General features: G+C 70.2%; 97 protein-coding genes, 1 tRNA gene, 2 pseudogenes and 1 riboswitch. Of the genes and pseudogenes, 37 read left to right on the top strand and 63 right to left on the bottom strand.

Annotated features, from left to right (window positions below):
* The first annotated feature begins 32 nt into the window (after positions 1–32).
* Positions 33–848 carry a CPBP family intramembrane glutamic endopeptidase gene (locus E7742_RS00495; RefSeq protein ID WP_137797134.1) on the top strand — a complete coding sequence of 272 codons (816 nt, stop codon included), beginning with the start codon at positions 33–35 and terminating at the stop codon, positions 846–848.
* Between the two features lie 295 nt (positions 849–1143).
* Here the strand turns inward: E7742_RS00495 and E7742_RS00490 are convergent.
* The 4 genes from E7742_RS00490 to E7742_RS00475 form a co-directional block, all read right to left on the bottom strand.
* Positions 1144–1216: transfer RNA gene (locus E7742_RS00490), tRNA-Lys, on the bottom strand.
* Positions 1217–1658: 442 nt separating this feature from the next.
* Entirely contained in the window at positions 1659–2387 is a 729-nt protein-coding gene (locus tag E7742_RS00485) for an MBL fold metallo-hydrolase (RefSeq protein WP_137797133.1), read from the bottom strand.
* A 9-nt stretch (positions 2388–2396) separates the two neighbouring features.
* Positions 2397–2978, bottom strand: a complete 582-nt coding sequence (locus E7742_RS00480; protein WP_137797132.1) for a hypothetical protein — start codon at positions 2976–2978, stop codon at positions 2397–2399.
* A gap of 2 nt (positions 2979–2980) precedes the next feature.
* Positions 2981–3364 (bottom strand): MmcQ/YjbR family DNA-binding protein, encoded by a 384-nt coding sequence (locus E7742_RS00475; RefSeq protein WP_137797131.1) that lies wholly within the window; start codon positions 3362–3364, stop codon positions 2981–2983.
* A 155-nt stretch (positions 3365–3519) separates the two neighbouring features.
* Between E7742_RS00475 and E7742_RS00470 the strand changes: the two genes are divergently transcribed.
* Positions 3520–3774, top strand: a complete 255-nt coding sequence (locus tag E7742_RS00470) for a hypothetical protein (RefSeq protein WP_137797130.1) — start codon at positions 3520–3522, stop codon at positions 3772–3774.
* On the opposite strand, the gene E7742_RS00465 is transcribed toward E7742_RS00470, so the two are convergent.
* Positions 3751–4959 carry an MFS transporter gene (locus E7742_RS00465; protein WP_137797129.1) on the bottom strand — a complete coding sequence of 403 codons (1209 nt, stop codon included), beginning with the start codon at positions 4957–4959 and terminating at the stop codon, positions 3751–3753. The genes E7742_RS00470 and E7742_RS00465 overlap by 24 nt on opposite strands.
* 98 nt (positions 4960–5057) lie before the next feature.
* Between E7742_RS00465 and E7742_RS00460 the strand changes: the two genes are divergently transcribed.
* From E7742_RS00460 to E7742_RS00425, 8 genes are all read left to right on the top strand, one after another.
* Complete coding sequence (locus E7742_RS00460; protein ID WP_254699114.1) at positions 5058–5984, top strand: LysR family transcriptional regulator; 927 nt, start codon at positions 5058–5060, stop codon at positions 5982–5984.
* Between the two features lie 200 nt (positions 5985–6184).
* Entirely contained in the window at positions 6185–7138 is a 954-nt protein-coding gene (locus E7742_RS00455; RefSeq protein ID WP_137797128.1) for an acyl-ACP desaturase, read from the top strand.
* A 95-nt stretch (positions 7139–7233) separates the two neighbouring features.
* Positions 7234–8376, top strand: coding sequence for a tRNA dihydrouridine synthase DusB (gene dusB / locus E7742_RS00450; RefSeq protein WP_137797127.1), 1143 nt, complete (start codon positions 7234–7236; stop codon positions 8374–8376).
* Positions 8377–8452: 76 nt separating this feature from the next.
* On the top strand, positions 8453–9394 hold the full coding sequence (locus E7742_RS00445; protein WP_137797126.1) for a DUF5996 family protein: 942 nt from the start codon (positions 8453–8455) through the stop codon (positions 9392–9394).
* Between the two features lie 140 nt (positions 9395–9534).
* Positions 9535–11541: an LCP family protein gene (locus E7742_RS00440; RefSeq protein ID WP_137797125.1), complete on the top strand. Its 2007-nt coding sequence runs from the start codon at positions 9535–9537 to the stop codon at positions 11539–11541.
* An 82-nt stretch (positions 11542–11623) separates the two neighbouring features.
* Positions 11624–12313: a phosphate signaling complex protein PhoU gene (gene phoU / locus E7742_RS00435; protein ID WP_137797124.1), complete on the top strand. Its 690-nt coding sequence runs from the start codon at positions 11624–11626 to the stop codon at positions 12311–12313.
* A gap of 77 nt (positions 12314–12390) precedes the next feature.
* Complete coding sequence (locus tag E7742_RS00430) at positions 12391–13380, top strand: endonuclease/exonuclease/phosphatase family protein (RefSeq protein ID WP_137797123.1); 990 nt, start codon at positions 12391–12393, stop codon at positions 13378–13380.
* Positions 13381–13668: 288 nt separating this feature from the next.
* Positions 13669–14799, top strand: a complete 1131-nt coding sequence (locus E7742_RS00425) for an NDMA-dependent alcohol dehydrogenase (RefSeq protein WP_137797122.1) — start codon at positions 13669–13671, stop codon at positions 14797–14799.
* A gap of 84 nt (positions 14800–14883) precedes the next feature.
* Here E7742_RS00425 and pstB read toward each other — a convergent pair whose 3' ends face one another.
* The 6 genes from pstB to E7742_RS00395 all read right to left on the bottom strand — a co-directional run bounded on the left by pstB (position 14884) and on the right by E7742_RS00395 (position 20785).
* Positions 14884–15660 (bottom strand): phosphate ABC transporter ATP-binding protein PstB, encoded by a 777-nt coding sequence (pstB, locus tag E7742_RS00420; RefSeq protein WP_137797121.1) that lies wholly within the window; start codon positions 15658–15660, stop codon positions 14884–14886.
* 95 nt (positions 15661–15755) lie between these two features.
* Positions 15756–16661: a phosphate ABC transporter permease PstA gene (gene pstA, locus E7742_RS00415; RefSeq protein WP_137797120.1), complete on the bottom strand. Its 906-nt coding sequence runs from the start codon at positions 16659–16661 to the stop codon at positions 15756–15758.
* 3 nt (positions 16662–16664) lie between these two features.
* A complete protein-coding gene (gene pstC / locus E7742_RS00410) occupies positions 16665–17717 on the bottom strand; it encodes a phosphate ABC transporter permease subunit PstC (RefSeq protein WP_137797119.1) in 1053 nt (350 codons plus the stop codon).
* A gap of 58 nt (positions 17718–17775) precedes the next feature.
* Entirely contained in the window at positions 17776–18903 is a 1128-nt protein-coding gene (pstS, locus tag E7742_RS00405) for a phosphate ABC transporter substrate-binding protein PstS (RefSeq protein ID WP_137797118.1), read from the bottom strand.
* A gap of 205 nt (positions 18904–19108) precedes the next feature.
* Positions 19109–20023: a mycothiol synthase gene (gene mshD, locus E7742_RS00400; protein WP_137797117.1), complete on the bottom strand. Its 915-nt coding sequence runs from the start codon at positions 20021–20023 to the stop codon at positions 19109–19111.
* Positions 20024–20785: a winged helix-turn-helix transcriptional regulator gene (locus tag E7742_RS00395; RefSeq protein ID WP_137797116.1), complete on the bottom strand. Its 762-nt coding sequence runs from the start codon at positions 20783–20785 to the stop codon at positions 20024–20026. It lies immediately after the preceding gene.
* A gap of 139 nt (positions 20786–20924) precedes the next feature.
* Here E7742_RS00395 and E7742_RS00390 point away from each other — a divergent pair, with 139 nt between their 5' ends.
* The 6 genes from E7742_RS00390 to E7742_RS00370 all read left to right on the top strand — a co-directional run bounded on the left by E7742_RS00390 (position 20925) and on the right by E7742_RS00370 (position 24133).
* Positions 20925–21707, top strand: a complete 783-nt coding sequence (locus E7742_RS00390) for an LmeA family phospholipid-binding protein (RefSeq protein ID WP_175420371.1) — start codon at positions 20925–20927, stop codon at positions 21705–21707.
* Positions 21704–22180 (top strand): TlpA family protein disulfide reductase, encoded by a 477-nt coding sequence (locus E7742_RS00385; protein ID WP_137797114.1) that lies wholly within the window; start codon positions 21704–21706, stop codon positions 22178–22180. The genes E7742_RS00390 and E7742_RS00385 overlap by 4 nt, the downstream gene beginning before the upstream one ends.
* Before the next feature lie 22 nt (positions 22181–22202).
* A complete protein-coding gene (locus E7742_RS23685; RefSeq protein WP_350317252.1) occupies positions 22203–22289 on the top strand; it encodes a putative leader peptide in 87 nt (28 codons plus the stop codon).
* Between the two features lie 137 nt (positions 22290–22426).
* The gene (locus tag E7742_RS00380) at positions 22427–22897 is read left to right on the top strand and encodes a DUF4395 domain-containing protein (protein WP_137797113.1); all 471 of its coding nucleotides are present in this window, start codon (positions 22427–22429) and stop codon (positions 22895–22897) included.
* Between the two features lie 92 nt (positions 22898–22989).
* Complete coding sequence (locus tag E7742_RS00375; RefSeq protein WP_137797112.1) at positions 22990–23823, top strand: sulfurtransferase; 834 nt, start codon at positions 22990–22992, stop codon at positions 23821–23823.
* A gap of 4 nt (positions 23824–23827) precedes the next feature.
* On the top strand, positions 23828–24133 hold the full coding sequence (locus tag E7742_RS00370; RefSeq protein WP_137797111.1) for a DUF1416 domain-containing protein: 306 nt from the start codon (positions 23828–23830) through the stop codon (positions 24131–24133).
* 65 nt (positions 24134–24198) lie between these two features.
* On the opposite strand, the gene E7742_RS00365 is transcribed toward E7742_RS00370, so the two are convergent.
* Positions 24199–25464, bottom strand: coding sequence for a cutinase family protein (locus E7742_RS00365; RefSeq protein ID WP_137797110.1), 1266 nt, complete (start codon positions 25462–25464; stop codon positions 24199–24201).
* Between the two features lie 270 nt (positions 25465–25734).
* On the opposite strand from E7742_RS00365, the gene E7742_RS00360 reads away from it, so the two are divergent.
* Positions 25735–26433 (top strand): FABP family protein, encoded by a 699-nt coding sequence (locus tag E7742_RS00360; protein WP_137797109.1) that lies wholly within the window; start codon positions 25735–25737, stop codon positions 26431–26433.
* A gap of 426 nt (positions 26434–26859) precedes the next feature.
* Here E7742_RS00360 and E7742_RS00355 read toward each other — a convergent pair whose 3' ends face one another.
* The 6 genes from E7742_RS00355 to E7742_RS00330 form a co-directional block, all read right to left on the bottom strand.
* Positions 26860–27567 carry a hypothetical protein gene (locus E7742_RS00355; RefSeq protein ID WP_137797108.1) on the bottom strand — a complete coding sequence of 236 codons (708 nt, stop codon included), beginning with the start codon at positions 27565–27567 and terminating at the stop codon, positions 26860–26862.
* A gap of 264 nt (positions 27568–27831) precedes the next feature.
* The gene (cydC, locus tag E7742_RS00350) at positions 27832–29550 is read right to left on the bottom strand and encodes a thiol reductant ABC exporter subunit CydC (protein ID WP_137797107.1); all 1719 of its coding nucleotides are present in this window, start codon (positions 29548–29550) and stop codon (positions 27832–27834) included.
* Positions 29547–31274, bottom strand: a complete 1728-nt coding sequence (gene cydD / locus E7742_RS00345; protein ID WP_137797106.1) for a thiol reductant ABC exporter subunit CydD — start codon at positions 31272–31274, stop codon at positions 29547–29549. The genes cydC and cydD overlap by 4 nt, the downstream gene beginning before the upstream one ends.
* Positions 31271–32293 (bottom strand): cytochrome d ubiquinol oxidase subunit II, encoded by a 1023-nt coding sequence (gene cydB / locus E7742_RS00340; RefSeq protein ID WP_137797105.1) that lies wholly within the window; start codon positions 32291–32293, stop codon positions 31271–31273. Before cydB ends, cydD begins: the two co-directional genes overlap by 4 nt.
* Before the next feature lie 9 nt (positions 32294–32302).
* Complete coding sequence (locus E7742_RS00335; RefSeq protein ID WP_137797104.1) at positions 32303–33805, bottom strand: cytochrome ubiquinol oxidase subunit I; 1503 nt, start codon at positions 33803–33805, stop codon at positions 32303–32305.
* A 155-nt stretch (positions 33806–33960) separates the two neighbouring features.
* Positions 33961–34821: an aminodeoxychorismate lyase gene (locus E7742_RS00330; RefSeq protein WP_137797103.1), complete on the bottom strand. Its 861-nt coding sequence runs from the start codon at positions 34819–34821 to the stop codon at positions 33961–33963.
* A gap of 89 nt (positions 34822–34910) precedes the next feature.
* Here E7742_RS00330 and ygfZ point away from each other — a divergent pair, with 89 nt between their 5' ends.
* The 4 genes from ygfZ (at position 34911) to E7742_RS00310 (ending at position 38025) form a co-directional block, all read left to right on the top strand.
* On the top strand, positions 34911–36041 hold the full coding sequence (gene ygfZ / locus E7742_RS00325) for a CAF17-like 4Fe-4S cluster assembly/insertion protein YgfZ (RefSeq protein WP_137797102.1): 1131 nt from the start codon (positions 34911–34913) through the stop codon (positions 36039–36041).
* The gene (locus tag E7742_RS00320; protein WP_137797101.1) at positions 36038–36688 is read left to right on the top strand and encodes an MOSC domain-containing protein; all 651 of its coding nucleotides are present in this window, start codon (positions 36038–36040) and stop codon (positions 36686–36688) included. Before ygfZ ends, E7742_RS00320 begins: the two co-directional genes overlap by 4 nt.
* A complete protein-coding gene (locus tag E7742_RS00315) occupies positions 36685–37638 on the top strand; it encodes an asparaginase (RefSeq protein WP_137797100.1) in 954 nt (317 codons plus the stop codon). The genes E7742_RS00320 and E7742_RS00315 overlap by 4 nt, the downstream gene beginning before the upstream one ends.
* Positions 37639–37824: 186 nt before the next feature.
* Complete coding sequence (locus E7742_RS00310; RefSeq protein ID WP_137797099.1) at positions 37825–38025, top strand: DUF3073 domain-containing protein; 201 nt, start codon at positions 37825–37827, stop codon at positions 38023–38025.
* Positions 38026–38254: 229 nt separating this feature from the next.
* On the opposite strand, the gene purM is transcribed toward E7742_RS00310, so the two are convergent.
* From purM to E7742_RS00295, 3 genes are all read right to left on the bottom strand, one after another.
* Positions 38255–39334, bottom strand: a complete 1080-nt coding sequence (gene purM, locus E7742_RS00305) for a phosphoribosylformylglycinamidine cyclo-ligase (protein ID WP_137797098.1) — start codon at positions 39332–39334, stop codon at positions 38255–38257.
* Positions 39335–39474: 140 nt separating this feature from the next.
* Positions 39475–41055, bottom strand: coding sequence for an amidophosphoribosyltransferase (gene purF / locus E7742_RS00300; RefSeq protein WP_137797097.1), 1581 nt, complete (start codon positions 41053–41055; stop codon positions 39475–39477).
* Positions 41056–41163: 108 nt separating this feature from the next.
* A complete protein-coding gene (locus E7742_RS00295; protein ID WP_137797096.1) occupies positions 41164–41550 on the bottom strand; it encodes a sterol carrier family protein in 387 nt (128 codons plus the stop codon).
* Between the two features lie 58 nt (positions 41551–41608).
* On the opposite strand from E7742_RS00295, the gene E7742_RS00290 reads away from it, so the two are divergent.
* A complete protein-coding gene (locus tag E7742_RS00290) occupies positions 41609–42055 on the top strand; it encodes a PPOX class F420-dependent oxidoreductase (protein WP_137800985.1) in 447 nt (148 codons plus the stop codon).
* Between the two features lie 7 nt (positions 42056–42062).
* On the opposite strand, the gene E7742_RS00285 is transcribed toward E7742_RS00290, so the two are convergent.
* From E7742_RS00285 to purS, 9 genes are all read right to left on the bottom strand, one after another.
* Positions 42063–42722 (bottom strand): CPBP family intramembrane glutamic endopeptidase, encoded by a 660-nt coding sequence (locus E7742_RS00285; protein ID WP_137797095.1) that lies wholly within the window; start codon positions 42720–42722, stop codon positions 42063–42065.
* Complete coding sequence (locus tag E7742_RS00280) at positions 42719–44500, bottom strand: alpha/beta hydrolase (protein WP_137797094.1); 1782 nt, start codon at positions 44498–44500, stop codon at positions 42719–42721. Before E7742_RS00280 ends, E7742_RS00285 begins: the two co-directional genes overlap by 4 nt.
* Positions 44501–44503: 3 nt before the next feature.
* A complete protein-coding gene (gene purL, locus E7742_RS00275; protein WP_137797093.1) occupies positions 44504–46783 on the bottom strand; it encodes a phosphoribosylformylglycinamidine synthase subunit PurL in 2280 nt (759 codons plus the stop codon).
* Between the two features lie 166 nt (positions 46784–46949).
* Positions 46950–48242, bottom strand: coding sequence for a M18 family aminopeptidase (locus tag E7742_RS00270; RefSeq protein WP_175420370.1), 1293 nt, complete (start codon positions 48240–48242; stop codon positions 46950–46952).
* 41 nt (positions 48243–48283) lie between these two features.
* The gene (locus E7742_RS00265; protein WP_137797091.1) at positions 48284–48634 is read right to left on the bottom strand and encodes a VOC family protein; all 351 of its coding nucleotides are present in this window, start codon (positions 48632–48634) and stop codon (positions 48284–48286) included.
* A 34-nt stretch (positions 48635–48668) separates the two neighbouring features.
* Entirely contained in the window at positions 48669–49148 is a 480-nt protein-coding gene (locus tag E7742_RS00260; protein ID WP_029538815.1) for a carboxymuconolactone decarboxylase family protein, read from the bottom strand.
* The gene (locus E7742_RS00255; protein ID WP_137797090.1) at positions 49145–50272 is read right to left on the bottom strand and encodes an NAD(P)H-dependent amine dehydrogenase family protein; all 1128 of its coding nucleotides are present in this window, start codon (positions 50270–50272) and stop codon (positions 49145–49147) included. Before E7742_RS00255 ends, E7742_RS00260 begins: the two co-directional genes overlap by 4 nt.
* A gap of 131 nt (positions 50273–50403) precedes the next feature.
* A complete protein-coding gene (gene purQ / locus E7742_RS00250; protein WP_137797089.1) occupies positions 50404–51105 on the bottom strand; it encodes a phosphoribosylformylglycinamidine synthase subunit PurQ in 702 nt (233 codons plus the stop codon).
* 2 nt (positions 51106–51107) lie between these two features.
* Positions 51108–51344, bottom strand: a complete 237-nt coding sequence (gene purS, locus E7742_RS00245) for a phosphoribosylformylglycinamidine synthase subunit PurS (RefSeq protein WP_137797088.1) — start codon at positions 51342–51344, stop codon at positions 51108–51110.
* Between the two features lie 141 nt (positions 51345–51485).
* Here purS and E7742_RS00240 point away from each other — a divergent pair, with 141 nt between their 5' ends.
* Complete coding sequence (locus E7742_RS00240; protein ID WP_137797087.1) at positions 51486–52133, top strand: MBL fold metallo-hydrolase; 648 nt, start codon at positions 51486–51488, stop codon at positions 52131–52133.
* 13 nt (positions 52134–52146) lie between these two features.
* Here the strand turns inward: E7742_RS00240 and E7742_RS00235 are convergent, their stop codons facing one another.
* Positions 52147–52524 carry a VOC family protein gene (locus E7742_RS00235; protein WP_137797086.1) on the bottom strand — a complete coding sequence of 126 codons (378 nt, stop codon included), beginning with the start codon at positions 52522–52524 and terminating at the stop codon, positions 52147–52149.
* Between the two features lie 83 nt (positions 52525–52607).
* Here E7742_RS00235 and E7742_RS00230 point away from each other — a divergent pair, with 83 nt between their 5' ends.
* Positions 52608–53357, top strand: a complete 750-nt coding sequence (locus tag E7742_RS00230) for a TetR/AcrR family transcriptional regulator (RefSeq protein ID WP_137797085.1) — start codon at positions 52608–52610, stop codon at positions 53355–53357.
* 11 nt (positions 53358–53368) lie between these two features.
* Here E7742_RS00230 and E7742_RS00225 read toward each other — a convergent pair whose 3' ends face one another.
* From E7742_RS00225 to E7742_RS00175, 11 genes are all read right to left on the bottom strand, one after another.
* A complete protein-coding gene (locus E7742_RS00225) occupies positions 53369–54073 on the bottom strand; it encodes a DUF2334 domain-containing protein (protein WP_137797084.1) in 705 nt (234 codons plus the stop codon).
* A gap of 99 nt (positions 54074–54172) precedes the next feature.
* Positions 54173–54661 (bottom strand): glutathione peroxidase, encoded by a 489-nt coding sequence (locus tag E7742_RS00220; protein WP_137797083.1) that lies wholly within the window; start codon positions 54659–54661, stop codon positions 54173–54175.
* 39 nt (positions 54662–54700) lie between these two features.
* Complete coding sequence (locus tag E7742_RS00215) at positions 54701–54886, bottom strand: hypothetical protein (protein ID WP_137797082.1); 186 nt, start codon at positions 54884–54886, stop codon at positions 54701–54703.
* Positions 54883–56712, bottom strand: coding sequence for a siderophore-interacting protein (locus E7742_RS00210; protein ID WP_137797081.1), 1830 nt, complete (start codon positions 56710–56712; stop codon positions 54883–54885). Before E7742_RS00210 ends, E7742_RS00215 begins: the two co-directional genes overlap by 4 nt.
* Before the next feature lie 22 nt (positions 56713–56734).
* Positions 56735–56962 carry a phosphopantetheine-binding protein gene (locus E7742_RS00205; protein ID WP_137797080.1) on the bottom strand — a complete coding sequence of 76 codons (228 nt, stop codon included), beginning with the start codon at positions 56960–56962 and terminating at the stop codon, positions 56735–56737.
* Positions 56963–57024: 62 nt separating this feature from the next.
* The gene (locus E7742_RS00200) at positions 57025–57975 is read right to left on the bottom strand and encodes an ABC transporter substrate-binding protein (protein ID WP_254699113.1); all 951 of its coding nucleotides are present in this window, start codon (positions 57973–57975) and stop codon (positions 57025–57027) included.
* A 151-nt stretch (positions 57976–58126) separates the two neighbouring features.
* Complete coding sequence (locus tag E7742_RS00195) at positions 58127–71404, bottom strand: non-ribosomal peptide synthetase (protein ID WP_137797079.1); 13278 nt, start codon at positions 71402–71404, stop codon at positions 58127–58129.
* Positions 71401–73026, bottom strand: coding sequence for an AMP-binding protein (locus tag E7742_RS00190; protein ID WP_175420369.1), 1626 nt, complete (start codon positions 73024–73026; stop codon positions 71401–71403). Before E7742_RS00190 ends, E7742_RS00195 begins: the two co-directional genes overlap by 4 nt.
* Positions 73023–73685, bottom strand: a complete 663-nt coding sequence (locus tag E7742_RS00185; RefSeq protein WP_137797078.1) for an isochorismatase family protein — start codon at positions 73683–73685, stop codon at positions 73023–73025. Before E7742_RS00185 ends, E7742_RS00190 begins: the two co-directional genes overlap by 4 nt.
* 95 nt (positions 73686–73780) lie before the next feature.
* Positions 73781–75559 carry an ABC transporter ATP-binding protein gene (locus E7742_RS00180; RefSeq protein WP_137797077.1) on the bottom strand — a complete coding sequence of 593 codons (1779 nt, stop codon included), beginning with the start codon at positions 75557–75559 and terminating at the stop codon, positions 73781–73783.
* On the bottom strand, positions 75556–77283 hold the full coding sequence (locus E7742_RS00175) for an ABC transporter ATP-binding protein (RefSeq protein ID WP_137797076.1): 1728 nt from the start codon (positions 77281–77283) through the stop codon (positions 75556–75558). Before E7742_RS00175 ends, E7742_RS00180 begins: the two co-directional genes overlap by 4 nt.
* A gap of 323 nt (positions 77284–77606) precedes the next feature.
* Here E7742_RS00175 and E7742_RS00170 point away from each other — a divergent pair, with 323 nt between their 5' ends.
* Both E7742_RS00170 and E7742_RS00165 read left to right on the top strand, forming a co-directional pair.
* Positions 77607–78734, top strand: coding sequence for an isochorismate synthase (locus E7742_RS00170; protein WP_217497535.1), 1128 nt, complete (start codon positions 77607–77609; stop codon positions 78732–78734).
* Positions 78731–79495: a 2,3-dihydro-2,3-dihydroxybenzoate dehydrogenase gene (locus E7742_RS00165; protein WP_217497516.1), complete on the top strand. Its 765-nt coding sequence runs from the start codon at positions 78731–78733 to the stop codon at positions 79493–79495. Before E7742_RS00170 ends, E7742_RS00165 begins: the two co-directional genes overlap by 4 nt.
* 9 nt (positions 79496–79504) lie before the next feature.
* On the opposite strand, the gene E7742_RS00160 is transcribed toward E7742_RS00165, so the two are convergent.
* Genes E7742_RS00160 through E7742_RS00145 form a run of 4 tightly spaced genes read right to left on the bottom strand, consistent with a single transcriptional unit; the run spans position 79505 to position 83195 of the window.
* Entirely contained in the window at positions 79505–80278 is a 774-nt protein-coding gene (locus E7742_RS00160; protein ID WP_137797074.1) for an SDR family NAD(P)-dependent oxidoreductase, read from the bottom strand.
* Entirely contained in the window at positions 80275–81351 is a 1077-nt protein-coding gene (locus E7742_RS00155) for a 2,3-butanediol dehydrogenase (RefSeq protein ID WP_137797073.1), read from the bottom strand. The genes E7742_RS00160 and E7742_RS00155 overlap by 4 nt, the downstream gene beginning before the upstream one ends.
* On the bottom strand, positions 81348–82643 hold the full coding sequence (locus tag E7742_RS00150; RefSeq protein ID WP_137797072.1) for an MFS transporter: 1296 nt from the start codon (positions 82641–82643) through the stop codon (positions 81348–81350). The genes E7742_RS00155 and E7742_RS00150 overlap by 4 nt, the downstream gene beginning before the upstream one ends.
* A gap of 18 nt (positions 82644–82661) precedes the next feature.
* Positions 82662–83195, bottom strand: coding sequence for a 2,4'-dihydroxyacetophenone dioxygenase family protein (locus tag E7742_RS00145; RefSeq protein ID WP_137797071.1), 534 nt, complete (start codon positions 83193–83195; stop codon positions 82662–82664).
* A gap of 237 nt (positions 83196–83432) precedes the next feature.
* Here E7742_RS00145 and E7742_RS00140 point away from each other — a divergent pair, with 237 nt between their 5' ends.
* The gene (locus E7742_RS00140; RefSeq protein ID WP_175420368.1) at positions 83433–84374 is read left to right on the top strand and encodes a helix-turn-helix domain-containing protein; all 942 of its coding nucleotides are present in this window, start codon (positions 83433–83435) and stop codon (positions 84372–84374) included.
* Positions 84375–84389: 15 nt separating this feature from the next.
* Here E7742_RS00140 and E7742_RS00135 read toward each other — a convergent pair whose 3' ends face one another.
* Together E7742_RS00135 and E7742_RS00130 are read right to left on the bottom strand one after the other, a co-directional pair.
* A complete protein-coding gene (locus tag E7742_RS00135; RefSeq protein ID WP_137797069.1) occupies positions 84390–86510 on the bottom strand; it encodes a S9 family peptidase in 2121 nt (706 codons plus the stop codon).
* Positions 86510–87394, bottom strand: a complete 885-nt coding sequence (locus E7742_RS00130) for a phosphoribosylaminoimidazolesuccinocarboxamide synthase (protein WP_137797068.1) — start codon at positions 87392–87394, stop codon at positions 86510–86512. Before E7742_RS00130 ends, E7742_RS00135 begins: the two co-directional genes overlap by 1 nt.
* A gap of 157 nt (positions 87395–87551) precedes the next feature.
* Here E7742_RS00130 and E7742_RS00125 point away from each other — a divergent pair, with 157 nt between their 5' ends.
* The 8 genes from E7742_RS00125 to E7742_RS00090 all read left to right on the top strand — a co-directional run bounded on the left by E7742_RS00125 (position 87552) and on the right by E7742_RS00090 (position 96528).
* The gene (locus E7742_RS00125; protein ID WP_137797067.1) at positions 87552–88985 is read left to right on the top strand and encodes an MDR family MFS transporter; all 1434 of its coding nucleotides are present in this window, start codon (positions 87552–87554) and stop codon (positions 88983–88985) included.
* A 57-nt stretch (positions 88986–89042) separates the two neighbouring features.
* Positions 89043–89227, top strand: a riboswitch (cobalamin riboswitch).
* A gap of 73 nt (positions 89228–89300) precedes the next feature.
* Positions 89301–90245, top strand: a complete 945-nt coding sequence (locus E7742_RS00120) for an ABC transporter substrate-binding protein (RefSeq protein WP_137800982.1) — start codon at positions 89301–89303, stop codon at positions 90243–90245.
* Positions 90242–91300 carry a FecCD family ABC transporter permease gene (locus E7742_RS00115; protein WP_137797066.1) on the top strand — a complete coding sequence of 353 codons (1059 nt, stop codon included), beginning with the start codon at positions 90242–90244 and terminating at the stop codon, positions 91298–91300. Before E7742_RS00120 ends, E7742_RS00115 begins: the two co-directional genes overlap by 4 nt.
* Positions 91297–92109: an ABC transporter ATP-binding protein gene (locus E7742_RS00110; RefSeq protein ID WP_137797065.1), complete on the top strand. Its 813-nt coding sequence runs from the start codon at positions 91297–91299 to the stop codon at positions 92107–92109. The genes E7742_RS00115 and E7742_RS00110 overlap by 4 nt, the downstream gene beginning before the upstream one ends.
* Positions 92106–92864 carry a (2Fe-2S) ferredoxin domain-containing protein gene (locus E7742_RS00105; RefSeq protein ID WP_137797064.1) on the top strand — a complete coding sequence of 253 codons (759 nt, stop codon included), beginning with the start codon at positions 92106–92108 and terminating at the stop codon, positions 92862–92864. Before E7742_RS00110 ends, E7742_RS00105 begins: the two co-directional genes overlap by 4 nt.
* On the top strand, positions 92861–93151 hold the full coding sequence (locus E7742_RS00100) for a SelT/SelW/SelH family protein (protein ID WP_137797063.1): 291 nt from the start codon (positions 92861–92863) through the stop codon (positions 93149–93151). Before E7742_RS00105 ends, E7742_RS00100 begins: the two co-directional genes overlap by 4 nt.
* A 141-nt stretch (positions 93152–93292) precedes the next feature.
* Positions 93293–94711 (top strand): aldehyde dehydrogenase family protein, encoded by a 1419-nt coding sequence (locus E7742_RS00095; RefSeq protein WP_137797062.1) that lies wholly within the window; start codon positions 93293–93295, stop codon positions 94709–94711.
* 35 nt (positions 94712–94746) lie between these two features.
* Positions 94747–96528: an AMP-dependent synthetase/ligase gene (locus tag E7742_RS00090; RefSeq protein WP_137797061.1), complete on the top strand. Its 1782-nt coding sequence runs from the start codon at positions 94747–94749 to the stop codon at positions 96526–96528.
* Positions 96529–96558: 30 nt separating this feature from the next.
* Here the strand turns inward: E7742_RS00090 and E7742_RS00085 are convergent, their stop codons facing one another.
* Together E7742_RS00085 and E7742_RS00080 are read right to left on the bottom strand one after the other, a co-directional pair.
* A complete protein-coding gene (locus tag E7742_RS00085; RefSeq protein ID WP_254699364.1) occupies positions 96559–97521 on the bottom strand; it encodes a 1-aminocyclopropane-1-carboxylate deaminase/D-cysteine desulfhydrase in 963 nt (320 codons plus the stop codon).
* Between the two features lie 46 nt (positions 97522–97567).
* Positions 97568–97996, bottom strand: a complete 429-nt coding sequence (locus tag E7742_RS00080) for an HIT family protein (protein WP_137797059.1) — start codon at positions 97994–97996, stop codon at positions 97568–97570.
* A gap of 128 nt (positions 97997–98124) precedes the next feature.
* Between E7742_RS00080 and E7742_RS00075 the strand changes: the two genes are divergently transcribed.
* A complete protein-coding gene (locus tag E7742_RS00075; RefSeq protein ID WP_137797058.1) occupies positions 98125–99603 on the top strand; it encodes an FAD-dependent oxidoreductase in 1479 nt (492 codons plus the stop codon).
* Here E7742_RS00075 and E7742_RS00070 read toward each other — a convergent pair.
* Positions 99592–101403 (bottom strand): annotated as a pseudogene (locus E7742_RS00070) (ABC transporter ATP-binding protein); the annotation flags it as partial. The gene E7742_RS00075 and the pseudogene E7742_RS00070 overlap by 12 nt on opposite strands.
* An 89-nt stretch (positions 101404–101492) precedes the next feature.
* On the opposite strand from E7742_RS00070, the gene E7742_RS00065 reads away from it, so the two are divergent.
* A complete protein-coding gene (locus tag E7742_RS00065; RefSeq protein WP_137797057.1) occupies positions 101493–101927 on the top strand; it encodes a MarR family winged helix-turn-helix transcriptional regulator in 435 nt (144 codons plus the stop codon).
* Positions 101928–101930: 3 nt separating this feature from the next.
* Here the strand turns inward: E7742_RS00065 and E7742_RS00060 are convergent, their stop codons facing one another.
* From E7742_RS00060 to E7742_RS00005, 12 genes and pseudogenes are all read right to left on the bottom strand, one after another.
* Positions 101931–102473, bottom strand: coding sequence for a GNAT family N-acetyltransferase (locus tag E7742_RS00060; protein WP_137797056.1), 543 nt, complete (start codon positions 102471–102473; stop codon positions 101931–101933).
* 22 nt (positions 102474–102495) lie between these two features.
* Positions 102496–103869 carry a bifunctional lysylphosphatidylglycerol flippase/synthetase MprF gene (locus E7742_RS00055; RefSeq protein WP_137797055.1) on the bottom strand — a complete coding sequence of 458 codons (1374 nt, stop codon included), beginning with the start codon at positions 103867–103869 and terminating at the stop codon, positions 102496–102498.
* Between the two features lie 204 nt (positions 103870–104073).
* Positions 104074–105495, bottom strand: a complete 1422-nt coding sequence (gene purB / locus E7742_RS00050) for an adenylosuccinate lyase (protein WP_137797054.1) — start codon at positions 105493–105495, stop codon at positions 104074–104076.
* 36 nt (positions 105496–105531) lie between these two features.
* Positions 105532–106161 (bottom strand): TetR/AcrR family transcriptional regulator, encoded by a 630-nt coding sequence (locus E7742_RS00045; protein ID WP_137797053.1) that lies wholly within the window; start codon positions 106159–106161, stop codon positions 105532–105534.
* Positions 106162–106226: 65 nt separating this feature from the next.
* Positions 106227–107399 (bottom strand): pyridoxal phosphate-dependent aminotransferase, encoded by a 1173-nt coding sequence (locus tag E7742_RS00040; RefSeq protein ID WP_137797052.1) that lies wholly within the window; start codon positions 107397–107399, stop codon positions 106227–106229.
* 44 nt (positions 107400–107443) lie between these two features.
* Positions 107444–108535, bottom strand: a complete 1092-nt coding sequence (locus E7742_RS00035) for an MBL fold metallo-hydrolase (protein ID WP_137797051.1) — start codon at positions 108533–108535, stop codon at positions 107444–107446.
* A gap of 190 nt (positions 108536–108725) precedes the next feature.
* Positions 108726–109979 carry a phosphoribosylamine--glycine ligase gene (gene purD, locus E7742_RS00030; protein ID WP_137797050.1) on the bottom strand — a complete coding sequence of 418 codons (1254 nt, stop codon included), beginning with the start codon at positions 109977–109979 and terminating at the stop codon, positions 108726–108728.
* Between the two features lie 51 nt (positions 109980–110030).
* On the bottom strand, positions 110031–110897 hold the full coding sequence (gene thpD / locus E7742_RS00025) for an ectoine hydroxylase (protein WP_137797049.1): 867 nt from the start codon (positions 110895–110897) through the stop codon (positions 110031–110033).
* A 130-nt stretch (positions 110898–111027) separates the two neighbouring features.
* Positions 111028–111270, bottom strand: a complete 243-nt coding sequence (locus tag E7742_RS00020) for a DUF2630 family protein (protein WP_137797048.1) — start codon at positions 111268–111270, stop codon at positions 111028–111030.
* Positions 111271–111316: 46 nt separating this feature from the next.
* On the bottom strand, positions 111317–113368 hold the full coding sequence (locus tag E7742_RS00015; protein WP_137797047.1) for a glycosyltransferase family 39 protein: 2052 nt from the start codon (positions 113366–113368) through the stop codon (positions 111317–111319).
* Positions 113365–114602, bottom strand: a pseudogene (locus E7742_RS00010) (glycosyltransferase). Before E7742_RS00010 ends, E7742_RS00015 begins: the two are co-directional and overlap by 4 nt.
* A gap of 78 nt (positions 114603–114680) precedes the next feature.
* Positions 114681–115280: a YdcF family protein gene (locus E7742_RS00005; RefSeq protein WP_368076935.1), complete on the bottom strand. Its 600-nt coding sequence runs from the start codon at positions 115278–115280 to the stop codon at positions 114681–114683.
* Positions 115281–115343 lie beyond the last annotated feature (63 nt).

Raw genomic sequence — 115343 nt, 5'->3', positions numbered from 1 at the left:
CCGCCGCGACGCCCGACCTTTAGGCTTGTTCAGTGAAGAGCAGACAACACCAAGCGTCCTCTCGCGTCGCGGGGAGACGCGGGCTTTCCTACCTGGCTTTCGGCGCCATCGTGGTCGTGTACCTGGCGATCATCCAGTTCGGAAGCCGCGCGATCGCTGGTTGGGCCGACGAGAGCGACGTACTGACCACCCGGGGCGTGGTCTTCACGATGGTGGTCCCCCTTGGAATTGCACTGCTCTTCACCTATGGCGTCGTCTTGGCCCTCGGGTGGTGGCGTCCGGTACTCGAGGACGATCGTCCGGTCGGCCGCTGGGTATGGGTCGTACCCGGAATCCTGCTCGTCGCAGTCCTTCTGGGTACCGACTACAGCGCCCTGGCGGACAAAGGTTGGCTGTTCGTGATCACCTTGCTCATCGCAACTCAGTTGGTGGGCTGGGGCGAAGAGGGCATGTTCCGCGGAATTGGTGTGACGACGCTCCGGAACCACGGTCTCCACGAGGGGCAGGTCGCTTTATGGTCCAGCCTGATCTTCGGGGCGGTCCATCTCACCAATGCCCTCGGGCGGGGCGCTTCTGCGATCCCCCAGGCGATCATCGTCTCCCTGGCAGGCTACTTCTTCTACCTCACGCGCCGGGTCTCGCGTGGCAACGTCCTCAACTCCGTACTACACGGCCTGTTCGACTTTGCCCTGCTCAGCGGTACCGCCGTACTATTGGACCCGCACAACTACTTGGGGGTGGTCGCGCCGATTCTCGTCTATCCGGTACTGGCGCTTGTGCTGCTCGTACGGCGACACAAAATCGAACCGTCGCATCGCGGAGAAGGCATGATCGCAGCCTTGGAGTAGTAACCGTGACCATCCGGCCGGGCACGCGCGAACGCAGCGGAGCACGTGCAGATCTGCACTTCGCCAACCGTGTGGAGACCGACAAGCTCGACGGCACCTGCGTTGCTCCGCGCAAGGTCTCGCTGGGCCAGTCGAGTGCGGCGATCTCCCTCGACATCTACGCCGACCTGTTCGATGACGATTTCCGAGGGTGTCGCACGCCGTATGGAGGAGAGAACGGGCGGAAACAGGAAAGCGGCCCGCTCCGAAGTCCGGAACGGGCCGCTGACCGACGGCGGAAGCCGCTGTGCACGAGTGCCCCCAGTAGGGCTCGAACCTACGACCTGCGGATTAAAAGTCCGTAGCTCTACCAACTGAGCTATAGGGGCGTGCGGCAGCAGTCTAGTGGGATCGCTGCGGTCGTGGAACCTCGACCCCGACAACCGCGGTCGCGGACGAGAAGTGGGAGGCGAGAAGCGTCCGGCGGTCGGCGCACCGGGTGGGGCGGGGTGTGTTGCCCGTGCCGGTGCGCCGACGACCGCCCTCCCCCGAGGGTCCGACGAAGGCCCGTGGACGAGGGCGACCTCGGGTGCCTTCGCCGGAAGTTCTCGACGGGCGCCCCGCCTCCAGACAGACGGGGCGTCCAGCGGAACCGTCGACAGCACCCGAGGCCGACGGCCGGCCCCCGCGCGGGGGGCGATTCCAGATCACCACACCCCGGCGGCGGACGAAAGGGCGCCGGACGAGATCGGGAGCAACGACCCACGAAGTCGGACCGAAGGTCCCGGCCACGGCCCGGGTTTCGGCCCGGGTTTCGGCCCGGATTTCGGCTCAGCGTCGAACGCGCTCGAGTGCGGCGTCCAGGCGGGAGTCGTACGCGGACGCGAGGTCCCGCAGTGCGGTGGGACCGTCACCCCGGTAGGCCGGCCCGTGCATCAGGCCCAGCACCCGGGGCTCGAGATCCGCGAGGGCCCGCAGCGTCGCGCCGAGGGTGGGCGTCAGGGCCGTCGCGTTGCCGTTGTCCTCGGCCGCCAGCGCCGGCCCGACGATGTCGTGCTCGGTCTGGGCAGGTGGCCGTCCGAAGGCCGTGAAGAAGTCCCCGCACAGCAGAGTCGAGGTGGTCTCCTCGAACAGGAGCCCGGCGTCCCACCCGTGCGGCGCGTGCGGCGTCTCGATGCGGCGCACCCGCCGCGCACCGAGGTCGAGGACCTCGCCGTCGTCGAGCGGCCGGGGTGGCCGGTCGGCCAGGTATCCGATCTGCACGAAACAGCCCATCGCCCCGTGCGCCACCTGGGCGTGCGGGGCGGCGGCGAGCCAGTGATTCATCGATCCGCTCTCGTCGGCCTCGACATGGCCGAAGGTGATCCACCGCAACGCGTCCGGGGGCAGCAGTCGGGCGACGGCGGCGGAGACGGAGGGAAAGAGCATCGGCATCCCGGTGTGGAAGAGCAGCGGTTCCTCGTCCCGAACGAGGAACTGGTTCATCGGAAGGTCGGCCTCCTCGACGAACGTCGAGAGTCGAAAGATGTCGGGCGCGATCTCGGTGACGTCCGTATCCATGTCCTGGCCTCACATCTCGGGTGCGGGTGACTCCCCCGGCGACTGCGGGTCACGCTGATGGAGACCGTTGCGCAACTGCTCGAGCTCAGTGCCCCGCTTGCGGTAGCGCGTCTCGAAGAACACCGCGGCCGCGAACAGCAGCACACCGATGATCGCTCCCCACAGCGAGGCGCCGCGGAATCCGGGGGCGTCGACGTCGAGGGTGCGCTCCCCCGCGTGCGCGGCGCTGCTGTTGCCGAGAACGACGGTGAGGGTCAGCAGATTGGGAATGGCGACCACCACGCCCAACACGAGCAGCGATATCACCCAGACCCGGGCGTGCTTGCGCCGACGGGAGCGCCACGCGAAAAAGAAGAGCAGCAGCGGAACCGCGGTACACACCACCCCGTACAGCAGGCCCCACGTGATACCGCGCGAGAAGCTGCCGGACGACAGCGATCCCACCCGCTGCGACCACCATCGGGGCAGGAACGCCGCCAGGATGAAGTACGCCACGATCAGCGCCACCAGGATCGCGGCCGCCCAGATCGCCTTCTTCGCCCAGGGTGGCAGCCCGGTCGAAGCCGGGGCTGCGGTGGAAGCGTCGCTCACGGTCACCCTCCCGTCGTCGGCGCCGCGTCCTCGGCGAGAACGGCACGCGCCAGGGTCTTCGGTGCGACCAGCGTGTACGACGTGCGTACCCACTCGCGCAGTTGGTGCCACCACTCGTCGTCGCCGTCCGGCACGGTGAGCGCGACCCAGCCGTGCCGGCCGAGCCCGTACGCGGCCGGTCGTGCGGCCGGATCGGTGGCCACCACGGCGGCCGCCTCGTCCTTGGTCAACTTGACGGTGAGACCGGTGGCTTCGGGGTCGGCGAACACGAAGTTCTTGCCGCGCACCCGGAAGGTGGGATGCCCGCCCCACTCTTCGATGTCGACGCGCTGAGTCTCGGGCAGTTCGTCGACGATCTGCTGCAGCCGGCTCATGTTCGCGACCATGGCGCGATTGTGTGCCCCGGTGGAGCGCGCCGCAAGCTTTTCGGCGAGACGATGTCGTCACGACATATGCGGATCGTCGTGGTGGCCGCCGAGTTCGGGATCCTGTCCGCGGGAGTTGCGCTGCCGAGCGCGGCCGGCCTCGGCCCCTGGGCCCGGTGTGGGTCTGCGCCGGGGTCGGCGTCCACTTCCTACCGTCGGCCCGCCTCTTCGACGACCTGGGACTCGTCCCACTGGGTGCCGCGGTGACGACCGTGGCGGCCGCTGCGCCGCTCCTCGGACTGGTCACCGACGTCGCGCCCGGCACCGTGACGGGGGTGGGTGCCGGCATCTTCCTGGCCGTGGCGGCCCTCGCGGTCCTCGCCCGGCCCCGCAACCGGATCGCGCCGTCACGCCTGCCGGAACATTGCTGACGCCGCCACCACGGCGACCGCCAGCAGCCCTCCGACGAAGCCGACGGTCGCGGACCACCCGCCGTGCGCATAGGCGATCCCGGCCACCGCACCGGCGATGCTCGAACCGAGGTAGTACGCGAACAGATACAGCGACGACGCCTCCGCCCGGTGCTCGGTCGCGAGCCGGCCCACCCAGCCGCTGGCCACCGAGTGCGCCGCGAAGAAGCCGCCGGTGAACACGAGCATGCCGAGCAGGAGGACGGGCAGCAGCGGCACCAGCGTGACCGCGAGGCCCGCCACCATCGCGACGACGGAACCGAGCAGGACCGGCGCCCGGCCGAGCCGATCGGCGGCCGCTCCGGCGGCAGCCGACGTGTACGTCCCGGCGAGATACATGAGGAAGACCGCGCCGACGAGCGCCTCGGGGAGCGAGAACGGGGCGTCCAGCAGATGGAAACCGAGGAAGTTGTAGGCCGAGACGAACCCGCCCATCAACAGGAATCCCAGCAGGAAGAGGACGGCGAGCGCAGGGTTGCGCAGGTGGCCGGCGAGGTTCGTGACGACGACGCGCGGATGCACGCGTTGCGGCCGGAACTTGCGCGAGGGCGGAAGGGTGCGGGTCATCACCACGGCGAGGACCAGCGCGAGCACCGACGCCGCCTCCATCGCCCACCGCCACGACGCCACGTCGAGCACGGCCGACGGGACGAGACGGCCGACGAGGCCGCCGATCGTCGTGCCCGCGACGTACCTGCCCATCGCGGACCCGAGGTCACGCGCGTGGATCTCCTCGGCCAGGTAGGCCATCGCCACCGCGGGAATCCCCGCGAGCGCGACGCCCTGCACGGCCCGGCCGGCCAGCAACACGCCTATGTTCGGGCTCAGGGGCAGCAGGAGCCCGACGACGCTCGACACGGCGGCCGAGATCACCATGACGCGGGTACGACCGAACCGCTCCGACAGCACGCTCGCGGGAACGATCGCCAGCGCCACCAGACCGGTCGTCACCGACACGGCGAGCGCCGCCGTCGCGGGCGCCACCCCGAACCCGTCGGTCAGCGCCGGCAACAGCGCCTGCGCCGAATACATCGACACGAAGGTGGTGAGCCCGGCCGCGAACAGGGCCAGCGTGACGGCCCGGTACTCGCGTGTGCCCCGGGTAGGGCGATCGTCGATCTCGGTCCCGGCAGGTGTTCGTCTCATGCCTCTCTCCTCCGGAAGTCCATTGTCGTCACCTCCCGCTTGCAAAGGAAATGCATCTATCAACAGTTGTTGATGCATCCTGTGCATAAGCTGGAGGGGTGGAACCGACCGAACTGACCGGAGGGCTGCGCTGGTTCATCGCGCTCGCGGAGACCGAACAGGTCACCGCGGCGTCCGACATGCTGCGCATCTCCCAGCCGACGCTCTCGCGTCGACTGGCCCGGCTCGAGCGCGACCTCGGCGGGGAACTGTTCGATCGGCACGGGCGACGACTCGAGCTCAACGACCGTGGGCGAGTACTGCTCGAACACGCCCGGCGCGCGGCGGCCGAGCTCGCAGCCGCGCGGCGCGAGATCGCCGCATTCGACAGTCCCGACCGCGGCACCGTGCGCCTGGGCTTCCTCCACTCGTTCGGGACGTGGCTGGTGCCGCAGGTTCTGCGCGCCTATCGCGAACACCGCCCCCGGGTGTCGTTCACGCTGTACCAGGACGCCGCGCAGGCGCTCGTCGATCGCATCGTGGACGGTCGCGACGACCTGGCGTTCGTCTCCCCCCGCCCGCGCACCTCGCTGGTCCGTTGGACGCCGATCACCCACCAGCGGCTCGCGCTGGCCGTACCCGTCGGCCATCCGCTCGCCGGGCAGCGGACGCTCGATCTGGCGGCAGCGTCGGGCGAGCCGTTCATCGGGATGCACGAGGACTACGGGATGCGGCGGATATTCGACGAACTGTGCGCGGAGGCCGGCTTCGTCCCCGACGTCGTCTTCGAGTCGAGCGAACTGGCGACGATCGGCGGCCTCGTGTCCGCGGCGCTGGGCGTCGCGGTGATGCCGTGGCAGGAACAGCGGGCGTGGCCCGAGGGCGTCGTACTGGTGCCGTTGCGCAGCGCCGGCCGCGACATCGGGCTGGTCTGGTCCGGCGGCCGCACGCTGCCGCCCGCCGCGGCACGCTTCCTCGAGTTCGCGGCGGGTTCGCGGCACACGAAAGGGACCGAAACGCCCTCGCGCGAGGTCACCGACGTGTAACGTCCGACACATCGGGGTGGGGGCACATCACGACGGACGCATCACGAAACTCCTGCTGAGCAGGCGCGCAGCCGTGCCCACGCCCGGTCGTCGCCTCCCCGGGCCCGCCACAACCTACGGTAGCGTAGGTTAGCGGCACGCCCCGACGAGCACGCCAACGTCTTTCAGCGTCACCGACTTTCATTGGAGGCAGGTAACCGATGTCGCGGGATCTCACTCAGCTCGAGCTGCTGCAGGAGTTGCAGCCTGTTGCCGAAGAGAACGTCAACCGGCATCTCTCGATGGCCAAGGACTGGCATCCACACGATTACGTGCCGTGGGACGAGGGCCGGAACTTCGCCGCGATGGGTGGCGACGACTGGGATCCCGAGCAGTCCCGTCTCGACGACGTCGCGAAGGCCGCGATGATCACCAACCTGCTCACCGAGGACAACCTGCCCTCGTACCACCGGGAGATCGCCGAGAACTTCTCCCAGGACGGTGCGTGGGGTACGTGGGTGGGACGCTGGACCGCCGAGGAGAACCGCCACGGCATCGTGATGCGGGACTACCTGGTGGTCACTCGCGGCGTCGATCCCGTCGAACTCGAGAACGCGCGCATGGTCCACATGACCAACGGGTACACCGCGCCCGGCGGACCGCATTCCGGGCTGCTCACCTCGGTCGCGTACGTCACCTTCCAGGAGCTCGCGACCCGCGTCTCGCACCGCAACACGGGGCGCGCGTGCCACGACCCGATCGCGGACCGGATGCTCCAGCGCATCGCCGCGGACGAGAACCTGCACATGATCTTCTATCGGAACATCTGCGGCGCGGCGATGGACCTGGCGCCGGACCAGACACTGCGCGCGGTCACCGATGTGATCAAGAAGTTCGAGATGCCGGGCGCGGGCATGCCGAACTTCCGGCGCAACGGCGTACTCATGGCCAAGCACGGGATCTACGATCTGCGCCAGCATCTCGAGGAGGTCGTGATGCCGGTGCTGCGTAAGTGGAAGGTGTTCGACCGCACCGACTTCGGCGCGGAGGGTGAGAACATCCGCGAGGAGCTGGCCGCCTTCGTCGACGACCTCGACAAGCAGGCCACGAGGTTCGAGGAGATGCGCGACCGGAGCCTGGCGCGCGAGGCCGCGCGGGCCGAGAAGGCCTCCTGACAGGTCACGACCCGTCCCGAGACGGTTATTCTGTGCCCGGTGCCGGATTCGGTACCGGGCACAGTCTTTCTCCGAAGTATTTTCCCGAGGTCTTCATGTCATCCCTTCGCATCGGTTCGCTCGAACTGGGCAGTCCCGTCGTGCTCGCCCCCATGGCGGGCATCACGAACGTCGCGTTCCGCACGCTGTGCCGCGAACTCGAGCTCGAACGTGCCGGCAGCACCGCCGGCCTGTACGTGTGCGAGATGGTGACGGCGCGGGCGCTCGTCGAGCGGCACCCGGTGACGATGCACATGACGACGTTCGGCCCCACCGAGACGCCGCGCTCGCTGCAGCTGTACACGGTGGACCCCGAGATCACGTACGACGCGGCGAAGATGATCGTGGACGAGAATCTCGCAGACCACATCGACATGAACTTCGGCTGCCCGGTGCCCAAGGTCACCCGGAAGGGTGGCGGCTCGGCGCTGCCGTACAAGCGTCGGCTGTTCGGTCAGATCGTCGCCGCCGCCGTGAAGGCCACCGAGGGCACGGACATCCCCGTCACCGTCAAGATGCGCATCGGCATCGACGCCGAGCACCACACGCACCTCGACGCCGGCCGGATCGCCGCCGCCGAGGGGGCCGCGGCCGTCGCGCTGCACGGCCGTACCGCCGCGCAGCGGTATTCGGGCACGGCGGACTGGTCCGAGATCGCCCGCCTCAAGGAGCACGTCACCGACGTGCCGGTGCTCGGCAACGGCGACATCTTCGCCGCCGAGGACGCGGCCAGGATGATGTCGGAGACCGGCTGTGACGGCGTCGTCGTCGGACGCGGTTGTCTGGGCCGACCGTGGCTGTTCGCCGAGCTCAGCGCCGCCCTGAACGGTAAGGAGATGCCGACGCCGCCGAACCTCGGCGAGGTCACGCAGATCATGCGCCGGCACGGCACACTGCTGGCGGACCACCACGGCGAGGACCGCGGAATGCGCGAGATGCGCAAGCACATCGCGTGGTACCTGCGTGGCTTCCCGGCGGGCTCGGACCTGCGCAACGGGTTGGCCCGGGTGTCGTCGCTGGCGGAGCTCGAGGACCTGCTGGGGCAGCTCGATCCCACGGTCCCGTTCCCCAAGGATGCCGAGGGACCGCGCGGACGCCAGGGCTCGCCCGGCACCGTCGCCCTGCCCGACGGCTGGCTCGACGACCCCGAGGACACGCTCGTCCCCGCCGGCGCCGACATCATGCATTCGGGCGGATAGGCCCGGGCGGCGGTGTTCGACGCCTAGACTCCGGAGCAGCTGAAGTTCCCCGAGAGTCCTCCCGGAGGGAGACGTCGTGGCCACCTCACCGCTCGACGCCGACGCCTGGCCCGCGCTGCGGGTCGCGGAGTGGGAGGACACCCGCGACACCCTGCACATGTGGACGCAGATCGTCGGCAAGGTCCGCCTCGCGCACGCGCCGCTGGTGAACCACTGGTGGCAGGTGCCCCTCTACGTGAGCGCCCGGGGACTGACCACGTCGGCGATCCCGTACCGCACCCGCGTGTTCGACATCGAATTCGATTTCTGCGCGCACCGGCTCGCCATCCGCGACAGCAACGGCGCCCACCGCGAGTTCCCGCTCGAACCGATGCCGGTCGCCGAATTCCACGCCCGCGTGATGCAGACACTCGACGAGCTCGGCATCGAGACACACATCCGCCCCTCGCCCAACGAGGTGGCCACCGCGATCCCCTTCGCCGAGGACACCGTCCACGCCTCGTACGACCCGTCCGCGGTGAACCGGTTCTGGCGACAGCTGATCCAGGCCGACCGGGGCCTGCACCGGTTCCGGTCCCACTTCCTCGGCAAGGTCAGCCCCGTCCACTTCTTCTGGGGGTCGTTCGACCTGGCCTGCACCCGGTTCTCGGGGCGGACCGCGCCGCGGCACCCGGGCGGCGCACCGCACTGCGGCGACTGGGTGATGGTGGAGGGTTACTCGCACGAGCTGTCGAGCTGCGGGTTCTGGCCCGGTGGCGGCGACGAGGGCGCGTTCTACGCGTACGCCTACCCCGAACCGGACGGATTCCGGGACCACCCGGTGCAGCCGCCCGCAGCGTTCTACAGCGGTGACCTCCGGCAGTTCCTGCTGCCCTACGAGGCCGTGCGCACCGCGGACGATCCCGACGCGACCCTGCAACGGTTCCTGCAGACCACGTACGAGGCGGCCGCCGACCACGCCGACTGGGACCGGTCGGCACTCGAGTGCGATCCGCAGCGGTGGCCCGGCACACCCTGACCCGGCCAGGTAACGGTCCTCACCTGCTGCGACGATTCACGCCCTCTGCGCATTGACGGCCTGCACATCATCGATCAGTATCATTGCGACGTCGTCGAGGGACGGTATCTATTTGGAGGCGGAGAGGTCAGGGCGAGTAGGTGGGTGACGAGCAGAATCCCGGTCAGCCCGCACCGGAAGGCCGCGCCCCGTGGGAACGCCCGCTGGCCGATCGCCGCTACCGCGAGGAGCAGGCCCGCCGACACGCGCGCCGCGCGCTCGACAACGACCCCAGCGAGCAGCTGTCCGTCGCCGAACTGATGGCGAAGATGGGCCGCCCGGTGCCGCCCGAGGTGGCCGCGGCGCGCGACGAACCCGAGCCTGTCCCCGAGACCGAGACCGAGCCCGAGACCGAGCCCGCGCCGCCGGCCGCGACCCGCCGGCGCGAACAGGTCTCCGACCACCCGCCGGCCGACGGCCCGGACGCGGCCACCGAGATCATCCCGGTGGTCACCGACGACCGCGGAGCGGAACCGGACGTGCTCGCCGGCCCGGAATCCGCCGCCGGACCCGCCGAACCCGCCGGCCCGGGCTGGGTCGAGCAGGCCGTCACCTCCGTGGGCCCGCAGGCCGTCGGCGCCCCCAAGCAGAGCCGGCTGGCGGCGAACCGGAACCGCAAGCGTCGCAAACTACTGATCGTGGGCCGCTCCGCAGTGGCATTCGTGGCGGTACTGGCGCTCGTGGCCACCGGCATCGTGTGGGGCTATCTGCGCTCGACCGAGGGCCGCTTCTCGCAGATCGCCGCGCTCGACACCGACTCGGCCGACATCGTCGACCCCGGCGGGCAGACCGGCGACGAGACCTACCTGATCGTCGGCACCGACACGCGCGCCGGTGCGGCCGGCGCGGTCGGCGCCGGAACCGTCGAGGATGCCGAGGGCGCGCGGTCCGACACCGTGATGCTCGTCCACGTCCCGGCCGACCGCAGCCGGGTCGTCGCCGTCTCGTTCCCGCGGGACCTCGACGTCGAACGCCCCGAGTGCGAGGGCTGGGACAACGACACCGGCACTTACACCGGCGAGACGTACCCCGCCGCCGACGGCGACAAACTCAACGGCACGTACGCCCTGGGCGGGCCGAAGTGCCTGGTCAAGGTCATCCAGAAGATGTCCGGCCTCAAGATCCGCCATTTCGTCGGCATGGACTTCGCCGGCTTCGAGAGCATGGTCACCGAGGTGGGCGGGGTCAAGGTCTGCCTTCCGCAACCCCTGATCGACGGCGAGCTCGGTACGGTCCTGCCCAACGCGGGCACGCAGACACTCGACGGCAGGAAGGCGCTCGACTACGTGCGCGCCCGCCACGTCGAGGCCGAGGGCAACGGCGACTACGGCCGCATCAAGCGCCAACAGCTGTTCCTGTCCGCGCTGCTGCGGGAGGCCATGTCGAGCCGGGTGCTGTTCGACCCGGGCAAACTGAACGGCTTCATCAACGCGTTCACCCGCGCGACGTTCGTCGAGAACATCGACACCAGATCGCTGCTCACGCTGGGCCAGTCCCTGCGCAACGTCGATGCCGGTGCCGTCACGTTCATCACCGTCCCCACCGCGGGCACCAACGACTGGGGCAACGAGATCCCCCGCCTCGACGACATCAAGGACATCTTCCAGGCCATCATCGACGACGAGCCGCTGCCCGGCGAGAAGCGCGACGAGAAGAAGGACACGTCGACGACGCCCGCCCCCGCGCCCGAGCCGACCCAGCTCGCGCTCGCCCCCAACGAGGTGAGTCTGCAGGTGTCGAACGGTTCCGGCGTCTCCGGCCTCGCCGCCACCACCGCGGACCGGCTCGCCGCCTACGGCTTCCAGATCTACAGCGTCGGCAACTACAGCGGTACCAGCAGCCGGACACTGGTCCGGTTCTCGCCGGGCAGCGAGGCGGACGCCGCGACGGTGGCGTCGTCGATCCCGGGTGCCGTGCTCGAGGAGACGTCCGGTCTGGGCAACATCGTCGAGGTGGTGCTCGGCAGCGAGTTCGACCGCACGCTGACCGCGCCCGCGGAGGCGGGCAGTCCCGTCGACGCGGGACCCGCCCTGGGTGGCAACCCCGAGGACGTCGAACTGCCCGCGGACCTGGCCGTGACCAACGCAACCGACAATCCCTGCCTCTGACGCGCCGACTGGACACGCCATTCATCCGGCGTTCACCTCGGTGTGGTGACTTGGTTTCCCGCACACCGTAGGCTGTGACCTCATGCGCGTCGCTTACAACGAACAGATGACCGAGCTCGCGGACCTTCTCGGCGAGATGGCGGGCCTCGCCGGGGCCGCGATGGAGAAGGCCACCCAGTCGCTGCTCCACGCCGATCTCGGGTTGGCCGAGCAGGTCATAGGCGAGCACGAGAAGATCGCCGAGCTCAGCGTCATCGCCGAGGAGCGTGCCTTCGCGCTGCTGGCTTTGCAGGCCCCGGTCGCGGGTGACCTGCGTTCGGTGGTCAGCGGTATCCAGATCGTCTCGGACATCGACCGGATGGGTGCACTCGCCCTGCACGTCGCCAAGATCACGCGGCGCCGCCACCCCAATCACGTTCTCCCCGAAGAGGTCAACGGTTACTTCGCGGAGATGGGCCGCATCGCGGTGTCGCTCGGCGCCGGAGCGAAGGAAGTCCTCGAGACCCGCGATCCCGAGCGCGCCGCCAAGCTCCGCGAGGAAGACGACGCGATGGACGACCTGCATCGCCACCTCTTCAGCGTCCTCATGGACCGCGAGTGGGACCACGGCGTCGCCGCAGCCGTCGACGTGACACTGCTGGGCCGCTTCTACGAGCGATTCGCCGACCACACCGTCGAGGTGGCGCGGCGGGTCATCTTCCTCGTCACCGGCAAGATGCCCGAGGATCCGCGAAGCGACGCCGACGATCTGGCGTCGTACCCCGAACTGTAGAGACGCACCGCCGCGACGCCCGCCGGGAAAACCGGCGGGCGTCGTCGTGTCCGGGGCAGAGCGGGCATGATCGGGGGGTGCTCGATCATCGGACGGCTCGGACCACCGCGGGAGTCTTCGCGACGGTGTGCGCGCTGTTGGCTGCCGTGGGGCTGGTGGCCTCCGTCGTCTCGGTCACCAACCGCTTCCTGATCCTGCTGGCGGGACAGCTGCCGATGCTGCTCGTCGTCGCGCTCGTGGGCGCGGCCGTCGCCGCCTTCGCCCGGCAGTGGATCCCGCAGGCTGTGTGCCTGGTCGTGTGCGCGCTGGGCGCCGCTCTGATCAGCCCGTTGTACATCCGCGGCGCCGACGGCGTCTCCCCCGGCGACGCCACCGGCCCGGTCGTGCGCGTGATCCAGGCCAACACCAAGGTGGGACACGCCGATCCGGCCGATCTGGTGCGGACTGTCCGCGATCGGGACGTCGACGTCCTCACCGTCCAGGAACTCACCGACGAGTCGATCGACGGCTTGCAGGAGGCCGGCCTGGATGCCGTGCTGCCGTACCGGTTCGTCATCTCCTACGGCCCGGGCGGCGAGGGCGGCGGCATCTACAGTCGGTTCCCGCTGTCGAACACCCGCGTCCTCGACGGCCACCTGTCGGCCAATCTCGTCGCGGACCTGGACGTGGGGATGTCGGAGCCGGTGGCTCTGCTCGCCGTCCATCCCGCGCCGGCCTACCTGTTCCCGGCCGCCACCTGGGAGTCGGAACTCCGCAGTATCCACTCCGAGATGTCCTCGGTCGCGCTGCGCCGCAACGTGATCGTGAGCGGCGACTTCAACGCCGGGTACACCCAGCGCCAGTATCGGGATCTGCTCACCGACGGCTATGCCGATGCCGCGGATCAGGTGGGCGCCGGGCTGGTGCCGACGATGCCGGCCGGCCGAATCCTGCCCGCGGTCACCGGCATCGACCGCGTCGTCACGAAGGGGGCGGTGGTCACGGATCTGGACCGGATCGACATCACCGGCTCCGACCACCACGGCCTGGTGGCCGACGTCCGCCTGCGCGCCGACGACGACTCCTGATCGCGCCGAATCCGCTCTGCGTCACCACATGCGGGCGGCCGGCACACGAGGCGCCGGACAACGGTTCCGCGACGCGCGCACGGCCCGGTCCGTTGACACACCGACTGTCGCGGTGCCATCGTGTGACCATTCCCCGGCGCCGGGGAGATCGCGAGAGTTTCCAACCCGTCAGCCGTTCGCTCTTTCGAACATTCGATGACGAGGCGTGCCCTCACGCGTTCCCGGCGCTCGCCGAGAGCCCCTGAGATCGTCCTCGCAGACCTCCTCTCGGAGAAGGGAATCCGCAACATGAAGACCAAGGGTGCAATCCTGTGGGGACTGAACGAGCCGTGGTCCGTCGAGGAGATCGATCTCGGTGATCCGCGCGAGGGCGAGGTGCAGGTCGAACTGGCGGCGTCGGGGCTGTGCCATTCGGACCACCACCTCGTCACCGGCGACATCGCGTTGCCGGCCTTCCCCGCCCTGGGTGGCCACGAGGGTGCCGGCGTGATCAGCAAGGTGGGGCCGGGCGTGAAGGGACTGGCCGAGGGCGACCACGTGGTGCTCTCGTTCATCCCCGCCTGCGGCCAGTGCGCGCAGTGCTCCACCGGCCACCAGAACCTGTGCGACCTCGGCATGTATCTGCTCACCGGGCAGGCGATCTCCGACGGCACCCACCGCGTGCACGCGCGCGGCCGGGACGTCCTGCCGATGTGCCTGCTCGGCACCTTCGCGCCCTACGTGACGGTGCACCAGTACTCGGTGGTGAAGATCGAGCCGTACATCTCGCTGGAGGCGGCGGCCCTCGTCGGTTGCGGCGTGACCACCGGCTGGGGTTCGGCCACCAACATCGCCGAGGTGCGTCCGGGCGAGAGCGTGGTCGTCGTCGGAGTCGGCGGCATCGGCATCAACGCGGTGCAGGCCGCCGCGGCGTCCGGGGCCGAACGGGTCATCGCGATCGACCCGGTCGAGTTCCACCGCGACGAGGCGAAGAAGTTCGGCGCCACCCACACCTTCGCCTCCATGCAGGAGGCCCTCGAGCCGGTCATGGAACTCACCTGGGGGCGCATGGCCGACAAGGTCATGCTGGCCATGGGCGTCGTACACGGCGACGACATCGAGCCGGCGATGACGCTGACCGCCAAAGGCGGCAGGTGCGTCGTCATCGGGCTGGCCTCGGTGACCGACATGGAGACCCGGCTGAGCCTGTTCCAGCTGTCGATGCTGCAGAAGCAGCTGCTCGGCACGATCTTCGGCGGTGCCAACCCCCGCAAGGACATCCCGTCGCTGCTGTCGATGTACCACTCCGGGCGGCTCAACCTCGACGACCTCATCACGAAGACGTACCGCCTCGAGGAGATCAACGACGGTTACCAGGACATGCTCGAGGGCCGGAACATCCGCGGGTTGATCCGCTACACCGACGCCGACCGGAACTGAACCGGCTACGCGAACCCGAAGGGCGAACGCGACGAGGCCCGGTGCGCAGGCGCGTACCGGGCCTCGTGACGTCGCGGAAACCGATCAGCCGAAGCGGCCCGAGATGTAGTCCTCGGTGGCCTTCTGCGTGGGGTTGGAGAAGATCTTCTCGGTGTCGTCGATCTCGATGAGCCGACCCGGCTTACCGGTGGCCTCGAGGTTGAAGAACGCCGTCTGATCACTCACGCGTGCGGCCTGCTGCATGTTGTGCGTGACGATGACGATCGTGAAGTCCTGCTTGAGTTCGGTGATCAGGTCCTCGATCGCGAGCGTGGAGATCGGGTCGAGGGCCGAGCACGGCTCGTCCATGAGCAGCACGTCGGGCGAGACCGCGATGGCCCGGGCGATGCACAACCGCTGCTGCTGACCGCCGGACAGGCCGCCGCCCGGCTTGTCCAGACGATCCTTGACCTCGTTCCAGAGGTTCGCCCCGCGCAGCGACTGCTCGGCGATCTCATCGAGCTTCTTCCTGTCGCGCATCCCCTGCAGCTTCAGGCCCGCCACCACGTTGTCGCGGATGGACATCGTCGGGAACGGGTTGGGCCGCTGGAAGACCATGCCGATGGTCTTGCGGACGCCGACCGGATCCACCGACGACCCGTAGATGTCCTCACCGTCGAGCAGCACGGAACCCTCGACGCGGGCACCGGGAGTCACCTCGTGCATGCGGTTGAGTGACCGCAGCACTGTCGACTTACCGCAGCCGGACGGCCCGATGAAGGCGGTGACGCTGCGCGGGGGCACCGACAGCCCGACATCGGCGACGGCGTGGAACTTGCCGTAGTAGATGTTGACGTCCTTGAGATCCAGACGCTTGGCCATTCATCGGCTCCCTACTGGTGCGAGCGACAGCTCGAGTATGTGCTTACGGGGTTCGGGGTGGGCGTTGATTGCGCCGCTCGACGCGCGTTCGGTGCTCACTTGTTGCGCACCGAGGTGAAGTGCCCGATCGTCTTCGCGATGATGTTGAGGACCGCGATCAGCAGGATCAGCGTCAGTGCCGCACCCCAGATCCGGTTGGAGCCGGCGTCGGTCGGGTTGTTCATCTCCGCGACCATCACACCCGGCAGGGTGCCCATCTCGCCACCGAAGAGATTGAAGTTGATGAACGGCGCGTATCCCACCAGGATCAGCAGCGGCGCGGTCTCGCCGAGCACGCGGGCCAGCGCCAGCATGACGCCGGTGATGATGCCCGGCAAGGCGGTGGGGACGACGATACGGGCGATGGTCTTCCACTTGGGCACACCGAGCGCGTACGACGCCTCACGCAGATCGTCGGGCACGATCCGCAGCATCTCCTCGGTGCTGCGCACCACCACCGGCACCATCAGCAGCACCAGCGCGAGCGACACCGCCAACGCGGACTTGGGGAAGCCGAACGTCGCGATCCACAGCGCGTAGATGAACAGCGCCGCGACGATCGACGGGACACCGGAGAGGATGTCGACCATGAACGTGGTGAGCTTGCCGAGCCGCGACCGACCGGCGTACTCGACCAGGTAGACGGCAACGAACAGGCCGAGCGGGACCGCCAGGACCGCACACACCAGCCCCTGCATGAGCGTGCCCACGAGTGCGTGGTAGATGCCACCGCCGTCCGCCGACGCCGACAGTCCACTCAGCGAGTGCGTGAACCACGTCTGCGACATCAGGGCGGGCAGGCCCTTCACGATCACCGTCCACAGCACCCACACCAGCGGTACGAGCGCGACGAGGACGGAGAGCGTGACCAGCACCGTGGCGGTGAGGTCGGTGAAACGGCGGCGGAACCCGACGCCCTGGAACGCGGGCGCCTTGATCGGCTTGTCGAGGACGCTGGTCATCGGTCAGTCCCGCTTTCCGGCGATCGCGGCGCGAGCGGCCGCGTTGACCACGAAGGTGAGCACGAACAGGACCAGGCCGGCGGCGATGTACGCGCCCGCCTGGATGTTGTTGTTGAACTCGGCGTAACCGAGCGCGATCTTCGACGCGATGGTCGAACCGGAATCGTTCAGCCCGAGCCACGAGGCCGGCGCCGACGTGGTCCGAAGGATCATGTACAGGGCCATCGTCTCGCCCAGCGCGCGGCCCAGACCGAGCATCGAACCGCTGATGTACCCGGACTTGCCGAACGGAATGACCGTGGTGCGCACCACTTCCCAGCGGGTCGCGCCCAGCGCGAGCGCCGCCTCGATGTGCGCCTTGGGCGTCTGCGCGAACACCTCGCGGGTCACCGCGGTGATGACCGGCAGGATCATCACGGCCAGCACGATGCCGGCGGTGAAGACGGTGCCGCCGCCGCGGATCGAGCCGGTGCCGTCCGCGAAGAACGGGATCCAGCCGAAGTGCTCGTTGAGCCACATCGCCACCGGTGCGGCCGCGGGCGCGAACACCAGCAGGCCCCACAGCCCGTAGACGATCGACGGCACCGCGGCCAGCAGGTCGATCACGTACGCCAGGGGACGCGCCAACTTCTTGGGCGCGTACTCGGTGAGGAAGATCGCGATACCCAGGGCGACCGGCATCGCGAGCAGGAGCGCGAACACCGACACCTTGACGGTGGTGACGAACAGGTCCAGCACACCGAAGGCCATCGCGTCGATGTCGACGGTGTCCCACACGCGGCTGGTGAGGAAGTTGGCCTCGTTGCGCTGCAACGCAGGGACCGCTCGCCAGATCAGGAAGATACCGACGGCGGCGACGAGGAGGGTGATGAAGACCGCGGACCCGGATGCGAGCGATCCGAAGATCCGGTCCGCGGGACGAGTGACCGTCTTGCTCTTCGTTGCCTGTGGGGAAGTGATCGGGGCCTCCGGATTGCCGTTCGGACCGCCCACCCCGGCCCCGCCGTCCGCGGGGCCGGAGGCGCGTGGTGTCGACCTTGTGCTCGCGTCAGTCATCTGCGCTCACATTCTCTGTCTGAATATAGATGGGCGGTCCGAAGGCGGATGCTTCCGATCAGCCGATGGCGGCGATCGACTCGTTGATCTTGGCGCGGAACGACTCCGGCAGCGGCACGTAGCCCTGCTCGGCCAGGGTCTGCTGCCCCTCGTTCGCGGCGCTGGTCAGGAACGACTTCACGGCGGCGGCGGTGCCGGCGTCGTAGCCCTTCGAGCACACGATCTCGTAGGTCGCCAGCACCAGCGGGTAGGAGCCGGCCTCGGTGGTGCCGTAGATCGACTTCAGGTCGAGTGTCAGGTCGCCGGTCCCCGAGCCCTTGAACGACGCGTTCGCAATGGCCTTCGACGCCGTCTCCTGCGACAGCTTCACCGGGCCGGACCCGGTGTCGATCTGCGCGGCCGGCAACTTCTGCTGGTCCGCGAACGACTTCTCGACGTAGGTGATCGAGCCCGGAGCGGAGGCGACGGCCTGCGCGACACCGGCCGAGCCCTTGGCGCCCTCACCGACTCCACCCTTGAAGTCCGAGCCGGCGCCCTGCGTCCAGGCACCGTTCGACGACGCCTCGAGGTACTGCTGGAAGTTGTCGCTGGTGCCGGAGGAGTCCGAGCGCACGATCGGGTTAATCTTGTCGTCGGGCAGGTCCTTGCCCGGGTTGAGTGCGGCGATGGCCGGGTCGTTCCACTCGGTGATGCCGCCGTTGAAGATCTTGGCGGTGGTCGCGCCGTCGAGCACGAGGTCGTCGACGCCGTCGAGGTTGTAGGCGAGCGCGACCGGACCGAACACGAGCGGCAGGTTCCACGCGTCGTTGCCCTGGCAGCGCTGCTTGGCCTGCTCGGCCTGCTCGCCCTTGATCGCCGAGTCGGAACCGGCGAAGTCGATCATCTTCGCGATGAACTGCGTGCGGCCGTCACCGGAGCCGCTCGGGTTGTACGCGACGTTGACGCTCTTGCCCTTCTGCTGGCAGGCGGCGATGTAGGTGGAGGTGAACTCGTCCATGGCGTTCTTCTGTGCGGACGAACCGGCACCGGACAGCTTGTCGTTCCCGTCGCACAGCGCGGTCGAGGCCGACGTGTCGACGGTGGACGACGCGGCGTTGTTGTCGCTGCCGCACGCCGTCAACGACATGGCCGTGACGGCACCGACGGCAACCACTCCGAGCAGTGCGCCGTTTCGCTTGAGGTTCACCCTGGGTCCTCCGCTGTTCTAGCGTCTCGCCCGTGGTCGGGCGCATGGGACGCGGCCAGTACAGGCCGCACCGGGCGGCTCCGTGCCACCCACGCCAGAAAGTTAGGGGCGCTCGGTAGCCAACTGGACCCGGTTCGGTGAACGGAAGATGAACTCCGGCGGGAAATCTGCCGAGGTGTGCGTCACACCCGGCGTACGGCACCGATCAGGAGCCGGCGGCGTACGCGACATCCACGTGGAACCGCTCGAAGCCGAGCCGCTCGTACGTGTGCAGCGCGGCCACGTTGTCGCCCTCGACGTACAGCAGCACGGTGCCCAATCCGCGGTCGCGCAGATGGTGCAGCCCGGCCAGTGTCAGCACGCGCCCCAGCCCTCGCCCCTGCGCCTCGGGGTCGATGCCCACGACGTACACCTCACCGAGGGCGGGGTTGCCGTTCTCGGGGGCGTGCACCTTGGTCCAGTGGAATCCGAGCAGGCGGCCCGGATCCGCGTCGGAGGCCTGCGACGGGAACGCCAGGAACAGTCCCTCGGGATCGAACCACGGCTCCGCGCGGCGCTCGTCGATCTCGTGCTGCGTCCACGTGCCCTGCTCGGGGTGCCAGGCGAACGCCGCGGCGTTGACGCGCAGCAGTTCGGCGTCGTCCGCGGGTCCGCGGTAGGTCCGCAGCGTGACGCCGTCGGGCACCACGACGTCGGGCAACGCCGGGCCGGTGAGCGGGCGGCGCAGCTGCAGCAGTTCCCGGGCGGCGGTGAGGCCCAGGCGGCGGGCCACCGCGACGGCCGCGGGCAGGTTGCCGTGTGCCCACACCCGCGTGTCCGGGCCGCCGGCGCGCAACGCCTCGGCGACCAGGCTGCCACCGATGCCGGTTCCGCGGTGGGCCGGATCGACGACGGCCTCGGCCATCGCCGGGTGATCCCCGTGCCCCGGCACGAGCTGGGCGTAGCCGACGACCGTGTCGCCCACGGTGGAGACCAGGTGGCGGGCGCCGGCGCCCGTGAGCGCGTGCAGCGTCTGCTCGGAGACCGGCGCGGTGCCGTCCTCGACCGCGGCCCGGTCGATCATCGCGCGCACCTCCTCGGCCGGCGGTGAATCGATCCAGTCCAGCTGCCGCGTGTCCATCTAGTGCGCCGATCCGTTGGTAGGGGTCAGATCCGGGTCGTCGGAATCCGCGTCGTCGGGTTCCGCCGCCGCACCGGCCGAGCGGCCGGATGCGCGGGCCGGGCGCACCGCCTTGTAGCCGACGTTGCGGACCGTCCCGATCAGCGACTCGTATTCCGAGCCGAGTTTGGCGCGCAGCCGCCGCACGTGGACGTCGACCGTGCGGGTGCCACCGAAGAAGTCGTAACCCCACACCTCCTGCAGCAGCTGCGCGCGGGTGAACACCCGTCCGGCGTGCTGCGCGAGGTACTTCAGCAGCTCGAATTCCTTGTAAGTCAGATCGAGGGGACGACCCCGCAGTCGTGCGGTGTACGTCCCCTCGTCGATCACCAGCTCGCCGAGCGTGATCTTTCCGGCCGTCTCCGGACTGGCCGCGCCTCCGTTGCGGCCGACCAGCAACCGCAGCCGCGCGTCCAACTCGGCCGGACCGGTGGTCGGAAGCAGGATGTCGTCGAGCCCCCAGTCGGAATTGACGGCCACCAGCCCACCCTCGGTGAGTACCGCGACCACGGGCACCGCGGAACCCGTGCTGCCCAGCAACCGGCACAGTCCGCGGGCGGCGGCCAGATCGGTGCGGGCATCGACGAGCGCGACGTCCGCAGCGCCGGCCTCGAGCAGGGACGACACCTCCGTCGGGGAGGGCCGCACGGTATGCGACAACAGCGCCAGGGAAGGCAGCACCGTCTCCGGATTGGGGTCGGAGGTCAGAAGCAGTAGCTCCACTCAACCTCCCTCTCTTGCGCCGCGAATGCCGGCGAGAGCCGACACCGAGTGGACCGACGTTCTATTTCGCGCCCAGATTAGCGCGAGTTCGCACCCTACCCTCGCACCGGTACCCAGCGGGGCCGGTAAGAATGGTGTGGTGCGGAAACTGATCATCGGACTGGTGTGCCTCGTCGGACTCGCCGTCGTCGTCGACTTCGGCGCTGCCGCGTACTCCGAGTATCGGGTCTCGCGCACGCTCCGCGAAGGAGGCGGCCTTCCCGCCGATCCCGAGGTGACCATCCACGGCTTCCCGTTCCTCACCCAGGCCTGGAACGGCAAGTACGACGACGTCGAGGTCCGGGCCAACCAGGTGCCCAAGGAGATGCTCGGCGAGGTCACGATCGAGGCGACGCTCAACGGGGTGTCGGTGCCCGCGTCCGCGATCCTCGACGGCTCGGTGTCCGAGGTCCCGGTCGACCACCTCGAGGGGCGAATGATGATCGACGCCACCGACCTGGGGAAGTTCCTGGGCATCCCGGACCTGCAGGTTTCCGCACCGCCGGCGGACAAGTCCGACGGCACCGGCGGCTCGGGCGGCTCCGGTGCCCCGACCACCGGCGGCATCGTGTTCACCGGCACGGTGCCCGTGGGACCGTTGCAGAAATCGGTGAGTGTGCAGGCCGACCTGGTGCTGCGGGGCGAACAACTGGTCATCGTCGCCACCGACTTCTACTACGGGCCGGAGGGCCAGAGCGACTTCTCCGTCCCCGCCCCGCTGCGCCAGGGGGTGCTGGAGCTGTTCACCAAGACCATCGACCCGCAGGCGCTGCCGTTCGGCATCATGCCCACCGACGTCTACGCGGAGGGTTCGCACATCGTCATCGAGGGCTCCGGCGACAACGTCGTGGTCGACCTCGACGAGCTGCAGGCGACGCTGTGACCGCACTGGTGATCCTCGTCGTCGCGGTCCTCGTGACGCTGGCCGTCGGGCTCGCGCTGCGCAGCCGGGAGGGCCGCGTCCGCGAGAGTGCGCCGACCGCCGAGGGCACCGACGCCGGTGGTGAACGACTGGCGCACCTCGCGGACGCCGGGGTGACCGCGACCGGACGACCGATCGTGCTGCACTTCTCGGCCGACTGGTGCGGCCCGTGCGCGGCGGTGCGTCGGGTGATCGGACAGGTCCTGGAGAAGCTCGACGCCGCTGCCGCCGACGCGCCGGCCGCCACCGAGGTGGAGCTCGACATCGACCGACACCCCACCCTCGCAAGGACACTCGGTGTCCTGTCGCTACCGACGACGTTCATTCTCGACGGCGCTCTGGTGGAACGATTCCGCATCTCCGGGGTGCCGTCGGCAGCGGAGCTGGAGTCCGCGCTCGCCCCGCTCGTCGCGGGCGGGCGTTCCAATTCCTGAAAAATTGGGTACGCTGCACCACGTGTACGCCAACCACGAGCTGATGCTCACCCGACGCCGCGCAGTCGATCTGTGCCGCCTCGGTGGTTGTTGCTGTCCCTGCTGTTGATCACGTAGACGGTCGATTCTTCTCACCCGTACGCAGCGTTCCCCTCGCTGACCGGCGCCGTCCGTGATCGGTGGAATCGAAAACTCCACCCACGCGTCTGCTCGTCAGCACTCGGAAACCCGCAGGAGCACATCCCGATGTCCGCACCCTCACCTCAGGCCCAGCAGGTCGACGTCCGCGGCCCACGCTTCGCCGCCTGGATCACCACCGCCGTCCTCGTCGTCGTCCTGCTCGTCTCCACGTTCTCGACCGTCGCGGCGGGGCTGCTGCTGGCCGCGCAGGCCGTCGTCTTCGCGATCGGCGCCGCCGCCGGACCCCGACGCAGCCCCTACGGGCGAGTGTTCGCGCGGCTCGTCGCGCCGCGCCTGGGCCCGACGGTCGAACGCGAGCCCGTCGCACCATTGCGGTTCGCGCAACTGGTCGGGCTGGTGTTCGCTGTCGTCGGCACCGTCGCGTTCCTGGCCGGCGCAGGCCTGATCGGTGGGATCGCAACCGGTTTCGCGTTGTTCGCCGCGCTGCTCAACGCCGCTTTCGGAATCTGCCTCGGCTGCCAGCTCTATCCCCTCGTCGCCCGAATGCGCGGCGCCGGGGCACCGCACCCGGCCTGATCGCCGACCGCTCCCCTTCCGCACGAGTCTCACACTCGCGCAATCTCGTCACGAATTCCTCACTCGCTGTATCGAACTCGAAAGGACCATCCATGGCCCGCTCCGACGTCCTGGTCTCCGCAGACTGGGCCGAGCAGAACCTCGACGCCCCCAAGACCGTCTTCATCGAGGTCGACGAGGACACCGCCGCGTACGACGGCGGCCACATCGAGGGCGCGATCAAGCTCGACTGGCGCAAGGACCTGCAGGACGGCGTCCGCCGCGACTTCCTGAACCAGGAGCAGTTCTCGAAGTTGCTGTCCGCCAAGGGTGTCGCCAACGACGACACCGTGGTCCTGTACGGAGGCAACAACAACTGGTTCGCCGCCTACGCGTACTGGTACTTCAAGCTGTACGGCCACCAGGACGTCAAGCTCATCGACGGCGGCCGCAAGAAGTGGGAGCTCGACGGGCGTCCGCTGTCGAAGGAGACCGTCACCCGCCCGGCCACCGAGTACAAGGCCGCCGCGCCCGACACCTCGATCCGCGCCTTCCGTGACGACGTCATCGCCGCCATCGGTTCGGCGAACCTGGTCGACGTCCGCTCCCCCGACGAGTACTCGGGCAAGATCCTCGCTCCGGCGCACCTGCCGCAGGAGCAGGCGCAGCAGCGCGGCCACGTCCCGGGCGCCGTCAACATCCCGTGGAGCACCACCGCGAACGAGGACGGCACCTTCAAGTCGGACGAGGCTCTCGCGAAGCTGTACGCGGACAAGGGCTTCGACGACTCCAAGGAGACCATCGCCTACTGCCGCATCGGCGAGCGGTCGAGCCACACGTGGTTCGTACTGCAGGAGATCCTCGGCAAGCAGAACGTGAAGAACTACGACGGCAGCTGGGTCGAGTACGGCTCGCTGGTCGGCGCACCTATCGAGTTGGGAGCATAAGGAAATGTGCGGAGCACCTGTTCAGACCCAGACCCTGCCCGCGGGCGTGAACGTCGAGAAGGAGACCGTCATCACCGGCCGCGTCCTGGCCGCTGACGGCCAGCCGGTCGGCGGCGCGTTCGTCCGCCTCCTCGACGACACCGACGAGTTCACGGCCGAGGTCGTCGCCTCGGCGACCGGCGACTTCCGCTTCTTCGCCGCGCCGGGCACGTGGAAGGTCCGGGCCCTGTCGAGCACCGGCAACGGCGACGTGACGGTCAACCCGGACAGCGCCGGCGTGTACGCCGTCGACGTGACGGTCGCGAAGTAGGTTCGCCGCCGGACCGACGACACACCGAGGGCGCCACTCCTACCCGGGGTGGCGCCCTCGTCGCATCAGAAGGTGTGCGGCGCCGCGGGATCCGCGCCGCGCGCCCGCTCCGCGGCGGCCACCTCCCCGATCCAGTCGGCCACCCGTTCGCTGTCCCAGCGCCACGGATCGTTCGCGTCGAATTCCCAGTAGAGAACATGCTGCAACGGCCCCAGCACGAGGTACGGCTTCAGGACCAGGTCCACGATGCCGCGATTGTCGTCGACGAAACCGGCGCCCTCCGCGGCCAGCTTGGCCCGCACGACGTCGGCACCCGCGCCGAGAGCCCACTCGCGCACGGCCGCAACACGTTCGGGCGTCGCGTCGCGGGCCGCTGCGTCGTCGCGGTACGTCTGGTCGGCGACGGTGCGCAGGACGTCGAGCAGCGATTCGTCCGACGTGAACCAGTCCTCGCGGGTGACGATGTGGGCGATGGCGCGCGCCGACATCTGCGAGGCGACGCGACCGAAGTCGGCGAACGTTTGCACCGGGTTCGCGATCGTGAACCGCATCTGCCCCAGCACCCCGAGTGCCAGTTCCAGCAGCGCGATGTCCGGTGGCGCGTCGCACGAGATGTCCATCGGCCGGCACGCGTAGAGGATTCTGCCCTCCAGCGCCCCGTAGTCGGCCGGCTCGGACGACATGAACCCGCCCCCGGCAGGCCCCGGCTCGCCGAGCGACGGGGTGCCGGCCGGCCGGTAGGGATCGCCGACCAGGGCGACCCCGGCGACGTCGGCGGCGGTGACGGCCGCGGTCTCGGCGCGACGGCCGATGTCGCGGGCGACCCGCTCGGTGATCTCCGCGCCCACGCTGTAGCCGAGCAGGACGAACCGGGTGGCGTCGCCGCACTGCGCCTTCTTCTCGTCCAGGATCCGGTTCAGCGAGGCCACGCCGGTCGCCACCGAGTCCTGGTACGTCGGCACGTCCGCGAACACTCCCAGCCCGAACGTCGCCGGGTACGGCACGTACGTCCAGCCGACCTCGCCCGGTTGCTCGCGGCTGACCTCACCGAACGGGACGGTGACCCGGCCCAGCCAGTTGGCCCACGGCACCCGGTCCTTGTCGTCGAACGGGTCCCGGTCGGCCGTCGAATCCCCCGCACCCGACGCCGCCACCACGAGGATGTCGGGACAGCCGGCCCCGTGGTTGTTCGGATCCACGATCGGCGCGCGCTCCGTGGAACCGGCATCCGCCGATCCCGCCGCACCCTCCGCCGCCGCGACGCCGCCGCCGGCCCACGACGTCACCGCCGTGACCAGCGCGACCGCGGACGCGACCACCCGACGCCCCATCGACCCCTCCGACCGTTCGTACCTTCGCAGGCGTGGCTGACCCGTTCCCGTTCGCGATCCGGGAGCACCGTACTCCCGCAAAACGGGCGCGGAGGGGGATTCGAGTGGAACAGTTCACACGCTTCGACGCCCGTCCGATTTCGAGCGCTGCGGGGGCGCGGTCTAAGATGAGCCCGTGGTCATCTTCTTCGAGGTTCTCCTGGTCCTTGCCGCCATCCTGATCACCTGGTTCTCGCTGTATGTCGTGTACCGGCTGGTCACCGACAAGCCGTGAATCAGGATCCGGACGCGGGCTCGAACGCGCAGCCTGACGACACCGAGTCGCACGTTGCCCGCGGCAGCGGCGACCGGGCGGTTGCAGGCGCGGTAGAGCGCGCGAAGGAAACGGCGGGACGCAACATTCCGACCCTGCCCGATCTCCCGCTGCCCGAGGACACCGCGAATCTGCGGCTCGGGCCGGATCTGCATCCCGGCATGCTCGCCCTCCTGCCCCTCGTCGGCGTCTGGCGCGGCGAGGGCGAGGGACGCGATCCGGAGACCGGCGACTACGCGTTCGGCCAGCAGATCGTGGTGTCCCACGACGGCGGCAACTACCTCACGTGGGAGGCCCGTTCGTGGCGCCTCGACGACGAGGGCGGGTACGTCGGCCCCGATCATCGCGAGAGCGGGTATTGGCGCGTCGCCGGTGACGGTATCCCCGGCAGCACCAACGAAGAGGTCGTCGAACTCCTGCTCACGCACTCGTCGGGTGTCGTCGAACTGTTCTACGGCCAGGCGCTCACGCAGTCGTCGTGGGAGCTCGCCACCGACGTGGTGATCCGCAGCCAGTCCGGCGAACTGATCGGTGGAGCCAAGCGGCTCTACGGCATCGTCGAGGACGGCGACCTGGCGTACGTCGAGGAACGCATCGTCGCCGACGGCCCGCTCGAGCCCCGGTTCTCGGCGCGTCTGCAGCGCTACATCGGCTGAGCGACCAGCGCGCCGCACCGGCCGAGTGCCAGTCCACTCGTAGTTCCCTGAAACTCGTCGCCCCCTGAAACAGCAGCGACCCCCGGCCCGCCCACGAGACGGAGCCGGGGCTTCGTCTTCGTGGATTCCGGTCTGGACGGGACCGGAAGGGCCGGGGGTCGGGTAGCTGCCTTGGATTCGCCAGCCGCGTTGCGGTCAGTGAACCCGTGCAACGTGGCTAGCTGACAGCCACCTCACGCGTCCGTATGTCATACAACTTCAGACCACCTCCTTCCTCGTGTACCGACGAAGGTACGCCCGTTCCGCGGGGCTCGGCAACGGATTTTTCGGTGAGGTGCTTCACGTCGCGAACGGACGGGCAGCCGAACGGGAACTCACGGCACGCCGACGCCTCCGAAGCGTGCCGTGAGTTCCCGTCGGAACCGGTCAGCTGCCGTTCGACAGCACGTTGCCGATGATGTCGGCGATGAAGCCCGCGGGGTCGTTGAGGATCGCCGAGCCGGCGGATCCGCCGGCGATCGGGCCCGAGGACCCGAGCCCTGCGCCGTCGAGGCTGCCGCTGACCGTTTCTCCGGCGTTCTTGCCGCGAACCGTCACACACACGCCGATAGGGTTCCACTTCTGCTCTCCCCACAGATCCGGAGTCATCGAGGCGCCGCTGTCCAGGACAGCTCCCACCTGCGCGTCTTCCGGAACGGTGTAGGTCGTCTCGTAGGTGACGGTGTTTCCGGCGTTGATCAGCCAACCGCCGCCCTGGTAGGAGGCCTTCCCGACGTTCGTGTCCACGGAAGCCGTGACGGGTTTGCCGTTGAGCTTCGCGGATACGAGCGTGAAGCCGGCCGGGTAGAAGTCCGCCACCGATCGCAGCAGGGGCGGTACGCCCTTCGCCCGGGACACGGTGGTCTTGTAGGTCACCGTGCCGCCGGGGGCCACGGTCCCGTCACCGACGACCACCTTGGTCAGCTGGATGCCGACGATCTGGGCGTCGCCGTACTGGACCTTCGTCGCAGAGGTTCCGCACTCGGCTGCGGAAGCAACCCCTGCACCCGCTCCGACACCGAAGACGGTGCCGCCGGCGACGACGGCCGCGGCCGCGACGGAGGCCGCGAGGCGGCGGCTGACAGCTCGAGACATGGACAAGCTCCTTCAATCCTGGGGACGGCGAGGTAGAACCTGTTGCAATGCGGGCGCCCGAAAGGACCCGATGTTCACCCAACGGGTGAACCGAATCACATGATAGGCACACTTTCGGACGCTCGTCCAAGATTTCGAGCACGAGGTCAGGGTCGGTTTATCGCGGACACGTCGGCACGGGGCGGCGACACGCGACCGGACCAGGATGTTAACGAGAACGTGTTCCAGCGATGAATCGGCGTCGGATACCCGACACGCGGGAGGTCAGGCGCGCGCGGACCCGGCGCTCTCGCGCAGATGCGGAACCGGGAGTCCGTCGGCGGCGCCCACGGTGACGACTCGATCCGCGGGCGCATCGGCCGGCAGCTGGTGCGTGACGAGTACGACGGTCCGGTCGGCGTCGACGAGCCCGGCGGCCCGGTCGAGCAGCGCGCGCAGGATCGCGGCCCCGTCGGCGGCGTCCAGGTGCTCGGTCGGCTCGTCGAGCAGCAGCACCCGGGCCGGTGAGACGAGCGCCCGCGCGAGCAGCAGCCGTCGGCGCTGTCCGCCCGAGACGGCCCGCGCCCCGCCGCCCAGCGTCGTGTGCACGCCGCGCGGCAGTTGCGCCACCCACTCCCCCAGGCCGACGGCGCCCAACGCGTCGAGCGCCGCCTCCTCGGTGAGATCACCGCGGGCCACACGCAGGTTCTCGAGGACCGACGTGTCGAACACGTGGGCGTCCTCGGCGAAGAACCCGATCTGTCGACGGAGGTCGTCGGACCGGTACCGGTCGAGCGGCACCCCGTCGGACGTGACGGCACCGCTCACCGGCGGCAACAGCCCGGCGACGGTCATCAGCAACGTCGTCTTCCCGGCGCCGCTGGGGCCGACGATCGCGAACCGGGCGCCCGGCGCGATGTCGAGGTCGAATGGCGCTGTCACGCGCTCGCTGCCCGGCCACCCGCAGCGCAGCTCGCGTGCCACGACATGCCCCGGGCCGGCCGGAACCTCGGTGCCGTCCGGGCGTGGGTCCCCCGCCCGGTCGACGAGCGCGAGGATCCGTCCGGCGGCGATCCGGGCGCGCGTGAGAGCGACGGCGGCCGCCGGCAGTACACCCGTGGCCTCGAAGGCGGCCAGCGGCACCAGTACGAGGATCGCCAGCGACATCGGGGTCATCGCGCCGGGGGCGCCGCCGTCCGGCCCGTACAGCGTGATGCCGATGAGCAGCGCGCCGAGGACACTCACGCCGATCGCCAGCGGTGTCGCGGCAGCCGCGAACGCGGCCGGCACCGACGCGCGGTCGGTGGCGCGGACGGCGTCGTGGTTCGCCTGCTCCGCGCCACCGAGGACGTCGTCGAGCCGACCGGCCACGCGCAGTTCGGCGGCGTGATCGAGCGCGGTCACCGCGGTCTCGCTGAAGAGCGCCGTCGCGGAGGCACTCTCCGATTCCGCCATCCGGGCAGCACGCGCCGACAACCACGGTGCGAACACCCCGGACACTGCGAGGGCCACCGCGAGGACGAGCGCACCGGCCGGGGAGATGAGCGCGAGCAGACCGACCGCGGCGACGGCCATGACCGCGGCCACGGCGATGGGGATCAGCGCCCGCACCACGACGTCGCCGAGCGCGTCGACGTCGGCGCCGGTGCGCGCCAGCAGGTCCCCGCGTCGCAGCCCCGCCGCGGCCGCCGGATCGCCGTCGGCCAGGCGCCGGTAGATCATCGTCCGGGCGGACGTGGTGCCGCGCAGCGCGGTGTCGTGCGTGGCCAGCCGCTCGAGGTACCGGAACACGCCGCGCGCGATGCCGAGGGCCCGCACCGCGACCACCGCGACCGACAGGTCGAGCACCGGTGGCATCTGCCACGCCCGGGTGATGAGCCAGGCCGACAGCGCCGCGAGCGCGAGCGCGCTGCCCAGCGTCGCCACCCCCGCGGCGACGGCCGCGAGCACGCGGCGCGGTTGCAGATCCAGCAGGCGGACGGCCTGCAGCAGTTCACGATTCACCGGGTGCCTCGATCCTGTCGGGCCTCGACCTCGACGACGTCGTCACCGGCCGCGAGCACCGTCGGCCGGTGGCCCACGACGACGACGGTCCGTCCGGCGGCGGCCAGTGCGCGCAACGACGCCAGCACCGTCCGCTCGGTGGCGTCGTCGAGGTGCGCGGTCGGCTCGTCGAGCAGCATCACCGGCCGGGGCGAGACCAGCAGTCGGGTGAGCGCGAGGCGCTGACGCTGACCGAGCGAGAGGCCCAGTCCCCCGGCCCCGACGACGGTGTCCCAACCGTGCGGCACTTCCTGCAGCACGGTGTCGAATCCGGTTGCCCGGCATGCCTGCCGGACCCGCTCGGAGCCGAGCTCTACGTCGCCGACGAGTGCGAGGTTCTCCGCGAGCGTGCCGGGGACGAGCACCGGATGTTGCGGCAGCCAGGCGATCTGCGCCCACCAGCCCGCGGCGTCGAGGCCGGCGACGTCGACACCGCCCACCCGCACGCACCCGTCGTCCGGCGTCGTGAGGCCCAGAACGGTCTGCAGTGCGGTGGACTTGCCGGATCCGTTGGGGCCCGTCAACACCGTCACCCGGCCGGGCGGACACGTCGCATCGAGCCGGTAGGGCGCCGCACCGGATCGGGACCGCACGCTCACGGCGGCGAGTTCGAGGACGGCACCGTCCGCCTCCACCACCGTCTTCCCGGGCTCCTGCCGGCGCGGCGCCTCGTCGAGGACACCGAACGCCTTGGTGGCCGCCGCGAGACCGTCCTCGGCGGCGTGGAACTGGGTTCCGACCATGCGCAGCGGCAGGTACACCTCGGGCGCGAGGATCAGCGCCACGATGCCGGCCTCGAGTCCCATGTTGCCGAACACCAACCGCAGGCCGATGCTCACGGCGATGAGCGCCACCGACAGTGTCGCGAGCATCTCGAGCACCATCGACGACAGGAACGCCACCCGCAGCGACGACATCGTCGTCTTCCGGTGTGCGTCACCGAGTTCGCGGACGCGTGCGGCCGGACCGTGCTCGCGCCCCAGCGCGCGCAGCGTCGGCAGTCCGGCGATGAGATCGAGGAGTTGTCCGGTCAGGCGGGTGAGCGCGGCGAGGGTGCGCTCCGACTTCCCCTTCGTCAGCAGTCCGATGAGGATCATGAACACCGGGATGAGCGGCAGCGTCACCACCACGATCATCGCGGCCGTCACGTCCTGGAGCAGGATCACCACGAACGTCGCGGGCGTGAGCGTCGCCGCCAGGACGAGCGCCGGCAGATAGCCGGTCAGGTACGGCGCGAGCGCGCGGACGCCGCGGGTGATCACCGTCGCGATCTCGTCGCGGCGCGGGTCGAGGGCGCGCGGCGGCATGCGCACCGCCGCCTGCAACACTTCGAGTTCCAGTTCGGAGACCACCCGGTTGGCGGCGCGGTGGGCGTACCGGGCGTGCAACCACGCCGCGACGGCCCGCACCGCCACCGCCACCGCCAGCCATGCGAGATCGGTCCGCCAGTCCGCGAGGCTCCGGCGGTCGGAGGTGATGACGCCGGCGAGGATCGTGCCGATCAGTACCGCCGATACGATCACCATCGCGACGTTCACCGCCGAGAGCACGACCGTGAGGATCAGGTACCCGCGCGCGGACGCCGAGTATTTCCACAGCCGGGGATCGACGGGCCCGCGGGCCCCCTCCGCACGCCGCCCCGCCCGTCGTCGAGACCGGGCGGGGCGGCCGGTTGCGATACTCATCCGAGCTTGGTGGGCAGGCCGATCGACGGCGGAATGTTCTTCGTCGAGATCCGCTTGCTGAACACCCAGTAGGTCCAGCCCTGGTAGACCAACACGATGGGCACGAGAACCACTGCGGCCCAGCTCATCACCTTGAGGGTGTACGGGCTCGACGACGCGTTCTCGATCGTGAGGCTGTACGCGTCACTGATGGTCGACGGCATGACGTTCGGGTACAACGACGCGAACAACAGCACGACCGACGCGACGATCGCAATCGTGGTGAACACGAACGCCCAGCCCTCCCGCTCCAACCGGGTCAGCAGCACCACCGCGATCACCGCCACTGCCGCGACCGCCACGAGCAGCCACGTCCAGCCCTTGCCGTACGCCAGCTGGGTCCACAGTGCGAAGCCACCGGCGATCGGCACCGTCGGAATCGCGAGCTTCTTCGCCAGTTCGGCGGCGTCCAGGCGCACGTCGTCGGCGGTCTTGAGCGCGACGAACACCGCGCCGTGCAACGCGAACACCAGTCCGGTGGTGATACCACCCAGCAGCGCATACGGATTGAGCAGATCGAAGAACCCGGACGTCACCTTCTTGTCGGCGTTGATCGCGACACCGCGGACGATGTTCGCGAACGCCACACCCCACAGCACGGCCGGCACCCACGAGCCGATCATGATGCCGAGGTCGGCCCGCCATCGCCACTTGTCGTCGTCGATCTTGCCGCGCCACTCGATGGCGCAGATGCGCAGGATGAGTGCGACCAAAATCAACAGCAGCGGTATGTAGAAGCCCGAGAACAGCGTCGCGTACCAGTCCGGGAAGGCCGCGAACAACGCGCCGCCGCCCACGATCAACCACACCTCGTTGCCGTCCCAGACCGGTCCGATGGTGTTGATGACGACGCGCCGCCGGACCTCGGTGTTGCCGAGCGTCGGCAGGAGCATGCCGACGCCGTAGTCGAATCCTTCGAGCACGAAGTACCCGACGAAGAGCACCGCGATGAGGATGAACCAGAATTCCTGCAAACCCATGACGGTCTCCTAGTACGCGAACGACAGTTGCTCGTCGGCGCCCGGTTCATCCGGTTCGCCCTTCTTCGGACCCTCGCCCGGCGGGTGCATGTCGTGCGGGGACGGCCCCGCGATCGCGTACCGCCGGATCAGGTAGAACCACACCACGCCGAGCGCGCCGTACAACAGCGTGAAGACGGTCAGGGAGGCGACCACCAGCGCGGTCGGGTGGTCGGAGACGCCCTGGTCGACGGAGAGCCGGATGAGATCGACACCGGTCGGGTTGGGATGCACCACCCACGGCTGACGGCCCATCTCCGTGAAGATCCAGCCGGCGCTGTTGGCGAGGAACGGTGTCGGAATCGCTATCAGCGACAACCACTTGAACCAGTTCTGGTCCGGCACCCGCCCCTTGCGGGTGACCCACAGGCCGGCCAGGGCCAGCGCGGCCGAGCCGACACCGAGGCCGATCATCGCGCGGAAGGACCAGTAGGTGACGAACAGGTTGGGACGGTAGTTACCCGGACCGAACTGCTGCTCGGCCTGCACCTGCAGATCCTTCACGCCCTGCAGGGTGACACCGGAGACCTTGCCCTCGGCGAGCCACGGCAGCACCCACGGCACCTTGATGACGTGCGTGACGCTGTCGCAGTTGTTGTGCGTGCCCACGGTGAGGACCGAGAAGTCCGGGTCGGTCTCCGTCTCGCACAACGACTCCGCGGACGCCATCTTCATGGGCTGCTGCTGGAACATCAGCTTGCCCTGGACGTCACCGGTGTAGATGACGGCGATACCGGCGATGATCGTCACGAGCATGGCCATGCGCGCGGCGGGGCGGAACATTCCGCGTGCGTCGCTCACGAGCGCCTCGGCGTCCTCGGGAGCGGCCGTCTTGGCCTTGCGCATGTTGCGGACCATCCACCAACCGGCGATGCCGGCCACGAAGGTGGCCGCGGTGAGGAAGGCACCGGCGACCGCGTGCGGGAACGCCGCCCACGCGGTGTTGTTGCCCAGCAGAGCCCAGATGCTCTCGAGTTCGGCCCGCCCGTTCTCGGGATTGAACCGGGCGCCGACGGGGTGCTGCATGAACGAGTTGGCGGCGATGATGAAGAACGCCGACGCGTTGACGCCCACCGCGGCCAGCCAGATCGTCGCCAGATGAACGAGTTTGGGCAGCCTGCCCCAACCGAAGATCCACAGACCCAGGAACGTCGACTCCAGGAAGAACGCGACGAGGCCCTCGAGGGCGAGCGGGGCGCCGAAGACGTCACCGACGAAGCGGGAGTACTCACTCCAGTTCATGCCGAACTGGAACTCCTGCACGATGCCGGTAGCGACGCCCAGCGCGAAGTTGATGAGGAAGAACTTGCCGAAGAACTTGGTGAGGCGGTACCAGTGATCCTTCTTGGTGATCACCCACATGGTCTGCATGATCGCGACCAGCGGGGCCAGACCGATCGTGAGCGGAACGAAGATGAAGTGGTAGACGGTGGTGATTCCGAACTGCCACCGGGAGACGTCCAAGACATCCATGGCTACTCCGAAAACTCGGCCCCTAGGACAGGCTTCGGGTTCGAGGCGTGGGCGTCCGCCCGATCCCTGTTCACAAAGTACTGCTGGTCGAACATCCCCGCAGTAGTTTGCTACGACGGAATGTAGTAGACCGCCCGGCGGTAATCCAGCAGCGGTCAGTCGACCCCGACCGTCTCGACGGCCGTCTCGACCATCGAGGCGACGTCCTCGGCCGCCGGCGAGGGCGGCAGCGCCAGTCCGTCGAGGGTGTGCACCCGCGCCGCCAACGTGACGCTGGAGATCAACCAAACCCCCTCCGACACAATGAGATCGGAGGGAAACAGGGGGGCGTACTCGCACTGGTAGCCCTTGGTCTCCGCGACCTCGAACAGCGCCTTCTGGGTGGTCCCGGCGAGGATGCTCTGCTCGGGCGGCGGAGTGATCAAGGTCTTACCCCGCGCGATCACCACCGTCGCCCGCGGGCCCTCGAGAACACGCCCCTCGCTGCTGGTGAAGATGACGTCGTCCGCGCCCCGCGCCTGCGCGTGCCGCAGCGCCGCCATGTTGGTCGCGTACGACAGCGTCTTCGCGCCGGCCAGCTGCCACGGCGCGGTCGCCGCCAGATCCACCGAGAAGCCCCGCGCCAGCGTGACGACCGAGACCCCGTCCCGCCTTGCGCGCAGCACGCGTTCACCGACGGGTCCGACGGTCACGAACGCCGTCGGCGGGCCGCCGGCCTCGCGCCCGCGGCTGAGCACCAGGCGCATCCAGCCCTCGCGGTCGTTGCCCCATTCACGCGCCGCCGCCTCGACCGCCCGGGTCCACAGCCCACGCCCGGGCCACGGCAGCTCCAGCGCCGACGCCGACGCCTCCAGCCGATCCAGGTGCAGCACGAGCTTGCAGGCCCGGCCGTCGCGCACCAGCAGCGTCTCGAAGACTCCGTCGCCGCGAACCACGGCGAGATCGTCCACGTGCAGCAGCGGCTCGTCGACGTCGCGCACCTGCCCGTCCAGCGTCACCAGCACCTGATCAGCCATACGTCCACCCTAGCGAGAGCCCGGTCGCCGTCCGTCCGCCCCGAACGCCGTCCCACCGCCCGTCCGGTTCGCGCTCCTAGAATGGTGCCGTGGCCGACTCCCCGCTCGTTGCACCCAGTCCACTGCTGTCCACCCCCGGCGCCGTGCCGCCACCGGAAGGTTCGCCCGACACCGGCGTCGCCTGGCACTACGGCGATCCCTTCGCCGAGCAACGCGCCGCCGTCCGCGCGGTCGCCGTCGTCGACCGCTCCGACCGGTTCGTCATCGCGCTCTCGGGCGAGGAGCGGCTGACGTGGCTGCACACCATCTCGAGCCAGCACGTCGCCGCCCTGCCCGACCGGTCGAGCGCCGAGAACCTGAGCCTGGACGTCAACGGGCGGGTGGAGCACCACTGGATCCAGACCGACATCGACGGGGTCACGTGGATCGACACCGAGGCCGCCCGCGGCCCCGCGCTCCTGAGCTTCCTGCAGAAGATGGTGTTCTGGGCCAAGGCCGAACCCCGCGACGGCAACGAGATGGCGGTGCTGAGCCTGCTGGGCCCCGACACGGCCTCACCCGCGGTGCTCGCGGCGTTGGGCGTGAGCGAGATGCCCGACGTCTACCGGGCCGTGCCGCTGGCGGGCGGCGGGTTCCTGCGCCGGATGCCGTGGCCCACCGACGAGGCCTTCGACCTCCTGGTGCCGCGCACCGACCTGGTGCGGTGGTGGGGCACGCTCACCGACGCGGGTGCGCGCCCGGCGGGGTCGTGGGCGTTCGAGGCCCTGCGCGTGGCCGCGTGGCGGCCGCGGATCGGCCTGGACACCGACGACCGCACGATTCCGCACGAGGCCGGCTGGATCGGCGGGCCCGCCGAGCACGGTGCGGTGCACCTCGACAAGGGCTGCTACCGCGGCCAGGAGACCGTCGCGCGCGTGCACAACCTCGGCAAGCCGCCCCGGCACCTGGTGATGCTGCACCTCGACGGTTCCGCGGAGGGCCGGCCCGACGTGGGCGAAGCGGTCACCGCGGACGGCCGCACCGTCGGGCGTCTGGGCACCGTCGTCGATCACTTCGAGTGGGGGCCCATCGCGCTCGCGCTGGTCAAGCGGACCGTGCCGACGGCGACGGCGCTGGTCGCCGGGCCGTGCGCGGCATCCATCGACGAGGACTCGGTCCCCGCGCAGGACGAGATCCAGGCCGGCCGGGCCGCCGTCGACCGGTTGCGCGGCCGCGGGTGACGGCCCGCGTCGAGGCGGTGTGTGTCGTGTTCGCCGAGCGCGACACGCCCAGCAGGCGGGCGCCGCGTACCGCGATCGACAAGCGTCCCGTCACCGGCCCGGTCCGCGTCGAGACCGCGGGCCTCACGGGCGACCACGTCTGCGACACCAAGTTCCACGGCGGGCGCGACAAGGCCGTCTACGCGTACTCCGCCGCGGAGGCCCGCCGCTGGGCGGACGAGCTGGGCCGGGAACTGCCTGTCGGCTGGTTCGGCGAGAACCTCCGGGTGTCCGGCGTGGCGACGACCGATGCCGTGATCGGCACCCGGTGGCGGATCGGGACCACCGAGCTCGAGGTCACCGAACCGCGGGTGCCGTGCGGGACGTTCGCGCACTGGTCCGGCGAGCCGCAGTGGGTCAAGCGCTTCACCGCGCGCGCCGACGTCGGCGCGTACCTGCGTGTGCTCGTGCCCGGACACCTGCAGGCCGGGGATCCGGTGGAGCTCCTCACGGTCCCCGCGCACGGTGTGACCGTCCGGGACGTGTTCACCGGCGCGCACCCCGGCCGGCTGCGCGCGCTGCTGGCCGGCCAGCCCGACCTCGCGCGCGACGCGCAGGCCCGGGTGCGGAAGTTCCTGAACCGACTGGAAGAGCAGGTGCCGACGTGAGCGTCGAACTGGTGGAGGTCGTCCGATCCGGGTTCCGGGAGTGCGTGCACCGCGGCTCCCTGGTCGTGCTGGCCCCGGACGGGACGACGGCGGTCGAGCTCGGCGAGGTCCACACCCCCATCTACCCCCGCTCGACCAACAAGCCGATGCAGGCGGTGGCCCTCCTGCGCAGCGGCTTCGTGCCCGAGTCCGCCGAGGAGCTGGCCATCGCGTCGGCCTCGCACGAGGGCGAACCCGCGCATGTCGCGCTCGTCGAGCGACTGCTCGCCCGATCCGGATTCGACGAGACCCGGTTGCAGTGCCCGCCGGACCTGCCCGCGAACGAGCATGCACGGGCCGCGGTCGTCGCCGCGGGCGCCCCGCCGCGGACCGTGTACATGAACTGCTCGGGCAAGCACGCCGCGATGCTGGCCGCGTGCGCCGCCAACGACTGGAAGCCGGACTCGTACCTCGACCCCACTCACCCGCTGCAGCGGGCGGTGGTCGACACGGTCACCGAGATCAGCGGTGAACCCGAGACCGAACTCGGCATCGACGGGTGCGGGCTGCCGATCATCCCGGTCTCGCTCACCAACCTCGCCCGCGGTTTCTCCCGGCTCGTCACCGCCGCCCCCGGGAGCCCCGAACGGGCCGTCGCCGACGCGATCCGGGCGCACCCGTACGTGATCTCCGGTTCCGGGCGCGACGACGCACGGCTGATGCCGGCCGTGCCGGGACTGCTGTGCAAGGCCGGCGCCGACGGCGTCCACGCCGGCGCGCTCCCCGACGGCACCGCGTTCGCGTTCAAGATCGACGACGGCCACGAACGGGCACGGCTGCCGCTGGCCGCTGCGGTCCTGCACCGGCTCGGGGTGAGCTGGTCGGAGGACCACGCCGAGTTGGCGTCGCAGCCGGTACTCGGCGGCGGGGCCCGGGTGGGCACCGTACGCGCCGTTCCCGGTGTGTTCTAGCCTGCAGAAAACGGGCATCCGACCAGTTCACGGGTGCTGTGAGACATAACAGACAGCGCCGAGGGTGGGACCTGGAGGCGGAAGCGAGTTTTCCACGCTAGAGTGTTGGGCAGGAAAACATTCAACACTCAACGCGGGGCCGCCAAATTCCCCAGGCCGCCCCGCGAAAGCGCGAGGGGGTCAGCCATGGGCCGCGGCCGGGCTAAGGCAAAGCAGACCAAGGTTGCACGGGAGCTCAAATACAGCTCTCCGTCCACGGATTTCGACAGCTTGCAACGAGAGCTCTCGGGCAACTCGTCGCGAAACGGCGTCCTCGCGGATCAGCGCGCCGACCCAGACAGTCGCTCCCGCTGGGAGGAAGACGACTACGAAGACTGGCGTCGCTGAGCGTCGAACAGATACGTCTGAAATAACGCGATCGAGGGGGAGCCGTAACGGGCTCCCCCTCATTCGTGGCATTCGGGTTCGACTCCGCGGCAGCCGACTTCGTCGCGGTCGACTCGGCGACGTGACCTGATTCGACTCCGCACGACTCCACGCAGAAGCGCACGTCCCCGGATCCTTTCCAGGTTCCGGGGACGTGCGCTGCGTGTGGGCGCTGCGGGCGCCGGGGGTGTCAGAAGCGCGGGTGGTCACCCAGCAGGACGGCGCGGGCGGCGTCCACGTCGGACGCCTTCTTGATGCTGCCGAGCGTCCAGCAGTCGATGTGGCGGGCCGTGAGGACCGCCAGCGCACGGTCGACGTCCTCGGGTGCGACGATCGCGACCATGCCGACGCCCATGTTGAAGGTCTGCTCCATCTCGGCGCGCTCGACGCGACCACGCTGCGCGATCATCGTGAACACCGGCGCCGGGCTCCACGTGCCGCGGTCCAGCTCGGCGACGAGACCCTTGGGCATCACGCGGGCGAGGTTGTTGGCCAGGCCGCCACCGGTGACGTGGCAGAAGGTGCGCACGTCGGTCTCGGCAGCGAGTGCCAGGCAGTCCTTGGCGTAGATCTTGGTGGGCTCGAGGAGCTCCTCGCCGAGGGTGCGGCCGAACTCGTCGACGTGACCGGTCAGCGACATGCGGTCGATCTCCAGGAGCACCTTGCGGGCCAGCGAGTAGCCGTTGGAGTGCAGACCCGAGGCACCCATGCCGATCACCACGTCGCCGGGGCGGACGCGGTCGGGGCCCAGCACCGCGTCGGCCTCCACGACACCGATGCCGGTCGCGGACAGGTCGTAGTCACCGTCCGCCATGACGCCCGGGTGCTCGGCCGTCTCGCCGCCCAGCAACGCGCAGCCGGCCTGGATGCAGCCCTCCGCGATGCCCCCGACGATCTCGGCGACACGCTCGGGCACGACGCGGCCGACGGCGATGTAGTCCTGCAGGAACAGCGGCTCGGCGCCGCACACGACGAGGTCGTCGACGACCATCGCGACGAGATCGAGGCCGACCGTGTCGTGCTTGTCCATCGCCTGCGCGACGGCCAGCTTGGTACCGACACCGTCGGTGGAGGCCGCCAGCAGCGGCTCCTTGTAGTCACCCTTGAGCGAGAACAGGCCGGCGAACCCGCCGAGCCCGCCCATGACCTCGGGGCGGCTGGCCTTCTTCGCGAGGGGGGCGAACAGTTCGACCGCCCGGTCGCCCGCTTCGATGTCCACTCCGGCGGCGGCGTACGAAGCGCCCTGCGTGCGGGTACTGTCCTCGGTCATCGGTTCTGGCTCCAGCCTTGATCTCGGTGAATGTCGACGTCGGCGCGGCCGCGTCGGGCATACGTGTACAGGCGCAATCACCTCGATTGCGCCCTTACGCTACCGGAGCGCCCGCGGCGCACCGGTAGCGTCCTGGGTTTCTAGGGGCGGGACAGCGCGTCCGCGTTGTCGTTGTCGTGTGTGAGCGGCAACCCGGCCGCGGATTCGAGCATCCCCTCGAGGACGTTCTTGCCCATGCCCTCGTTCGGCAGGGCGATCGGGTAGGTGCCGTCGAAGCACGCCTTGCACAGGCGCGTGTCGGGCTGCTCGGTCGCGGCGACCATGCCGTCGATCGAGATGTACCCCAGGGAGTCGGCGCCGATGGACCGGCGCACCCCTTCGAGCATCTCGTCGAACGTGTCGTTCACGCCGCTGCCCTCGGCACCGTTGGCGATGAGTTCGGCGGGCGAGGCGAAGTCGATGCCGTAGAAGCACGGCCACTTGACCGGCGGCGACGCGATCCGCACGTGGATCTCGAGCGCGCCCGCCTCACGCAGCATCCGGATCAGCGCGCGCTGAGTGTTGCCGCGCACGATCGAGTCGTCGACGACGACGAGACGCTTCCCGCGGATGACTTCCTTGAGGGGGTTGAGCTTGAGCCGGATGCCGAGCTGGCGGATGGTCTGCGACGGCTGGATGAAGGTGCGGCCGACGTAGGCGTTCTTCATCAGACCCTGGCCGTACGGAATGCCCGAGCCCTGCGCGTAGCCGACCGCGGCGGGGGTGCCGGACTCCGGCACCGGGATCACCAGGTCGCCCTCGGCCGGGTGCTCCTGAGCAAGGCGACGCCCGATGTCGACGCGCGTCGAGTGCACCGATCGCCCGGCGATCACGCTGTCGGGGCGGGCCAGGTACACGTACTCGAAGACGCAGCCCTTGGGCTCGGGGTTCGCGAAGCGCGACGAGCGGACGCCGTCCGCGTCGATCGCCAGGAGCTCACCGGGCTCGATCTCGCGCACGAACGACGCGCCGACGATGTCGAGTGCGGCGGTCTCGCTCGCGACCACCCACCCACGGTCCAGCCGGCCCAGGCACAGGGGACGGATGCCGTGCGGATCGCGCGCCGCGTACAGCGTGTGCTCGTCCATGAAGGTGAGGCAGAACGCGCCGCGCAGCGTCGGCAGCAGCGTCATCGCGGCCTGCTCGAGCGTGCTGTCCGCGGCAGCGTGAGCCAACAGCGCACCGACCACGTCGGAATCCGACGTGGCCGCGCCGGGCCGCTTGTCGTTGATGAGGCCGGCCTCGCGGGCCCGCTGCGCGAGCTCGGCGGTGTTGACCAGATTGCCGTTGTGGCCCAACGCGACACCGGAACCGGCGGCGGTGGTGCGGAAGATCGGCTGCGCGTTCTCCCACGTGGTCGAGCCCGTGGTGGAGTAACGGCAGTGCCCGACGGCGACGTGACCGGGCATCGCCCCGAGCGTCTGCTCGTCGAACACTTGACTGACGAGGCCGAGGTCCTTGAAGACCAGCACCTGCGCGCCGTCGGCGACGGCGATACCGGCGGCCTCCTGGCCGCGGTGCTGGAGGGCGTAGAGCCCGTAGTAGGTGAGCTTGGCGACATCCTCACCCGGAGCCCAGACGCCGAAGACGCCGCACTCCTCACGGGGTTCGTTCTCGTCCTCGTCCGGTGCGGTCGTAGCGAGAAGGTTTCGACTGTTGACCGACAGTTCGGCACGAGTCACGGCAGGCGCTCCCTAAGGGGATTCGGTGCGGGGGGCGTGCCCCATTCTAACTACCGTGATCACATCGATCGAGTGTCGGTGTTCCGGATCACTCTGCTGCGACGGCCGTCACAACCGCAGCAGCGGCAGCCAGTGCCCGATCTCCCCTGCTCGGCTGCCCGACGCCGTCAACGATCCCGAGGACACCGCGGCATCGAATTCGAGGCGCCCGGTCGCCAGGAGCAGCCAGGTCCGCGCGTCGGTCTCGACGACGTTCGGCGGGGTGCCGCGGGTGTGCCGCGGGCCCTCGATGCACTGCACGGCCACGAACGGCGGCACCCGCACCTCCACGCTCGAACCGGGCGCGATCTGCTCGAGTGTGCGGGCGCTGAGCCGGACCGCGGCCGCGAGGGCGGCGCGCGCCGGCTTCGCCTCGTCCTCGCCCCGCAGCCACGGCCCCACCGCCAGGAGGGCGCTGCGGAGTTCGGCGGGATCGACGGCGCGACGGGCTGGCATGGAGGGTGAATCTACTGATCCCGGGAACAAGATCGCGAACGACGCCGTTGCAGCTGCCATGGCCACCGATGCCGACGCCGACCGCGCCCTTCTCGAAATCGTTGCCGCCCAGAACAAGGCGGTGCTGGCGACGCTCAAACGCGACGGCCGGCCGCAGCTGTCGAACGTGGTGTACGCGTGGGACCCGGACACGCGCACCGCTCGGCTGTCCGTGACCGCCGGACGCGCGAAGACCCGCAACGCGGGGCGCGACCCGCGGGTGTCGTTGCACGTGAGCGCCCCGGACTTCTGGAGTTATGCGGTACTCGAGGGCGAGGCGGAACTGTCCCCCGTCGCCGCGGACCCGCACGACGCGACCGTCGACGAGCTCGTCGCGGTCTACCGCGCCGCCACCGGACGCGAGCACGAGGACTGGGAGGACTTCCGCCGCGCGATGGTCGACGAGCAGCGCGTCGTCCTGCGGGTCCCGGCCGCCCACGTCTACGGAATGGCGCAGCTGCCCTAGCGCCCGGTCACCCGTGCGGCGACGGCGCGCCCGGGCCGGTGATCGCCTGGATCCGGCGCACCAGCAGCGCGCCGCCGGCATTGACCGCCAGGTGCAGCACCGCGGGCGCCGACACGCTTCCGCTGCGCACCCGCAGCCAGTCGAACACGAGCGACGACGCGGCCGTGAACGCGACCGTGGCCGGCACCGAATCCCGCGCCTCGCGGGCGGGATGGACGTGCCACAGACCGAAGACCAGTGCGCGGACCGCGGCCGCGGGCGCAGGCCGCCACGCGCGCGCGGTCAGAGCGGTGAGCACGCCGCGCAGCAGCAGCTCCTCCGCCAGAACGGTGCCGAACGGGATGTGCACCGCCACCCACTCGGCGAAGTCGCTGCGCGGCTCGGCCGGTACCGCCAGCCGCGACCGCAGCCCCGGTGTCGCCGCCACGACCGCGTAGCCGACGACGGGTACGGCCGCGGCAGTGCTCCCCCACCGCAGCCCCGACCGGAAGTCGACCAGTCCGAGTTCGCGCCTGCTCACTCCGGCGGCCGAGGCGACCCCGGTGGCGCCGAGCGCGACGGCCGTGCCCGCAGCGGCGCGCCCCCGCGACGACAGTCCCAGCGCCGGCAACACGACGTTGCTCCATGCCACCGCGGCGACCGCCGCCACGGCGGCGCGGCGCGTCACTTCTCGGGTCCGTCGTGCCCGCGCAGCGATTCGAGGACCGCACGCGTGCGCTCGGTGTCGGCGGCCGTCCAGCCGTCGTGCCCGGTGACCGCGACCCACCCGTCGAGGATCGTGGTGCCGTAGTTGTGGCCGTGCCCGTCCGGGACTCCGGCCGCGTTCGCCAGGTCGGCGCTCACCTGCCAGAACGTCACGAACGGGAACCACTTCATCGACGGCAGCCGGTCGAACCCCGGCGGCTCCGACAGCCAGTCCGGCCGGCGGAAGATCAGATCGGGCGACCACCACACCACCGGGTCCGACGGGTGCTGGATGTACAGCACGCGCGGTTCCAGCCACGGCCCCGGCGCGCCGGGGATCGCGTCGGTGTCGTCGGCGAACCGCACCACCAGACCGTCGGCGTACACCGGCTGCACCTCGGGGGTGCCGGGGTCGCGGCGTTGGGTGAGTGCCTGCCACAACGGATTCGCATTCGGCGGGCCCACCCACAGCACACCGTCGACGGTCTCGCGGATGTCGGCGAGCCCGTCGAACGCGCCCTCGCCGGCCTGGGTGCCCAGGCTCTCGCCGTACACGTAGAGCTTGGGGCGCGTGGCCTCAGGTTTGGTGAGCCAGCGGTCGTGCACGGCGTGGATCAAGGCGTTGCCCGCGACGGCGGCCTTGCCGCGGTCGGCGATGAACGAGATCCAGCTGGGCAGGTACGAGTACTGGGCGGCGACGAGCGCGCTGTCCCCGTTCTCGACGAGCTCGATGGTCTGCGCGGCGGTCGGGTTGACCCAGCCGGTGCCGGTGGTGGGGATGATCACGAGCGACTTGCGTTCGAACGCACCGGTGCGCTCGAGTTCGCTCAGCACGATGTCCATTCGGGCCGCCGTGTCGTCCGCGGTCTCCAGGCCGGCGTACACCCGGACGGGTTCCTTCGCGGGGCGTCCGTTCGCGGCGGTGAGCTCGTCGGCGCCCACTCCCCCGGAGACGAAGTTGCGGCCCTCGAAGCCGAGGGTGTCCCACGGCGCCAACGACATCGGGCTGCCGGACCTCTCGGGCAGCACCGGCTGCACCGCACCCGGTCGGGTCTCGTTGTTCTGGAGACTGAACGCCGAGTTGACGGCGGCGTAGCCGACGCGCAGCAGAATACCGTCGACCAGCATGAACACCAGCACCAGGACGATCGCCAGGCCGCCCGCCGACGCGGCCGGCCGTGGGATCTTCAGCCACCGGTTCAGTTGCCGTGCGACCCAGCGGACGAGGTCGCGCAGCACCCGCCACACCGCGATGAGGGCGGCCGCGACCAGCAGGCTCAGCCCCAGGGTGCGGATGTAGCCGGTGGTGGTGGTGCCCTCGGCGTTCATCAGCGCCGCCAGCTCGCGCTGCCACCCGGCGGAGTAGAGCAGCATCGTGAGGGCGGCCAGCACCGACACCACCGGCACCACGAACTTGATCTGCCGCATCACCCGCTCGGGCAGCGGCCACCATCGCCGGCGGACGAGCACGAACTCGTACACCGCCCAGCCGATCGCGGTGCCGACCGCGTACCCGAACGCGGCGTTGATGCCGCCGATCAGCCCCTGGAAGAGCCAGTCACGCGGCAGCAGCGACGGCGTCAACGACCAACAGAAGAAGAACGACGCGAAGGCGATACCGGTGAAGTCGAGCTTGAGCAGGCCCCACGCCCAGACGACGAACGGATGCCGCTGATCGAACCCGGGGACGGCAGGGGTCGCCGGCTGCGAGACCTCCCGCAGCTCAGTGACCGCCTCCCGTTCGATCCCCGAGTCCGACACTCATCACCCGAACAGAGCCGGCAAGGTCGCTTCGGACGTCCGGCGCAGCTCGGCCATCGTGACCGAGAACTGCCCCTGCACCTCGACGGAGTCCGAACCCTCGTCGACCACACCGATCCGCACCCAGGGGAGGTTGCGGGCCGTGCACATGCCGGTGAACCGGGTCTCCTCGGTGCGCGGCACCGCGACCAGCACGCGGCCGGCCGATTCCGAGAACAGCGTGACGAACGGGTCCGCGTCCTCCGGCAGCAGGATCCGGCAGCCGGTCTCGCCGGCCAGCGCGGCCTCGACGACGGCCTGCGCCAGGCCACCTTCGGAGAGGTCGTGCGCAGCGGAGATCAGGCCGTCGCGTGAACCCGCGAGCAGGATGTCGGCGAGCAGCCGCTCGCGCTCGAGGTCGACCTTCGGCGGCACACCACCGAGGTGGTCGTGCTCGACCTGCGCCCAGATGGAGCCGTCGAACTCGTCACGAGTCTCCCCGAGCAGGATCAGCGTCTCGCCGGGCTCGAGGCCGAGGCCCGTGGGGATGCGGCGGTGCACGTCGTCGATCACGCCCAGGACGGCGACCACCGGGGTCGGCAGGATCGCGGTGGAGCCGGTCTGGTTGTAGAAGCTGACGTTGCCGCCGGTGACCGGGATCCCCAGCTGGGCGCAGCCGTCCGCGAGGCCGCGCACGGCCTGCTGGAACTGCCACATGACACCCGGATCCTCCGGCGAGCCGAAGTTGAGGCAGTTCGAGACGGCCTTGGGGGTGGCCCCGGTGACGGCGACGTTGCGGTAGGCCTCGGCCAGCGCGAGCTGCGCACCGGCGTACGGATCGAGCCGGGTGTAGCGGCCGGACGCGTCGGTCGCGAGCGCGATGCCGCGCCCGGTCTCCTCGTCGATGCGCACGACACCGCCGTCCGCGTTCTCGGCGAGCACGGTGTTGCCGCGCACGTAGCGGTCGTACTGCTCGGTGATCCACTTGCGGCTGCACAGCGCCGGCGACGCGATCATCTTCAGCAGCGTCGCCTTCAGCTCGTCCGCGGTCTCGGGACGCTTCAGGTTCGCGGTGGTGTCGGCGATCAGCGCGTCCTGCGAGTCCGGGCGCGCGACGGGGCGCTCGTAGACCGGGCCCTCGTGGGCGATGGTGCGGGCGGGCGCGTCGACGACGGTCTCGCCGTGCCAGTCGATCACGAGGTGCTCGCCGTCGGTGACCTCACCGATCACGGTGGCGAGGACGTCCCACTTCTTGCAGACCTCCATGAACGCATCGACGTTCTCGGGGGTGACGACCGCGCACATGCGCTCCTGCGACTCGCTGGAGAGCACCTCGGCAGCCGTCATGCCGGTGGCCCGCGTCGGGACCTTGTCGAGATCGATGTGCATGCCGCCGTCACCGGCCGCGGCCAGCTCGGACGTCGCGCAGGACAGGCCGGCGCCGCCGAGGTCCTGGATACCGACGACGAGCTTCTCGCGGTACAGGTCGAGGCAGCACTCGATGAGCACCTTCTCGGTGAACGGGTCGCCCACCTGGACAGCGGGCAGCTTCTTGGGGCGGCCGCCGGCGCTGTCGTCGAAGGTCTCCGACGCGAGCACCGAGACACCGCCGATGCCGTCGAGACCGGTCCGCGCGCCGAACAGGATGATCTTGTTGCCGGCGCCGGACGCGAACGCCAGGTGCAGGTCCTCGACGCGCATCGCGCCCGCGCACAGCGCGTTCACGAGCGGGTTGCCCTGGTAGGAGGCGTCGAAGACGGTCTCGCCGCCGATGTTGGGCAGGCCGAGGGAGTTACCGTAGCCGCCGACACCGCGCACGACACCGTCGACGACGCGCCGGGTGTCGGGGTGCTCGGCGGCGCCGAAGCGGAGCTGGTCCATGACCGCGATCGGGCGCGCGCCCATCGCCATGATGTCGCGGACGATGCCGCCGACGCCCGTCGCCGCGCCCTGGTAGGGCTCGATGTACGACGGGTGGTTGTGCGACTCAACCTTGAAGGTCACCGCCCAGCCGTCTCCGATGTCGACGACGCCGGCGTTCTCGCCGATGCCGGCGAGCATCGAGGCACGCATCTCCTCGGTGGTGGTCTCACCGAAGTACTTGAGGTGAACCTTCGACGACTTGTAGGAGCAGTGCTCGCTCCACATCACCGAGTACATCGCGAGCTCGGCGTCGGTGGGACGGCGGCCGAGAATCTCCTTGATGCGGGCGTACTCGTCGTCCTTGAGGCCCAGTTCCTTGTACGGCTGAGCGACGTCGGGAGTCGCGGAAGCGTTGGTGACGGTATCTACCTGCGGAGACACGGGGCGTGTGGTCCCTTCCCTCTGGGATCGAATCGGCAGGCCGGGCGGCGCGCTGCCAGGGCAAAGTCTAGCCGGGGGCACCGACCCGCCGCGCACCCAGTACGCGCGCGCACGCCGGACCGGGCACGCGGGCGGCCGGTGATCCCGGACCCGCGAGAGCTCGTCGCTACCGGCCGGGCGTGAGGAAGGCCGCCAACGCGTCGGCGTACATGCGGACGTCGTGGGCGCCCATCAGTTCTCGCGCCGAGTGCATGGCCAGCTGCGGCGCTCCGACGTCGACGGTGGACAATCCGGTCCGGGATGCGGTGATCGGGCCGATCGTCGAGCCGCACGGAAGGTCGGCCCGGTGCACGTACCGCTGCAGCGGAACCCCGGCCCGGTCGCAGGCGAGCGCGAACTCGGCCGCGCCGGCCGCGTCGGACGCGTAGCGCAGGTTCTGGTTGACCTTGAGCACCGGACCCCCGTTCACCGCGATCCGGTGCGCCGGCTCGTGCCGATCCGGGTAGTTGGGGTGCGTCGCGTGCGCCATGTCCCCGGAGGCGCACACCGACCCGGACATCGCTCGCAGGAAGTCCTCGCGACCCCCGCCACGCACCAACACGATCCGCTCGAGTACCGAGTTCAGCAGGTCGGAGAACGCCCCCCGATCGGACATGCTGCCGACCTCCTCGTGGTCGAACAGCGCCAGCACCGGGATGCCGTCGCCGGGGTCGGCGACGGCGGCGAGCAGCGCCCGCAGCCCGGCGTAGCAGGTGCCCTGGTTGTCCAGACGCGGCGCGCTCACGAGCGACGCGTCCTCCCCGACGACGGCGGACGGCGCGAGGTCGTGGGTCATCAGTTCCCAGCCGAGCACCGCGTCGGCGGCCACCCCGGCCTCGTCGGCGAGGAAACCGATGAACGAGCGCGGCTCGGTGCCGCTCCCCCACACCGCGTTGACGTGCCGCTGCGGATCGAGCTGCACCCCCTTGCGATCCTCGGACAGGTGGATCGCGAGCTGCGGCACCCGCAGGATCGGACGGTCGACGCGGACGAGCACCTCGTCCACGCCGTCACCCGAACGGACGCTGAGCCGGCCGGAGATGCCGAGGTCGCGGTCGAGCCACGAGTTGAGCCACGCACCGCCGTACGGCTCGAGCCCCACGAGCTGCCAGCCCGCCGACACCAGGTCGGGATGCTGCTTGACCCGCAGGTTCGGGCTGTCGGTGTGCCCGCCGAGGATCCGGAAGGCCGACCCCGGCCCGTCGTCCGCGACGCCCTCGGTGCTCCACGCAACCAGCGAGCCGCCGCGAACGAGGTAGTAGCGTCCGGGCGCCGACGGCCACGCGTCGGTCTCCCGGAGTTCCCGGAAACCGTTCTCCGCGAGCTCCGCCGCGACGGTCGCGCACACGTGGAACGGTGACGGCGAGGCGTCGACGAACGAACACAATCCCTGGGCATCGGCCTGTGTCATCGATGGCATACCGACAATCATGCAGCACCGCGGGCGCGGTCAGTCCGGGGTCAGTGCGCGCCCGCCACGCAGAACTGGTTGCCCTGCGGGTCCGCGAACACGACCCAGCGGAAGCCGTCCATGTTCTCGCGGTGCACCTCGGTGGCGCCGGCAGCGCGCACCCGCTCGATCTCCGCCTCGAGATCGGATGACGACAGATCCAGGTGCTGCCGGTTCTTTCCGGGGGTCGGGTCGTCCACCTTCTGGAAGCCGAGCTTGTGACCCCAGCCGGGAACCGCAACCACGTAGAACCAGCCGTCGTTCTCCTGTTCGATCGTGCCGCCGGTCAGCTCCGCCCACCATTGCGCGAGCGGTCCCGGATCGGTGGAGTCGAGCGTGATCATGCCGAGTGTGAGTGTCATGAGCGGACGTTAGCGCGGGGGTCCGACAGGTGCGTCAGAGTTCCGGCAGAGCGCACACCGTGTCGAGGCCGAGGACGTGGTTGAGCCGGCCCGAGACGATCCAGGAGCCGATGGACATCGTGAGCTCCACGATCTCGCGCTGGTCGTAGTGCTCGGCCATGCGGGCCCAGAACTCGTCGTCGAGGTTGTGGTGGTCGAGCGCGTACCGCTGCGCGTACTCGGCGGCCAGCCGGGTCCGGTCGTCGAATGCGTCTGTGGTGCGCCAGTTCTCGACGGCCTCGAAGAAGCCGTCCTCGACCTTCTCGCCGTCGCGTTCGGTGCGCCAGTCCATACAGACGATGCACCCGTTGATCTGGGCGATGCGCAGGCGCGCGGCCTCGAACTCGCGCAGCGCGAGGGTGGACTGCGAGTAGACCGCGAGCGAGAGTTTGGACGCCGCGACGCCGATACCGGGGACCATCTCGCCCCACACGTATCCGACGGGGTCCTTGCCCTCGGGGATGTCGATTCTCATTGCCGGGTCCTTTCCGTCGGCTCCAGTCTGCCCGGCACCTCCGATCCTGGGGCCCGAAATCCCAGTGCCGACGACGGCCGCAGCGGCACGTCGAGGGCGTCGTACAGACCCGGCTCGGCGTCGATGAGCCAGTCGATCGCGTTCACGAGCCGTCCGACGGCGGTGGCGTTGCCGCCGGCGGCGCGGCTGCCGCCCTCGTCGGTGGCCTCCACCGACACCTCGATCCGCGGGCGGCCCTCGACGATCACCCGGTGCGCCCCGGCGCCGCCGTCGGGCGGGGTGGGCCAGTCCGGCGCGCACGACGGGTGGATGCGGGTGACGTGCTCGACGACGATCCGCGCTGTTCCCGCGACGACGCCCTGGACCTCGAAGCGCAGCGCCCCCTGGGTGCCGGCCGCGAAGTCGCCCATCGCCGCGGTGGTCACGTCGGTCTCGAGCGGCCGCCGCTCGACGGTCTCGCGGATCTCGTCGAGAGCGACCCCGAGCGCCCGCGCCATCAACCGAATCTGCCCGCCCCACACCATCGTCGGCACGTTCGGCGCGATCATCGGCGGCTCGTACTCCATCGGCTGGCCCATGCCGACGAGGTAGCGCACCGAATCGGGCTGGTCGTAGGTGGTGTAGTCGAAGATCTCCTGACAGCGGATCGCGTCGACGGTGGACCCCAGTCCGCTGACGAGCAGCGGCAGGACGTCGTTGCCCCAGCCCGGGTCGACGCCCGAGACGAACAGGGACCCGCCGGCTGCGGCGACGGCGTCGAGGATGGGATCGCGCACCTCGGGCGGCGCGCTGCGGTGGTCGTAGAGCGCGTACAAGGACGGCGTCACCACGACCGCGCCGGTGCGCAGGATCCGCACCAGGTCGGCGAGCGCGGCGTCGGGGCGGATGTCGCCGGATGCCGCGTACACGACCGCGTCGGGTCGGGCCGCGAGCACCGCGTCGACGTCGTCGGTGGCCGCGACACCCAGGTGGGCGCCGGCGTCCCCGAGGTCGCCGGCGTCGCGCCCCACCTTGGCCGGGTCGTGGACGAGCACCGCGGACAGTTCCAGGCGGGGGTTGGCGTGCACGGCGCGGATGGCCGCCCGGCCCACGTTGCCGGTGCCCCACACGGCGGTGGTGATCATCCGCGGACGGTAGCGAATCGTGGTCCCGCCCGGGGGGCGCTTCGGTGCAAACCCGCCACAAGCTGAAGGGACCCTTCAGCCGCTCGCAGCGGCCGAAGGGTCCCTTCAGCTGTTTCGGGGGTGCCGACGGATCAGGCCGTCAGGACACTCTCGAGAACGGAGTAGAACATGCCGAGGCCGTCGTCGCTGGGGCCGGTGAGCGGCTCGGTCGCGTGCTCGGGGTGCGGCATGAGACCGACGACGCGGCCGTTCGCCGACGCGATGCCCGCGATCGCGCGCTGCGAGCCGTTGGGGTTGTCACCGGCGAAACGGAACACCACCCGGCCCTCGCCCTCGAGCTCGTCGAGCACCTCCTCGGACGCCTGGTACCGACCCTCACCGGACTTGAGCGGGATCAGGATCTCGGCGCCGGCCTCGTACCGCGAGGTCCACGCCGTCGACGTGGACTCCACCTTCAGCCACTGGTCGCGGCACACGAAGTGCAGCCCGGAGTTGCGGGTGAGCGCGCCCGGCAGCAGACCGGCCTCGCACAGAACCTGGAAGCCGTTGCAGATGCCGAGGACCGGCATGCCGCCCTGGGCGGCCTTGACGACCTCACCCATGACGGGCGCGAAGCGGGCGATCGCGCCGCAGCGCAGGTAGTCGCCGTACGAGAAGCCGCCGGGGACGACGACGGCGTCGACGCCCTTGAGGTCGGCGTCGCCGTGCCACAGGTTCACGGCCTCGCCGCCGGCGAGACGCACGGCGCGGGCGGCGTCGATGTCGTCGAGCGTGCCCGGGAACGTGATGACTCCGATGCGTGCACCGGTCTTACCGGTCGTCGCTGCGCTCATGTTCACTGGACTCGGGTGACCTTCCAGTCCTCGATCACGGTGTTCGCGAGCAGCGACTCGGCGATCGTCGCGAGCTCCTCGTCGCTGACGGTGTCGTCGACCTCGAGCTCGAACCGCTTCCCCTGGCGGACATCCGAGACACCGGGATGACCGAGCCGGGACAGCGCCCCGACAATGGCCTGCCCCTGCGGGTCGAGAATTTCGGCCTTGGGCATGACATCGACAACGACACGGGCCACGTGCTGCTCCTCGCTATGGCTGGTTTCAGCCCGGGATCGCACCGGGCATCCAGGAGTTTACCGGGCAGCCCGGTCCGCTCCCGCACCGAGTGAACGTGCGACGCCGCCCCACCCGTCGGTGTGATCCCGCATACTCGTCTCATGCGACTCACGCACTTCGGTCATTCCTGTGTCCTGGTGGAACTCGACGGTGCAAAGATCCTGTTCGATCCCGGCAATTTCTCGCACGGGTTCGAGGGCATCACCGGACTCGACGCCATCCTGATCACCCATCAGCATCCCGACCACGCCGATCCGGAGCGGCTGCCCGCGCTGGTCGACGCCAACCCCGGCGCGGGGCTGTACGCGGATCCGCAGACGACGGCGTTGCTGGGCGACGCCTGGACGGCGGTGTACCCGGGTGACGTCTTCAACGTGGGCGAGGTGCAGGTGACGGGCACCGGCGGCACCCACGCGGTGATCCACCCGGAGATCCCGCTCATCGACAACACCGCGTACCTGCTCGGCGATGCCGAGGATCCGGCCAAGCTCATGCACCCGGGCGACTCGCTGTTCGTGCCGGAGCAGAAGGTGGACGTGCTGGCCGTGCCGGCCGCGGCGCCGTGGCTGAAGATCTCCGAGTCGGTCGACTACCTGCGCGCCGTGCATCCGCGAGTCGCGGTCCCGATCCATCAGGGCGTGGTCGCGCAGGAGGCGCGGGGCATCTACTACGGCCGTCTCACCGAGATGGGCCCGGGCGGAACGGAATTCCGGGTTCTTCCCGAGGAGTCGAGCGTCGAGGTGTCGTGAGACGCCGGGCGCCTCACATCCACTGCACCAACTGCCAGACGATGCCGTTGGGGTCGGCGAACTGGCAGTAACGCTCCCCCCACGGCTCGGTCTCGGGAGCGGTGACGACCTCGGCGCCCTCGCCGGCGATGCGCTCGAACTCGCGGTCGACGTCCTCGACGACGAACGCGATCAGCAGCCCCTGCCCGGCGGGGCCGGCGATGGTGGCCGGTTTGAAGGTCGCGAGACCCGTGCGCAGGAAGACGACGTTGACGCCGGCGTCCGGGTGGGCGAGCGAGACGAACCCGTCGTCGGCCATCGCCTCGGTGAAACCGAAGTGCGTCTTCGCGAACTCGGCGGACGCCTTCTCGTCCGCGACGTTCAGGGACAGGGCCGTACCGGTGATCTTCATGTGTACCTCCACGACGAGAGAAACCCTATGCACTGTATAAAGTACAGGAACATCCCGATCTCGCCAGTGTTCGGAGGCGCGCGGTGGCCCGCGATCTGATCGATCTGCTGTGGCGCGACCACCCCGACGCGCCGCGCGGCGGCACGCGGGGCCCCCGCGCGAAGGTCACCACGACGCAGGCCGTCGAGACGGCCGTCGCGATCGCCGACTCCGAGGGCCTGGACGCGGTGAGTGTCCGGCGGCTGGCCGCCGACCTCGGCATCTCGGCGATGGCGCTGTACACCCACGTCGGCTCCCGCGACGACCTGCTCGTCCTCATGGTCGACGCGGTGCGCGCCGCCCAGTCACGAGCGCCGTACCCGGACGGGGACTGGCGCGAATGCGTGCGACAGCTCGCCGCCGCGGAGGCGACGCTGTTCACCGAACACTGGTGGCTGCTGGACGTGTCCGACGAACGCACGGCCTTCGGGCCCGGCACGATCGCGAACTACGACCACGAATTGCACGCATTCGACGGCACGGGCCTGTCCGACGTCGACCGCGACGCCGCGCTGACGTTCGTCAAGGACTTCGTCCGGGCGGCGGCGCGGGCCCGGCGCCCCGACCCGCGGGCCGCCGACATCGCGCAGGCGTGGGCGACGTGGAGCGATCGACTGGCGGCCTACCTCGGCGACGACTTCCCGCTGGCACAGCGCGTCGGCAGCGCGGCCGGCGAGGAGATGAACGCCGCGTACAGCCCCGCCCACGCGTGGGAGTTCGGGCTCAACCGGGTACTGGACGCGCTCGCGGCCCTGGTCCGCGCAGCCGGGAGCGCGGGCGAGACGGCCGACTAGCGGCCGGAGGCTCACGCCACCGCACGCACCCCGTCCCGCAGCGGCCAGCGGTAGACGACCGGTGCGGCGCCGTGGTGGAGTGCGATGTCGACGGCGTCCAGCAGCGCCTGACGCGGCCCGGTCCTACCGAGTTGCTTGGCCGAGGTCGCCAGCCGGACCACTCGTCCGCGCCGGGCGCCGCGGGAGGCGCCGAGCACCATCGACCGGCAGCGCCACGGTTCGGCGTGGAAGCCGTCACCGAGGCCGATCACGTGGCTGCGGACAGCGGTGTCGTGCGCGAGGTCGCGGATCACGGTCATCCCCGCGAGAAGCCGGAATCCGACGTTCGGCAGCACCGTGACTGCTCCCGGGGACGCCAACCAGCGTGGCGGCGCGAACAGCCGTGTGCGCAGCCCCACCTCCTCGAGCACCCGGTCGGCGGCCAGCAGCCGCAGCCGCGCCTCGTGTTCGGGCAGCACCGCGAACTCGGCGCGGCGCCGTTTGGTGGCGGCCTGGTCGTAGCCGTGCAACACGATCGCGTCGCCGCGGTCCCGGCGCTCACGCAACCACTGCTGCGTCACCGGGTCGTCGACCAGCCGATATCCGTCCTCGAGCCGCGGCGCGACGAGCAGCGACAGCGGTACCGATCGGCGGTCCATCGCGGCGGCGAACTCCGCGACGACGTCGCGCGTCTCGTCCCTGATCCCCGACACCGACACGATCACCTGTCCGGTCATGCACTCCAGCGTGGCACCCCGAGGTGAACAGGCGCTGACACGCCCGTGCGCCTTTTCGGTACGTCCGGCTACCGAAAAGGCGCACGGGCAGCGGACTGCCTAGAGCGCGGCCTCGATGGCGGCGATCACCTCGGGGGCGTCGGGCTCGGTACGCGGACGGAAACGGTTGACCACGGTGCCGTCCCGCGCGATCAGGAACTTCTCGAAGTTCCACTGGATGTCCCCGGCCTCGCCGTCGGCGTCCGCGGTCTTGGTGAGCTCGGCGTACAGGGGATGCCGGTTCTCGCCGTTGACCTCGATCTTCTCCATCAGCGGGAAGGTGACGCCGTACGTGGTGGAGCAGAACGTCTGGATCTCCTCGGGCGTGCCCGGCTCCTGACCCATGAACTGGTTGCAGGGGATGCCGATGACGGTGAGACCCCGCTCGGCGTACTCCGTCGCCAGCTTCTCGAGCGCGGTGTACTGCGGGGTGAGCCCGCACTTGGAGGCCACGTTGACCACGAGCACGACGCGCCCGTCGTATTCGCCCAGGTTGGTCGGCACACCGCCGATGGTGTTGATCATGATGTCTTGCACCGGAGTCGTCATACGCACCAACCTAGCCAAGCCTTCGGCACCTGCGCCGGGTCAGGCGCTCGCGAGAGTGCGCTCGGCGGCCGGCGCCGGCACGTTCTCCGGCCGGCTCGGCCGCTCCTCCGACATGAACCGGTCGATACCGACGATCAGGCCGACACCGTCGAGCAGCTCGGGCCGATGGCTCTGCGGGCGTCGGCAATGAAGATCGACGCCATCGTGAGACGGCGCCGAGGTCACCGCGCACCCTTGAACTCGACGACCGTCGATCCCCAGCCGAGTGCGCCGAATCGTGCTGTCCCGCAGCCCGCGTCCGCGATCAGCGCAGACAGCTCGGCCTCGGTGCGCAGGCCGGATCCGTGCAGGCACAGCTTCAGCAGGTCGGCCTCGGTGTCGTGGTCGTCGGCGGTCTCGGGGTCGAGCAGGTCGGTGACGAGCACGACGCGGTGGGCGGAGGCGCCGAGCGCACCCAGGAGCATCCGTGCGTCCGCGTCCGGATGCGAGTCGATCGTGTCGACCACGACGGCCAGGTCGACGGGCGCCGCGAGCGCCGTGAACTCGCTGCTGTCGATGCGCGTGATCCGGTCCCGGCGGGACTCCGCCACGTCACCCAGGTTCCGGGTGTTGAGGGCGGGCAGGCCCACGAGCGAGACCTCGAGGTCGGGCCGCACCCGTGCGAGCGTGTCGGCGTACACGCCGGCGCCTTCGCCGTAGATCGCGACGGTGCGCACCCCGTCGAGGTCGACCGCGTCGGGCAGCGCCGGGGCGCGGTAGACGGCACCGAAGGCGACCTCCTCGTGGAAGTCCTCCACGAACCCGGGTTCCTCCAGCTTGTCGGCGAACCCGTGCCCGGCCGCGGGGGCGCCGGTCCGGACGGCGTCGAGCAATCCCAGGAACGCCATGTCGAGCCGGGTGTGGATCTTGCCGAAGTGCAGGGCCTGGCTGGCGAACGTGTCCGGGTCAGCGAGGATCGAGCCCGTCTCGGTGAGCTCGAAGCGCCCGTCCTCCACCGCCACCAGATCCATCAGCACGAGGTGGCGCAACAGTTTCGCCGTCGCTCCCGGGTGGGTGCGGCACTCGGCCGCGACGGCCGCCGCCGTGTCGGCGCCCCCGTCGACGGCCGCGAACAACCCGACGGTGACCGCGGTCCGGATCGCCAGGGGCGGCAACAACTCCGACATCTCGTGCAGGCGCTCGTCCGGACTCTCCGCGGTGTCCGCGTCGAGAACGGGCGACGCCGAGTCCGCCTGTGCAGGCTCGCGGCGGCGCCAGTATCCGGCGATCTCGACGTACTGCTTCGCGATCTCCCGGTCCTGCTTGGCCCAGCGCCGCAGGGGCTTGATCGTCAGCGCCTCGCCCGCGACCCACAGGTACGGCTGGCCCGGACGCCACTGCGCCGCCTGCACGGTCTCCACCAACCGCGACTCGCCGCCGCTTTCGGAGCGGAACAGCCACGTGACCTCCAGCGGTGCCGCACATTCGAACTCCTGTCGATGCGCCGGCTCGGCAACCTCGATCACCACCGTCGCGGGCAGCTCCGGTGGGAGCTGTTCCAGACAGTGCGCGATCGCCGGCAGCGCCGTCTCGTCGCCGGCGATCAGCATCCAGTCGACGTCCCGGGGCAGACTGGACGAGTGCTTGGGACCGGCCATGAGGATCTTCTCCCCCGGTTGCACGCGGCCGGCCCAGTCCGCGGCCAGGCCGCCCTCGTGCATCGCGAAGTCGATCGCCATCTCGCGCGTGTCCGCGTCGAAGTGGCGCACCGTGTACGTCCGGCTGTACTGGAACGATCCCGCCGGCCAGTCGACGGTGCCGTTGTCGGTGTTGCGCGGCACCTCGAAGGGCAGCTCACCGGTGCGCGGATCGACCGGCAACAGCTTGACGTCGTCGTCGAAACCGTTGGTGCGCACCGGCGGCAGGCGGACGCCGTCCCGGACGTGACTGTCCATCGACGGACCCCCCACCGTCACCCGGCGCATACCGGGGGTGACGTCCTCGACCTTCAGGACGTCCACCTCCCGGATGCAGATCGGAAACACTTCGACCTCACGGACGGTCCCAGCCATCGATAGACCCTTCTTTCGTGAATCAGTATTCGCCGAGCGCGACGGCGACCCAGTGCGCCACAGTCGGATCGGCGGCGAGCGTCGGGAAGTCGACGTCCGGCACACCCGCGGACCGCCATCGTTCCACGAGCCCCATGATCCGAATGGAATCCAATCCTTCGTCGAGCAGATTGAGCTCGTCGCTGATCGACTCGGGCGGCTGGTCCAGGGCGGTGGCGATGTCTGCGATGACGGTCTCGCGGGTGAGCACAGTGGCGTCCTTCCGATTTCTGACTACGTGTCTGCCCGCACCGACGGTGCGGAACCGAACCTCTACTTCGCGAACATCTCCTGGACCTGGTCCAGGGTCGCCATCACACCGTCGTAGTCGGGGCGGTAGCTGGTGGCCGGCAGCTCGTACACCTTGTTGTTCGCGAACGCCGGCAGTGCCGCGTACAGCGGGTCCTGCTTCAGTTCCGCGAGGCTCCGGCCCGCCACCGGGACGACGAACATGACGGGCGCGTTCCCGACCGGCGCCAGCAGTTCGTTGCTGACGATGAACGAGTCACCCGACCCGTACAGCTCCGGGTTGTTCGCCTTGGTGAGCACGTCGTCCGGCTGGAAGCCGACGGTCGACAGCAGGGTCGGCAGCGCCGCGGTCTGCGGGATGAACGCCGGCTCGCCGGTGCTCAGCGAGAGGAGGTAGGAGACAGGCGATCCCGGCACCGTGATCGAGTCCTTCACGTCGGCGACCTTGTCGTCGTACGCCTTCATCAGGTCGTCGACCTTGTCGGTCTCACCGGCCGCCTCGGCCACCGCCGCGAGCTGCTCCTGCCAGGTCCTCACCGACGAGGGGATGAGGACGGTCGGCGCGATCGCCGTGAGCTGGTCGTACGCCTGGTCGGCCAGAACCGCCGTGAAACCCTGCCCACCACCGATGATCAGGTCCGGCTGGGCCTGCGCGATCGCCTCGATGTTGAGGGACTCACCGGCCGGCAATTCCTTCGTCCCCTGCGCCTCGGCCTTCTCGGCCCACTGCGGGGGGAAGCCGCCGTCGAGGTTGGTGACGCCGAGCAGTCGGGTGTCGGTGATCGCGATGGGAGCATCGAGCGTGAACAGGAAACCGGCCAGGCCCGCCGTCAGTACCGCGATGCGCTGCGGGTCCGCGGGAACGGTGACGTCGCCCTTCTCCGTCTGGACCACTCGGGTCCCGGTGGACGCGTCCCCCGCCGCGTCGTTGTCGGACGCGTCACTGCTGCTGCAGCCGGTGAGGCCGAGGGTCACTGCGGCAACGGCGGCGAACAGCCGAAGGCCGTGCCGTCGAAGATGTGAGTGGGACAAGGTGGGTCCTTTCGCGAGATCTTCGTGTGCCGGTCGGCGGTGCTGCCGTCCCGGGATGGTCGTGTGGTCCGAGAATCGTTCTCGGCGTGCAGCGCTACTCGAGCGCGGGCAGGATCTGTCGCCAGCCGCCCGCTGTCGCAATGCCGTCGTGGTCCTCGTCCACGGCGTGGACCACGAGCTCCCCTTCGTGTATTCGCCCCCAGCGATCGGCGAAACCGTCCGACGGCTTCGACCGCTGCGCCTCGAACAACGTCAGCGTGCCCGGGTAGACGGGCGCGGTCGCGGTCCTCAGCAGAGACGAAGTGTAGGTGAAGTTCTCGGCGATATCGTCGGCCAGTTCCACCGGCAGCCGGCGCACCGCCGACGGGGCCTCGACGCTGCGCCCGTCCAGCGGCTCGCTGTCGACCACGCCGACGAACGCCACGGTCTCGCCGGCGGCCGTCAGTACGGCGGCCATCGCGTGGGCGAGAGTGCCGCCGAACGAGTACCCCAGCAGACGGTACGGTCCGCGGGGCTGCTCGCGCCGCACGGTACGCAGGTGGTGCGCCACCAGCTCGTCGAAGGATCCGGGACGGTCACCCTGGGGCAGTTGCAGTCCCACGACCGGGCGGTCGAGCATCGATGCCAGCGAGGCGAACTGCCACGCGTAGCCACCGGCGGGGTGGACACAGAACAGCGGATCGGCCGCCCGGCTTCGGCCGAACCGGATCACGTCGTCCGCCGCGCCGGTGGTGGCACCGTCCCGTCGAGAATCCACGAGTTCGGCTATCGCCGCGACGGATTGGCGGTCGAGCAGCTCCCCCACCGCGATACGCACGGAGGTGTCGCGCTCGATCCGGGAGACCAGCCGCATCGCCGCGAGCGAATCGCCGCCGCAGTCGGCGAACCCGTCGTCGGCACCCACCTGGTCCAGGCCCAGCAACTCGCAGTACGCGGCGGCCACCTGCCACTGGGTGGGCGTTCGCAGCGAATCGGCGACGTTGCGGCGCGGCGGTTCGGGCAACGCCGCTCGATCGAGCTTGCCGTTGACCGTGAGCGGGACGGCGTCCACGCGCACGATCTGCGCCGGAACCAGATGGGCCGGTACCGAATCGCGGAGCCGGGCGCGCAACTCGCTTTCGGACGTCGAGTCCGGTGTCGAGTCGTCGGCCACGACGTAGCCGATCAATCGCTGCGTGGCGCCGTACGACCGGACCGTGGCGGCCGCCCGGGAGACCCCCGGGAGCGCCTCGAGTGCGGACTCCACTTCCCCGAGTTCGATGCGGATGCCGCGGATCTTGACCTGCCGGTCGACCCGACCCAGGTACTCGAGCCGGCCGCCGTCGAGGTACCGCACGAGGTCGCCGGTGCGGTACATCCGCTCGCCGACGGCGAACGGGTCGGCCACGAACACCGATGCCGTCTGCCCGCGGCGCCCGCGGTAGCCGTGCGCGACGCCGTCGCCCGACATGTACAGCTCCCCGACCGCGCCGACCGCGACCGGGCGCAGCCCGGAATCGAGCACGCGCGCACAGGCATTTCGGACCGGCTTGCCGAGGCACGGAGTCGCGCTGTCGCCGACCGCCGATCCCATGGCGTTGATGGTGAACTCGGTGGGGCCGTACAGGTCGTAACCGTCGACACCGTCCTGTTCGCGCAGCCGCGTCCACAACTCCTGCGGGACGGCCTCGCCGCCGAGCATCACCAGTTTCGGCGCACGGCGGTCGTCGAGCAGTCCCGCGGCGATCAGTTCCCGCGCATAGGAGGGCGTCACGTTGACGACGTCGATTCCGACGGTGCGGTAGTGCCGGACCAGGGTGTGCGGATCGGCGCGAGCCGCCTCGTCGATGACGTGCACGTGATGCCCCGCCAGCAACCAGAACAGCTCTTCCCACGACATGTCGAACGAGAACGACACCGTGTGCGCGATGCGCAACTGCCGACCGTCGACGGACCGCTCCGTGGCGCGGAAGATCTCGTCGCGGTGGTTGTGGTACATCGTGGTCAAGCCACGGTGACCGACCTGCACTCCCTTGGGTGTGCCCGTCGACCCCGACGTATAGATGACGTACGCCGCCTGGTCGGGGTGGGTCGGGCCGCCGATGCGGTGCGCCGGCACCTCCGGTCCCGGCCGCCTGCCCGACAGCACGTCGGCCACGCCAGGGTCGGCGAGGTCGACGACCGAGACCGCCGACAGCCCCGCGACCACGTCGGCCACCCGGTCGGTCCGGGCGTCCACCGTGACGACGGTGCGGGCGCCGCTGTCGAGCACGATCTCGCGCAACCGCGACGCCGGGTGTTCGAGGTCGAGCGGAAGGTATGCGGCGCCGGTGCGCATCACCGCGAAGATCGCGACGACGTGGTCGGCGATTCGCGGCAGCATCAACGCGACGAGGTCACCCGCACCGACCCCGCCACGTACGAGGTGGCGCGCCAGCGCGGTCACCCGCTCGTCGAGTTCGCGCGCCGTGAACGTCTCGGCACCGCACGTCAGCGCCGGTGCGTCGGGGGTCGCGGCGGCGCGTTCGGACAGCAGGGTGTCGATGCTGCCTTCGGGCGCCCCGGGGGCGGGGATCGGAACGCGCGGGGTCGTCAGCGCGGTGCGCTCGAGAGACTCGCCGGCGCGACCGGTCCGGGCCACCGTGAGCTCGGTCCCGTCCACGGTCCGGATCGCGGCGATCCGGGCGAGCATGCCCGCCATCAACTCCAGGAGGGACGCGGCGGTCTCGTCGTCGACGAGGTCGGGCCGGTTCTCGATGGTGACATCCATGCCGCCGCTGCGGCTGCGCGGATCGACATCGACGGTGAGCGCGTAGTGCGTGGCGTCCGTCGCCTCCGCCGCGACGATCCCCGCGCGTTCGAAGACGCCGAAGCGCTCCGCGTCCCCGCCGACGTTGCGGAACACCAGCAGGGTGTCGAACAGGACGCCGAACCCGGCCGCCCGGGCGATCTCGCCGAGGCCGGCGTGGTGGTGCTCGATCAGCCCACTCTGCTCCGCGAACAGCCGGCGCAGTGTGTCCGCAAGCGTCGACGACGCCCGCAGGCGCACCCGGACCGGCACGGTGTTGAGGGTCAGCCCGACCATGCGGTCGACGTCGGGTACCCGCGGGTCGCGCCCCGACACCGTGGACCCGAACACGACGTCGTCGCGGCCGGTGACCCGGCGCAGCGTCAACGCCCACGCGAGCGACACCACGGTGGACACGGTGATGCCGAGTTCGGCTGCGAGCGACACGATCCCGTCGCGCACGCGGTCGTCGATCCGGCAGGTGACACGGTGGGGCAGCGACATCGCGAACGGGTCCGCGCCCGGTGCCACCGACGTCGGCTCGTCGAGGTCGGCCAGGTGCTGCGCCCACGCCTTCGTCGCCGCGTCCGTGTCGCGGTCGGCCAGGTGCCGCAGATGGTCGGTGAAGTCGGCCGCGGGCGCCAGCACCCGGGCCAGCGCGTCGGCGATCTGCCGGTCACCGTCCTCGCCCGCGGGATGCAGGCCGACGAGCATGCGCGCGACGCCGTAGAGGACGAACAGCTCGGTGAACAGCACACCCTGCGACCACGCGTCCGACAGCAGATGATGCTGGGTGAGCACCACCTGTTCCCGCGACTCGGGTCCGGTCACGAGCACCGCACGCAACAGCGGCGCCTGATCGAGCGTGAAGGGCCGCGCGAATTCCGCGGCCGCGACGTCGTCGAACCCGTCGGCCGAGTCGACGGTCCGCTCCTCGACCACGACCGACACCGGCGTGATGATCGCGACCGGTTCGGCGAACCCCGAATGCGTGAACGCCGCACCGAGGTTCGGGTACCGCCGAACGATCGCGGCGAGCGCGGCGCTCAGTGCCCGACGCTCCACCGGTTCGGCGAACGTGAAGCGATGCTGGACGTGGTAGTTGTCCGTGGCCGCCCGACCACCGGTCACCGAGTGGAAGTACATGCCGCGCTGCAACGGCGTCAGCGGCAGCACCTGCTGCCACCCCGGGTACTCGGCGTCCACGAAGGCCCGCGCGCTCGCGTCCGTCTCGACCAGCTCGACCAGCGCGTCCGGCGCATCCGGCCCGCCGGTCCGGGCGTCCGCCCGGACCGCTCGCACCGCCAACTCCGCGAGGGTGTCGCACTCGAACACGTCCGCGACGGCGATGTTCACACCGCGCTGCGATGCCGCCGCGACCAACCGCACGGCGGCGATGCTGTCGCCGCCGTGGGCGAAGAAGTTCGACGCCATGTCGATCTCGGTGGCCAGTACTTCCGCAGCCGCCGCGGCCAGATCCGTGTCGACGGACGCGGGCGCCGCGGCGCCCGTGCCCGCGGGCGCAGGACCCACCGGAGGCGGCGGAACCGGGGACGGGAGTGCGGCCCGGTCGAGCTTGCCGTTCAGGGTGCGCGGCAACGTCTCGACAACCGTGATCGACTGCGGCACGAACTGATCCGGCCACGCCGAGACGAGTTCCTGCCGCATCCGGGCTGGATCGGCCGACGCCCCGCTGCGCAGGACGACGTACCCGAACAACCGCGCGGATCCGTCCGCGATCGCGGCGACCTTCGCGGCCGCGTCGGCGACGTCCGGCAGCGCGCGCATCGCGGTCTCGACCTCACCGAGCTCGATGCGGAAGCCCCGCACCTTCACCTGGTCATCGGTGCGCCGCAGGTACTCGATGCGGCCGCGACGCCTGCGTACCGCGTCACCGGTCCGGTACAGCCGCTCCCCCGGTCGCCGCGGGTCCGCGACGAAGCGGGCCGCGGTCAGCGCCGGCCGGTTCAGATAGCCCCGCGCGATCTGCGCGCCGCCCAGGTACAACTCGCCGAACGCACCCTCGGGGACCTCGCGGAGGAGGTCGTCGAGGACCCGTGCGTGCACATCGATCCACGGCGCACCGATCGTGACCGGCGCCCCCGTCGTGAGCCGGTCGGTCGTCGCCCACACCGTCGCCTCGGTGGGGCCGTAGACATTCCACACCTCGTCGCTGACCGTGGTCAGCTGTTCGGCCAGCTCCGCCGGGACCGCCTCCCCACCGATCAGGGCCCGGACTCTTCCGGTGCCGGGAACGGTGAGCAGGAGCCGCCACAGCGACGGCGTCGCCTGCACGACCGTGGCGCCGGTGTCGGCGATCAGGCCCGCCAGCCTGGCCGGATCGACCACCGACGCGCGCGGAGCCACGACGACGGACGCGCCGACGGTCAGCGGGCAGAGCAGTTCGAGCACCGCGATGTCGAACGACACCGTCGTCACGGCCATCAGCCGGTCGTCGGGGCGGAGCCAGCCCAGCGTGCTCACGGCATCCGCGAACGCGGCGAGGTTGGCGGAGGTCACCATGACGCCCTTGGGCTTTCCGGTGGTTCCCGACGTGTGGATGACGTAGGCCAATGCATCGTCCGCGGCGGGTACCGCCGGCAGCATCACCTCCGCTGCGGACGTGGTGCCCCCGGCGTCGACGCCGATCAGGGGCACGTCCATCCATGCGACCCCGTCCGCGGTGTCCACCGAGACCAGCACACAGACCGGTCGGGCGTCGTCCAGCATGTACTGCAGACGGTCCCGGGGGTAGTCGACGTCCAGCGGGAGATAGGCGGCGCCGCACCGGAGTACCGCCAGCAGGGCCACCGGGAGGTCGGCGGTCCGGCCGACGGCGACACCGACGACGGAACCGGCACGAACTCCGTGCGCCACCAGGTGGCGGGCGAGCGTCTCCACGTGCTCTCCCGCTTCGCGGTAGGTCGTCTCGCGGCCGCCGGCGACGACGGCTGTCCGCTCGGGCCGCTCGCGCACCTGCGTGAGGAATCGCGCCACCACGGACGGGGGCGTGACCTCGCGCGTCGGGTCGTCCCGGAATTGACCGCGACCGAGCGCCGCAATCGGCCGGTCGGGGTGCGCCGCGAGGTCGGTGAGCGAGACCAGCAGTTCGTCGGCCAGATGGGCGACGGTGTCCGGGTCGAACAGATCGGCCGCCGCGCCCAACCGGATATCGGTGTGCGAACCGTGCTCGCGGAGCCAGACGGCGACGTCCATGCGGGCCGGCGGATCGACGGGTTCGACGGGGGTGCCGGTGACGGTGCCCAGTGCGACGGGTGCACCGACGATCTCGTGTCCGACCATCGTCTGGAACAACGGGTGCCGCCCGGCCGCACGTTCGGGCGCGACCGCGTCGACGATGCGGTCGAACGGCACGTGCTGGTGTGCGAGCGCGTCCAACCCGACCGTGCGGACCCGTTCGAGGACCTGGCCGGGCGTGGGGTTGCCGGCGAGATCGATGCGGTGCACGGTGGTGTTCACCAGGTATCCGACCGTGTTCCGGAACCGGCCTTCCGCGAGCAGTTCCCGGTCCGACACGGTCGTGCCGAGGGGGATGTCGGTACCGGCGCCGAAGCGCTGCCACGTCAACGCCACCGCGGCCTCGAGCAGCATCAGCGCCGAGACCCCGGACCGGACCGCCGCGCGCTGCAGCGCGTCCACGACCGCGGCATCGAGTGTGCGGGTGGCCTCGACGGACCGGTGCGTCGCCTGTCGTGGGCGCGGGCGATCGGTCGGCAGTTCCAGTTCGGTGGGCAGGGCCGCGAGCTGGTCGCGCCAGTACCGCAGCGACCGCTCGGCGTCCGCCGAGCGCGTGCGCGCCCGGTCGGCCGCGACGAACTCCGCGAATGCCGGTGCGTCGGTGAGTAGTTGTGGATTCCTGCCGGCCAGCCGCTCCACATAGGCCTGGGCCAGGACTTCGAGCAACAGGGGCACCGACGCGCCGTCGACCGCGATGTGGTGGATCACGATCACGAGCGCCGACCACCCGTCCCCACGCAGCTGGGTGGCCCGAGCCGGGACATCCGACTCGAGGTCGAAGCCAGTGTCCGCGAGCTCGAGCCGCACGGCGGTCGCCAGGTCGCGGTCCGTGGCCCGCTCGCGCAGGTCCGCAATCGCCAGCGGCGACAGCACCCGCGCCTCGGGTCGGCCGCCGTCTCCGGCGGGATAGCAGGTGCGCAGGACCGGGAAGTGCTCCAGCAGGTCTCGCCACGCCGCGCGCAGGGCGTCGGTGTCCAATGCGGCCGAGAGTTCGAGCACGACGGGGACGTCGTGGGCGCGCGAGTCCGGATCGAGCCGCTGCACGACCCACAGCCGCTCCTGCGCCGACGACACGGTGTCCGGGCCGTCGGCGACCACCGGTTCCCGCGGCGCCTCGGGGGTCTCGGAGGTCTCGACGGCCCGGGCGCGCGACGCCAGCACGCGGGGCGTGCGGGCGGCGAAGATGTCGGCGACCGACACCACGACTCCGTGCCGGCGCAGACCGCTGACCGCTCGCATCGCGGCCAGCGAATGCCCGCCGCGGTCGAAGAAGTCGTCGTCGGGCTGCATGGCCGTCTCCAGCACCTCGGCCAGGCAGGCGGTGACGACGTCCACGGCGTGGGCCGCTGCCGGCCCGGCGACGGCCGGTACGCGCTCGGTGACGCGTCGCGCGGGCAGGGGGTCGATGGTGCGCGGCACGAATCCGGCGGCGGGGCGGTCGAGTCCCGCGACCATGTCGGCGAGCACCGCCGGTAGCGCGTCGACGACCATCGCGGCGGTCCGCGCCTCGACGACGCCCGGGTCGTGATCGACCACCAGCCGGAGCCGGTCGCCGGGTGGCGCGAGCAACGAGAGCGGGTACTGCGTCGTACTGATGTTCCCGATACCGGTGACGTGCGTCGAATCTCCCGAGTCGGCGGAGTTCTCGCCGAACCGCGCGGGGTAGTTCTCGAACACCACCAGTGTGTCGAACAGTCCACCGCGCGCGTCGCTGCACGCCTCGATCTCGGACAGCGGCAGGTGCTCGGCGTCGCCGAGGTCGTACTGTTCGCGCTGACTGTCCTGCAGCACGTCCCGCAGCGAACGGCCGTCCATGCGAACGCGCACCGGGACGGTGTTGCTGAACAGACCCACCATCGACTCGACCTGCGCGAGGGCCGCGGGCCGCCCGGACACGGTGGTACCGAACACGACGTCGTCGGTGCCGACGAGCGCGCACAGCACCGCGCTCCACGCGCCCTGCACGAAGGTGTTGACCGTGAGCCCGTTCTCGCGAGCAGCGCCGGCCAGCCGGTGGCCGAGCGTGTCGTCCACCGGAACCTCGGTCGTCACCGGGTGTCCTGCGGCACCTTCCCCGCGGGCGACCAGTGTGGGCGCCGTCAGCCCGGCCAGGCGACGGCGCCATGCTGCGCGCAGCCCGTCGCGGTCCAGCCGGCCCAGCCACCGCAGGAAGTCGGCGTAGTCCGGCGCCGACGGGAGCCCGGCCGCGCCGTGGTTGTAGTGATGCACCAACTCGCGCAACACGATCGGGGTCGACCATCCGTCGGTCACCAGATGATGCGCGTTGAGGATCAATTGTGTCCGCTCACCGGGCAGCCGGAGCACGTGCGCCGCGAGGAGCGGTCCACGACGGACGTCGAACACCCGCGCCGCCGCCGTGCGCTGCGCCTGCGCGGCGGCCGCGGCCGCCGCGACCGCCGGTAGCTGACCGAGATCCGAGAAGCGCCAGGGAATGTCGACGACCCGGGGAATCGTCGCGACAGGCGCGTCCACGCCGTCGAAATGGAACCCGGCGGCCAGGTTGCGGTGCCGGGTGACCACCGCCGAAAAGGCGGACCGCAATCGATCCACGTCGAGCTCACCGGCGAGGTCGACCACCGCCGTCAACGTGTACGGGTCGTGCTCGGTGAAACGGGCGGCGTGCGCGAGCAGACCCTCCTGCAGCGGCGAGAGCGGCAGGATTTCGGCGAGCGGGCCGGTGATCGACTCGAGGAAGGAGACCTGGTTCTGCGTGACGATGACGTCGTCGCAATCGGCGGCACTGAGTCCACCGGCGTGCAGCGCGGCGTGCGCGGCGTAGGCGTCCAGTGCCGCGCCGAAGTGGCGTTGCAGTGCGGCGACGGACGTCGCGCCCAGCAGTTCGCCCGCCGCGGTCCATTCGATGGACAGCGTGGACCCGGCGGCACCGTCGTGCACGAACGCGTTGACCGCCAAGACTTCCGTGAGCGTCCGCGTGGCCGGTTCCACGACGCCGAAGCCGTCGTCTCCGACGGTGCGCCAGCCGGTCCCCGACAGGCCGGCGGACCTGCCGAGATAGTTGAGGACGATCTGGGGAGCGGGCAGTGTCGTGAGCGGCTCGCCGGCCTCGTCGTGGAACCGCAGGACGCCGTACCCGATCCCATGGTCCCGTCCCTGTCGCCGGCGGGCCTTGATCTCGTGCAGGATCTCGGCGAGAACGCTACCGCCGCCCAGCGCCTCGGCGAGCCGATCGTCGGAGTCGAGGAGCGCAGCCGGCGCCGACACGGGGTACTCCGTGGTGAACCAGCCGACGGTCGACCCGCGCCCCCGGCCGGTGTCCGCGTCACGTCCGTGGCCCTCCATCAGCACCGGGAAGTCGCCGGTGGCCGCGTCCCGGTAGGCGCGCACCGCGACGGTGAGGGCGGCCAGGAGCACCTCGTCGGGGCGTGCGCGGTACCGAGAGCACAGCGCGTCGATGATCGCCGCGGTCACCGCCGGCGTCGTCTCCGTCCGGGTGACGTCCGCCGTCGCGTGGGTGTCCAGGCCGTGCCGCGGGTCGGCGTCGACGAGCACGCGCGATCCCGTCTCGAGGACCGACTGCCACTGCTCCAACTCGTCGACGTACCGGTGGACCGTCCCGCGCGCCGCCAGTTCCAGAGCACGGTGGCGCCACGACTCGCCCGTGGTAGGTGGGAGGTCCAGGCCGCGGCAGGCGGCCACGAGGTCGGCCAGCAGGACGGACCAGGACACGGCGTCGACGGCGAAGTGATGGACCACGACGAGCAACCGGTCGTTGCCGTCGGACATACGGACGATGCTCAGCCGCAGCAGGTCTCCGGCGGCCGGGGACAGCGCGGCGGCGTCCTCGCGTGCCCACCCCGCGATCTCGCGCGTGAACGCGTCCGCGGTGACCGGGCCGCGCTCGCCGATTTCGAGAGGCACGTCGGTCGCGGTGGGGATGTCCACGGATTCCGCGTCCCGGACGATCATCCGCAACGCCGGGTGCCGGTCCAGGAGCACCCGCGCGGCGGCGGCCGGCGCGTCTCGGTCGAGGCGGCGGTCAACTTCGACCGCGGCCCACTGCGCGTAGGACGCCACGGCCGTGACGGAGTCGGCGGCCAGCACGTTGCGCATGATCGGTGTGGTCGGTGCCGCCCCGATGCCGTCGTCGGTGTCCTGTCCGGCGTCGTCGACCCATTCGCGGCTCATCGCGGCGAGCGTCGCGAGGTCGCGACCGGACAGCAGTTCCTTGGGGGTGAGCACGAGTCCGTGGCCCCGCAACCGGCTGCTGATGCTGATCGCGCCGATGCTGTCGCCGCCGAGCGTGAACAGGTCGGCGTCGAGCGACACCTCGGGGACGCCGAGCACCTCGGTGACGACGGCGCACAGCGCGTACTCGGCGGCGGTGCCGGGCGTGCGGGCCGCGGCGTCCGCGGTCGGTGCGAGACTCGCCGGATCCGGCAGCCGCTTCCTGTCGATCTTGCCGTTGACCGTCACCGGCATCTCGTCGAGGACCACCACCACGGACGGCACGAGGTGGTCCGGGACCCGGGTCAGCAGCTCACGCCGGACGTCGTCGCCGGAAAGCGCACCATCCGCGGCCACCACGTATCCGACGAGTTTGGCGAACGCGCCGGCGCCGGTCACCACCGCGACGGCAGCGGATACCGAAGCCGACTGTGTCAGGGCAGTTTCGACCTCCCGAAGTTCGACCCGATGACCGCGAATCTTGACCTGGTCGTCGGCCCGGCCGCAGTACTCGAACCCGGTCTCCGGGTGCCAGCGGGCCAGGTCGCCGGTGCGGTACATTCGGCCACCCGACCGGTCGAACGGATCGGCCACGAAACGGTCGGCGGTGGCGCCGGGGCGCCCGAGGTAGCCGCGGGCGAGCTGCGGGCCCGCCAGATAGAGCTCACCGGTCTCCCCGTCGAGGACGGGCTGCAACGCCCCGTCGAGCAGGTACGCGGACGTGCCCTCGAGCGGCCGACCGATGCGAACGTCGGGGCCCGTCACCTCGGCGGCGATCGCGTCCACCGTGGCCTCGGTCGGGCCGTACATGTTGTACACCCGGGCCGCGCTGTCGCCGAGCCGCTGAGCGAGCGCCGCGGGCAGTGCTTCCCCGCCGACGACGATCGTGCCGATCGAGTGCGGGCGGGCGTCACCGTGGGCCGGTCCGAGCAGCCCCGCGTCCACGAGGAAGGCCGCCATGGACGGGGTCGTGTCGACCACGTCGATCGCGTCGGCCGCGAACCGCTGGATCTGCAGATCCGCGTCCCGCTGGACGTCGCTGCCGTACAGGTGGATCCGATGTCCGTCGAGGATCCACAGCAGCGGATCGATCGACGCGTCGAACGCGAACGAGGTGGTGTGTGCCACGTGCAGCTGCCGTCCGCCGGCCCGGGCGCGGGCGTCGGCGTACACCGCGGTCCGTTGACGGTGCACGAGGTGTGCGAGACCACCCGAGCGGACGACGACGCCCTTCGGGGTGCCCGTGGAGCCCGACGTGAACAGCACGTAGGCCATGTCGTCGGCCCGTCGAGTCGTCGCGAGTTCGTCGGCGCGCAACCGGTCGCCGGCCAGGGAGGCCAGCTCCGTCTCGATCGGCTCCGATCCGAGCCCGACGATCTCGCACTCGATAGTCGTCACCGGCGGCTCGCCGTGGCACAGCAGCAACGACGGCCGGGCCGCCGCGACGAGCCCGTCGAGGCGTTCGGTGGGGTACGCCGGATCGAGCACCACGTAGGCGGCACCCGCCTCCCACACCGCGAAGATGCACGCGACGATGTCGGCGGTGCGCGGCAGCGCGATCGCCACGATATCGTCCGTGCCGATCCCCCGGGCACGGAGCAACCGGGCGATCCGGTAGCTGCGGGCGGCCAGTTCCGTTGCCGTCATCGATTTCTCGGAGTCGGTGAGCACCGTCTCGTTCGGGCACGCGGTCACCATGTCGGCGAAGATGTCGGCAACCGATCGCGCACCGGTCTGCGGCAGCGCCGCCGGTGCCCATCCCGGGTCGATGCCCGCCGCGTTCAGGCTCACCCGGCCCAGCGCGGGGCGGTCGGGGGAACTCAGGGCACGCACCAGCCGGGCCAGTCCCCGGACCCGCGCGGTCACCTCGGTCTCGGACACGGTCCGGGCGTCCACCTCGAACCCGAGCATCATGCGTCCGCCGTCGACCGGAGTGGCCGTCAGTCCCAGTTCCTCGGGCGGGCCGCCCGCCACGTTCCGCAGCGTCCCGACAGCTCCGGCGAAGTCCAGGTCGAAGTCGAAGGCCTTGAGATTGATTCCGACGCCGTGCAGGACGGCGCCCGCGCCCGGCGCGGCGAGATCGCGCACCAGGTCCTCGCCGCGGTAGCGCTGGTGCTCGCGCAGTTCGCTCAGCGCGGCCGCCACCTTCGCGCCCAGTTCCGGCAGGTCGTCGGACAGCGACACCGAGACCCGCAGTGGGAGCACGTTGACGGCCATCGACGGCGTCGTCAGCGCGGTGCGCGTGGTGCGAACCATGATCGGCAGCGCGGACACCACGTCGGTGGTCGACCGCAGCCGGGCCACGAACCCCAGGTAGGCGCCGATGAGCAGGTCCGCCCACGTGCATCCGTGATCGCCGGCGAGCTTTCGCAGCTCATCCATGGTCTCGGTGCTCAGGAACGCGCGGGCGCAGCGGGTGCGGACAGCCGCGCCGAGATCCGTGCCACCGCGTCCGTGCAGTTCGGGCAGCGGGTCGAGACGCGCGGTCCAGTAGTCACGGTCGAGCGTCGCCTGCTCGGAGTTGCGGTACTGCACGTCCTCGGCCACCAGTTCCGCAATGGATCCGAAGGTGTTCGGGCGCAGTCGCTTACCGGTTACCGTGGCCGTGTAGCGGGTGGCCAGTCGGCGGGAGATCATCGCCGCGGAGTAACCGTCGACGATCAGGTGGTGGTAGAGCTGCACGCACCACACCTGCGTCGCGGACAGGCGCAGCAGCGTGTAGGTGAACAGCTGCCGGTCGGTCATCTCGGAGGCGGCGCGGGCTGCGTCGGCCCGGATGTGTGCGACCTTCTCGTCCGCGGCTGCCCGGGGATCCGCCTCGGCCCTGAGGTCGACGACGGGGATCGCCAGCGGGTGGTTCGGTGCGATCCACTGGCGGGGGCCGTCGGCGGTCTCGACGAAACGCAGCCTCATCGTCTCGGCCTCGGCGACCGTCGCCGCGATCTCCGCGACGAGCACCTCGAGGTCGAGCTCGACGTCCCGATCCGTGCCGTCGAGCTCGAGCACCTCGCCCACGAGGTAGTAGGGCGAGTCGGGCTCGAGGCGCTGCGCGTTCCAGATTCCGAGTTGCGCGCCAGTGAGCGGCAGCAGCGTCTCGGTCCCGGTCTCGGTCTCGGCGGGATGCCCTTCGGTGAGTGTCATGCGCCCTGACTCTTCTTGTCGATCTTGCCCACCGACGTGGTGGGGAATTCGGTGACGAACTCGAAACGGTCGGGAATCGTGTACGCGGCCACCCGCCGCTCGGCGCGCAGGAAGGCGCGGAGCTGGGATGCCGTCGGGGACCCGGACTCCGGATCACGGCGAATCACGTACGCGCAGATCCGTTCACCGAGAGCGTCGTCGGGGACACCCACGACGGACACGTCGTGGATCTCGCGGTGGGCCAGCAGGTGGTTCTCGACCATCGCCGGTGCGATCTTCTCGCCGCCGCGGTTGATCTGGTCCTTGCTCCGGCCCACGACCGTGAGGTAGCCGCGCGGATCCCTCACGACGATGTCACCGGTGGCGTAGAAACCGTCGGCGGTGAACGAGCGCCGATTGTGTTCGGGGGCGCAGTAATAGCCGCGGATCGTGTAGGGACCACGCGTCTGTAGATGTCCGGCGACGCCGTCGGCCACCGGCACACCCGCGTCGTCGACCACCCGTACCTCGTCGTCGGGCGAGATGGGCCGTCCCTGCGTGGTGTGGATCGTCTCGTCATCGTCCCCGGCGCGCGTGTAGTTGACCAGACCCTCGGCCATGCCGAAGACCTGGGTCAGCATGCACCCCAGTTCGGGGGCGACGCGGCGGGCGGCCTCCTCGGGGAGTTTGGCGCCGCCCACCCACACCGCGACGAGCGAGGAGATGTCGCGCTCGGCGCGGGCCGACGAGTTGAGCCACGCCATCAGCACCGGCGGCACGAGTGCCGCGTGCGTCACGGCATGCGCCTCGATCAGTCGCAGGCACGTGTCGGGACTGGGGTCCGGCGCCATCACGACGCAGCCGCCGACGGCGATCATCCCCAGCAGTCCGGGCGAGCTCATCGTGAAGTTGTGCGAGATCGGCAGCACCGCGAGCATCACCGAGGTGGCGTCGATGCCGCAGATGCGCGCACTCTCGCGCACCGAGTACAGGTAGTCGTCGTGCGTGCGCGGGATCAGTTTGGGGGTCCCGGTGGTGCCGCCCGACAGTTGGAGGAACGCCACGTCGGACGGCAGCGAACGCTCGGCACGCGGGAGCGGTTCTCGGCCGGCCCAGGATTCGTCGCCGAGCGGGATGACCACGGTGGCGATGTCGGGAAATTCGGCGGCGATCTCCGCCGCCGTCCCCGCATACGATGTGAGACCGAAGGTGTCGACGGTGACGTACCCACTCGTGGACGCCGCGCTACAGAACTGACGAATTTCGGCGGAGCGGTGCGCGGCCAGCGCGAACACCGGCAACGCGCCGATCTCGAAGAGCGCGAAGACGACCTCGACGTATTCGACGGTGTTGGGCAGGTGGACGACGACGCGATCGCCCCGCCCGATGCCCCGGGCGGCGAACTCCGCCGCGACCACCTGTACCCGCTCCGCGAGTCGGGCGTAGGTGACCGTGCGCCGGGGGTCGACCACCGCGAGCCGGTCCGGGTGCGCCGCCACTGCTTCCGCCAGGAGCGCCGCATGCGTCTGCCCGATCCAGTAACCCTTCTCGCGATACCGCGCGGCGAACTCGGCCGGGTACTCCACCACACCGTCGAGCCGGAGCGGGTCGAGGTGCGTCCCGGTGCCGACCGTCGAACTCACCGGGCAGCCCCGGCCGCGACGAACTCGCGGGTGAGAGCGGCGGACACGTCGTCGGTCGTGACGACCGCGCCGCAGCGTTTGGCGGCGTACGTCGCCGCCATCACGTGCTCGTCGCGCGAGAAGTCGGCGGTCGCGTCGAGCACCAGGAAGGGACGAACGTCGGACATGAATGCCTCTGCGGCACTGAGGAGGCAGCCCATGTGGGTGTAGACCCCGGTCACGATCAACTGGTCACGTCCGTGATGTGCCAGCAGCTCGCGCAGGTCCGTCCGTTGGAACGCCGAGTAGCGCCACTTGGTGACCTGGATGTCGCCGCGGCGCGGGCGGAGCCGGTCGATGACCTCGGTGTCGCGGCCCGACTCGAGGCCGGGACCCCAGAAGTCGGCGAGCACGCCGCGCCTGGCGGGGTGCTGGTCGCCCGGTTGCATCGTGTAGACGACGGGGATACCCGACTCCGATGCCTGCTCCCGCAGCGCGGCGATGTTGTCGACGACAGGGGAAATGAGTTCGGGCGCATCGACGTACGCGTCGATGAAGTAGTTCTGCATGTCGTGGACGAGCAGTGCGGCACGTCCCGGGTCGAGTTCCCAGTCGACGACATTGTCAGGAATCTCGTCGCGCACGGGCATCGCGTAGCCGGAGATCTTCGGAATTGCCATTGCGTCCCTCTCGCTTCGATCTTGAACAGAAATTAGGTTAGCCTAGACTTACTCCCAGTGGGGTCGTGTCGTGAACGAGAGGGCTTCCGCGCTCGTCAGTGTCGATGCAGGCTCCAGGCGTCCCACAGCGCGCAGTAGCGACCGCCCCGCGCGATCAACTCGTCGTGCGTGCCCTGCTCGACCACTGTCCCGTTCTCCATCAACAGGATTCGGTCCGCGTGCCGGACCTGCCCCAGGCGGTGCGCCACGATCACGGCGGCACGTCCGGCCAGCGCCGCGGTGGCGGCCTGCTCGAGCAACGAGGCACCGGAACTGCCCGCGTCGGCGGTGGCCTCGTCGAGGATCACCACGGGCGGGTCCGCCAGCACCAACCGTGCCAGCGCCAGCTGCTGTGCCTGCACGGGCGTGAGCTGGTGGCCGGCGTCCCCGACCACGGTGTCCAGGCCCTCCGGAAGCAGCTCGAACCAGTCGTCGGCCAGCACGGTCCGCAACGCCGCGACCATCGCGGCGTCGTCGGCCGCCGGGTTCGCCAGGGCGAGGTCCTCTCGCAGCGATCCGGCGAAAACGTGCACCTCCTGGGTGACCAGCGTGACCCGCTGCGCGCGTGCGCTTTCCGGAAATTGGGAAAGGTCGACACCGCCGAAGTCGATGCGCCCCTCGTCGGGCGTCCGAACCCCGGCGAGCAGTGCCGCCAACGTCGACTTCCCGGCACCCGAGGTACCCACGACGGCAACGGTCTCGCCGGGGGCCACCGCAAGGTCTGTGCCGCGGACGACATGTCGCCCCGGGACGTACCCGAACGTGACACCACGCGCCTCGAGCGCGCCGTGCTCCGGCAACGAGGAAGCGCGACTCTCGCCGTCCTGCTGTTCGTCGCGGGTCTCGATCACTCCGACGATCCGGGCGAGTGATGCGAGCGCGGACTGCAATTCGTCGATGACCAGCAACAGGTCGTCGATCGGCTCGAACAGGCGGAGGAAGAACAGCATCGCCGTCGTCGTGGCGCCGACGGTGAGCGCGTCTGCGCCCACCAGTAAGTACCCGGCGACGAGCAGGCCGGCCATGACGACGAACTGTCCGGAGTTGAGCCTTCCGTAGAAGCGGTTCTGCACGATGCGCGCTCGCATCGTCCACCGCACGACCTCCCACGAGTGGGATCCGATGCGGCCGGCCAGCTTCGGGGACATGTCGTACGCGTGCACCGTGCGCAGACCGCGCACCGCACCCAAGACCTGTTGCGCCCGCAGCCCCATCGCCGCGCGTTCGGCCGCATAGATTTCCGGCGCCTTCCGCAGGTACCAGCGCACCGCGAGCACGTAGATCGGCAGCGCCACCACGAGCACCGCGAGGAACCGCCAGTCCAGCGCCGTCAGTCCCACGGCCGTGAGGACCACCGTGAACAACGACGTCGACAGCGCCGGGACCACGGTGCTGATCGCGCGGGAGACCTCTTCGACGTCGTCGGTGGCGCGGGAGACGAGATCACCGCTGCCCGCCTGCTCCACCCGTTCGAGCGGCAGCGACAGGCTGGTTGTGAACATCCGCTCCCGCAGACGCGCCAGCACGGTTTCGAACAGCCTGGACGACAACACCACGCCCAGCGCCGTGAAGCCGGCGAAGGCGAGTGCCGCGCCGACCATGGCCGCGCCCGACAGCCAGATCCGCGCCGTGTCGCCGTCCTCGATGACGACGTCGACCATGCGGCCGAGCGCCCACGGCGGGACCAGACCGAGCGCGGCGCCGACGACCATGGTCGCCACGACCGCGGCCAGCCGTCCTCCCTGCCCGTGCAGTGCCCGGCGCACCTCGCGCCGCACGGACCGGGCATCGGCGACCGGTAGTTTCGCGGTCGTCGTCTGCAATTCGATGGTCATCGTGAGGCCTCCGTCAACGTCGGTGCGAGATCGCCGGTCGTCGTGTCGGCGGCTTCGATGCGCCACACGCTCGACGCGGCCGCCAACAGTGCCGGCGACGACGTGAACACGATCGTGGTCTTCCCGGACCGCGCGGTTGCGATGCGTTCGGCCACAGTCGCTTCCGTCACCGAGTCGACAGCCGTCGTCGGATCCAGCAGCACGAGCACGTCCGGGTCCGCGGCCAGCGCGCGGGCCAGCGACACACGCTGGCGCTGGCCGCCCGACAGCATCCGCCCGGCCTCGCCGACGTCGGTGGCCAGGCCGTCGGGCAGGGTCGCCAGCACGTCGTCGCAGGCCGATGCGAAGATCGCGCGGGTGACGGCCTCGGCGCCGACGTCGTCGGTCGCGGCGATGTTCTCCCCGACGGTGCCCTCGAACAGGTCGCTCTCGTGCGGAGCCACGAGCAGTGTGCGTTTGCGTGTCCCGTGCGGCAGGTCGCGTACGTCCACCCCGCCGACGGTGACAGCTCCCGAGCTCGGTTCCGCCAGCCCGGCGAGGACGTCGGCGAGGGCCGCGGTGGTGACCGCATCCGCCTCGACGGCGACGAACTCACCCTCCGGGACGTCCCGGTCGACGGCGGCCGCGGCGCCGCACGCGGCCCCCTCGAACCGCAGCGAGAAACCGCCCGGCGCGCGCGCAGCCGGCGACTCCTCGTGGGCGAACGGCGCCTGCAGGACCGTCAGCACGCGCTCGGCCGACCCCAACGCCTGCGCCCAGATGGCGCCGAAGTTGGCGGCGAAGGCCTGGAGCGGGCCCATGACGAACTGGGTCACCGCCACGACGGTGATGAGCTGACCGATGGTCATCGCACCACCGACCGCCATCAGGCCGGCGGCCACCGCGACTCCGGCGATGAACAACCCGGAGACGGTCTCCATCGACGCCAGGTAGCCCGCGCGGGCCACGTTCGCCTTGAGCGTGCCCTGCAACGCCCGCTCACTCGCAACGAGATACCGACGCCCCGCCTCGTGTTCGGCGCCGAGACCCTTGACGATCCGGAAGCCGCCCACCAGATCGGCCGCCGTACCCGCGGCCTCCCCCGCCGCCTGCTGCTCCTGCATGCTCCGCCGGCGCAGCGGCGCACCCGCGCGGTCCATGAGCCACAACATGAGCGGCGCCGCCACCAGGATGGCCAGGCCCAGCGGCCAGGAGATGTACAGCAGGATCAGCGCCGAGAAGACGACGGCGGCGAACTCACCCAACGGATACACCACGATCGCGACTGCCGAGGCGAGCTGCCGGGCGTCGGATGTGGCGATGCTCAGCAGCATTCCGGGCTGGCGCGCCGCACCGCCCAGTCCGCGTGCGTCGAGGATCCGGTCGGTGATGCGCGTGCGCACCTGGTGCTGGATCGACTGCATGCCCAGGAAGCCGACGCGGGATCCGAACCGGAAGGTCGTCGACACTAGTGCGTAATCGACTGCCAGCACCGCCACCCACAACACCAGTTCGCCGGCATCACCCGTGCTGATCGCACGGTCGATGGCCACGCCCATGATGACCGGCACCAGCGCCGCGCACAGCTGGTGCACGATCAGCAGCACGCCGGCCGGAACCGTGTACTTCTTGGCCGCGAACATCGTCCGCAGCGTCAGTTGTCGCGGGGTGGTGGACTCGGTGACGTCTATGTGCCGGGTGCGCAGCGGCGTCGCGGGCGCTTCGAAGAAGACTGGCAGTTGCATGTACTCGGAGCTCCTGGCGCAGGCGGAGTCGCTCGTAGCGGCGACCCCGAGTGGGAAGGAAGGTCAGTGCGTCGACGCAGCGTCGGCCACGGCCGACATCGTCGAGGTAGCGAATCTCACACCGACACAACAGAAATCGCCGTTTCCGCACGCCATCCGACCACACGTCATCGACACAGTCCACCCCTCGCACGTCTGAATAACCTTAGCCTAACCTATATAGGACCAATCGGTTTAGGCTAGCCGGGTCAGGGCATCGATTGCCCACCCCCAATCCCTGGATCGAAACGAGGCTCGTGTTGAGTTCACGCACGCACACCGTCATCGACGCCGCGGGCATCGTCGGTTCCGACGAAGGCACCCGCGGCCGCTTCGTACTGTCCCGTCCGCACGGAACGGTGGCGGCGGACGGCTGCCGCGCACGGTTCGACGATGCCGACGCTGCCGCGTCGGCACTGCGATCCGGGGCCGCGGGCCTCGTGGTCGGCGCGCTCCCCTTCTCCCGCGACACCCCCTGCGCCCTCACCGAACCCGAGTACGTCGTGCGCACCGGTGAAATCTGGCAGGCACCCGACGGACTGCCGGATCTGCCCGCGTTCACCGTCGACGAATTGCGCGAGGGGGAGCACACCGATCGCATCCACACCGCTCTCGACGTCCTGCGCGACACCGGGTCGGAGCTGCAGAAGGTGGTTCTGGCCCGGACCGTGACGTTGGCCGCCGACGGCCCGGTGGATCCGTCGAGGGTGCTGGCGGCACTGGTGGCCGGAACCCCGGAGGGCAACGGTTATTACGCGGACCTGAGCGCGGCCGGTGGACCCTACAGCGGGCGCACGTTGGTCGGATCGTCACCCGAGGTACTCGTGCGGAAGCGGGGCGAGGCCGTCAGCTGTCACCCGCTCGCGGGCTCGGCGGCTCGTCATCCGCGGGCCGACCGCGATCGCCAGGTCGGCCGCGCACTGACCGAATCGACCAAGGACCGGCGCGAACACGCGTTCGTCGTCGACGCGATCCGCGAGGCGCTGGCACCGTTCTGCCGCGTCCTCGACATCCCCGACGAGCCGACGCTCGCCCACACCCCGCAGCTGTGGCACCTCGGTACACCGATTCGGGGTGAGCTCCGGGACCCGAGCACCACCGCACTCGATCTCGCTCTGGCACTGCACCCGACGCCGGCGGTCTGCGGGACACCCACCGGCCCGGCCTTCGACACGATCGCCGAGTTGGAGGGCGACCGCGGGTTCTACGCGGGCGCGGTGGGCTGGTGCACGGCCGACGGCGACGGCGAATGGATGGTGGCCATCCGCTGCGCCGAGATCAGCAGCGATCGACGCCGGGTCACCACGTATGCGGGCGGTGGCATCGTCGCCGAGTCCGATCCGGGGGCCGAACTACGAGAGACGGTGACCAAGTTCGGTACCGTCATGAGCGCACTGGGAGTGCAACTGTGACAATCTCTCTGGTGGTAGGCGCCGGCCACGGCATCGGTCGGGCCGTGGCGCTGACGTTGGCGCGGGCCGGGCGGAAGGTCGCATTGGCCGACGCCGACGCGGCGGGCCTCGCGGACACGGCCCGGCAGCTCGGTGGGGGCGTCCTCACCCACACCGTCGACATCCGCGACCCCGAGGCCGTGGCGGCGACGGTCGCCGAGACGGAGCAGTCTGCGGGCCCGATCACCGAACTCGCCCACGTCGCGGGAATCCTCGAGACCGGATCGGTGCTGGATTCCGATCCGGCCGACTGGCGGAACGTCTTCGACGTCAACCTCTTCGGACTGCTCAACGTCGTCCGACCGGTGGGCCGTGCCATGCGCGAACGCCGGTCCGGGGCCATCGTGGTCGTCGGCTCCAACTCGGCCGGGGTGCCACGGATGTCGATGGGCGCCTACGGCTCCTCCAAAGCGGCGTCGACCATGCTCACCCGGGTACTCGGGCTGGAACTGGCCCGGTACGGGGTGCGCGCCAACATCGTCGCGCCGGGGTCCACCGACACCGACATGCAGCGGTCCCTGTGGGCCGACCCCGAGGACGAGGCCGGTGCCCGCGGCGCGATCGACGGTGACCTCTCCTCCTACAAGGTGGGCATCCCCCTCGGCCGCATCGCGACACCGTCCGACATCGCCGAGACCGTCGAGTTCCTGCTCTCCGACCGGGCCCGGCACATCACCATGCAGAGCGTGTACGTCGACGGGGGCGCCACGCTGCGCGCCTGAGGACCGAACTCACACCGTCAGGTAACCACCGTCGACCGGGAGCACCGTGCCGGTGACGTACGACGCGGCCGGCGAACTCAGAAACACCGCGGCGGCCGCGACGTCCCGCGGCCGGCCCCACGCCCCCAACGGGGTGCGGGCCAGGATCTCCGCGTTGGCCTGCGGATCCTCCATGCGCCCGCGCCCGAGCGGGGTGTCGATCCATCCCGGCGCCACGGCGTTGACCCGGATGCCGTCAGCCGCGTAAGCCTGGGCGAGCGACTTCGTCAGTTGCACGAGGGCGCCCTTGGACGCCGCGTAGGCCGGGATCACGCTGCTGCCGAACGTCGAGTACATCGAGGCGATGTTGACGATCGACGCGGCCCGCCCGGCCATGCGCGGGCGGGCGAGCGTGCTCAGCCGCATCGCCGCGGTGAGGTTGACCCGCAACACCCGGTCCCAGCCGTCCGGGGTGTGCTCGGATCCGTCCTCGAGCGCGATCCCCGCGCAGTTCACCAGCACGTCCACCTCGCGCATCCGTGCCAGCACGTCGGCGAGGACCGTGTCGTCGGTGACGTCGCCGTGGACCACCGTCACCGCGTCACCGACCGTGTCGGGCCCGCGGCGCGGCGTCGGAAGACCCGGCGCCGGAAGACCCACGGCCCACACGTCGGCGCCGAGGCCGGCGAAGGCCGCGGCGATTCCGGCGCCGATGCCGGAGGTGCCGCCGGTGACGAGAACGGATCTCCCGGCGAACAGGTCGGTGCGGAAGACGTCGGTCGTGGCCGAATCGGTACGAGTCATCGGGTTCCTCCTCCACATCTCACGAGGGTCTTCACGCCGCGACGGCCGCCGGCGGCCATCGCCGTGAGCACGGCGGGCGCCTCGGCCAGGTCCACCACGTCGGCGGTGAACGGGGTCAGGTCGAGCAGGCCCCGGTGCACCAGGTCGATCAGTTCCCGATGGCAGTCGTTGTACCCGACGCTCGCCACCACGGTCAGCTCGTCGTTGACGAAATCGAAAGCATCGAAACGCAATTCGTCCGCCAACCCGAGTAGGACGACGGTCCCACCGGTGCGGACCGAGCCCACCGCGGTCTCGAACGTCGGCTGTGCACCGACGACCTCGAAGGCAACATCCACACCGTCGTCGCCGCCCGCGCTCCGGACGGCGGTGGGCACGTCGGAGACCGCTCGCGGGTCGATCACCGTCGGCACCCCGAGCCGCGAGGCCAGCGCGCGGCGCTCCGGCACCGGATCGATCCCGACGAGGCGATCGACACCGCGTCGGCGCAGCAGCGCGCAGACCAGTAGACCCACCGGGCCCAACCCGATCACCGCCGCACTCGCTCCCGTCCGGATCCCGGACCGGCGCACCGCGTGCAGCGCCACGGCGGCGGGTTCGAGCACCGCCGCCTGGGCCAGGTCGAACCCGGCCGGGAGCACGTGCACCATGTACGCCGGAACCGTTGCGTACTCGGCCATCCCACCGTCGCCCATCAGTCCGGCGAAGCCGAAGTGGCGGCACGTGTGGTAGCGCCCGTCCCGGCAGGCCGGGCACTCGCCGCAGCGGTAGTTCGGCTCGACCGCCACCGCGTCCCCGACGGCGATCCCGTCGACGTCCGCGCCGACCGCGACCACCGTGCCGGAGAACTCGTGCCCGAGCACGATGGGTGCGGTGGCACCCGACAGCGTGTGGGGTGTCCCGGTCGGGATGGCGTGCGGACCGTCGTGGATCTCGTGGAGGTCGCTGCCGCACGCCCCGCAGTACGCGCAGCGCAACAGCACCTGCCCCGCGTCCGGCGCCGGCAGCTCGACCTCGTCGACGCGCAGGTCGCCGGCGCCGTGCCACCGCACCGCGTGCCCGGTGACGTTCATGCGGATACCCCCACCCGTGCCGGCGCCGTCTCCTTCAGCGCGAACGCGAGCAGCACCACGACGAGGGCCGCGCCCGAGGAGATGAGCATGCTCACCTGCAGGCCGAACGAGTCCGACAGCCGCCCTGCCAGCCACGGGGCGACGAAACCGCCGACGACCTCGCCGACGCCCATGATGAGCCCCAGGCATGTCGCGACGAGGTGTCGCGGCACGGTCTCGGCGGGGATGGTGGCCATGAGCAGTGTGAAGCAGCCCAGACCGGTGTAGGTGACGGCGAGCGCGAGGAACAGCAGGATCGGCGAGTCGATCCCGATGACGGCGAGCGGGGCCAGCACCGCCAGCGACGTGAACCCGATCATCGCCGGTTTGCGCCCGATCCGGTCGGAGATCCCGGGCACCAGCGCGCCCCAGATCACCCACGCGATTCCGATGCCGGTGAGCGCGAAGCTCAACTGTCCGCCGTCGAAGCCCTTGACCTCGCTCAGGTAGAGCGGGGCGAACGTCTGGGTCGTGGTGAACCACGTCAGGTAGAAGATGGCGATCACCAGGCACACCAACACGTTGCGGGTACGGACCGCGTCGGCGAACCGCATCGACGCGCGGTCGTCGGACACCGGGGCCGCACCGTCCGCGTCGTCCTGCGCGATCGTGGCCGGGTCCTGCAGGCGCAGGTCGCGTACGAACTTCAGCACCAGCAGGGCCAGCAGCGCTCCGGGCACCACCGTCGCGAGGAACGCCGTTCGCCACCCGAAGGCCTCGGCCAGGTGGACGGTGACGATCGGCCCGAGGATGCCCCCGAGCAGGCCGGCGGACGAACCCTGCACCAGCCCCATGTTGAGCCCACGCCGCCGCGGACTCGACGAATAGATCATCATCGGTTGCGCGAGCGGCAGCACCGCACCCTCGGCGCCACCCATGATCGCCCGCAACAGCAACAGACTCGCGAGTCCACCCACCAGTCCCGACATCGCCGAGAAGACGGTGAACACGACGACCGCGCCGATCAGGAACGGCTTCCGCCGATCCTTGCGGTCGGACAGATAGCCCATCGACAGCCCGGCCAGCGCCCAGGTGAGGGCGGGGATGCCGCCCAGCAACCCGATGTCGGAGTTGTCCAGGCCCAGTTCGTCCTTGAAGAACGGGCTCAGGTAGTTCAGCGCCAGCCGGTCGAAGAACACGAACCCGAAGGTGGCGAAAAGTACTGCGAGCAGAACGTTTTCATAGCGCCCGCCGCGCGGCGGCGGTGTGTATGCGGTGGACGCGTACCCGCGTCGCGAACCGATGATGGTCATCGCACCTCTCTCCGGCCGTCAGCGAATGAGCGAATCGATGTAGTCCGCGCCGAGGCCCACCTTCTCGTAGTGGTCCCGGCACAGGGCGAGGTAGTCGTGGACATCGAAGTGGCCGGTGCTGTCACCGTTCTCGTCGAGCCACACCAGCGGGCCGGTCACCACGAAGAACGCGCGCATCGGGTCCTCGTGCTCGTACGCCACGAGAGTGTGGCCCTCGCCCGGCGTCTCGTAGACGAAGGAGCCCGCAGTCGCGGTCCACGGCTGTTCGAGGTAGCCCCACTTGCCCGAGATCGTGCACGCGAAGACCTCGTGCGGGTGGTAGTGGCGGTTGACCAGGCCCGCGGACTTGGCCCACAGGATGTCGGCCCAGCGGTTGTCGCGCGGCGAGATCCACAGCGGGCGGGAGAACACTGTCTCGGTCAGCGGCGCGTAGTACCGCTCGTCGTCGACGGGGGCGAACTGATGGAACACCTCGGGCTGGGCGTCCGGCTTCATCGAATTCACGATCGGCTTCAGATCGGCCCAGAACTCGTTGCTGGCGGCCTCGGGCATGGAACTCTCCTTCTTCGGATGCCGTCGGGGACGGCTACATCGGCAGAACGAGTACACGACGTCGAGGCCGGGGACGTCTTTCACCAACAGGACAGACCTACGTTCACTTTCGGACATCCCCCGGGCGTATTTGACGCGTCCGGACGGCCCATGCATACTTCTGCGGCATGTGTGGCCCACGTCTCATCGGGTAGGCGGTACCACCGCGACCCGCCGACAAGTGGAGGTATCCGGCCCGTGCCCCCCAAGATCACCACAGTGACCACCGACGGCATCGACAACCGCGATCGGGTGGCGTTCTGGGAGGAGTACAACGCGCAGGAACTCGTGGGACTGCGCTGCTCGACGTACCATCAGGACGGGCTCGAGGCACGCCAGCTCAACATGGACCTGGGCGGGCTGCGACTCGCGGAGATCTCCGGGAATCCGCACGTCATCGACCGGTCGCAGCAGCACGTCAGCGCCTCACCGAAGGACTCCGTCTTCATCACGCAGCTGGTGACCGGGTCGGCGTTCTTCTATCACGCCACCGGCTGTCTGCGGCTGAACGCCGGCGACATGGTCGTCTACGACACCGCCCACCCGTACCTGTTCGGGTTCGAGACGAAGATGCGGCAGCTACTGATCGACATCCCGCGGGACGCGTTGCGCGGGCACCGGCTGGCCGGCTCCCCCGACCTGCCGTACGTCGTGTCGCCGACGGCCGGCGTGAACGGAACGCGCGTGCGGGCGCTCGGCGGACTCGTCCGCGCCCTCATCGACGACGGCGACGCCGACGACCAGCGCCGGGACGACCTGCTCGCGACCGCCCTCACGCTACTGGCCGGCCGTGAGTCGACCGGAACGGCGCTGCGGCGCACCGCCACCACGCACATCATGGCCCGGCTCACGGACCCCGACCTCTCGGTCGAGTCGGTGGCCCGGGAGATCGGCGTCTCGGCCCGTCACCTGAACCGGACGTTCGCCGCCGACAACACCACCGTGTCGCAGTTCATCCACCGCCGGCGTCTCGACGGTGCCCGCAAGGAGCTCGTCGATCCGGCGGCGTTCGACCGCCGCATCGCCGAAGTCGCGGCCCGGTGGGGATTCTCCTCACAGGCCCACTTCACGCGCGCGTTCCGCCGCGAATTCGGCTGCGCGCCCAGCGAAATGCGGCGCGCCCGGCCGACCGTCGCCTGATAGGCCGACGCGCGGTCAGCCGACGGCGCCGGCCGTCTCGAGTACCCATGCGTACTCGAACGCGACTTCCCGCCACTTCTCGTAGCGGCCGCTGACGCCCCCGTGGCCCGCACTCATCTCGGTCTTGAGCAGCAGCGGCGAGTCTCCGGTCTTCGTCGCCCGCAACGCCGCCACCCATTTGGCGGGTTCGACGTAGAGCACGCGGGTGTCGTTGATGCTCGTGATCGCCAGGATCGCCGGGTAGTCCTTGGCCTCGACGTTCTCGTAGGGGCTGTAGGACCGCATGTACTCGTACACCTGCGGATCCTCGAGCGGGTTCCCCCACTCGTCCCACTCGATCACCGTCAACGGCAGGTCCGGGTCCAGGATCGAGGTGAGCGGATCGACGAACGGCACGTTCGCCAGGATGCCCGCGAACAGTTCGGGCGCCAGGTTCGCGACCGCACCCATCAGGAGTCCGCCCGCGCTGCCGCCGTCGGCCACGAGCCGGGCGGGCGTCGTGCGCCCTTCGTCGATCAGATGCCGAGCGCACGCGACGAAGTCGGTGAAGGTGTTCTTCTTGGTGAGCGTCTTGCCGTTCTCGTACCAGTGCCGGCCCATCTCGCCGCCGCCCCGCACGTGCGCGACCGCGAACACCATGCCGCGGTCGAGCAGCGACAGCCGCGCCACCGAGAACGCCGGGTCCATGCTCGCCTCGTACGAGCCGTACCCGTACAGCAACGTGGGTGCCGGATCGCCACCGATTCCCTTGCGCCGCACCACCGACAGCGGGATGCGGGTGCCGTCCTCGGCGGTGGCCCACTCGCGGTGCTGTTCGTAGTCGGCAGGATCGAAGCCGCCGAGCACGGGCTGCGACTTGCGCAGCAGCAGTTCACCGGTCGCGAGCTGGTAGTCGTACACGCGGGACGGCGTGATGAACGAGGTGTAGCCGATCCGCAGGGTCGGCTGCTCCCATTCGGGGTTGGAGCCGAGCCCGACGGAGAACAGTTCCTCGTCGAACTCCATCTCGGTGAGTTCGCCGTAGCCGTCGGCGGTCAGCGGCCAGATGGCGACGCGGGTCAGCACGTCGCGGCGGTAGCTGAGCACCAGGTGGTCGGCGAAGGTGTCGATGTCCTCGAGCCGGACGTCGTGGCGATGCGGAACCAGGATCTCCATGGCTTCCGGGTCGGCGACCGGCGCCTGCGCAAGCACGAAGTTCTCGGCCTTCTCACCGTCGACGACGTCGTTGTGCAGGATGAGGAACCGGTCCTGGCCCGCGACGACGGCGTGCTCGGCCGCGTACTCCACGCCCTCGCGGCGCGGCAGGATCACCCGGAACTCGCCCTCCGGGTCGGCCGACTCGAGGATCCAGCCCTCGGTGGTGACCTTGGAGCCGAGCCAGATCATGAGGTACTTCTCGCTGCGGGTGGACCCCACGGAAACCCAGTACCGCTCGTCGGGCTCGTGGAAGACGCGGACGTCGTCGGCCTGGTCGGTGCCCAGTTTGTGCCGCCACACCGTGTCCGGCCGCCACGACTCGTCGACCGTCAGATAGAAGACGTGCCGGTGATCGATCGCCCATGTCGCGCCGGGCGCCGTGTTCGGGATCTCGTCCGCCAGCAGTTCACCCGTGCGGAGGTCCTTGAACCGCAGCGTGTACCGCTCGTCCCCGACCACGTCCACCGAGTACGCCAGCAGCGTCCCGTCGTGACTGAGCGAGAACGCGCCGAGCGAGAAGAACTCGTGGCCCTCGGCGAGCGCGTTGCCGTCGAGCAGCACCTGCTCGCCCTCGATCGCGGCGTCCGCCGACAGGTCCGGCGGCGTCCAGTCGTCCGCATTCGCGATGGGACAGCGGCAGTGGACGCCGTACTGCTTGCCCTCCGCCGTGCGGGTGTAGTACCACCAGTCCCCGAGCCGCGTCGGCACCGACATGTCGGTTTCCTGCGTGCGCGACTTGATCTCCTGGAAGATCTTCTCGCGCAGCGGTTCCAGGTGTTCGAGCTGCCGGGCCGTGTACGCGTTCTCGGCCTCGAGGTACTCGACGACCTCGGGGTTCTCCTTGTCCCGCAGCCATTCGTAGTGGTCGACGAACGTGTCCCCGTGGTGGGTGCGCTCGAACGGCACCCGCTTCGCGACAGGCGGAGTCGGCGTGGTCATCAGCCCACCCAGTCCTCGAACGAGAGCCCCGAGATGCGTTCGTACGCCTCGATGTACCGCGCGCGGGTGGCCTCGACGATCTCCGGCGGCAGCGGCGGCGGCGGGGTGTCCGAGGCCCGATCCCAGCCGGATTCGGGTCCGGTGAGCCAGTTGCGCACGAACTGCTTGTCGAAACTCGGCTGCACCTTGCCGGGCTCGTAGCCCTCGGCCGGCCAGTAGCGCGACGAGTCCGGCGTCAGCACCTCGTCGGCGAGGACCAGGTTGTGGTCGCTGTCGAGACCGAACTCGAACTTGGTGTCGGCCAGGATGATGCCGCGCTCGCGCGCGAAACTGGCCGCCCGGAAGTAGATGTCGAGCGTGTCGTTGCGCAGCTTGACCGCCAGGTCCTGGCCGACCTTGTCGACGACGGCCTGGAAGTCGATGTTCTCGTCGTGGTCACCGAGGGCTGCCTTGCTGGCCGGGGTGAAGATGGGATCCGGCAACTCGCTCGCCTCCACCAGCCCCTCGGGCAGTTCGACGCCGCACACCGCACCCGTGTTCTGGTAGTCCACCAGTCCCGAGCCCGTCAGGTAGCCGCGGGCCACGCACTCGACCGGGATCATGTTCAGCTTGCGGACCACCAGCGCGCGGCCCAGCACCTCCTCGGGGATCCGCTCGTCGAGCGGGTCGCCGGCCAGGTGGTTGCTGCCACCGAGCTTCTCGAAGAAGAACACGCTCATCGCGGTCAGCACCCGCCCCTTGTCCGGGATCGGGGTGCTGAGCACGTGGTCGTATGCCGAGATCCGGTCACTCGCGACCAGCAGGAGATGCTCGTCGTCGATCGTGTACAGATCACGGACCTTGCCGCCGGCCAGGTGGGTGTAGGACTCGAGTGAAGGACGCACGATGCTCACCCTATCGGTCCTGCGAACGGGCGCATCCCACAGCGTGGCACGCCCGGCGACCCGGTGCCGGTGACCGGTCTCCCGGCGCCGGGAATAGAGCCCGACTCCGGATCGTTAGCCTTGTTTCGGACTGGACGATCTACCGGCGGGAGGGCGAATGGCGACCGAGACCGCCGACGCAGCGACCACATCATCCGTCGGCCTGCGCTCCGAGCGCGGCCCCATCCTGCTGTCGCTGATGCTGAGCACGTCGCTGGTCGCGCTCGACAGCACGATCATTGCGACCGCCGTGCTGACCATCGTCGGCGACCTCGGCGGCTTCAGCCAGTTCCCGTGGCTGTTCTCCATCTACCTGCTGGCGCAGGCCGTGTCGGTGCCCATCTACGGCAAGCTCGCCGACATGTTCGGCCGCAAGCCGATCATGATGTTGGGCATCGTGGTGTTCGCGGTCGGCTCGCTGCTCTGCGGACTCGCGTGGAGCATGCCCGCGCTGATCGTCTTCCGCGCCGTCCAGGGCCTGGGTGCGGGCGCGGTGCAACCGATGAGCCTGACGATCGCCGGTGACATCTACACGGTCGCCGAACGCGCCAAGGTCCAGGGCTACATCGCGAGCGTGTGGGGCGTGTCGGCGGTGCTGGGCCCGACACTCGGTGGCCTGTTCTCCGAATACCTGTCGTGGCGATGGATCTTCCTCGTCAACATTCCGTTGTGCGCCGTCGCGGCGTGGATGCTCCTGCGCAATTTCCGGGAAGAGAGAACCGCCCGTCGCGCACGCATCGACTACCCCGGCGCGGTCCTGCTCACGGCGGGTGCGGCGCTGATGATCCTGGGTCTGCTCGAGGGTGGTCAGGCCTGGGCGTGGGCCTCGCCCGCCGGGATCGGGGTCTTCGTCGCGGGCGCGGCGCTGCTGGTCGCGTTCGTGTTCGTCGAGCGCCGCGCCGCCGACCCGATCCTGCCGCTGTACATGCTCACCCGGCGGGTGCTCGTCGCGAGCAGCCTGGTGTCGCTGTCGGTGGGGGCCATCCTGATGGGTCTGACGACGTACGTGCCGACCTTCGTCCAGGGTGTCCTCGGCACCGGGGCGCTGGTCGCCGGCTTCGCGCTGGCGGTGCTCACGATCGGCTGGCCCATCGCGGCGTCGCAGGCCGGACGACTGTACCTGCGGATCGGGTTCCGCTCGACCGCCCTGATCGGCAGTGTGTTCGCACTCGTCGGCTCGGCGTTGTTGCTGCTGCTCGCGGAGGGCTCACCGGTGTGGCAGGTGGGTGCGACGTGTTTCGTCATCGGCATCGGCATGGGGCTGATCGCCACCCCGACGCTCATCGCCGCCCAGTCCAGCGTCGACTGGAGCGAGCGGGGCGTGGTGACGTCGACCAACATGTTCGCCCGCTCGATCGGCAGTGCCGTCGGGGTCGCGGTGTTCGGCGCGCTGGTCAACTCCCGTGTCGGCGACACGGCCGAACCGGCGCCGTCCGCGCTCTCCGGCGCCATCCACCTCGTGTTCCTCGGCATCCTGGGTGTCGCGGTACTGCTCACCGTGTCGTCGGCGCTGATGCCGCGAGCCGAACGACGGGAAGCCGGCCTCGGCTGACTCCGAACCGGACGATCCCGTCGCGAGCCCGCCGGTCGCCGGAGGGGTGTCGTCTATTGTTCACGATGTCGTCACGGTGTTCGGGAAGTCCGGTAGAAGCCGGCGCGGTACTCGCCACTGTGGGCAGGTACGTCGACTACCAGGGGTTCGACCCCAGCCACTGGATGTGAATACATCCGGGAAGGCGTAGTCGGCGGTCATCCCTGCCGAGCCAGGAGACCGGCCGTGACGCATACCTGCACGTTTTCCACGAGTCATGGAAGGCGGGTCGCTTTGCGTACCCATATCTCTCGCCGAGTCATCTCCACGGCAGCGGTGTCGATCGCCGCAGCCCTCACCCTCACCGCATGCGGCGGGTCGTCCGACGACGACGCCGACACCGCGTCGATCTCCTTGCAGAACTGCGGCCGCACCGTCACCCTCGACGGGCCGGCGGAGCGGGCCGTCACGCTCAACCAGGGTGCCACCGAGTCGGCGCTGGCGATCGGCGCGGAAGGTCGGATGGTTGGCACCGCGTACCTCGACGACTCGATCGCCCCGCAGTGGCAGGCGGCGTACGCGCAGGTGCCGGTGCTGGACGAGAAGGACTACCCCAGCCGCGAAGCCCTGCTCGAGACCCGACCGGACCTGGTGTTCGCGTCGTACTCGAGTGCGTTCGACGACAAGGCCGTCGGCTCCCACGAATCGTTCGACGAACTCGGCATCGCCACCTACGTCTCCCCGTTCGCCTGCAAGGACAAGTCGCAGCGTCCGCGGGTCGCGTGGGATTCGATCGCCACCGAGATCATCGACTACGGCACCCTGTTCGGCCGCGAGTCCGAGGCGGACGACGTCGTCGCGCAGATGCGCGCGACCCTCGACCGGATCGAGTCCGCCGCCCCCGCGAAGGGCAGGACGATCTTCTGGTACGACAGCGGCACCGACACCCCGTACGTCGGTGGCAACGCCGGCGGCCCGCAGTTGATCATCGACGCGGTGGGCGGCACCAACGTCTTCGCCGACGCCGACGGCGCCTGGCTCGACGGCAGCTGGGAAACCGTGCTGAAGGCGAATCCCGACGTCATCGTGCTGGCCGACGCGTCGTGGGACACCGCCGAGGCGAAGAAGAACCACCTCCGAAGCGACCCCGCGCTGCGAGACCTGACGGCGGTGCGCGACAACGCGTTCGTGGTGGTGCCGTTCTCCGCCAGTACCCCCGGGCCCCGGCTGATCGAGGGCGCCGCGGCCGTCGGTGAGCAGCTCGGCGGCGGCCGGGCATGAGTGCGACGACCCGGGTTCCGTCCCGGGTAGCCGCGACGACCGCCACCGGGTGGTCGGCGGTGCTGGCCGCGCTGCTCGTGGTGAGCTGCGCGGCCGGTGTCGCGATCGGCGCGGCCGACCTGTCGATCGGCACCGTCGTGAACGCCGTCGCCGGACGCCTCGGCATCGGACCCGGCACCGACCTGCTGACCAGCCACATCGTCGTGGACCTGCGGTTGCCGCGCGTGCTCGCCGCCGCGCTGGTCGGTGCGGGGCTGGCGCTGTGCGGGGCGGTCCTGCAGTCGCTCACCGGCAACGCGCTCGCCGATCCGTACCTGCTGGGCATGTCGGGCGGCGCGTCGCTCGGCGCGGTGCTGGCACTCACGGCGGGCGTCGGCACGGTCGGCTTCCTCGGCATGAGCGCGGTGTCGGTCGCCGCGTTCGTCGCGGCCCTGGGGAGCCTGCTGTTGGTGTTCCTCATCTCCACCTCCCCGTCGGGCGCGCTGCTTCCGGGACGGCTGGTGCTCGCCGGGATCGCCATCGGTCAGCTGGCCGCCGCGCTCACCTCGGGTCTGGTGTTCTTCGGGGACCGGGACGCCGCCCACCGGGTGCTGCAATGGACGCTGGGCTCGGTGGCCGGGGCCCGGTGGTCCGGGCTGGCGACCATCGCCGTCGTCGTCGCGGTCACCACCGTCGTGATCCTGGCGCACGCACGCGTGCTGGACTCGTTCGCGTTCGGCGAGCGGGCCGCCGCGAGTCTGGGCACCAACGTCGAACGCTCCCGCTGGGTGCTCTACGGGGTGGCGTCGTTGTGCACCGCAGCGCTCGTCGCACAGGCCGGGGTGATCGGCTTCGTCGGGCTGGTCGTCCCGCACGCCGCCCGAATGCTCGTCGGCCCGTTGCACGCCCGGCTACTGCCCGTCGTCGCGCTGGCGGGTGCGTCGTTGCTGGTCTGGGCCGACATCGCCGCCCGCACCGTGATGCCCGGCCGCGAGTTGCCGATCAGCATCGTCACCGCGGTCGTCGGCGTGCCGGTGTTCGTCGTGCTCCTCCGGCGGCGAGGAGCCCGTGCATGAGCCACCACTCCCCCGAGATCCGTGTGGAGAACCTGTCGTGGTCGGTCGGCACCGCCCCGATCCTCGACGCCGTGACGTGTCACGCACCGTCGCGGCGGTTCACCGGACTGATCGGGCCCAACGGCTCCGGCAAGACGTCGCTGCTGTCGGCGATCGCGCACCTCACCCGCCCCGACGACGGCACGGTGCTGATCGGCGGCGAGCCCGCGGCCGGACTGCACCGGCGCGAGTTCGCGCGCACCGTCGCGCTGGTGGAACAGCATTCGGCCACCGACCTGGAACTGACGGTGGAGCAGATCGTCGAACTGGGGATGATCCCGCGCCGCGGCGGCTGGGCCCGCCCGGCCCCGACCGGGAGCACCGACGTGGTCACCGAGAGCCTCGCCATGGCCGGGATCGCCGCCCTGCGACATCGACTGTGGCAGAGCCTGTCCGGTGGTGAGAGGCAGAAGACGCAGTTGGCACGCGCCTTCGCGCAGCAACCCTGTGTGCTGCTGCTCGACGAACCCACCAACCATCTCGACGTATCCGCGTCGCTCGAACTGCTCGACCTGATTCGCGCGCGCGGCCTCACCACCGTCGCCGCGATGCACGACCTGAACCTCGCCGCCATGTACTGCGATCACCTCGTGGTCCTGGACCGCGGCCGCGTCGTCACCGAGGGCGCCCCCGACACGGTCCTCACCGAACAGTTGCTCGCCGACGTCTACGGCATCGACGCGATCGTCCAGCCGCATCCGCGCACCGGACGCCCCATGGTGGTGTTGTGCGGCACGACCGGCGCCGCAATCGAAAGGCTTTCCTCATGAACGACATTCGTCCGCGTCGCTGGGTGGTCGTCACCGCGCCCACCGACCGCGGCGACGACCCGCGCGACCAGGTCCGCGGCGCACTGCACGCGCTCGGGGAGCGCCATCCCGACACCGTCTTCCGCACCGCGGTGCTCGGCGGGTCCGGGACGTCGGTCGCGGGCGCCCTCGACGAGGCCGCCGCATCCGGGGCCGCCGAGATCGTGGTGGTGAGTGCGCAGACCGTGCTGGACCGCAAGATCGACGTGTGGTTCCGACGGGTCGTCGGACACTGGCTCCGCGAACGCGGGGCAGGGGCACCCGACGTCCGTCTGGCTCCGCCGCTGTCCGACACCGCGAACTACACGGATCTGCTCGACGCCGCGATCAGCGGAGCGACGACACCGGCCCGCACCACCACCGCGCCGCTCACGTCACCGGCATGGGACGAGGTGCCCGGCTTCACCCGGCACGTGCTGGTGTGCCGCGGACCGCGGTGCTCGGCGCGCGGCGGCCCGGAAACCGCGGAGGCGCTGGACCACGCGCTCGAGGCGCGCGGGCTGGGTGACGACGACGTCCTCGTCACCCAGACCGGCTGTATGTTCCCGTGTTCGCAGGCACCGGTCGTCGCGGTGTACCCCGACGACACGTGGTACGCCGGACTCACCGCCCATCGCGTCGACCGGATGGTCGACCAGCATCTGGTCGCGGGCCGACCCGTCAGCGAATGGGCGGGTGCACGGCGGGCGCGGACGTCTGCAACGCTGGAGGCATGACCGCCGCCGCCCGCGTCACCATCACGTACTGCACACAGTGCAACTGGCTGCTCCGCGCCGGATGGATGGCGCAGGAGCTGCTGAACACCTTCGGCACCGATCTCGCCGAGGTGGCGCTGATTCCGGGAACCGGTGGCGTCTTCCGGATCGGCGTCGGGGACACGCTGGTGTGGGATCGCAAGCGTGACGGCGGTTTTCCCGACATCGTGACGCTCAAGAAGCTGATCCGCGACGCCGCGGTCCCGGGACGGGACCTGGGACACGCGGACCGCACACGCGACCACTGAGTTCGGGGGTCTTGACGACCACTCGCCGAGCGGCCAGTCTTGGACACAGGCATGTTCGGGTGAATCGACCCCGGCACCCGGCCGACCCCGCATCGCGTCGGCCGCAAGGAAACCGTTGTGCAAGACGGAGTTGAGGCCGTCATGACCACCGATCAGATAGACACCGGCACAATCGATTCAGCCGCCGTCGACGCCGTAGCCGACGTCGTCGCGGGGCTGCGAACGGTCTACGCGGGCGGACGGACCAGACCGCCGCAGTGGCGGATCGACCAGCTCCGCGGCATCGAGCGCATGTTGGACGAGCGTGAGAACGAGATCGTGCAGGCGCTGGCGCAGGATCTGGGTCGCGACGGGTTCGATTCGTGGCTCGACGACATCTCGAACGTCAAGACCGAAGCCGTTCACGCCCGTAAGTACGTCCGTCGATGGATGCGGCGTCGACCGCGACGCCTGCCACTCGACCAGATGCCGGCCCTGGGATGGGTGCAGTACGAGCCCCTCGGTCTGGTGCTCGTCATCTCGCCGTGGAACTATCCGTTCCTCCTGGCGGTGAACCCGTTGATCGCAGCCCTCGCGGCCGGCAATTGTGCGGTCGTCAAACCGTCGGAGCTGACCCCGGCGACGTCACGACTGTTGGCGCGACTCCTCCCTCGATATCTCGACAGCGAGGCCGTCGCCGTGGTCGAAGGTGACGGTCACACCACCCAGGCCCTCCTCGCGCAGGGTTTCGACCACGCGTTCTTCACCGGAGGCACCGAGATCGGGCGGAAGATTCTCGCCGGCGCGGCACCGCACCTGACCCCGGTGACCCTCGAACTGGGTGGCAAGAGCCCCGCGATCGTCACGGCCGACGCCGACCTCGCCGTCACCGCCCGCCGCCTCGCGTGGACGAAGGTCATAAACTCGGGGCAGACGTGCACCGCCCCCGACTACGTGTTGGTCGAGCGCAGCGTTCGTGACGAACTGGTCGGACTGTTGATCCGCAGCCTCGACGAGTTCCGGGGGACCGAGCCTGGGCGGGGACTGCGGGTCGTCGACGAACGACAGTTCGACCGGCTGTCCGGGTACCTACGACGTACCGCCGGAACCGTGGCCGTCGGGGGCGGCTCCGACCGGGCCTCCCTGACCGTCGAGCCCACCGTGCTGGTGGATCCGGGGCCGGACGAACCGGTGATGCGGGAGGAGATCTTCGGCCCGGTCCTTCCGGTGCTCACCGTCGACTCGGTCGACCAGGCGATCGCCTTCGTCACCGCCCGCCCGAAACCCCTGGCGGCTTACACGTTCACGAAGTCGGCGCGGACCCGCCGACGGGTGCTGTCCGACATCAGCTCCGGAGGAGCGGTCGTCAATCACGCGGTGGTGCAGTACCTTGCGCCCGACCTGCCGTTCGGCGGCGTGGGAGCCAGCGGCACAGGCTCGTACAACGGACGGTGGGGATTCGAGACATTCAGTCATCGAAAGTCGGTGCTGGTCAAGACGTTCAGGCCCGATCTCCGATTCATCTACCCACCGTACACCGACCGGGCGCGCAGCCTGATCCGGCGAATCTACCGGGCCTGAACACGATCGACGACACCGGACCCGAGGAGGACGCCATGGCCGCGTACGGCGCGACAGCACCGAAGACCCTGTGTGAGGCCTTCCAAGCCACCGCTGCAACTCACCCCGATGCGGTGGCACTTCGAACACCCGACGACGCCGTCGTACTCACGTGGCGCGTCTACGCCGACCGGGTACGCAGGATCGCTGCCGGACTGGCATCTCTCGGTGTTCGGCACGGCGAGACCGTCGGGATCATGCTGACCAACCGCCCCGAGTTCCACCTGGTCGATACCGGTGCGATGCACCTGGGCGCAGTTCCGTTCTCGGTGTACAACACGCTGGCCGCCGAGCAGCTGAACTACGTGCTGGCCAACGCCGGCAACCGGATCGTCATCTGCGAGGAGCAGTTCCTGCCCGTGGTCCGGCGGGCGGCCGACGGGACGGCAGTCGAACGCATCGTCTGCGTGGATGCGGCGTCCGAAGGGATCACGAGCCTGCGGGAACTCGAGTCGATGAACGACCCGGACTTCGACTTCGAGGCAAGGTGGAAGGCTGTCGAGCCACACGACCTGCTCACCGTCATCTACACCTCCGGCACCACCGGACCGCCCAAGGGCGTCGAGCTCACTCACGCGAACCTCGTCGCCCAGCGGGATGCTGTCGTCGACATGGTCGGGAGCCGGACGGACGACAGTACCGTCTCCTACCTACCGGATGCACACATTGCCAATCGATTGATCGCGCACTATCTCGCCATCACCGACGCCTTTCGGGTCACGACGCTGGCCGACATCAAGCAGGCGGTTACCGTCCTGCCGGAGGTACGGCCGACGATCTTCGTCGCCGTGCCCCAGGTCTGGTACAAGATCAAGGCCGCGATCGAACAGGAGCTCGAGCAGTCGCGCCCCCTCGAGCGGAGGCTCGCGAGGTGGGCCATCGACATCGGACGGCGAAAGGCCCGCCTCCAGTCCGACCGCGTCCCTCTCCCCCGCCGCCTACGGGCGCAGCATTCGCTCGCCGACCGGGCGGTCCTCGGAAAAATCCGGCGCAAGCTCGGCCTGGATCGCGCGCGGATCGCGGCCACCGCCGCGGCACCGATCTCGCCGGAGGTGGTCGAGTTCGTACTGGGGCTGGGGATCCCGTGTTGCGAGGCCTGGGGGCTGTCCGAGACGTGCGCCGCCGCCACGATCAATCCGCCGTCCGGCATCCGCATCGGCACGGTAGGGAAAGCGCTCGGTGGGGTCGAGGTCGCGCGCGCCGACGACGGCGAGCTCCTCGTCGCCGGACCGACGATCATGAAGGGTTACCGGGGCGACCCGGTGAAGACTGCCGAGACGATCGACGCCGACGGCTGGCTGCACACCGGCGACGTAGGGACGATCGATGCCGACGGCTACGTGCGAATGGTGGACCGAAAGAAGGAAATGATCATCAACTCGGCGGGGAAGAACATGTCGCCGTCCAACATAGAGGGGGCCATCCGTGCGGCGTGTCCGTTGATCGGCGGGGCCGCGGTCGTCGGGGACGACCGCCCGTACCTCGTCGCCTTGCTGACCCTCGACCCCGAGGCGACGGCCGCGTTCGCCGCCCGCCACGGGCTCCGCGCGGGATCGCACGCCGATCTCGCGTCGAACCCGTTGGTACGCGGAGAGGTCGACAGCGCCGTGGCGGCCGCGAACGAACGACTCTCCCGTGTGGAGCAGGTCCGGAAGTTCGCTCTGCTACCGACCACCTGGGAGCCCGCCGGCGACGAGTTCACCCCGACGATGAAGCTCCGCCGTGGCCCCATAGACACCAAGTACGCCCGAGAGATCGAGGCACTGTATGCGAATTGACGAATGGAGGAGCACCCCGGCGCGGGCGCGTCAGCCCGCCCGTGGACCGAAGGTGTCGAGCATGACGATGGGACGGTCGTCCCCCTGCCGGCGTGCGTCGATCTCGAGGAGCCCGGCGAACGCCTTGGCGGTGTAGACCGGATCGAGCGGGATCCCGAACTCGGCACCGACCCGCTGTGCGGCTCGCCCCTCGGCGGTGGCGTACCCGTATCCGGGACCGAGGTAGTCGCGCGTGACGACGAGGTCGGCGTCCTCGAGGTCGAGGTCGTCGAATCGGGCTCCCCGGCGGCGGAGCAGGGACTCGGTGCGGGAGGCCAGGTCTCGGACGTTCCGGGGCCCCAGCGGCAGCGTGTCGTTGACGACGACGGCGACCACACCCGTCCGCAGGCCGGCCAGGCGCAGCCCCAGCAGCAGGCCGGCGACCGTTCCGCCGGAGCCCACGGCGGCCACCACGTGCGCCGGCTCGGGTAGCGTGCCGGCCTCCACCTGCGCCGCGAGCTCGAGCCCGGCCTCGACGTATCCGAGCGCGCCCACGGGCGACGATCCACCGGGCGGCAGGTAGTACGGGAACCTGCCGCCGCGCATGTGACGGAGCATGAGGAACGGCGCAGCCGCGAAGGTTCGCATCTTGTCCCGCGTGAAGTGCAGCGTCGCGCCGGAGCTGTGCAGCCGCGCGAGTTGCGCCCGCACGTGGTCGTCCATCGGTTGGTCGATGAGCGCGAGCACCGTCTCGATGCCGAATTCCCTGGCGTACAAGGCGGTCGCGAGTCCCCAGTTGGTGCCGATGCCACCGGCGGTGATGATCCGCGAGCACCCGCGGGCGAGGACGTCCGGGATGATCCACTCGAGCTTGCGGACCTTGTTCCCGCCCCACCCACCGGACCCGAACGCGCCGTCGTCCTTGAGCCAGATCCGGTTGCGCGTGCCCAGGCCTTCGAGTTTGCGGACCGGAGTGGGCGAGTGGCCCAGCCGGACATGCGGAAGCGTGTCCACCAACTCCGGGAATCTGCGATACAGATGCGTCGACGGCGACGCCGACTCACTCGCCCCGGGCACCGAGCCGCCCGCGCACCGAACTCGCCACGTAGTCCAGATCGGCGCGCGGGGGCGCCGTGGGCCGTCCGCGCAGCCCGAACCCGTCGCCCGGCGTCCTCGGAACTACATGCAGGTGCACGTGGAACACCTCCTGCCCCGCGGCGACACCGTCGGCGAGGAAGAAGTTCACTCCTTCCGCGGCCACGACGCTCTCCCGCAGCGCCGCGGCAAGCTGCTGCCCCACTCGGAACAGGCGCTCACCGTCGGCGGGGTCCAGTCGGGACAGGTTCGCGGCGTGGGTCTTGGGCACCACGAGCAGGTGGCCGGTGGTGAACGGACGGATGTCCGTGAACGCGATGGTGTGCGCATCGTCGTACACGACACTCGACTCGGCCTCACCAGCGATGATGGCGCAGAAGACGCAGTGGCTCATGCTCGATGATGTTATGTCCCGAACGCCGGTTCGTCCCGCTCACCGGGCGATCGGCTTCTCGGTCCGACACCTCGAACTTACTGTGACCGGCACCACAGTGAGGTCCAGTGTCACGACAGGAGAACCGGATGAGCGCACGCGTACCCGTCACCCAGCTCGACGCCGCAGGGATCGATGCCTACGACCACGAGACCGACGTGCTGATCATCGGCTACGGCTGCGCGGGGGCCGCGGCCGCGCTCGAGGCCGACGCCGCCGGGACCGAGGTGATCTTGCTGGAGCGGCAGAGCGGTGGCGGTGGATCGTCGGCGCTGTCGGGTGGCGAGATGTATCTCGGCGGCGGCACCCCGATCCAGGAGGCGTGCGGGTTCACCGACACGGCCGACGCGATGGAACAGTTCCTCCTCGCCGCACTCGGCCCGGACGCCGATCGGGAGAAGGTGGGCCTCTACAGCCGCGACAGCGTGGCCCACTACCAGTGGTTGGTCGACCACGGTGTGCCGTTCAAGCCGTCGCTGTGGGATTCTCCCACCTGGGTCCCCCCGACCGACGACGGCCTGATGTGGATGGGCGAGAACGCTTTTCCGTTCAGCGAGATCGCCACCCCGGCGCCGCGCGGGCACCGGGTGACCTCCGACGGCTTCGGCGGCAAGGTCCTCATGGCGGTGCTCAGCGAGGCCGTCGCGAAGACCGCGATCGCGGTCCACACCGACACCGCGGCGCTGCGTCTGATCGTCGAGGACGACCGGATCGTCGGCGTCGTGGCCCGGCACTTCAACGCCACCGTCACCTACCGCGCCCGGCGCGGTGTGATCATCACGACCGGTGGCTTCGCCGACAACAAGGAGATGCTCGCGCAGCACGCGCCGCAACTGGTGGGTCTGGGCGTCAACAGCGACGGCGGCGACGACGGCCGCGGCATCGTGATGGCGCAGGCCGCCGGCGCCGCCGTCCGGCACATGTCCGCCGGGCAGGTCGGGATCTCACTGGTGCCGGGAATGATGGTGCGCGGCATGATCGTCAACGACGTGGGGCAGCGGTTCATCAACGAGGACGTCTACCCCGGGCTGGTGGGGCAGGCCGCACTGTTCAAGCACAACCTCGCGGTGTGGGTGATCCTCGACGAGCAGGCCTACGAGGAGATTCCCGTCGACGAACGCTGGGGCGTGCAACCGCATTTCGTCGCCGAGACCCTCGAGGAACTCGAGCGTGAGATCGGCATGCCCGAGGGCGCGTTGCAGAACACCGTCGGCGAATACAACCGGTTCGCCGAGCACGGCGAGGACCCGTACTTCCACAAGTCGTCACGCTGGCTGCGTCCGCTGCGGTCACCGTTCGCCGCGATCGACGTCCGCCGCGGCATGGCCCCGCCGGAGTACGGCGACGGCGGTACCGGTGGTGGCGGCGCCGAGGTGTTCACCATCGGCGGCCTGCACACCACGGTCGACGGCCGCGTCCTGGACCTCGACGGGGACCCGATCCCCGGCCTCTTCGCCGCCGGCCGCGCGACGTCGGGCCTGCACTCGTGGGGCTACATCAGCGGCACCTCGCTCGGCGACGGCACCTTCTTCGGCCGTCGGGCCGGCGTCGCGGCCGCGGGCGAGTAGCGCGGCGTAACGTCCGCCGAGCGCGCGCAACTCCTCGTGGGTGCCGCGTTCGGCGACCCGGCCGTGACCCAGGACCGCGATCTGATCGGCGTCCCGGATCGTCGAGAGCCGGTGCGCGATCGTGATCGTGGTCCGGCCGCGGCTGACGACGTCCAGCGCGGCCTGCACGGCCCGCTCGGTCTCGTTGTCCAGCGCACTGGTGGCCTCGTCGAGCACCAGGATCCGCGGGTCCCGCAACAGGGTTCGGGCGATCGCGATGCGTTGCTTCTCGCCGCCCGAGAAACGGTGTCCGCGGGCGCCGACGACGGTGTCGTAACCGTCCGGCAGCGAGACGATCAGCTCGTGCACCTGCGCCGCGCGGGCCGCCGCCTCGATCTCGGCGTCGGTCGCCTCCGGACGGGCGTGCCGCAGATTCTCCCGGATGGTCGCGTGCAGCAGATACGTCTCCTGCGAGACCACCCCGACCAGTTCGGACAGCTCCGCGAGCCGGATGTCGCGCAGGTCCACCCCGTCGATCGTCACCCGCCCCGACGTCGGATCGTGCAGGCGTGCCACCAGCGACGCCAGCGTGGTCTTGCCGGAGCCGGTCTCCCCGACCAGCGCGAGCGACGACCCGGCCGGCACGTCGACGGTGACGTCGGCGAGGGCGTCGCGGTCGGCGTTCTCGTAGCGGAAGCCGACGTGCTCGAACCGCACCGCACCCGAGACCCGCTCCCGCGGCATCGGCACCGGCTTCTCCGGGTCGTCGATCTCCACCGGCAGGTCGAGGTACTGGAAGATCCGGCTGAACAGCGCCAGCGAACTCGTCACCGACACACCGACGTCGAGCAGACCCATCAGGGGCCGGAACAGCGTGGTCTGCAGGCCGGTGAAGGCGACCAGGGTGCCGATGGTCATGCCGCCCGACGTCGCGGGCAGCCCGGCCGCGAGGTACAGCAGCGCCGGGATCGCCGAGAAGATGATGCTCATCGTCGCCATCCGCCAGCGCCCGGACAACTGCGAACGGACCTCGAGATCGACCAGGCGCGTCGAGGTCGCGGAGAACCGGTCCGACATCGCCGGCCCGGCACCGAGCGTCTTGCCCAGCTGGATCCCGCTGATCGACAGGCTCTCCTCGATCTGGGTCTGCATGTCCGCCAGCGCCTTCTGCCGCTGCGTGGTGATCTCCCGTCGCATCAGCGCGACCTTGCGGGTGAGCCAGATGGCCGGCGGCAGCACGATCAGCGACAGCAGCGACAATCGCCAGCTCAGCACCGCCATCGCCACCGCCGTGCCGATCACCGTGGTCACGTTGGACGCGATCGACGTCGCCGTGGACGTCACCACCGTCTGCATGCCGCCGATGTCGTTGGTGAGCCGGGACTGGATCTCGCCACCGCGGGTACGGGTGAAGAAGCCCAGCGACTGCCGCTGCAGGTGCGCGAACACCCGCGTCCGCAGGTTGTGCATGATCCGCTGCCCGACGGTGGTCGAGATCCAGGTCTGGACCACCCCGAACACCGCCGTCGCCACCGTGATCGCGAGCATCGCCACCACGGCCCACACCAGCAGCGTCACGTCCTGGTCCGGGATCGCGCGGTCGATGACCTCACGCACCAGGAACGGGTTGGCCAGCGAGATCGCCGACGACGCCACGATGAGCGCGACGACGACGGCGATCTGCCATCGGTACGGCGCGAACAGCGCACCGATGCGGCGCAGACTGACCGGGGATTCCTCGAGCTGCGCGCGGTCGGCGGGATCGATCTTGCGGGTACGCATCGGACCACCGCCGGGTCCGCCGAATGGAGGGCTTGTCATTGCACCACCCCTCTCAGATGTCGGGGCAAGCCTATTGCTGAGGTTGCCTCAACATGAGGCAACTGTCAAGTGAGGTAGGCTCCGGCACTATGACGGAGGTATCGCCCGAACAGCTTCGGGACCTCGTGATGTCCACGTCGCGGGCGCTGCGACGCCGCTGGTTCACCGCGCTCGAGCCGTGGGGGCTCTCACCGCACGAGTTCCGAGCGCTGCGCGTCATCGACCACGAGTGCGGCGGCCGCCCCCGCCTCGGCGACGTCGCGAAGGCCCTGCGGATCGCGCCCCGCTCGGCCACCGAGGTGGTCGACCGGCTCCAGAAGCGCGATCTCGTCGAACGCGTGGCCGACGGCGTCGACCGGCGGGCCGTGTGTGTCCGGCTCACCGCCACCGGCCGCGAACTGCTCGCCGACATGGCGGTCGCCCGCGACGCCCAGGCGGCCGACTTCTTCGGCGATCTCGACGACGCCGACCGTGCGCAGCTGCGACGAATCCTCGACAAGCTCACCACCGACGACAACTGCTGAACGTCAGGCCCGGGCCGCGAACTCCGCCGGGGAGAATGTGAACACCACGTAGTCCCGGCCGTCGAAGACGAAGGTCGCCGCCTCGGCCATGCCGTAATGCCTGTGCACTGCAAGCGACTTCGCGTTCGCCTCCTCCACGAAGGCGACGCCGAGGTCGTAGCGGTCGCGAAGCGCCCGGCTCAGCGCGACGAGCAGCGTCGTCAGCACTCCCCGGCCCTGGTAGCGCGGGTCGACGGCGGCGGGACCGTACAGGAACACCCGTCCGTGCCCGTCCCCCAACGTGTCGACCGCCGATCGCGCCGGCCCGGACGTGACGGTGCCGGGCACGGAGGTCATCGCGAACCCGGCGAGGTCGCCGCCCTCCTCCGCGACGAAGACCCCGGGTCCTTCCTCGAATCGAGCGAGTACGTCCGCGTCCATCCGTCCCTGCACGAAGCCGCGCTCGGCCCGCTCCGCCGCGGACAGGCCCTCTCCTCGCGCAGCGTCCATCAGTGCGAGTATCGCGGGGCGATCCGCGAGGCCGGACCTGCGCACGGTGACGGTCATGCCGCGATTATGGACTGTGGTATCACTTCCGGCGCGGCACGAACTCGAGGGTCAGCAGCGCGAACGCCGCGAGCGGCAGCATCCGGAACGGCAGCAGCACGTAGCGGCGGTCGCCGAGCGCATGGAACTTCTTCAGGTACCGGTAGAGCGACTCGAGCGCCAGGAGCGGGTCACCGAGATGGATGACGTTGAACAGCACCTGGCGCACCCACCGCCGGTCCGTCTCGTCGAACAGCTCCGGAAAGGCGGCGAAGGCCAGCGAGACCCGCTTGCCGCCGTGATCACGGGCGTAGTCGACCATCGCGACGCTCAACCGCTCGTCGATGCCGTTGGGGGCGCCGCGGCGCCGCCACGGGACGTCGAGACTGATCTCGGTCCCGTGCCCGGCGACCGCATAGCGTTGGAACCCCTGGATCACCCCGTCCGCGTCCCGCGCGAGCACGACGAGCAGCCCCGGATACCACCCCTCGAGCACCCGGTCGAGGATCATCGAGAAGCCTCGCTCGGTCGAGTCACCGTGCGTCCGGGTGACGATCTCCCGCAGTTCCGCCCGCACCGCGTCGGACAGCTGGGCCTCGGGAATCACCTCGGTGGTGAGCCCGGCATTGCGGGTGCGGTTGACCGCCTGGCGGAGGTTCCGGAACCTCCTGCCGACCATGTCGAACGAGGCGACGTCGACCACCACGTCGCGTCCGATCGGCACGGCGCGCAGTCCGGGGCGGACCCCGGCGGCGTTCCACACGCCCTGCCGGCGTTCGCTCGCTCCGAGCACCACGATGCGCCAGCCCCGCTCCCGGCAGAACTGCTGGAACCGCGCCACCAGGGCGTGGAACTGTTCGGGATCGCCGATCGGGCCGCCGCCGACCACCGCGACGCCGAGCCGCGTGTGGTAGCCGAGTGCGGCGGATCGGTCGGGAGCGAAGAAGTACGACCGGAGCGAGTGCATCGCGAAGGGGGCCAGCGGATCCTCGCCGGTGCGGTCGACCAGTGCGGACACCTCGGGCAGGCGTTCGGGCTCGGGCCGGCTCCCCGTCGGCCACATCAGTGCGAGCCCGCTGGTCGCCAGCAGGATCAGCGCGACGAGCTCGTGGCCGGTCGCATCGACCAGCAGCGCGGCGAGCACCACGCCGGCCGCGGCGGCAACGTGCATTCGGGTGACGGGCCGGCCCAGGTGGACGCCGCGGGCGACGAACAGTACGGCGACCGCGAGCGCGGGGAGCCAGTGATGGGAGCCGACGTAGTGCGAGGCCACGGCGATCGTGACCACGACCCCCACGACGGAGACGAGGCCGACGGTCCCGACGTGGCGGGCGATGTCGGCGCGCGGCCTCAGGTCGGCGCCGGTGGTCCCGGCGGCGGCACGCCGGGCCGCTGCCCGATCACGCGTCCTCCCCACGCGTATACCTCCCGAACCTGTCGAAGCGCCGAGCACCGCCGGATGGGGTGGGCGTCGTCGGCGGCGGAGAGCCGTCCACTCGAAGGTAGGCCCTCGACGGCCGAACGGGAACTCACGGTACGCCCGCGGTCCGGAAGCGTGCCGTGAATTCCCGTTCAGCGGGGGCGGTGCGGGGTCAGGCCCCCGACCGACTCGACGCGGTTGTCACAGAATGGAACCCGGCGTGTAGCGCGCGGCATCGGGGTGGGCGTCGACGAGCTTCTGCACCTCGGCGACCACCGAGTCGACCTGCGCGCCGGCGGCGCCGACGAACGCGGAGCGGTCGGCCAGCGCCTCGTCGAGCGCGGCCCGGTCGAGCGGCAGCCGGTCGTCGGCGGCCAGACGGTCGAGCAGGTCGGGCTCCTTGCCCTGCTCGCGCATCGCGAGCGCGACGGCGACCGCGTGCTCCTTGATGACCTCGTGCGCGGTCTCGCGGCCCACGCCCGCGCGGACGGCGGCCATGAGGACCTTGGTGGTGGCCAGGAACGGCAGGTAGCGGTTCAGTTCGTTCTCGATGACGGCCGGGTACGCGCCGAACTCGGCGAGCACGGTCAGGAACGTCTCCATCTGGCCGTCGATCGCGAAGAACGCGTCCGGCAGCGCCACGCGACGGACGACGGAGCAGAACACGTCGCCCTCGTTCCACTGCGCGCCGGCGAGCTCGGCGGCCATCGACGCATAACCTCGCAGCACCACCTGCAGACCGTTGACGCGCTCGCACGAGCGGGTGTTCATCTTGTGCGGCATCGCCGACGAGCCCACCTGGCCGGGTTGAAAGCCCTCGGTGACCAGCTCGTGGCCGGCCATCAGGCGGATCGTGTGCGCCATCGACGACGACGCGGCACCCACCTGGACCAGCGCGGACAGCACGTCGTGGTCGAGCGAGCGGGGGTAGACCTGGCCGACGCTCGTGAACACGTGCGCGAATCCGAGGTGCTCGGCGACCTCGGCCTCGAGCTGCTCGAGCTTGCCGGCGTCACCGTCGAGGAGGTCGAGCATGTCCTGCGCGGTGCCCATCGGGCCCTTGATGCCGCGCAGCGGGTAGCGGTCGATCAGTTCCCGCACGCGCGTGAGCGCCACCAGCATCTCGTCGGCGGCCGACGCGAACCGCTTGCCTAGCGTGGTGGCCTGCGCGGCGACGTTGTGGGAGCGGCCGGCCATCACGATGCCGGTGTACTCGGCGGCCCGCTCGGCGAGGCGGGCGGCCACCGCGATGCCGTGGCCGTAGACGTGCTCGAGCGAGCGCAGCACCTGCAGCTGCTCGACGTTCTCGGTGAGGTCGCGGCTGGTCATGCCCTTGTGGACGTGCTCGTGACCGGCGAGGGCGTTGAACTCCTCGATGCGGGCCTTGACGTCGTGCCGGGTGACGCGCTCGCGCTCGGCGATCGAGTCGAGATCGACCTGCTCCAGCACCCGCTCGTAGTCGGCGACCGCCTCGGCGGGGACGTCGATGCCGAGCTCGGCCTGGGCGCGCAGCACCGCCAACCACAGCTGCCGCTCGAGCACGATCTTGTGCTCCGGCGACCACAGCTCCTTCAGTTCGGGGCTGGCGTAACGGTTGGCAAGGACATTCGGGATGCGGCTCACGAGACTCCAGTCTACGGTCGGACCCGAACGCCCTCGTCAGCGCATCGTCGGGGGTGCCAGGTCGTCGATGAGGTCGAGCAGCATCGCCCGCGCCATCCCGCGCGGGTCGGGATCGACCTCGCTCAAGGCCCCGACCACGACACCGTCGACGACGGCGACCAGCCGGCGCAACTGCGGCTCGCGGACGATGCGGCCCGAGCGGCGCAGCAGTTCCGCGAGCAGGTCGTCGGTCTGGGCCCGCAGCCGCAGCTGGACGTCCCGCAGCTCGGGATGCCGGGCCGACGCGACGAAGCGCTCGTACCGCGCGATGAGACGTTCGCGGCCGCCGTCGGCGTCGGCGATCGCGCCGGTGCCGTGTTCGGGACCCACCAGCAGATCCACGATCAGGTCCACCGTCGCCTCGACGCCCCGTCGACGCTGGGTCACCTCGTCGATGCGCTCGCGCATCGCGTCCAGTTCCCGGTTGCCGTTGTGCTCGACGGCCAGCGCCACCAACTCGTCGAGGGACCCGAAGTAGTACGTGGTGGACGCGAGCGGAAGACCCGCCCGCGCGGCGACGGCCCGATGCCGCACCGCGTCGAACCCACCCTCGAGCAGCAGGTCGGCCGCGGCCGTGACGAGCGCATGCCGGCGCCGCTCCCCCTTGGGTGTCGCGGCGGACGTCATCCGTTCATCGTGCCAGCCGTCGCGACACGCCCGAGCGGAATCGATCGAACAGTGCAGCGGGCAGGCTAGCGGGGCGCGGGCAGCCAGCGTTCCAGACGGGTCAGGGCGTCCTGGATCTCGGCGGTCGATCCGGCGAACGAGAGCCGCACGGTGTGGTCGCCGTGCGCGGTGTCGAAGTCGATGCCGGGCGCCAGCGCCAGACCGGTGTCGGCGAGCAACTTCGCACACCACGACGTCGAGTCGTCGGTCAGGTGCGCGATGTCGGCGTACACGTAGAACGCGCCGTCCGCGGGGGCCAGCTCGGTGAGGCCGAGTTTCGGCAGCCCGGTCAGCAGCAGTTCCCGGTTGACCGCGTACCGCTGCACGTGGCCGTCGAGTTCGGCGCGGGACTCGGCGGTGAACGCCGCGGCCGCGGCGTACTGCGAGATCGCCGGTGGACACACCGTCATGTTCGACGCCAGCCGCTGCAGCGCCCGGCGCAGGTACTCCGGCACCAGCATCCAGCCCATCCGCCACCCGGTCATCGAGAAGTACTTCGACACCGACCCGACGACGACGGCCGCCCGCGACGTCTCCCACGCGCACGCCGTCGCCTGCCCACCGGCGCCGCCGAACTCGATGCCGTGGTAGATCTCGTCCGAGATCAGCAGCGTGTCGTGTTCCTCGCACCACCGGGCGAGCGCGGCCAGTTCGGCCGGGTCGATGACCGTGCCGGTGGGGTTGGCCGGGCTCGCGACGACGAGCCCGGCCGGCGGGGTGTCCATCGCCTCGAGCATCGCGACGGTGGGCTGGAACCGGGTCTCGGGTCCGCAGTCGATCTCCACGACGTTGCAGCCGAGCGCCGTCAGCGTGTTCCGGTAGGCCGGGTAGCCCGGCCGCGCGACGACCACGGTGTCACCGGCGTCGAACGCGGCCAGGAACAGCAGCGTGAACGCGCCCGACGACCCCGTGGTGACGACGACCTCGTCGGCGTGGACCGAGATCCCCGAGCGAGTGCTGTGGTACTCGGCGACGGCCTCGCGCAGCGGCTCGATCCCGAACGTCTCGGTGTAGCCGAGCAGGTGCTCGTCGAGCGCCTGCCGGGCCGCCCGCAGCACCGGCCGCGGGGCGGGCGTCGACGGCTGCCCCGCCGCGAGCGAGAGCACGTCGCCGTGGGTGCGCTGCCGCTCGTTGGCGGCCTTCCACACGTCCATGACGTGGAAGGCGGGGATGGACGATCGCTGGGAGTCGGTACGCACGGTTCCGACGCTAGCAACGCCGACGGGGAACGAGAACTCGGCTTCTACAGAACGAAGACCTGCCGGTCGGCCGCGACGGTCACCTTGCCGGAGTAGGTGGACCGCACCCCGGCCGCCCACTCGTCGTCGGTCGCGACGCCGGCCAGGTGCGAGAGCACCACATGTTCCACTCCCGCCCTGTTCGCGATCTCGCCGACCTCCTCCGGCGTGGTGTGGCTCTGCGCCAGATGGTTGACGAACTCGCGGCTGTACTTGTTCTGCTTCTCGTAGAAGGGCAGGTACACCGCCTCGTGGACGAGCACGTCGGCTCCCTCGGACAGCGTCACCATGTTGTCGGTCTTCGCGGTGTCGCCGGAGACGACGACGGTGCCGTACTTCGTCTCGAACCGGAAACCGTAGGACGGGAACACCGGCGGATGATCCACCAGCGTGGCCAGCACCCGGAGGTGGTCGTCGCGGTACACCTCGAACGGCTCCGTCGCCGGCGCCGACGTCCCGTTCGCCGTGGCCCCGGCCGGCAGCGCGATCTCGTCGACCAGCAGCATCTCGTTCAGCGGCGGACGGTTCTCGTCCACGACCCGGATGTTGATGTCGTACGCGTACGCGGCGAGGATCGCGTCGACGGTGGCGCGGGTGCCGGGCACCGCCGGTTCGATCGTCGTCGGAAATCCGGTCGGCAGCTCACTCGCGGAGCCGGGCCCGACGATGCGGATCGGTTCGGTCGGCCCGCCCACCGGCGGGCCCCAGTTCCACATGACGAATGCCGGCAGCTCACCGATGTGGTCGGAGTGCAGGTGGGTCAGGAAGATCGCCTTCAGTCGGTCGGTGGGGAGCCCGGCGTCGGCCACTCCCCGGGTGACCCCCAGGCCGGCGTCGATGACGTACAGGTTCCCGTCGACGACGAGCGCGGTGGCGATGCCGTTGCGGGCACTGCGCACCGACGGCCCGGCCGCGGTGCCCACGGTCACCAACGCGAGCCCGGTCGTCGGGATCGCGGGCGCCTCGGACGCCGATACGGCGGCGGGTGCCACTGCGGGGTCACCCTTGGTGCAGGCGGTCAGTGCGGACGCGCCCGCCACCGTCAGCGACGCGGTGAGCAGAGCCCGGCGGGACAGGCGGGGAGTGGAAGGGGTCATGTCGAACCTCGTGAATGCCGAAACCGATTGTTCACTATACGAACGCATGTTCTTTATGCGCACGAGCAGTGTGCAGCGGGGCACACCGGCGGTCAAATCGAGACGCGGCTCACCGAAAGCGAAAAGAGCCGACGGCGCGGCCGTCGGCTCTTTTCGGAGGTGTTCGCGGAACGCCGCGAGTCGGAGAGGGTCAGAGCGTGATGCGCCCCTCCACGGCGGCCAGGCCGATGTCGCTGCGGAAGTGCCCACCGGGCAGCTTCACCTCGGCCAACCGCGCGTACGCATCCTCGCGGGCCTCGGTCAGGTCGGCGCCGACGCCGACGACGCTCAGGACACGGCCACCGGCGGAGACGACGGTTCCGTCCTCGCGGGCGGCGGTGCCGGCGTGCAGGACGCGCTCGGCGTCGGACCCGGTGATGACGTCACCGGTGCGCGGGGTGGCCGGGTAGTTCTCGGCGGCCAGCACCACGGTGACCGCGGAGCCGTCCCGCCACTGCAGCGGCGGGACGGACGCGAGGGTGCCGGTCGCGGCGGCGCGCAGCACCTCACCGAGCGGCGACTCGAGCAGCGCCAGGACGGCCTGCGTCTCCGGGTCGCCGAAGCGGCAGTTGAACTCGACGACCGCGGGGCCGTTCTCGCCCATCGCCAGTCCCGCGTACAGCAGACCGGTGAAGGGGCAGCCGCGCTTGGCCATCTCGACCGCGACGGGCTTGACGACGTCGTCGACGATCCGGGTCACCGCGTCGGCGGGCAGCCACGGCAGCGGCGTGTAGGCACCCATGCCACCGGTGTTGGGGCCGGTGTCGCCGTCGCCGACGCGCTTGTGGTCCTGCGCAGGCAGCAGCGGGACCACCGTCTCCCCGTCGACCAGGCAGAACAGCGACACCTCGGGGCCGTCGAGGAACGACTCGAGCAGCACGGGGTGCCCGATCTCGAGGCACTCGGCGGCGTGATCGCGCGCGGCGCTGCGATCGGTGGTGACGACGACGCCCTTGCCGGCGGCCAGGCCGTCGTCCTTGACGACCCAGTTGGGGCCGAAGCGGTCGAGAGCGGCGTCGAGGTCGGCCGGGTTGTCGACGACCTCGCTGTGCGCGGTGCGGACCCCGGCCGCGGCCATGACGTCCTTGGCGAACGCCTTGGAGCCCTCGATGCGGGCGGCCGCGGCGGACGGGCCGAAGCACGCGATGCCCGCGGCGCGGACGGCGTCGGCGACACCGAGGACCAGCGGCACCTCCGGGCCGATGACGACCAGGTCCGCCGCCACCGACTTCGCGAGCTCGACGACGGCGTCACCGGACGCGACGTCGACCGCGTGGGTCTCGGCGATGCGGGCGATCCCGGCGTTGCCGGGGGCACACATCAACTTGTCGACGCCCGGGTCACGGGCGAGGGCCAACAGAAGGGCATGTTCACGGGCTCCGGAGCCGATCACGAGTACGCGCACACGTGTCAGACTACGGCCCGAACCCCGGCGCCTCGACCACCCCCACCCTCGTCAGGCCGGGCGCTTGGCCAGGAACGAGGGCCGCGGCGCCGACCCCGAGAACGGCGCCTGCACCACGTTCTCGACGCTGTTGAACACCACGAACACGTTCGCGCGCGGCATCGGCGAGATGTTGCCGCCCGACGCGTGGAGGGCGTTGCAGTCGAACATCGTCATCGAGCCTGCCCCGCCGGTGAGCACCTCGATACCGTGCCGACGCCACATGTCGGTGATGGCGTCTTCGGACGGCACGCCGACTCGGGGCATCGTGGTCACGAGGGACTCGCGATAGAAGTCGTCGGGAGTGGCGCCGGCGCACTGCACGAAGTACCGCTGCGTCCCCGGCATGATCATCAACGGGCCGTTGTACTGCGTGTTCTCGGTGAGCGCGATGGAGGCGCTCACCGCCCGCGGAAGCGGCATGCCGTCCTCGGCGTGCCAGGTCTCGAAATCCGAGTGCCAGTAGAACGCGCCACCCTGGAATCCCGGCTTGTAGTTCAGTCGACTCTGGTGCACGTAGACGTCCGAGCCCAGGATGTCGCGCGCGAGATCGTAGGCGCCGGACGCTTCGACCACCCGCCGCACGGCGTCGCTCAGTTCGAGGATGTCGAAGATCGAGCGCACGGCGACGGAGTCACCTTCCCGGACGATGCGCTCGTCGTCCCGGAGCGCCGGATCGTGCTGGATGCGGTCGATCTCCGCCAGACAGGTCGACACGTCGCTGTCGCCGATCACGCGCTCGCGCTGCAGGAACCCGCGCCGTTCGAAATCCGTGTACTCCGCGCTGCGGGATCCGCCCCAGAACACCGGGTCCGGGCGTTCGACCACCCGTGGTTCTCCCGTCACCCGGGTCGTGTACACGTCCTCCGCCACAGTCATGGGCGATTCACCACCTAGTCGTTCGACATTCTCACTCTGCCGGGTAGGCACCCGTCATCGAGAGACGCCCCGGAGATCACGACTTCGCTGGTGCGCAACGAATTTCGCGACTCCGGGGCCCGACCTGCGCTCACTGGCGGTAGGACTCGACCTCGTCGACCGGACGAGGGGTGGCCTCGTCCGCCTTCTCACCGAACTCGGCCTTGGCGCGACGCTGCCGGAGCAGGTCCCAGCACTGGTCGAGCCGCTGCTCGAGGTGAGTCAGGCGGGCGCTGTCCTGCTCCGACAGCCCCTGTCCCTCGGCCCGTGAGCGCAATTCCTTTTCCTCACGGACCAGTTCGTCGATGTTCTCGATGATGTCGTGTTCGGACATGTGTGCCTCCCACCTCAGGGTAAACCGGTTCGGCGGCGCTGTCCGGTCACCGAGTGAGGTCGTAGACGGTGACGCCGTCGACCGTGGTAGCGGTGAAGGTTTCCTCCACCCACTGCGTGATCTGCGATGCGGTGCCCTCACCACCGCGTCCGCCGCCCATGCCTCCGGCGAGGAAGTAGTGGATCTGCCCGTCCGCCACGTACTGCCGGAACTGTTCGAGCGTCGGCGACGGGTCGCTGCCGTTGAACCCGCCGATCGGCATGACCGGACGTTCGGTCGCGAGCTGGTAGCCGGATGCGGTGTTGGAACCGATCGCGGCTGCCACCCAGGTGAAGTCGTCGGCGCGGCTGCGCAGCAGGGCCGTCAGTTCGTCGCCGGGAGTGCTCGCCGACAGCAGTCCGCCGCCCGCACCCGCACCGAAGCCGCCCGGCACGCCGCCGGGTGCGGCGGGCATCTCGAACCCGCCGGCGCCGGCGCTCCCCCGGCCGTCCCCGCCGCGCAGCCCGCCGGGCATCGCTGCACCGCCGCCCGGCGGTGCACCGCCGGCCATCTCCCCCGGCCCGCGCATGCCCCCGGGACCACCGCGCCCCATCTCGCCCTCGACCCGCGGCCCCGCGGACGGGATGGAGCCCTCGTGTCCCGTGCCGATCGTGGTGGCCGCGTAGGCCACCGGTCCGGCGAGGGCTGTGAACAGTGCGGCCGCCACCACGACCACCGCGGCCCGCGAGCGCACGACGACGGGTACCGCCGCCGCGACTGCCGCCCCCACCCCCACGGCGAGCACCACCCACCGCAGCCACGGCACGAAATCAGGACTGCGCCCCAACAACATCCAGGCGGTGAACGCCGTCACCGCAATCGTGACGATCCCGACCACCCGGGCACCGAGAAGGTCCCGGCGACGCCACAGCATCACCGCGCCGGACCCCACGAGCGCCGCGATCGCAGGGGCGAGGGCCACGGTGTAGTACGCATGGAAGATGCCCGCCATGAAACTGAAGACCAGGCCGGTGACCAGCAGCCACAGCCCCCACACGAGGAACGACGCCCGCCGCACGTCGGTGCGGGCGGAGCGCCCGCACAGAACGATTCCCGTCACCAGCAGGATCAGCGCGGCCGGGAGCAGCCACGCGATCTGCCCGCCCTGCGCGGGCTCGAACAGTCGGGTGATGCCGGTGCTGCCCCACATGCCACCACCGGGGCCGCCACCCGGCATCCCGTCGGCGGCCACGCCGCCGGGCCCACCACCACCCACGCTGCCGCGCTCGTCACCGCTCAACCGACCGAACCCGTTGTAGCCCAGCGTCAATTCGAGAATCGAGTTGTTCTGTGAGCCACCGATCCACGGCCGCGAGTCGGCGGGCCACAACTCGACGGCGAGCAGCCACCACCCGGCTGAGACGATCACCGCGCCGAGCGCGGCGAACAGCTGCGCGATCCGGGTGCCGAGCTTCGGCGGTCCCGCAACCAGGTAGGTCAGCGCCAGCGGCGGCACCACGAGCATCACCTGGAGCTGTTTGGTGAGGAAACCGAGACCCACGAATGTCCCGGCCAGTACCAGCCAGCGAGTGCGGCCGTCCTCGACGCCGCGCAGTGTGGCCCACACCGCCGCGATCATCAGCAGCACCAGCAGCGCATCGGGATTGTCGAATCGGAACATCAGTACCGCCACCGGGGTGAGCGCCAAGATCAGGCCGGCGAGCAGACCGGCCGCGGCCCCGAAACAGCGCCGGACGGTCGCCCACAGCACGGCGACCGAGGCCGCCCCGAGCAGGACCTGCGGCACCAGAATGCTCCACGTGTTCAACCCGAACACTCGCACCGACAGCCCCATCACCCACAGGGACGCAGGCGGTTTGTCCACGGTGATCGAATTCGCCGCGTCGGACGAGCCGAAGAAGAACGCCTTCCACGACACCGATCCGGCCTGCACCGCGGCCGAGTAGAACGCGTTGGCCCACCCCGACGCGCCCAGGTTCCACAGGTAGGCCACGGCGGTGCCGACGAGCAGTGCTGCCAGTGCGCAGTACTCGCGGTTGCGCCCGGGTGCGGCGGCCGGTGGCGGCACCTGCACGGGACGGTCGATCGTGACGCTCACGGGGTGACTCCTTCCGCGGCCCCGCGCCGGAACACCCAGCGCAGACCGATGAAACGGACAAGTGTGGCAACGAGGTTGGCGATCACGAGCGCCGCGAGCTCGAGTGGTGGTGCGGCGCCCGGCACGAACCGGTGCAGGGCGGCGAGCGATCCGCCGGTGACGACGAGCGCGAATCCGAGGACGACGAGTCCCTGCACCTGGTGCCGACCGGCACCGCGCCGGCCGCGGACCCCGAACGTGAAGGCCCGGTTGGCCGCGGTGTTGGCCACGGCGGTGAGCAACAGCGCGACCGCGTTGGCCCACTGCGGCCCCAGCGGAGGCTGCAGCGCGAGATACAGCAGCGCGTACGCCGCCGTGCTGGCGACTCCGATCAGCGCGAACCGGACCAGTTGGCCCAGCATCGCGGGCGGCGAGCCGGGGGTGAGCGCGCCGCGGCCGAGCGCGGCGCGTACCGAGGCCAGGGGCAACGCGCCGGTCGCCAGCGCCCGCCCCACCCGCGCCACCCCCGCAGGTCGGCGAGCGCGGTCGCGACGATGTCGACCCGGCTGTCGGGGTCGTCGACCCAGTCGACCGGAACCTCGTGGATCCGCATGCCGGCGCGCTCGGCAAGCACCAGCAGTTCGGTGTCGAAGAACCAACCGCCGTCCTCGACGAGCGGCAGCAGCGCGCGGGCAACGTCGGCGCGGACGGCCTTGAAGCCGCACTGTGCGTCCGAGAAGTGTGCGTGCAGCGCGCCCTCGAGGATGAGGTTGTAGCCGCGAGAGATCAGTTCGCGCTCGGGCCCACGGACCACCCGCGACGACGACGTCAGACGCGTGCCGATCGCGACGTCCGAGCGCCCCGACAGCAGCGGCGCGACGAGCGGCACGAGCGCGTCGAGCCCGGTCGACAGATCGACGTCCATGTACACCAGCACGCGCGCGTCGGACCGCCCCCATGCCTCGTGCAAACGCCCGGCCGCGCCCTTCCGGTCGAGGTGCAGCACACGGACGTCGGCGAGCTCGTCCGCCAGCGCGCGGGCGATCTCGAGGGTGCGGTCGGTACTGGCGTTGTCGGCGACGGTGATGCGAGCGGTGGGGGGCACCTCGGCGTCGAGGTACGCCCGCAGACGTCGTACGCAACCGGCGAGCGCCGACTGCTCGTTGTACACCGGGACGACGATGTCGAGGACGGGCGCGGTGATCGCCGCTGCGGTCGGTCGCGCGTCCACCGCGAATCGGGGTTCGGTCGTCATGCCCCCAGCGTGCGGAGCGTCGCTGCGGGGCGGCTGCACCGCGGCTGTGAACTAGCTGTCAGCCGGCACCCCGGTGACTCAGTACGGAGCGACCACGCCCGCGACGGGCATGCGGCCGGCGACCGCGACCCGGAAGTCGATCATCGCCCGCTGGAGATGGTCGGGGCTGGTCACGACGACGACCCCGGACGCGCCGCGCTGCCGGAGGATCACGTCGGTGTTGACGGCGTTCTCGACGGTGGACCGGGACCTGTTCTCCTCCGTGATCCGGAAGTCGGGAATCCCGTTCGCCACCAGCCACCGTCGCATCGCCTGCGCCTCGGTGACTCCGGACTGCGGGACGCCGCCGGTGACGACGATCGGCGCGAGCGGAAAGCGTTGCGCCAGTTGCAGTGCGCCCTGCAGCCGGGACACGAGCACCGGCCGCATCGTGCCGTCGGCGTACAGGCCCGCGCCGAGCACCACGATGTTCGTCGTGAGCGGGTTGAGTGCCAGCATCACCGGTACCTGCGTCGTCAGTGTCTCGAGGCGGGTACAGGACGTGATGAGGTCGCGGTTGGGCGTCTGGCATCCACCGGCCACCGACAGGGCGCCGTTGACCAGCGTCGTCGCCGACAACGCGTCGACGACGTCGAGCGAGGACTGCGCCCCGGCCACCCCGGGTAGAGCCAATCCCATTGCGGCCGAAGCCAGGACGGCCGATAACAAGGCGCGACGACGACGAACGGAGACCACAGGCAT

The sequence above is a fragment of the Rhodococcus sp. SGAir0479 genome (assembly GCF_005484805.1).
Taxonomy (GTDB): domain Bacteria; phylum Actinomycetota; class Actinomycetes; order Mycobacteriales; family Mycobacteriaceae; genus Prescottella.
This window is presented reverse-complemented; position numbering and strand designations above follow the sequence as displayed.

Excerpts from the sequence above, each read along its gene's own strand:
- E7742_RS00425 (WP_137797122.1), top strand. The coding sequence starts at position 13,669 with ATGAAGACCAAGGGTGCAATCCTGTGGGGACTGAACGAGCCGTGGTCC.
- pstB (WP_137797121.1), bottom strand. The coding sequence starts at position 15,660 with ATGGCCAAGCGTCTGGATCTCAAGGACGTCAACATCTACTACGGCAAG.
- E7742_RS00210 (WP_137797081.1), bottom strand. The coding sequence starts at position 56,712 with ATGGCTGGGACCGTCCGTGAGGTCGAAGTGTTTCCGATCTGCATCCGG.
- E7742_RS00465 (WP_137797129.1), bottom strand. The coding sequence starts at position 4,959 with ATGAGACGAACACCTGCCGGGACCGAGATCGACGATCGCCCTACCCGG.
- E7742_RS00290 (WP_137800985.1), top strand. The coding sequence starts at position 41,609 with ATGGCCACCGATGCCGACGCCGACCGCGCCCTTCTCGAAATCGTTGCC.
- E7742_RS00265 (WP_137797091.1), bottom strand. The coding sequence starts at position 48,634 with ATGACACTCACACTCGGCATGATCACGCTCGACTCCACCGATCCGGGA.
- E7742_RS00095 (WP_137797062.1), top strand. The coding sequence starts at position 93,293 with ATGACCACCGATCAGATAGACACCGGCACAATCGATTCAGCCGCCGTC.
- pstA (WP_137797120.1), bottom strand. The coding sequence starts at position 16,661 with ATGACCAGCGTCCTCGACAAGCCGATCAAGGCGCCCGCGTTCCAGGGC.
- E7742_RS00295 (WP_137797096.1), bottom strand. The coding sequence starts at position 41,550 with ATGCCAGCCCGTCGCGCCGTCGATCCCGCCGAACTCCGCAGCGCCCTC.
- E7742_RS00175 (WP_137797076.1), bottom strand. The coding sequence starts at position 77,283 with ATGCAACTGCCAGTCTTCTTCGAAGCGCCCGCGACGCCGCTGCGCACC.
- E7742_RS00060 (WP_137797056.1), bottom strand. The coding sequence starts at position 102,473 with ATGACCGTCACCGTGCGCAGGTCCGGCCTCGCGGATCGCCCCGCGATA.
- E7742_RS00195 (WP_137797079.1), bottom strand. The coding sequence starts at position 71,404 with ATGACACTCACCGAAGGGCATCCCGCCGAGACCGAGACCGGGACCGAG.
- E7742_RS00255 (WP_137797090.1), bottom strand. The coding sequence starts at position 50,272 with ATGATCACCACCGCCGTGTGGGGCACCGGCAACGTGGGCCGGGCGGCC.
- E7742_RS00355 (WP_137797108.1), bottom strand. The coding sequence starts at position 27,567 with ATGTCTCGAGCTGTCAGCCGCCGCCTCGCGGCCTCCGTCGCGGCCGCG.
- E7742_RS00270 (WP_175420370.1), bottom strand. The coding sequence starts at position 48,242 with ATGCCATCGATGACACAGGCCGATGCCCAGGGATTGTGTTCGTTCGTC.
- E7742_RS00020 (WP_137797048.1), bottom strand. The coding sequence starts at position 111,270 with ATGTCCGAACACGACATCATCGAGAACATCGACGAACTGGTCCGTGAG.
- E7742_RS00105 (WP_137797064.1), top strand. The coding sequence starts at position 92,106 with ATGAACGACATTCGTCCGCGTCGCTGGGTGGTCGTCACCGCGCCCACC.
- E7742_RS00005 (WP_368076935.1), bottom strand. The coding sequence starts at position 115,280 with ATGGGATTGGCTCTACCCGGGGTGGCCGGGGCGCAGTCCTCGCTCGAC.
- E7742_RS00310 (WP_137797099.1), top strand. The coding sequence starts at position 37,825 with ATGGGCCGCGGCCGGGCTAAGGCAAAGCAGACCAAGGTTGCACGGGAG.
- phoU (WP_137797124.1), top strand. The coding sequence starts at position 11,624 with ATGCGCGTCGCTTACAACGAACAGATGACCGAGCTCGCGGACCTTCTC.
- E7742_RS00235 (WP_137797086.1), bottom strand. The coding sequence starts at position 52,524 with ATGAAGATCACCGGTACGGCCCTGTCCCTGAACGTCGCGGACGAGAAG.
- E7742_RS00150 (WP_137797072.1), bottom strand. The coding sequence starts at position 82,643 with ATGACCATCATCGGTTCGCGACGCGGGTACGCGTCCACCGCATACACA.
- E7742_RS00330 (WP_137797103.1), bottom strand. The coding sequence starts at position 34,821 with ATGGCTGATCAGGTGCTGGTGACGCTGGACGGGCAGGTGCGCGACGTC.
- E7742_RS00135 (WP_137797069.1), bottom strand. The coding sequence starts at position 86,510 with ATGACCACGCCGACTCCGCCTGTCGCGAAGCGGGTGCCGTTCGAGCGC.
- E7742_RS00455 (WP_137797128.1), top strand. The coding sequence starts at position 6,185 with ATGTCGCGGGATCTCACTCAGCTCGAGCTGCTGCAGGAGTTGCAGCCT.
- E7742_RS00375 (WP_137797112.1), top strand. The coding sequence starts at position 22,990 with ATGGCCCGCTCCGACGTCCTGGTCTCCGCAGACTGGGCCGAGCAGAAC.
- pstC (WP_137797119.1), bottom strand. The coding sequence starts at position 17,717 with ATGACTGACGCGAGCACAAGGTCGACACCACGCGCCTCCGGCCCCGCG.
- E7742_RS00185 (WP_137797078.1), bottom strand. The coding sequence starts at position 73,685 with ATGGCAATTCCGAAGATCTCCGGCTACGCGATGCCCGTGCGCGACGAG.
- E7742_RS00335 (WP_137797104.1), bottom strand. The coding sequence starts at position 33,805 with ATGGATGTCTTGGACGTCTCCCGGTGGCAGTTCGGAATCACCACCGTC.
- dusB (WP_137797127.1), top strand. The coding sequence starts at position 7,234 with ATGTCATCCCTTCGCATCGGTTCGCTCGAACTGGGCAGTCCCGTCGTG.
- E7742_RS00145 (WP_137797071.1), bottom strand. The coding sequence starts at position 83,195 with ATGCCCGAGGCCGCCAGCAACGAGTTCTGGGCCGATCTGAAGCCGATC.
- purM (WP_137797098.1), bottom strand. The coding sequence starts at position 39,334 with ATGACCGAGGACAGTACCCGCACGCAGGGCGCTTCGTACGCCGCCGCC.
- E7742_RS00110 (WP_137797065.1), top strand. The coding sequence starts at position 91,297 with ATGAGCCACCACTCCCCCGAGATCCGTGTGGAGAACCTGTCGTGGTCG.
- E7742_RS00475 (WP_137797131.1), bottom strand. The coding sequence starts at position 3,364 with ATGGTCGCGAACATGAGCCGGCTGCAGCAGATCGTCGACGAACTGCCC.
- E7742_RS00220 (WP_137797083.1), bottom strand. The coding sequence starts at position 54,661 with ATGACGACTCCGGTGCAAGACATCATGATCAACACCATCGGCGGTGTG.
- E7742_RS00090 (WP_137797061.1), top strand. The coding sequence starts at position 94,747 with ATGGCCGCGTACGGCGCGACAGCACCGAAGACCCTGTGTGAGGCCTTC.
- E7742_RS00075 (WP_137797058.1), top strand. The coding sequence starts at position 98,125 with ATGAGCGCACGCGTACCCGTCACCCAGCTCGACGCCGCAGGGATCGAT.
- E7742_RS00225 (WP_137797084.1), bottom strand. The coding sequence starts at position 54,073 with ATGACCGGACAGGTGATCGTGTCGGTGTCGGGGATCAGGGACGAGACG.
- E7742_RS00125 (WP_137797067.1), top strand. The coding sequence starts at position 87,552 with ATGGCGACCGAGACCGCCGACGCAGCGACCACATCATCCGTCGGCCTG.
- E7742_RS00160 (WP_137797074.1), bottom strand. The coding sequence starts at position 80,278 with ATGACTCGTACCGATTCGGCCACGACCGACGTCTTCCGCACCGACCTG.
- E7742_RS00365 (WP_137797110.1), bottom strand. The coding sequence starts at position 25,464 with ATGGGGCGTCGGGTGGTCGCGTCCGCGGTCGCGCTGGTCACGGCGGTG.
- E7742_RS00380 (WP_137797113.1), top strand. The coding sequence starts at position 22,427 with ATGTCCGCACCCTCACCTCAGGCCCAGCAGGTCGACGTCCGCGGCCCA.
- E7742_RS00035 (WP_137797051.1), bottom strand. The coding sequence starts at position 108,535 with ATGACCCCTTCCACTCCCCGCCTGTCCCGCCGGGCTCTGCTCACCGCG.
- E7742_RS00100 (WP_137797063.1), top strand. The coding sequence starts at position 92,861 with ATGACCGCCGCCGCCCGCGTCACCATCACGTACTGCACACAGTGCAAC.
- E7742_RS00155 (WP_137797073.1), bottom strand. The coding sequence starts at position 81,351 with ATGAACGTCACCGGGCACGCGGTGCGGTGGCACGGCGCCGGCGACCTG.
- mshD (WP_137797117.1), bottom strand. The coding sequence starts at position 20,023 with ATGGACACGCGGCAGCTGGACTGGATCGATTCACCGCCGGCCGAGGAG.
- E7742_RS00240 (WP_137797087.1), top strand. The coding sequence starts at position 51,486 with ATGCGACTCACGCACTTCGGTCATTCCTGTGTCCTGGTGGAACTCGAC.
- cydD (WP_137797106.1), bottom strand. The coding sequence starts at position 31,274 with ATGAGTATCGCAACCGGCCGCCCCGCCCGGTCTCGACGACGGGCGGGG.
- E7742_RS00065 (WP_137797057.1), top strand. The coding sequence starts at position 101,493 with ATGACGGAGGTATCGCCCGAACAGCTTCGGGACCTCGTGATGTCCACG.
- cydB (WP_137797105.1), bottom strand. The coding sequence starts at position 32,293 with ATGGGTTTGCAGGAATTCTGGTTCATCCTCATCGCGGTGCTCTTCGTC.
- E7742_RS00180 (WP_137797077.1), bottom strand. The coding sequence starts at position 75,559 with ATGACCATCGAATTGCAGACGACGACCGCGAAACTACCGGTCGCCGAT.
- E7742_RS00485 (WP_137797133.1), bottom strand. The coding sequence starts at position 2,387 with ATGGATACGGACGTCACCGAGATCGCGCCCGACATCTTTCGACTCTCG.
- E7742_RS00045 (WP_137797053.1), bottom strand. The coding sequence starts at position 106,161 with ATGACGTCCGCCGCGACACCCAAGGGGGAGCGGCGCCGGCATGCGCTC.
- purQ (WP_137797089.1), bottom strand. The coding sequence starts at position 51,105 with ATGAGCGCAGCGACGACCGGTAAGACCGGTGCACGCATCGGAGTCATC.
- E7742_RS00370 (WP_137797111.1), top strand. The coding sequence starts at position 23,828 with ATGTGCGGAGCACCTGTTCAGACCCAGACCCTGCCCGCGGGCGTGAAC.
- thpD (WP_137797049.1), bottom strand. The coding sequence starts at position 110,897 with ATGACTGTGGCGGAGGACGTGTACACGACCCGGGTGACGGGAGAACCA.
- E7742_RS00115 (WP_137797066.1), top strand. The coding sequence starts at position 90,242 with ATGAGTGCGACGACCCGGGTTCCGTCCCGGGTAGCCGCGACGACCGCC.
- E7742_RS00080 (WP_137797059.1), bottom strand. The coding sequence starts at position 97,996 with ATGAGCCACTGCGTCTTCTGCGCCATCATCGCTGGTGAGGCCGAGTCG.
- E7742_RS00260 (WP_029538815.1), bottom strand. The coding sequence starts at position 49,148 with ATGAGAATCGACATCCCCGAGGGCAAGGACCCCGTCGGATACGTGTGG.